This window comes from Streptomyces sp. NPDC056987 (genome assembly GCF_042673865.1).
GTDB lineage: Bacteria > Actinomycetota > Actinomycetes > Streptomycetales > Streptomycetaceae > Streptomyces.
Map to the genome: position 1 here is coordinate 1 of NZ_JBHURV010000008.1, position 111,628 is coordinate 111,628.

General features: G+C 69.9%; 111 protein-coding genes, 4 tRNA genes and 1 pseudogene. 85 read left to right on the plus strand and 31 right to left on the minus strand.

Annotation, left to right across the window (positions count from 1 at the left end; genetic code table 11):
* The 5 genes and pseudogenes from ACFTZC_RS11580 to ACFTZC_RS11600 form a co-directional block, all read left to right on the plus strand.
* A pseudogene (locus ACFTZC_RS11580) lies at positions 1-199 on the plus strand (NADH-quinone oxidoreductase subunit M); the annotation flags it as partial.
* Entirely contained in the window at positions 196-1,776 is a 1,581-nt protein-coding gene (locus ACFTZC_RS11585; RefSeq protein ID WP_382888621.1) for an NADH-quinone oxidoreductase subunit N, read from the plus strand. The pseudogene ACFTZC_RS11580 and the gene ACFTZC_RS11585, both read left to right, overlap by 4 nt.
* 228 nt (positions 1,777-2,004) lie before the next feature.
* The gene (gene htpX / locus ACFTZC_RS11590) at positions 2,005-2,868 is read left to right on the plus strand and encodes a zinc metalloprotease HtpX (RefSeq protein ID WP_382888622.1); all 864 of its coding nucleotides are present in this window, start codon (positions 2,005-2,007) and stop codon (positions 2,866-2,868) included.
* Positions 2,865-3,257, plus strand: a complete 393-nt coding sequence (locus ACFTZC_RS11595; RefSeq protein WP_365806962.1) for a YccF domain-containing protein — start codon at positions 2,865-2,867, stop codon at positions 3,255-3,257. Before htpX ends, ACFTZC_RS11595 begins: the two co-directional genes overlap by 4 nt.
* 286 nt (positions 3,258-3,543) lie before the next feature.
* On the plus strand, positions 3,544-3,813 hold the full coding sequence (locus tag ACFTZC_RS11600) for a GlsB/YeaQ/YmgE family stress response membrane protein (protein WP_382888624.1): 270 nt from the start codon (positions 3,544-3,546) through the stop codon (positions 3,811-3,813).
* Here ACFTZC_RS11600 and ACFTZC_RS11605 read toward each other — a convergent pair.
* From ACFTZC_RS11605 to ACFTZC_RS11615, 3 genes are all read right to left on the minus strand, one after another.
* Positions 3,799-4,557, minus strand: coding sequence for an alpha-ketoglutarate-dependent dioxygenase AlkB family protein (locus ACFTZC_RS11605; RefSeq protein ID WP_382888625.1), 759 nt, complete (start codon positions 4,555-4,557; stop codon positions 3,799-3,801). The two genes, ACFTZC_RS11600 and ACFTZC_RS11605, sit on opposite strands and share 15 nt — an antisense overlap.
* Positions 4,554-5,075: a methylated-DNA--[protein]-cysteine S-methyltransferase gene (locus ACFTZC_RS11610; protein ID WP_382888626.1), complete on the minus strand. Its 522-nt coding sequence runs from the start codon at positions 5,073-5,075 to the stop codon at positions 4,554-4,556. Before ACFTZC_RS11610 ends, ACFTZC_RS11605 begins: the two co-directional genes overlap by 4 nt.
* 139 nt (positions 5,076-5,214) lie before the next feature.
* Entirely contained in the window at positions 5,215-5,703 is a 489-nt protein-coding gene (locus tag ACFTZC_RS11615) for a YajQ family cyclic di-GMP-binding protein (protein WP_365806968.1), read from the minus strand.
* Positions 5,704-5,923: 220 nt separating this feature from the next.
* Here ACFTZC_RS11615 and ACFTZC_RS11620 point away from each other — a divergent pair.
* Positions 5,924-6,005, plus strand: a tRNA-Tyr gene (locus ACFTZC_RS11620).
* 158 nt (positions 6,006-6,163) lie between these two features.
* On the opposite strand, the gene ACFTZC_RS11625 is transcribed toward ACFTZC_RS11620, so the two are convergent.
* Both ACFTZC_RS11625 and ACFTZC_RS11630 read right to left on the minus strand, forming a co-directional pair.
* The gene (locus tag ACFTZC_RS11625; protein WP_382888627.1) at positions 6,164-6,823 is read right to left on the minus strand and encodes an NAD(P)H-binding protein; all 660 of its coding nucleotides are present in this window, start codon (positions 6,821-6,823) and stop codon (positions 6,164-6,166) included.
* 67 nt (positions 6,824-6,890) lie between these two features.
* A complete protein-coding gene (locus ACFTZC_RS11630; protein WP_382888629.1) occupies positions 6,891-8,171 on the minus strand; it encodes an amidohydrolase family protein in 1,281 nt (426 codons plus the stop codon).
* A gap of 259 nt (positions 8,172-8,430) precedes the next feature.
* Between ACFTZC_RS11630 and ACFTZC_RS11635 the strand changes: the two genes are divergently transcribed.
* The 6 genes from ACFTZC_RS11635 (at position 8,431) to ACFTZC_RS11660 (ending at position 11,080) form a co-directional block, all read left to right on the plus strand.
* A tRNA-Thr gene (locus ACFTZC_RS11635) sits at positions 8,431-8,503 on the plus strand.
* A gap of 47 nt (positions 8,504-8,550) precedes the next feature.
* Positions 8,551-8,623 (plus strand) — tRNA-Met (locus ACFTZC_RS11640).
* 93 nt (positions 8,624-8,716) lie between these two features.
* Complete coding sequence (gene rpmG / locus ACFTZC_RS11645) at positions 8,717-8,881, plus strand: 50S ribosomal protein L33 (protein ID WP_003956487.1); 165 nt, start codon at positions 8,717-8,719, stop codon at positions 8,879-8,881.
* 100 nt (positions 8,882-8,981) lie between these two features.
* Complete coding sequence (locus ACFTZC_RS11650; protein ID WP_382888630.1) at positions 8,982-9,434, plus strand: MaoC family dehydratase N-terminal domain-containing protein; 453 nt, start codon at positions 8,982-8,984, stop codon at positions 9,432-9,434.
* A 5-nt stretch (positions 9,435-9,439) separates the two neighbouring features.
* Entirely contained in the window at positions 9,440-9,868 is a 429-nt protein-coding gene (locus ACFTZC_RS11655; RefSeq protein WP_382888631.1) for a MaoC family dehydratase, read from the plus strand.
* A 156-nt stretch (positions 9,869-10,024) separates the two neighbouring features.
* Positions 10,025-11,080 (plus strand): UDP-N-acetylmuramate dehydrogenase, encoded by a 1,056-nt coding sequence (locus tag ACFTZC_RS11660; protein ID WP_382888632.1) that lies wholly within the window; start codon positions 10,025-10,027, stop codon positions 11,078-11,080.
* On the opposite strand, the gene ACFTZC_RS11665 is transcribed toward ACFTZC_RS11660, so the two are convergent.
* Positions 11,070-12,101, minus strand: coding sequence for an adenosine deaminase (locus tag ACFTZC_RS11665; RefSeq protein WP_382888633.1), 1,032 nt, complete (start codon positions 12,099-12,101; stop codon positions 11,070-11,072). The genes ACFTZC_RS11660 and ACFTZC_RS11665 overlap by 11 nt on opposite strands.
* 168 nt (positions 12,102-12,269) lie before the next feature.
* Positions 12,270-13,496 (minus strand): pyridoxal phosphate-dependent aminotransferase, encoded by a 1,227-nt coding sequence (locus ACFTZC_RS11670; protein ID WP_382888634.1) that lies wholly within the window; start codon positions 13,494-13,496, stop codon positions 12,270-12,272.
* Between the two features lie 362 nt (positions 13,497-13,858).
* Between ACFTZC_RS11670 and ACFTZC_RS11675 the strand changes: the two genes are divergently transcribed.
* The 10 genes from ACFTZC_RS11675 to ACFTZC_RS11720 all read left to right on the plus strand — a co-directional run bounded on the left by ACFTZC_RS11675 (position 13,859) and on the right by ACFTZC_RS11720 (position 27,201).
* Positions 13,859-13,931: transfer RNA gene (locus ACFTZC_RS11675), tRNA-Trp, on the plus strand.
* 104 nt (positions 13,932-14,035) lie between these two features.
* Complete coding sequence (secE, locus tag ACFTZC_RS11680) at positions 14,036-14,320, plus strand: preprotein translocase subunit SecE (protein WP_365806981.1); 285 nt, start codon at positions 14,036-14,038, stop codon at positions 14,318-14,320.
* A 72-nt stretch (positions 14,321-14,392) separates the two neighbouring features.
* Entirely contained in the window at positions 14,393-15,271 is an 879-nt protein-coding gene (gene nusG / locus ACFTZC_RS11685) for a transcription termination/antitermination protein NusG (RefSeq protein WP_382888635.1), read from the plus strand.
* Positions 15,272-15,436: 165 nt separating this feature from the next.
* Positions 15,437-15,871: a 50S ribosomal protein L11 gene (rplK, locus tag ACFTZC_RS11690; RefSeq protein ID WP_030351419.1), complete on the plus strand. Its 435-nt coding sequence runs from the start codon at positions 15,437-15,439 to the stop codon at positions 15,869-15,871.
* Between the two features lie 82 nt (positions 15,872-15,953).
* Positions 15,954-16,676: a 50S ribosomal protein L1 gene (gene rplA / locus ACFTZC_RS11695; protein ID WP_365806985.1), complete on the plus strand. Its 723-nt coding sequence runs from the start codon at positions 15,954-15,956 to the stop codon at positions 16,674-16,676.
* A 158-nt stretch (positions 16,677-16,834) separates the two neighbouring features.
* Positions 16,835-17,761, plus strand: coding sequence for a hypothetical protein (locus ACFTZC_RS11700; protein WP_382888636.1), 927 nt, complete (start codon positions 16,835-16,837; stop codon positions 17,759-17,761).
* Positions 17,762-18,008: 247 nt separating this feature from the next.
* Positions 18,009-18,569 (plus strand): 50S ribosomal protein L10, encoded by a 561-nt coding sequence (gene rplJ / locus ACFTZC_RS11705; RefSeq protein WP_365806988.1) that lies wholly within the window; start codon positions 18,009-18,011, stop codon positions 18,567-18,569.
* Between the two features lie 104 nt (positions 18,570-18,673).
* On the plus strand, positions 18,674-19,057 hold the full coding sequence (gene rplL, locus ACFTZC_RS11710; protein WP_382888637.1) for a 50S ribosomal protein L7/L12: 384 nt from the start codon (positions 18,674-18,676) through the stop codon (positions 19,055-19,057).
* A gap of 621 nt (positions 19,058-19,678) precedes the next feature.
* Positions 19,679-23,161: a DNA-directed RNA polymerase subunit beta gene (rpoB, locus tag ACFTZC_RS11715; RefSeq protein WP_382888638.1), complete on the plus strand. Its 3,483-nt coding sequence runs from the start codon at positions 19,679-19,681 to the stop codon at positions 23,159-23,161.
* 125 nt (positions 23,162-23,286) lie between these two features.
* Entirely contained in the window at positions 23,287-27,201 is a 3,915-nt protein-coding gene (locus tag ACFTZC_RS11720; protein ID WP_382888639.1) for a DNA-directed RNA polymerase subunit beta', read from the plus strand.
* A 78-nt stretch (positions 27,202-27,279) separates the two neighbouring features.
* Here ACFTZC_RS11720 and ACFTZC_RS11725 read toward each other — a convergent pair whose 3' ends face one another.
* From ACFTZC_RS11725 to ACFTZC_RS11745, 5 genes are all read right to left on the minus strand, one after another.
* Positions 27,280-28,377, minus strand: a complete 1,098-nt coding sequence (locus ACFTZC_RS11725; RefSeq protein ID WP_382888640.1) for a M48 family metalloprotease — start codon at positions 28,375-28,377, stop codon at positions 27,280-27,282.
* A gap of 60 nt (positions 28,378-28,437) precedes the next feature.
* Positions 28,438-30,069, minus strand: coding sequence for a hypothetical protein (locus ACFTZC_RS11730; protein ID WP_382888641.1), 1,632 nt, complete (start codon positions 30,067-30,069; stop codon positions 28,438-28,440).
* Between the two features lie 28 nt (positions 30,070-30,097).
* Positions 30,098-32,260, minus strand: a complete 2,163-nt coding sequence (locus tag ACFTZC_RS11735; protein ID WP_382888643.1) for a hypothetical protein — start codon at positions 32,258-32,260, stop codon at positions 30,098-30,100.
* Positions 32,257-33,042 (minus strand): hypothetical protein, encoded by a 786-nt coding sequence (locus tag ACFTZC_RS11740; RefSeq protein ID WP_382888644.1) that lies wholly within the window; start codon positions 33,040-33,042, stop codon positions 32,257-32,259. The genes ACFTZC_RS11735 and ACFTZC_RS11740 overlap by 4 nt, the downstream gene beginning before the upstream one ends.
* A 227-nt stretch (positions 33,043-33,269) precedes the next feature.
* Entirely contained in the window at positions 33,270-33,977 is a 708-nt protein-coding gene (locus ACFTZC_RS11745; protein ID WP_382888645.1) for a Crp/Fnr family transcriptional regulator, read from the minus strand.
* Positions 33,978-34,368: 391 nt separating this feature from the next.
* Here ACFTZC_RS11745 and rpsL point away from each other — a divergent pair, with 391 nt between their 5' ends.
* From rpsL to ACFTZC_RS11775, 6 genes are all read left to right on the plus strand, one after another.
* Positions 34,369-34,740, plus strand: coding sequence for a 30S ribosomal protein S12 (gene rpsL, locus ACFTZC_RS11750; RefSeq protein WP_003948652.1), 372 nt, complete (start codon positions 34,369-34,371; stop codon positions 34,738-34,740).
* A gap of 2 nt (positions 34,741-34,742) precedes the next feature.
* A complete protein-coding gene (rpsG, locus tag ACFTZC_RS11755) occupies positions 34,743-35,213 on the plus strand; it encodes a 30S ribosomal protein S7 (RefSeq protein ID WP_030351427.1) in 471 nt (156 codons plus the stop codon).
* 37 nt (positions 35,214-35,250) lie between these two features.
* Positions 35,251-37,377: an elongation factor G gene (gene fusA / locus ACFTZC_RS11760; protein WP_382888647.1), complete on the plus strand. Its 2,127-nt coding sequence runs from the start codon at positions 35,251-35,253 to the stop codon at positions 37,375-37,377.
* Positions 37,378-37,535: 158 nt separating this feature from the next.
* The gene (gene tuf / locus ACFTZC_RS11765) at positions 37,536-38,729 is read left to right on the plus strand and encodes an elongation factor Tu (RefSeq protein ID WP_129770864.1); all 1,194 of its coding nucleotides are present in this window, start codon (positions 37,536-37,538) and stop codon (positions 38,727-38,729) included.
* 295 nt (positions 38,730-39,024) lie between these two features.
* Positions 39,025-40,662, plus strand: coding sequence for an alpha-1,2-mannosidase (locus tag ACFTZC_RS11770; RefSeq protein WP_382888649.1), 1,638 nt, complete (start codon positions 39,025-39,027; stop codon positions 40,660-40,662).
* 249 nt (positions 40,663-40,911) lie between these two features.
* Positions 40,912-41,799, plus strand: a complete 888-nt coding sequence (locus ACFTZC_RS11775) for a calcium-binding protein (protein WP_382888651.1) — start codon at positions 40,912-40,914, stop codon at positions 41,797-41,799.
* 117 nt (positions 41,800-41,916) lie between these two features.
* Here ACFTZC_RS11775 and ACFTZC_RS11780 read toward each other — a convergent pair whose 3' ends face one another.
* Complete coding sequence (locus tag ACFTZC_RS11780) at positions 41,917-43,560, minus strand: helix-turn-helix domain-containing protein (protein ID WP_382888652.1); 1,644 nt, start codon at positions 43,558-43,560, stop codon at positions 41,917-41,919.
* 206 nt (positions 43,561-43,766) lie between these two features.
* On the opposite strand from ACFTZC_RS11780, the gene ACFTZC_RS11785 reads away from it, so the two are divergent.
* Positions 43,767-44,348 carry a DUF4232 domain-containing protein gene (locus tag ACFTZC_RS11785; RefSeq protein ID WP_382888653.1) on the plus strand — a complete coding sequence of 194 codons (582 nt, stop codon included), beginning with the start codon at positions 43,767-43,769 and terminating at the stop codon, positions 44,346-44,348.
* A gap of 105 nt (positions 44,349-44,453) precedes the next feature.
* On the opposite strand, the gene ACFTZC_RS11790 is transcribed toward ACFTZC_RS11785, so the two are convergent.
* Positions 44,454-44,915, minus strand: a complete 462-nt coding sequence (locus ACFTZC_RS11790; protein WP_382888654.1) for an RlpA-like double-psi beta-barrel domain-containing protein — start codon at positions 44,913-44,915, stop codon at positions 44,454-44,456.
* A 164-nt stretch (positions 44,916-45,079) separates the two neighbouring features.
* On the minus strand, positions 45,080-48,655 hold the full coding sequence (locus ACFTZC_RS11795; protein ID WP_382888655.1) for a DNRLRE domain-containing protein: 3,576 nt from the start codon (positions 48,653-48,655) through the stop codon (positions 45,080-45,082).
* A 280-nt stretch (positions 48,656-48,935) separates the two neighbouring features.
* On the opposite strand from ACFTZC_RS11795, the gene ACFTZC_RS11800 reads away from it, so the two are divergent.
* Positions 48,936-56,402 (plus strand): polymorphic toxin-type HINT domain-containing protein, encoded by a 7,467-nt coding sequence (locus tag ACFTZC_RS11800; RefSeq protein WP_382888656.1) that lies wholly within the window; start codon positions 48,936-48,938, stop codon positions 56,400-56,402.
* A 5-nt stretch (positions 56,403-56,407) separates the two neighbouring features.
* Positions 56,408-56,857 carry an SUKH-3 domain-containing protein gene (locus ACFTZC_RS11805; RefSeq protein ID WP_382888657.1) on the plus strand — a complete coding sequence of 150 codons (450 nt, stop codon included), beginning with the start codon at positions 56,408-56,410 and terminating at the stop codon, positions 56,855-56,857.
* Positions 56,858-56,859: 2 nt separating this feature from the next.
* Here the strand turns inward: ACFTZC_RS11805 and ACFTZC_RS11810 are convergent, their stop codons facing one another.
* Positions 56,860-57,318, minus strand: coding sequence for a hypothetical protein (locus ACFTZC_RS11810; protein ID WP_382888658.1), 459 nt, complete (start codon positions 57,316-57,318; stop codon positions 56,860-56,862).
* 251 nt (positions 57,319-57,569) lie between these two features.
* Between ACFTZC_RS11810 and ACFTZC_RS11815 the strand changes: the two genes are divergently transcribed.
* Positions 57,570-58,448 (plus strand): helix-turn-helix domain-containing protein, encoded by an 879-nt coding sequence (locus ACFTZC_RS11815; RefSeq protein WP_382888659.1) that lies wholly within the window; start codon positions 57,570-57,572, stop codon positions 58,446-58,448.
* Positions 58,445-58,666 (plus strand): DUF397 domain-containing protein, encoded by a 222-nt coding sequence (locus ACFTZC_RS11820; protein ID WP_382888660.1) that lies wholly within the window; start codon positions 58,445-58,447, stop codon positions 58,664-58,666. The genes ACFTZC_RS11815 and ACFTZC_RS11820 overlap by 4 nt, the downstream gene beginning before the upstream one ends.
* A 34-nt stretch (positions 58,667-58,700) precedes the next feature.
* On the opposite strand, the gene ACFTZC_RS11825 is transcribed toward ACFTZC_RS11820, so the two are convergent.
* Positions 58,701-59,129: a hypothetical protein gene (locus ACFTZC_RS11825; protein WP_382888661.1), complete on the minus strand. Its 429-nt coding sequence runs from the start codon at positions 59,127-59,129 to the stop codon at positions 58,701-58,703.
* Positions 59,126-59,317 (minus strand): hypothetical protein, encoded by a 192-nt coding sequence (locus ACFTZC_RS11830; RefSeq protein WP_382888662.1) that lies wholly within the window; start codon positions 59,315-59,317, stop codon positions 59,126-59,128. The genes ACFTZC_RS11825 and ACFTZC_RS11830 overlap by 4 nt, the downstream gene beginning before the upstream one ends.
* Before the next feature lie 561 nt (positions 59,318-59,878).
* On the opposite strand from ACFTZC_RS11830, the gene rpsJ reads away from it, so the two are divergent.
* From rpsJ to truA, 31 genes are all read left to right on the plus strand, one after another.
* Positions 59,879-60,187 carry a 30S ribosomal protein S10 gene (rpsJ, locus tag ACFTZC_RS11835; RefSeq protein ID WP_003948644.1) on the plus strand — a complete coding sequence of 103 codons (309 nt, stop codon included), beginning with the start codon at positions 59,879-59,881 and terminating at the stop codon, positions 60,185-60,187.
* Positions 60,188-60,201: 14 nt separating this feature from the next.
* Positions 60,202-60,846: a 50S ribosomal protein L3 gene (gene rplC / locus ACFTZC_RS11840; RefSeq protein WP_382888663.1), complete on the plus strand. Its 645-nt coding sequence runs from the start codon at positions 60,202-60,204 to the stop codon at positions 60,844-60,846.
* 8 nt (positions 60,847-60,854) lie between these two features.
* Positions 60,855-61,508 (plus strand): 50S ribosomal protein L4, encoded by a 654-nt coding sequence (rplD, locus tag ACFTZC_RS11845; protein WP_382888664.1) that lies wholly within the window; start codon positions 60,855-60,857, stop codon positions 61,506-61,508.
* Positions 61,508-61,825, plus strand: a complete 318-nt coding sequence (gene rplW, locus ACFTZC_RS11850; protein ID WP_365807055.1) for a 50S ribosomal protein L23 — start codon at positions 61,508-61,510, stop codon at positions 61,823-61,825. Before rplD ends, rplW begins: the two co-directional genes overlap by 1 nt.
* Before the next feature lie 50 nt (positions 61,826-61,875).
* Complete coding sequence (rplB, locus tag ACFTZC_RS11855; protein ID WP_129770859.1) at positions 61,876-62,712, plus strand: 50S ribosomal protein L2; 837 nt, start codon at positions 61,876-61,878, stop codon at positions 62,710-62,712.
* 12 nt (positions 62,713-62,724) lie between these two features.
* Entirely contained in the window at positions 62,725-63,006 is a 282-nt protein-coding gene (gene rpsS, locus ACFTZC_RS11860) for a 30S ribosomal protein S19 (RefSeq protein ID WP_003966956.1), read from the plus strand.
* A gap of 40 nt (positions 63,007-63,046) precedes the next feature.
* Positions 63,047-63,394, plus strand: coding sequence for a 50S ribosomal protein L22 (gene rplV / locus ACFTZC_RS11865; RefSeq protein WP_026249422.1), 348 nt, complete (start codon positions 63,047-63,049; stop codon positions 63,392-63,394).
* Entirely contained in the window at positions 63,394-64,242 is an 849-nt protein-coding gene (gene rpsC, locus ACFTZC_RS11870; protein ID WP_365807057.1) for a 30S ribosomal protein S3, read from the plus strand. The genes rplV and rpsC overlap by 1 nt, the downstream gene beginning before the upstream one ends.
* Before the next feature lie 5 nt (positions 64,243-64,247).
* Positions 64,248-64,667, plus strand: a complete 420-nt coding sequence (gene rplP, locus ACFTZC_RS11875) for a 50S ribosomal protein L16 (RefSeq protein ID WP_073220207.1) — start codon at positions 64,248-64,250, stop codon at positions 64,665-64,667.
* Complete coding sequence (gene rpmC / locus ACFTZC_RS11880; protein ID WP_031230018.1) at positions 64,667-64,891, plus strand: 50S ribosomal protein L29; 225 nt, start codon at positions 64,667-64,669, stop codon at positions 64,889-64,891. The genes rplP and rpmC overlap by 1 nt, the downstream gene beginning before the upstream one ends.
* Complete coding sequence (rpsQ, locus tag ACFTZC_RS11885) at positions 64,891-65,181, plus strand: 30S ribosomal protein S17 (RefSeq protein WP_365807061.1); 291 nt, start codon at positions 64,891-64,893, stop codon at positions 65,179-65,181. Before rpmC ends, rpsQ begins: the two co-directional genes overlap by 1 nt.
* Before the next feature lie 120 nt (positions 65,182-65,301).
* Positions 65,302-65,670, plus strand: a complete 369-nt coding sequence (gene rplN, locus ACFTZC_RS11890) for a 50S ribosomal protein L14 (protein ID WP_003966950.1) — start codon at positions 65,302-65,304, stop codon at positions 65,668-65,670.
* 2 nt (positions 65,671-65,672) lie between these two features.
* Positions 65,673-65,996, plus strand: a complete 324-nt coding sequence (gene rplX / locus ACFTZC_RS11895; RefSeq protein ID WP_249948330.1) for a 50S ribosomal protein L24 — start codon at positions 65,673-65,675, stop codon at positions 65,994-65,996.
* Positions 65,996-66,556 carry a 50S ribosomal protein L5 gene (gene rplE / locus ACFTZC_RS11900; protein ID WP_030351443.1) on the plus strand — a complete coding sequence of 187 codons (561 nt, stop codon included), beginning with the start codon at positions 65,996-65,998 and terminating at the stop codon, positions 66,554-66,556. The genes rplX and rplE overlap by 1 nt, the downstream gene beginning before the upstream one ends.
* Positions 66,557-66,558: 2 nt before the next feature.
* The gene (locus tag ACFTZC_RS11905; protein ID WP_003948630.1) at positions 66,559-66,744 is read left to right on the plus strand and encodes a type Z 30S ribosomal protein S14; all 186 of its coding nucleotides are present in this window, start codon (positions 66,559-66,561) and stop codon (positions 66,742-66,744) included.
* Between the two features lie 213 nt (positions 66,745-66,957).
* Positions 66,958-67,356, plus strand: coding sequence for a 30S ribosomal protein S8 (gene rpsH, locus ACFTZC_RS11910; RefSeq protein WP_319680019.1), 399 nt, complete (start codon positions 66,958-66,960; stop codon positions 67,354-67,356).
* Between the two features lie 21 nt (positions 67,357-67,377).
* Positions 67,378-67,917 (plus strand): 50S ribosomal protein L6, encoded by a 540-nt coding sequence (gene rplF / locus ACFTZC_RS11915; protein ID WP_382888665.1) that lies wholly within the window; start codon positions 67,378-67,380, stop codon positions 67,915-67,917.
* A gap of 3 nt (positions 67,918-67,920) precedes the next feature.
* Positions 67,921-68,304 carry a 50S ribosomal protein L18 gene (rplR, locus tag ACFTZC_RS11920; RefSeq protein WP_114659653.1) on the plus strand — a complete coding sequence of 128 codons (384 nt, stop codon included), beginning with the start codon at positions 67,921-67,923 and terminating at the stop codon, positions 68,302-68,304.
* 46 nt (positions 68,305-68,350) lie between these two features.
* On the plus strand, positions 68,351-68,953 hold the full coding sequence (gene rpsE, locus ACFTZC_RS11925) for a 30S ribosomal protein S5 (RefSeq protein WP_030351447.1): 603 nt from the start codon (positions 68,351-68,353) through the stop codon (positions 68,951-68,953).
* Positions 68,953-69,135 (plus strand): 50S ribosomal protein L30, encoded by a 183-nt coding sequence (gene rpmD, locus ACFTZC_RS11930; protein ID WP_041985698.1) that lies wholly within the window; start codon positions 68,953-68,955, stop codon positions 69,133-69,135. The genes rpsE and rpmD overlap by 1 nt, the downstream gene beginning before the upstream one ends.
* Position 69,136: 1 nt before the next feature.
* A complete protein-coding gene (gene rplO, locus ACFTZC_RS11935) occupies positions 69,137-69,595 on the plus strand; it encodes a 50S ribosomal protein L15 (RefSeq protein WP_382888666.1) in 459 nt (152 codons plus the stop codon).
* Positions 69,596-70,027: 432 nt separating this feature from the next.
* Positions 70,028-71,347 carry a preprotein translocase subunit SecY gene (gene secY / locus ACFTZC_RS11940; protein ID WP_382888667.1) on the plus strand — a complete coding sequence of 440 codons (1,320 nt, stop codon included), beginning with the start codon at positions 70,028-70,030 and terminating at the stop codon, positions 71,345-71,347.
* A complete protein-coding gene (locus ACFTZC_RS11945) occupies positions 71,347-72,012 on the plus strand; it encodes an adenylate kinase (RefSeq protein WP_382888668.1) in 666 nt (221 codons plus the stop codon). Before secY ends, ACFTZC_RS11945 begins: the two co-directional genes overlap by 1 nt.
* A 178-nt stretch (positions 72,013-72,190) precedes the next feature.
* On the plus strand, positions 72,191-73,030 hold the full coding sequence (gene map, locus ACFTZC_RS11950; protein ID WP_382888669.1) for a type I methionyl aminopeptidase: 840 nt from the start codon (positions 72,191-72,193) through the stop codon (positions 73,028-73,030).
* Positions 73,031-73,183: 153 nt separating this feature from the next.
* Positions 73,184-73,405 carry a translation initiation factor IF-1 gene (infA, locus tag ACFTZC_RS11955; protein ID WP_003956442.1) on the plus strand — a complete coding sequence of 74 codons (222 nt, stop codon included), beginning with the start codon at positions 73,184-73,186 and terminating at the stop codon, positions 73,403-73,405.
* A gap of 57 nt (positions 73,406-73,462) precedes the next feature.
* Entirely contained in the window at positions 73,463-73,576 is a 114-nt protein-coding gene (rpmJ, locus tag ACFTZC_RS11960; RefSeq protein ID WP_003956441.1) for a 50S ribosomal protein L36, read from the plus strand.
* Between the two features lie 181 nt (positions 73,577-73,757).
* On the plus strand, positions 73,758-74,138 hold the full coding sequence (rpsM, locus tag ACFTZC_RS11965; protein ID WP_382888670.1) for a 30S ribosomal protein S13: 381 nt from the start codon (positions 73,758-73,760) through the stop codon (positions 74,136-74,138).
* A gap of 67 nt (positions 74,139-74,205) precedes the next feature.
* The gene (gene rpsK / locus ACFTZC_RS11970) at positions 74,206-74,610 is read left to right on the plus strand and encodes a 30S ribosomal protein S11 (RefSeq protein ID WP_003956432.1); all 405 of its coding nucleotides are present in this window, start codon (positions 74,206-74,208) and stop codon (positions 74,608-74,610) included.
* 132 nt (positions 74,611-74,742) lie between these two features.
* Complete coding sequence (locus ACFTZC_RS11975) at positions 74,743-75,765, plus strand: DNA-directed RNA polymerase subunit alpha (protein ID WP_003956430.1); 1,023 nt, start codon at positions 74,743-74,745, stop codon at positions 75,763-75,765.
* A 134-nt stretch (positions 75,766-75,899) separates the two neighbouring features.
* On the plus strand, positions 75,900-76,409 hold the full coding sequence (gene rplQ, locus ACFTZC_RS11980; protein ID WP_382888671.1) for a 50S ribosomal protein L17: 510 nt from the start codon (positions 75,900-75,902) through the stop codon (positions 76,407-76,409).
* A 107-nt stretch (positions 76,410-76,516) separates the two neighbouring features.
* Positions 76,517-77,419, plus strand: coding sequence for a tRNA pseudouridine(38-40) synthase TruA (truA, locus tag ACFTZC_RS11985; RefSeq protein WP_382888672.1), 903 nt, complete (start codon positions 76,517-76,519; stop codon positions 77,417-77,419).
* A 20-nt stretch (positions 77,420-77,439) separates the two neighbouring features.
* Here the strand turns inward: truA and ACFTZC_RS11990 are convergent, their stop codons facing one another.
* Both ACFTZC_RS11990 and ACFTZC_RS11995 read right to left on the minus strand, forming a co-directional pair.
* Complete coding sequence (locus tag ACFTZC_RS11990) at positions 77,440-80,433, minus strand: glycosyltransferase (RefSeq protein ID WP_382888673.1); 2,994 nt, start codon at positions 80,431-80,433, stop codon at positions 77,440-77,442.
* Positions 80,434-80,498: 65 nt separating this feature from the next.
* Positions 80,499-81,470: a hypothetical protein gene (locus ACFTZC_RS11995; RefSeq protein ID WP_382888675.1), complete on the minus strand. Its 972-nt coding sequence runs from the start codon at positions 81,468-81,470 to the stop codon at positions 80,499-80,501.
* A gap of 194 nt (positions 81,471-81,664) precedes the next feature.
* Between ACFTZC_RS11995 and ACFTZC_RS12000 the strand changes: the two genes are divergently transcribed.
* The 4 genes from ACFTZC_RS12000 (at position 81,665) to glmM (ending at position 86,263) form a co-directional block, all read left to right on the plus strand.
* The gene (locus ACFTZC_RS12000; protein ID WP_382888676.1) at positions 81,665-83,311 is read left to right on the plus strand and encodes an ABC-F family ATP-binding cassette domain-containing protein; all 1,647 of its coding nucleotides are present in this window, start codon (positions 81,665-81,667) and stop codon (positions 83,309-83,311) included.
* A gap of 311 nt (positions 83,312-83,622) precedes the next feature.
* Positions 83,623-84,066 (plus strand): 50S ribosomal protein L13, encoded by a 444-nt coding sequence (rplM, locus tag ACFTZC_RS12005; RefSeq protein WP_365636707.1) that lies wholly within the window; start codon positions 83,623-83,625, stop codon positions 84,064-84,066.
* A 42-nt stretch (positions 84,067-84,108) separates the two neighbouring features.
* On the plus strand, positions 84,109-84,636 hold the full coding sequence (gene rpsI, locus ACFTZC_RS12010) for a 30S ribosomal protein S9 (RefSeq protein ID WP_382888677.1): 528 nt from the start codon (positions 84,109-84,111) through the stop codon (positions 84,634-84,636).
* A gap of 268 nt (positions 84,637-84,904) precedes the next feature.
* The gene (glmM, locus tag ACFTZC_RS12015) at positions 84,905-86,263 is read left to right on the plus strand and encodes a phosphoglucosamine mutase (RefSeq protein WP_382888678.1); all 1,359 of its coding nucleotides are present in this window, start codon (positions 84,905-84,907) and stop codon (positions 86,261-86,263) included.
* A gap of 177 nt (positions 86,264-86,440) precedes the next feature.
* Here the strand turns inward: glmM and ACFTZC_RS12020 are convergent, their stop codons facing one another.
* Positions 86,441-87,361, minus strand: coding sequence for an NAD(P)-dependent oxidoreductase (locus tag ACFTZC_RS12020; protein WP_382888679.1), 921 nt, complete (start codon positions 87,359-87,361; stop codon positions 86,441-86,443).
* 84 nt (positions 87,362-87,445) lie between these two features.
* On the opposite strand from ACFTZC_RS12020, the gene ACFTZC_RS12025 reads away from it, so the two are divergent.
* A complete protein-coding gene (locus ACFTZC_RS12025) occupies positions 87,446-87,886 on the plus strand; it encodes a winged helix-turn-helix transcriptional regulator (protein ID WP_382888680.1) in 441 nt (146 codons plus the stop codon).
* Here ACFTZC_RS12025 and ACFTZC_RS12030 read toward each other — a convergent pair.
* From ACFTZC_RS12030 to coaA, 5 genes are all read right to left on the minus strand, one after another.
* Entirely contained in the window at positions 87,867-88,658 is a 792-nt protein-coding gene (locus ACFTZC_RS12030) for an ABC transporter permease (protein ID WP_382888681.1), read from the minus strand. The genes ACFTZC_RS12025 and ACFTZC_RS12030 overlap by 20 nt on opposite strands.
* Positions 88,655-89,653, minus strand: coding sequence for an ATP-binding cassette domain-containing protein (locus tag ACFTZC_RS12035; RefSeq protein ID WP_382888682.1), 999 nt, complete (start codon positions 89,651-89,653; stop codon positions 88,655-88,657). The genes ACFTZC_RS12030 and ACFTZC_RS12035 overlap by 4 nt, the downstream gene beginning before the upstream one ends.
* Before the next feature lie 76 nt (positions 89,654-89,729).
* Entirely contained in the window at positions 89,730-90,572 is an 843-nt protein-coding gene (locus ACFTZC_RS12040; RefSeq protein ID WP_382888683.1) for a DUF4097 domain-containing protein, read from the minus strand.
* A gap of 102 nt (positions 90,573-90,674) precedes the next feature.
* On the minus strand, positions 90,675-91,199 hold the full coding sequence (locus tag ACFTZC_RS12045; RefSeq protein WP_382888684.1) for a hypothetical protein: 525 nt from the start codon (positions 91,197-91,199) through the stop codon (positions 90,675-90,677).
* 253 nt (positions 91,200-91,452) lie between these two features.
* A complete protein-coding gene (gene coaA, locus ACFTZC_RS12050) occupies positions 91,453-92,457 on the minus strand; it encodes a type I pantothenate kinase (RefSeq protein WP_382888817.1) in 1,005 nt (334 codons plus the stop codon).
* Between the two features lie 191 nt (positions 92,458-92,648).
* Here coaA and glmS point away from each other — a divergent pair, with 191 nt between their 5' ends.
* The 7 genes from glmS to ACFTZC_RS12085 all read left to right on the plus strand — a co-directional run bounded on the left by glmS (position 92,649) and on the right by ACFTZC_RS12085 (position 100,049).
* Complete coding sequence (gene glmS, locus ACFTZC_RS12055) at positions 92,649-94,496, plus strand: glutamine--fructose-6-phosphate transaminase (isomerizing) (protein WP_382888685.1); 1,848 nt, start codon at positions 92,649-92,651, stop codon at positions 94,494-94,496.
* A gap of 36 nt (positions 94,497-94,532) precedes the next feature.
* The gene (locus tag ACFTZC_RS12060) at positions 94,533-94,901 is read left to right on the plus strand and encodes a holo-ACP synthase (protein ID WP_382888686.1); all 369 of its coding nucleotides are present in this window, start codon (positions 94,533-94,535) and stop codon (positions 94,899-94,901) included.
* A gap of 64 nt (positions 94,902-94,965) precedes the next feature.
* A complete protein-coding gene (locus ACFTZC_RS12065) occupies positions 94,966-96,447 on the plus strand; it encodes an NAD(P)H-hydrate dehydratase (protein WP_382888687.1) in 1,482 nt (493 codons plus the stop codon).
* A 118-nt stretch (positions 96,448-96,565) separates the two neighbouring features.
* A complete protein-coding gene (gene alr / locus ACFTZC_RS12070; RefSeq protein WP_382888818.1) occupies positions 96,566-97,792 on the plus strand; it encodes an alanine racemase in 1,227 nt (408 codons plus the stop codon).
* Entirely contained in the window at positions 97,789-99,006 is a 1,218-nt protein-coding gene (locus tag ACFTZC_RS12075; RefSeq protein WP_382888688.1) for an alpha/beta fold hydrolase, read from the plus strand. The genes alr and ACFTZC_RS12075 overlap by 4 nt, the downstream gene beginning before the upstream one ends.
* Positions 98,978-99,589, plus strand: coding sequence for a tRNA (adenosine(37)-N6)-threonylcarbamoyltransferase complex ATPase subunit type 1 TsaE (gene tsaE, locus ACFTZC_RS12080; RefSeq protein ID WP_382888689.1), 612 nt, complete (start codon positions 98,978-98,980; stop codon positions 99,587-99,589). The genes ACFTZC_RS12075 and tsaE overlap by 29 nt, the downstream gene beginning before the upstream one ends.
* Positions 99,590-99,794: 205 nt before the next feature.
* Entirely contained in the window at positions 99,795-100,049 is a 255-nt protein-coding gene (locus ACFTZC_RS12085; RefSeq protein WP_382888690.1) for a hypothetical protein, read from the plus strand.
* A 24-nt stretch (positions 100,050-100,073) separates the two neighbouring features.
* On the opposite strand, the gene ACFTZC_RS12090 is transcribed toward ACFTZC_RS12085, so the two are convergent.
* Positions 100,074-100,637 (minus strand): hypothetical protein, encoded by a 564-nt coding sequence (locus ACFTZC_RS12090; RefSeq protein ID WP_382888691.1) that lies wholly within the window; start codon positions 100,635-100,637, stop codon positions 100,074-100,076.
* A gap of 103 nt (positions 100,638-100,740) precedes the next feature.
* Between ACFTZC_RS12090 and tsaB the strand changes: the two genes are divergently transcribed.
* The 4 genes from tsaB to ACFTZC_RS12110 are packed head-to-tail and all read left to right on the plus strand — an operon-like array spanning position 100,741 to position 103,409.
* Positions 100,741-101,406, plus strand: a complete 666-nt coding sequence (gene tsaB, locus ACFTZC_RS12095; RefSeq protein ID WP_382888692.1) for a tRNA (adenosine(37)-N6)-threonylcarbamoyltransferase complex dimerization subunit type 1 TsaB — start codon at positions 100,741-100,743, stop codon at positions 101,404-101,406.
* Between the two features lie 38 nt (positions 101,407-101,444).
* Entirely contained in the window at positions 101,445-101,987 is a 543-nt protein-coding gene (rimI, locus tag ACFTZC_RS12100; protein WP_382888819.1) for a ribosomal protein S18-alanine N-acetyltransferase, read from the plus strand.
* Positions 101,980-103,122 carry a tRNA (adenosine(37)-N6)-threonylcarbamoyltransferase complex transferase subunit TsaD gene (gene tsaD, locus ACFTZC_RS12105; RefSeq protein WP_382888693.1) on the plus strand — a complete coding sequence of 381 codons (1,143 nt, stop codon included), beginning with the start codon at positions 101,980-101,982 and terminating at the stop codon, positions 103,120-103,122. Before rimI ends, tsaD begins: the two co-directional genes overlap by 8 nt.
* A gap of 20 nt (positions 103,123-103,142) precedes the next feature.
* On the plus strand, positions 103,143-103,409 hold the full coding sequence (locus ACFTZC_RS12110) for a hypothetical protein (RefSeq protein ID WP_382888820.1): 267 nt from the start codon (positions 103,143-103,145) through the stop codon (positions 103,407-103,409).
* 38 nt (positions 103,410-103,447) lie between these two features.
* Here ACFTZC_RS12110 and ACFTZC_RS12115 read toward each other — a convergent pair whose 3' ends face one another.
* On the minus strand, positions 103,448-104,773 hold the full coding sequence (locus ACFTZC_RS12115) for a cytochrome P450 (RefSeq protein WP_382888694.1): 1,326 nt from the start codon (positions 104,771-104,773) through the stop codon (positions 103,448-103,450).
* Positions 104,774-104,906: 133 nt separating this feature from the next.
* Here ACFTZC_RS12115 and ACFTZC_RS12120 point away from each other — a divergent pair, with 133 nt between their 5' ends.
* Entirely contained in the window at positions 104,907-105,560 is a 654-nt protein-coding gene (locus tag ACFTZC_RS12120; RefSeq protein WP_382888695.1) for a TetR/AcrR family transcriptional regulator, read from the plus strand.
* A 31-nt stretch (positions 105,561-105,591) separates the two neighbouring features.
* Here the strand turns inward: ACFTZC_RS12120 and ACFTZC_RS12125 are convergent, their stop codons facing one another.
* Positions 105,592-106,995, minus strand: coding sequence for an RICIN domain-containing protein (locus ACFTZC_RS12125; protein WP_382888697.1), 1,404 nt, complete (start codon positions 106,993-106,995; stop codon positions 105,592-105,594).
* Between the two features lie 276 nt (positions 106,996-107,271).
* Here ACFTZC_RS12125 and ACFTZC_RS12130 point away from each other — a divergent pair, with 276 nt between their 5' ends.
* Positions 107,272-107,628: a YciI family protein gene (locus ACFTZC_RS12130; RefSeq protein ID WP_382888698.1), complete on the plus strand. Its 357-nt coding sequence runs from the start codon at positions 107,272-107,274 to the stop codon at positions 107,626-107,628.
* 117 nt (positions 107,629-107,745) lie between these two features.
* The gene (locus ACFTZC_RS12135; protein WP_382888821.1) at positions 107,746-109,116 is read left to right on the plus strand and encodes an RNA polymerase sigma factor; all 1,371 of its coding nucleotides are present in this window, start codon (positions 107,746-107,748) and stop codon (positions 109,114-109,116) included.
* A gap of 165 nt (positions 109,117-109,281) precedes the next feature.
* On the opposite strand, the gene ACFTZC_RS12140 is transcribed toward ACFTZC_RS12135, so the two are convergent.
* A complete protein-coding gene (locus ACFTZC_RS12140) occupies positions 109,282-109,821 on the minus strand; it encodes an NUDIX domain-containing protein (protein WP_382888699.1) in 540 nt (179 codons plus the stop codon).
* Between the two features lie 23 nt (positions 109,822-109,844).
* Positions 109,845-110,222, minus strand: coding sequence for an ATP-binding protein (locus ACFTZC_RS12145; protein ID WP_382888700.1), 378 nt, complete (start codon positions 110,220-110,222; stop codon positions 109,845-109,847).
* Positions 110,223-110,426: 204 nt separating this feature from the next.
* Here ACFTZC_RS12145 and ACFTZC_RS12150 point away from each other — a divergent pair, with 204 nt between their 5' ends.
* Together ACFTZC_RS12150 and ACFTZC_RS12155 are read left to right on the plus strand one after the other, a co-directional pair.
* Positions 110,427-111,266 (plus strand): helix-turn-helix domain-containing protein, encoded by an 840-nt coding sequence (locus ACFTZC_RS12150; protein ID WP_382888701.1) that lies wholly within the window; start codon positions 110,427-110,429, stop codon positions 111,264-111,266.
* An 11-nt stretch (positions 111,267-111,277) separates the two neighbouring features.
* Positions 111,278-111,496, plus strand: a complete 219-nt coding sequence (locus tag ACFTZC_RS12155; RefSeq protein ID WP_382888702.1) for a DUF397 domain-containing protein — start codon at positions 111,278-111,280, stop codon at positions 111,494-111,496.
* Positions 111,497-111,628: the final 132 nt, after the last annotated feature.

Genomic DNA, 111,628 nt, shown 5'->3' on the forward strand with positions numbered 1-111,628 from the left:
CACCGCGGGCGCGCCGGGCGCGCCCGGCGCGCCCGCGGTGCCCGGGGGCACGCCGGGCTTCGCCGACGTACAGACCTACGAGATCGCCGCCTGGACCCCGCTCGTCGCGCTGACCGTCCTCGCCGGTCTCTGGCCCGCGGTCCTCCTCGGCCTCACCGACCCCGCCGTGCAGCAGCTCCTCGCAGGAGGCAAGTCGTGACCCTGGCCGCCGAGAGTGCCGGGGCCGCCGGCCTCGTCCAGTCCATCGACTGGCTCGCGATCGCGCCGCCCACCCTCGCGGCGGTGGTCGCCCTGATCATCCTGGTCGCCGACCTCTTCGTACCGGAGCACCGCAAGCCGCTCCTCGGCGGCCTCGCGATCGCCGGTCTCGCCGCCGCGCTCGCCACCCTCCTGCCGCTGCGCTCCGGTGACCGTGCCACGTTCTGCCTCACCACCGCCCCGGACGTGTGCAGCTACACCGCGGACCACTTCGCGCTCGTCATCCAGCTCCTGGTGCTCGGCGGGGCGCTGCTCACCGCGCTGCTCTCGTACCACGACACACGCCGGCTCCCCGCGGGCGAGTTCTGGTTCCTGCTGCTCGCCTCGGCGGCCGGTGCGGCCCTGCTGCCCGCCGCCCGCGACCTGGCCACCCTCGTCGTCGCGCTCGAAGTGGCCTCCCTGCCGGCCTTCGCGCTGGTCGGGCTCCGCCGCGGCGACCGGCTCTCCTCCGAGGCCGCGCTGAAGTTCTTCCTCTCCTCGGTCACCGCGACCGCCGTGATGCTGCTCGGCGTCAGCTTCGTGTACGCGGCCACCGGCACCCTGCACCTCACCGAGATCGCCACGAGGCTGGACGACGTCCCGGAACAGCTCGGCACGCTCGCCGAGGCGGGCGTCGCCCTCACTCTCGTCGGCTTCGCCTTCAAGACGGCCGCGGCGCCCTTCCACTTCTGGGTGCCCGACACGTATGTGGGCGCGCCGCTGCCCATCGCCGCCTATCTGTCCGTCGTCGGCAAGGCCGTCGGGTTCTCCGGCCTCATCCTGGTGACGGTCGTCGCGTTCCCCTCGTACCACGCCGTCTGGGGGCCGGCCCTCGCCGTCCTCGCCGCGTTGACGATGACGCTCGGCAATGTGGCGGCGCTCCGGCAGTCCGCCACGCGCACGTGGAGCGCCGTACGGCTGCTGGCCTGGTCGTCCGTGGCCCAGGCGGGCTACCTCCTGGTGCCGATCGCCGCCGCGGCGTACGGCGGGGACGGCGGAAGCGGTACGAACGGCGGCGCGGACCGGATCGGGTCCACCGTCGCGTACGCCCTGATGTACGCGGTCGTCAACCTCGGCGCGTTCGCCGTCGCCGCGCTCGTCGCCCGTACGAAGCCGCTGAACCGTCTCTCCGACTACCAGGGTCTCTACGCCCACCGGCCGCTCGCCGCGCTCGCGATGGGCTTCTTCCTGCTCTGCCTGGCCGGGCTGCCGCCGGGCATCATCGGCCTCTTCGCCAAGGTCACCGTCTTCTCCACGGCGGTCGACGCCGGACTCGGCTGGCTCGCGGTCGTCATGGCCCTCAACGTGGTCGTGGCGCTCTACTACTACCTCCAGTGGACCGCGGTTCTCTTCCGCTCCCCGGAGGAGCGGACGGAAAGCGCCGACACCCCCGGAGCGGTGACCGCCGACGCCGAGTCGGCGGCCCTGACCCCGGCGCCCGCCCTCACGGTGGCCATCGCGCTGACGGCCGTCGCCGGCATCGCCCTTTCGGGCGCACCACAACTGGTGCTGCGTTTCGCCGGAGTCAGCCTCTTCTGAAGGCGGCGCCTCCGCGCGACCCCACCGGCCCGAGGCCGCGACGCCACCGGCCCGCAGGGCGGGACCGGCGCGCGTGCCACGACCACCCGGACGGCGTACGCCCCCGTCCGGACGCGTCAGGGAACCCCGACCGCCCGCCTGGCGTTGACCAGTACGGAAGGGTCCACTGGAGAGGTGGGCAGCACCAGGCAAAAGGGTTCCCCTGCCACATGACTTGGAGGGCGTACCGTGCACCGCCGGCACAACGGGCTCAGGACCGCCGTACTCCTCGGGGGACTGTCCGCACTCATCATCGCGATCGGCAGTTTCTTCGGCAGTACGGGTCTGATCGTCGCGCTCGTCGTGGCGGTCGGCACCAACGCGTACGCGTACTGGAACAGCGACAAGCTGGCTCTACGCGCGATGCGGGCCCGCCCCGTCAGCGAATTCGAGGCGCCGCAGCTCTACCGCATCGTCCGCGAGCTGTCGACGGCCGCCCGCCAGCCCATGCCGCGCCTGTACATCTCGCCCACCCAGGCGCCCAACGCGTTCGCCACCGGCCGCAACCCGCGCAACGCCGCGGTCTGCTGCACCGACGGGATCCTGCAGATCCTGGACGAGCGGGAGCTGCGCGGTGTCCTCGGCCACGAGCTGAGCCATGTCTACAACCGCGACATCCTGATCTCGTCGGTCGCCGGGGCACTCGCCTCCGTCGTGATGTTCCTGGTGAACTTCGCCTGGCTCATCCCCATAGGGCGCTCGGACGACGACGACGGCCCGGGCATCTTCGGCATGCTCCTGATCATGATCCTGGGGCCGCTCGCCGCCTCGGTCATCCAGCTCGCCGTGAGCCGTTCACGGGAGTACGAGGCGGACGCGTCCGGCGCCCAGCTCACCGGCGATCCGCTCGCTCTGGCGAGCGCGCTGCGTAAGCTGGAAAGCGGAACGAAACAGCTACCGCTGCCGGCCGAGCCGCGCATCGAGACAGCCAGCCACATGATGATCGCGAACCCCTTCCGTCCTGGCCAGGGATTCTCGAAACTGTTCTCCACGCACCCGCCGATGGCGGAACGCATCGCCCGACTAGAACAGATGGCAGGTCCTCGAGCATGAAGACAATCCTGAACATTATCTGGCTCGTACTGAGCGGATTCTGGCTCTTCCTCGGGTACATGCTGGCCGGTGTCCTGCTGTGCATCACGATCATCGGCATCCCCTTCGGAGTGGCCGCCTTCCGTATCGGTGTCTACGCGCTGTGGCCCTTCGGCTACACCGCGGTCGACCGCCACGACGCGGGCGCGCCCTCGTGCGTCGGCAACGTCCTGTGGCTGGTCCTCGCGGGGTGGTGGCTCGCCCTCGGCCACATCGTCACCGGCATCGCGCAGTGCGTCACGATCATCGGTATCCCCCTGGGGCTGGCCAACTTCAAGCTGATCCCGCTCTCCCTGATGCCGCTGGGCAAGGAGATCGTCTCGACGGACCAGCCCTTCGTCTCCCGCTGACGGAGCCACGACGGCCACCACAGCCGAGACAGCCACACCACACACAACCGCGATTCCCGTCCCGGGAGCCTTCGGGGCTCCCGGGACACACACGTGTGCGCCGGGCACACCCCCGGCGCTGTTACCGAACGCGGACGTATGCCCTGGTGAACGCGGGGTAGTTGATCATTCAGCATCAGGGGCCCGGCCGGCCGTGTCGTCTGCCGCGAGCCCCTGATCACCGCAACCACGCCCCGCCCCGGCGGCGTCATTGAGGGCGATACCGCAAGAAAGGCAGGTTCAGGGCATGGGTGTCATCAGCTGGATCATTCTCGGACTACTGGCGGGTGCCGCCGCCAAGATTCTGCTTCCCGGACGGGACCCCGGCGGCCTGATCGGCACGACCCTCATCGGCATCGCGGGGGCCTTCATCGGCGGCTGGATCTCGTCGACCTGGCTCGACCGGCCGATCAGCAACGACTTCTACGACGGCGCCACCTGGATCGCCGCCATAGGCGGCGCTCTCGTCCTGCTGATCGTGTACCGGATCCTCTTCGGCCACTCACGCTCCCGCTGACCCCGCCGGCGCCGTCAGGCCCGTCTCGCGCAGGGTGATGTTGAGCCGCCCGCCGCTCATCCCCGTCCCGGGACCGGCCGTCCCGGGATACACCCTGGGCACGCCGTGGTACGCGAAGCGGGACTCTCCTCCGAAGACGAAGAGGTCACCGGAGGAGAGCCGCACATCCGTGTACGGGCGGCCCCGCCCCTCCGGATTACCGAAGCGGAAGACGCAACTGTCCCCGATGCTCAGGGAGACCACCGGCGCGGCGGACCTCTCGTCCTTGTCCTGGTGCATCCCCATCCGCGCGTCGCCGTCGTAGAAGTTGATCAGCGCGGTGTCCGGGGCGTACGCCCCGGACACCGCCGGATCGCCGTACGCCTCCACGAGCGCCGCGCGCCCCAACTCGGCCAGCCAACCGGGGAACTCCGCGACCCGGGCGCCGTTCACATCGCCCGCGTTCCGCGTGTACCGGTACGGCTGCCAGTGCCAGCCCACACACACCGTCCGTACGGACATCACCCCGCCGTTCGGCAGCACCGTGTGCCGGATCGGCACCGGCCCCCGCGCCCAGCCCCGGCAGACCTCCACCAGCTCCCGCTGACGCCCGGCCGGCAACCACCCCGGCACATGAACGGCCCCGGGCGCCACCACGGTGCGCCCTCGCCCCGCCGCGACCGGCTCAGGGAACAACGCGTCGCCGTCACCCGCCGCGCCGCGTTCCCCCGCCGCACCGCGTCCCCCCACCGGGCCCGCGCTCATGACGTCAGCGCGCCCTCCAGCCGGAGGAGCCGCTCCTTGCGCTCCAGTCCGGCCGCGTACCCCCGCAGCGCCCCGTCCGCGCCGATCACGCGATGACACGGCCGTACGACGAGCAGCGGGTTGCGCCCGATCGCCGTCCCCACGGCCCGCACCCCCGCGCCGGACGCGCCGACCCGCGCCGCGATCTGCCCGTACGCCACCGTCACGCCGTACGGGACGGCGTCCACCGCCGCCCAGACCCGGCGCTGGAACTCCGTGCCCCCGGCCGCGTACTCGATGCCGAACTCCGTCAGCGCGCCCTCGAAGTACGCCCCGAGCCGCTCCGCGATCCCGGCGAACGCCCCCGGCGCCCGGACCCAGCCGTCCCGCACGACCGCCGCGCCCTTCTGACCCGGCAGGGAGAGCGAGGCGAGCGCCACACCGTCCCGCGCCGTGGCGGACTCCGCACCGGCCAGGAGCACTTCACCCAGCGGGCTGTCCACAGTGGCGTACAAGGTGGTCCTCAAGGTGACTGTCATCACTCGCTCCTCTCCGAGCGGTGCGTTCCACACCCGCCCGCCCGTGCTCAGTGACGAGTCTGCGTCCCCGGGAGCCGCGAAGCTGGCGGAATTCGGACACCGCACCCACCGCCCGGGCGCGGTCCCCGAACCGCCTTCCTCAGCGGTAGTTCACGAACTGGAGGGCGAAGTCGAAGTCCTGCCCCTTCAGCAGCGCGATCACGGTCTGGAGGTCGTCCCGGCTCTTCGAGCTGACCCGCAGCTCGTCGCCCTGCACCTGTGCCTTGATGCCCTTGGGGCCCTCGTCACGGATGATCTTCGCCACCTTCTTGGCGTTGTCCTGGGAGATGCCCTCCTCGATCGACGCGAAGATCTTGTACTCCTTGCCGGACAGCTGCGGCTCGCCCGCGTCCAGCGCCTTCAGCGAGATGCCACGCTTGATCAGCTTCGACTGGAAGACGTCGAGGATCGCGCTGACCCGCTCCTCCGAGTTGGCCTGCATCAGGATCTTCTCGCCGGACCAGCCGATCGAGGCCCCCACGTTCTTGAAGTCGTAGCGCTGCGAGATCTCCTTCGCGGCCTGGTTGAGGGCGTTGTCGATCTCCTGCCGCTCGACCTTCGAGACGATGTCGAAACTGGAGTCGGCCATGTCCTGTGGCTCCTTGGATCGGTCTGCCTGTATGGATGCTTGGGCCGTGCCGGACGCCCCGGACGCCGACGGCCGTTCGCCGTAAAGCCTAGTCACCCGGGACCGCTCCGAGCGCGGAACAATCCGGTGGCGGAGCACCCCCTGGCATCGGGTATCGTTTACGTCGTTGCCAAGGAGCACCGGCCCGAAAAGGCCAGCTCGGACGGCAATGACATCCCATGGCGGTGTGCCCGAGTGGCCAATGGGAGCGGACTGTAAATCCGCCGGCTTAGCCTTCCCAGGTTCGAATCCTGGCGCCGCCACGCGATCGAGATGGCCCCTTCCTCACGGAGACGTGTGGAAGGGGCCATTCGCATGAGGGCACCCACCGTTCGCGGCCACCCCACCGGTGGTCGGCCGCCGTTCGTGGCCGCCCCACCAGTGGTCAGCCGCCGTTTGTGGCCGCCCCCCCCGCCCGTGGTCAGCCGCCGTTCGCCGCCGCGTTCACCGCGTCCGCCACCGGGACCGTCCCGCCGATCAGCTCCAGGGTCAGCCCCGCCGCGCCCGGCGTCTCCAGCAGCTCCGCCAGCACCGCCGCCACGTCGTCGCGCGGCACCGCGCCCCGCCGCGTCGACTCCGCCAGCGCGACCAGCCCCGTACCCGCGTCGTCCGTCAGCGCGCCCGGCCGCAGGATCGTCCAGTCGAGACCCGGCCTCGACCGTACGGAGACGTCCGCCGCGCCCTTGGCGCGCTGGTACGCGTCGAAGACCTCGTCGCCCGCGTGGTCGGGGTCCGCGCCCATCGACGAGACGACCAGGTGCCGGCGGACGCCCGCGCGCTCCGCCGCGTCCGCGAAGAGCACCGCCGCGCCGAGGTCCACCGTCTTCTTGCGGGCCGCGCCGCTGCCGCCGCCCGCGCCCGCCGCGAACACCGCCGCGTCCGCGCCCGCCAGCACCGCCGCCACCGCCTCGACCGAGGCCGACTCCAGGTCCAGTACGACCGGCTCGGCGCCCGCGTCCCGCAGCTCCTCCGCCTGACCCGGGTCGCGGATGATGCCCGCCACCCCGTGTCCGCGCGCGGCGAGCAGACGCTCCAGCCGCAGCGCGATCTGACCATGTCCTCCGGCAATCACGATTCGCATGGTCCCGACCGTACGCCGGGACGCCGCGTCCCGCGCAGGGGTGCGGCCTCCGGCCGGCCGCCGTGCCTCACGGGCCCGCGCCCGACCGTCCCTGGCGCGGCAGCTCCGGCAGCTCGGGCAGCGCGCCCGCGGCCGAGTCGCAGTACTCCCGTACCGCACTGGTCCGCGCCACCACCCGCCCCCGGTGGATCACGATCCTGCTGTAAGCGAGCGACAGCACCCCCTCGATCCGCTCCCCGCGCACCGCCAGCAGCTCCGCCGGGAAGCCCGCCTCCACCCGGACCTCCGGCAGCCCCATCGCCGCCCGCGCCACCCGGCTCACCGCGCCGTACGCGTCCGCCGCCCGTACCCCGCCCTGCGAGGCCAGCAGATACGCGGCCTCCAGCGGATCGCCGCGCCCCACCGGGTTCGACACGTCGCGCAGCGCCCCGCCGCCCGCCGCCAGCCGTACGCCCGCCGCCCGCAGCAGCCGTACGGGGGCCACCCCGCGCGCCCCGCCCGGGGGCTCCGTGCCGTGCCGCTCCACGCCCCCGCAGCCGCCCTGCGGCAGGCACACCACGGTCACCCCGGCCGCCGCCAACTGGTCCGCCGCCCGCGCCGCCACCTCGGCGGGCAGCGCGGCCAGCCCCGCGCACGGCCCGAGCGTCACCCCGGCCGGCACCCCGCCCGCCAGCGCCGCGAGCCGCGCGATCCTGGCCGGCTCCGTGCCCTGCGTGTGCAGATCGACGGGGCAGCCGTGCTCCGCCGCGATCTCCAGCACCGCCTCCACGTACCCGGCCGGATCGGGGTCGAGGTCCGGGCAGCCGCCCACCACCCCCGCGCCCATCTTCACCGCGTCGCGCAGCATGGCGAGCCCGTCGGCGCCCGCGAGCCCGGTCAGCAGCCGGGGCACCGCGACGGCGGTCAGATCGGCGAGCCCGCGCAGCGAGCGGCGCGCCTGGAGCACCGCGGCGAGCCGGCCCAGCTCCTGCGCGTCCCCGATCCGTACATGGGAACGCAGCGCGGTCGCCCCGTGCCCGAGCTGGAGGAGCGTGGCCTCGGTGGCCCGGCGCTGCACATCCTCGGAGGTGTACGGGACGGGCCCCTCGGCGGCGAGGTCGGCGCTGAGCGCGGTGTCGCTGTGGGCGTGCGGCTCGGCCGGGGCGGGAAGCAGCAGATAGCCGCCGAGGTCCAGGCGCGCGGCGCCGGTGCCCGGCGGGAGGCTGCCCGCGGTGCCCACGGCCTCGATCCGGCCCGCGCCGATCCGTACGTCGACGGTCCGGCCGTCGGCGAGTCGGGCGCCGCAGAGCACGAGCGCGGTGGTGTCGGCCGTGGCCCCGTCGGGCGGCTGCGGCGGGCTGTCGGGCATCGGGCTCCTGGGGGGAGGTGTTCCGCGCGGTGTGCAAGGTCACGGAGCGTGTGCCGAGCCTAGGGGCGCCCGGGCCGGGCTTCACGGAGGAGCGGAATAGTCGTACCGGCGAGCCCGTGGCAGGACGTCGGAGCCTCGCCGCAACCCTGCCGGGGCGGTGCCGGAAGTGGCGTGTGACACGGGGCGCGACAGCTGGGGCGACCGGCCACGAAACGGATTTGGGCGATCGGCGGGCGACCGTGTAATGTCTTCATCGCTCGCCCCAATAGCTCAGTCGGTAGAGCGTCTCCATGGTAAGGAGAAGGTCTACGGTTCGATTCCGTATTGGGGCTCAGATGTTCGGTGATCCTCGCCTCCGGGCGAGGAGATCCAGCATCGAAGCGGTGTAGCTCAGTCGGTAGAGCAAGCGGCTCATAATCGCTGTGTCACCGGTTCAAGTCCGGTCACCGCTACACAAAAGTAGCCGATTGTGGGGTCGGTCCTTCGATCGGCTACTCTTTTATGCGTTCATCCTTTCATCCGTTGTCCGTCCAAGGAGCACTCACGTGGCTGCCACCGACGTCCGCCCGAAGATCACGCTGGCCTGCGTGGAGTGCAAGGAGCGGAACTACATCACCAAGAAGAACCGGCGTAACAACCCGGACCGTCTTGAGATGAAGAAGCACTGCCCGCGTTGCAACTCGCACACCGCGCACCGCGAAACGCGCTGAATCAGGCTCGCATGCGAGGCCGTCCCCGGTTGGGGACGGCCTCGCGTCGTTTGTTGTGGTCACTTACATCGGTCACTTACATCAGGGAGGGAGCGAGTCAGTGGCGCTCGATCAGTCCTTCGTGGGGCGGAGCTATCCGCCCACCGCGCCGTACGAGGTCGGCCGGGAGAAGATCCGTGAGTTCGCCGAGGCGGTGGGCGACACCAACCCGGCGTACACCGACCCGGAAGCCGCCAAGGCGCTGGGGCACACCGATCTGATCGCGCCGCCGACCTTCGTGTTCGCGATCACGTTCAAGGCCGCGGGCGATGTCATCGCCGATCCGCAGCTCGGTCTCGACTACAGCCGGGTGGTCCACGGCGACCAGAAGTTCACGTACTCCCGCCCGGTGCGCGCGGGGGACCGGCTGACGGTCACCTCCACCATCGAGGCGATCAAGTCGCTCGCCGGGAACGACATCATCGACGTGCGCGGCGACGTGCACGACGAGGCCGGCGAGCATGTCGTGACCGCCTGGACCAAGCTGGTGGCACGCGCCGCCGAGGGGGCGTGAGACCGATGACCGCGAAGATCGGTTACGACGACGTCGAGGTCGGTACGGAGCTGCCGCCGCTGAGCATGCCCGTCACCCGCGCGACGCTGGTGCGGTACGCGGGCGCCTCCGGGGACTTCAACCCGATCCACTGGAACGAGAAGTTCGCGAAGGAGGTCGGACTCCCCGACGTCATCGCCCACGGCATGTTCACCATGGCCGAGGCGATCCGCGTGGTGACCGACTGGGCGGGCGACCCGGGAGCCGTCGTCGAGTACGGCGTCCGCTTCACCCGGCCCGTCGTCGTCCCCAACGACGACACGGGCGCGCTGGTCGAGGTCAGCGCGAAGGTCGCCGCGAAGCTGGAGGACGGCCGGGTCCGGGTGGATCTGACGGCGACGAGCGAGGGGCAGAAGGTGCTGGGCATGGCCCGCGCCGTCGTCCGCCTCGCTTGATCCGACGCACCACCGGGCCTTCCGGCCCCGCCGGTAAGGGGCGCCCGCAATGGCGGGCGCCCCTTACTCGTGCCCGTTCACGCCCCGGCTCCTGCCCGTTCACGGCCCGCCCCGGGCGACGGCCCGGTGCGGGGCCACGGCCGTACTCTTGTCCCCGTGCACGAACTCCACGACGCCCCCCTCGCCCCCCTGACCACCTTCCGCCTCGGCGGCCCCGCCACCCGCCTCGTCACGGCGGTCACCGACGACGAGGTGATCGCCGCCGTGCGGCAGGCGGACGACGCGGGCACCCCGCTGCTGATCATCGGCGGCGGCAGCAATCTGGTCATCGGCGACCGGGGCTTCGACGGCACCGCCCTGCGCATCGCGACCAAGGGCTTCACGCTCGACGGTACGGTGCTGGAACTGGCCGCCGGCGAGGTGTGGACCGACGCCGTCGCCCGGACCGTCGAGGCGGGCCTCGCGGGCGTCGAGTGCCTCGCCGGCATCCCGGGCTCGGCCGGCGCCACCCCGATCCAGAACGTCGGCGCGTACGGCCAGGAGGTCTCCACGACCATCACGGAGGTCGTCGCGTACGACCGCGCCGCCCGCGGGACCGTGACACTCACCGGCGCCGAGTGCGGCTTCTCGTACCGCCACAGCCGCTTCAAGCAGCACCCCGGGCGCTGGGTCGTGCTGCGGGTCCGCTTCGGCCTGGAGGACGCGGGCGGGCTCTCCGCCCCCCTCAAGTACGCCGAGACCGCCCGCGCCCTCGGCGTCGATCCCGGCGACCGGGTCCCCGCCACCACCGCCCGGGACACCGTCCTCAAGCTGCGGGCCGGCAAGGGCATGGTGCTCGACCCGGAGGACCACGACACCTGGTCCGCGGGGTCCTTCTTCACCAACCCGATCCTCACCGACGCGCAGTACGCGGAGTTCGCGGCGCGCGTCCGGGCCCGGCTCGGCGACGACGTGACACCCCCCGGCTTCCCGGAGGGGGAGGGGCGTACGAAGACCTCGGCGGCCTGGCTGATCGACCGGGCCGGCTTCACCAAGGGGTACGGCACGGGCCCGGCCCGTATCTCCACCAAGCACACCCTCGCCCTCACCAACCGGGGCGCCGCGCGCACGGAGGACCTGCTCGCCCTCGCGCGCGAGGTGGTCGCGGGGGTGCATGACGCCTTCGGGATCACCCTGGTCAACGAGCCGGTGACGGTGGGCGTCAGCCTCTGAGCCAGGCGTCGATCCCGGCCAGCAGCTTCTCCCGCACCGCGGGCGGCGCCGCGGACCCCCGTACCGACTGGCGGGCCAGCTCGGCCAGCTCCGCGTCGGTGAAGCTCTGGTGCAGCCGCGCCAGTTCGTACTGCGCCGCCAGCCGGGAGCCGAAGAGCAGCGGGTCGTCCGCGCCGAGCGCCATCGGGACCCCGGCGTCGAAGAGCGCCCGCAGGGGGACGTCCTCGGGCTTCTCGTAGACGCCCAGCGCGACGTTCGAGGCGGGGCAGACCTCGCAGGTCACGCCCCGCTCCGCGAGCTTGCGCAGCAGCCGGGGGTCCTCCGCGGCGCGGACGCCGTGCCCGATCCTGGAGGCCCGCAGATCGTCCAGGCAGTCCCGTACGGACGTGGGCCCCGTCAGCTCGCCGCCGTGCGGCGCGGCCAGCAGCCCGCCGTCCCTGGCGATCGCGAACGCCCGGTCGAAGTCCCTGGCCATGCCGCGCCGCTCGTCGTTGGAGAGCCCGAACCCGACGACGCCCCGGTCCGCGTACCGCACCGCGAGCCGGGCCAGCGTCCGTGCCTCCAGCGGGTGCTTCATCCGGTTCGCGGCGACCAGCACGCGCATCCCGAGCCCGGTCTCCCGCGACGCGGCGTCCACGGCGTCCAGGATGACCTCCAGCGCCGGGATCAGTCCGCCGAGGTGCGGGGCGTACGAGGTGGGGTCGACCTGGATCTCCAGCCAGCCGGAGCCGTCCCGCACGTCCTCCTCGGCGGCCTCGCGCACCAGCCGCTGGATGTCCTCGGGCGTCCGCAGACAGGACCGGGCGATGTCGTACAGCCGCTGGAAGCGGAACCAGCCGCGTTCGTCGGTGGCACGCAGTTTCGGGGGTTCGCCGCCGGTCAGCGCGTCGGGGAGGTGGACGCCGTACTTGTCGGCGAGCTCCAGCAGCGTCGAGGGCCGCATCGAACCGGTGAAGTGCAGGTGCAGATGAGCCTTGGGCAGCAGGCTGAGGTCCCTGGGGCGGGGGGTGGTGCTCTCCATCCATAGATCCTGCCGTACGGAAAGAGGACCGGCAGCCACTTTCCCCGATCGAGATCTTGCCCGAACGCAGATCCGGAACCGGGTCCGGAACCGGGAACGGGTCCCCGGCCGGTGGCCGGGGACCCGTCGAGTCGCTGGTGGGAGCGGGTGGAGCGAGCGGGCGAGCCGTCAGTCCCTGGCCTCGGCCAGCAGCTTCTGGACACGCGCGATGCCCTCGGCGAGATCCTCGTCACCGAGCGCGTAGGAGAGCCGCAGATACCCGGGCGTGCCGAACGCCTCGCCCGGGACGACCGCGACCTCGACCTCGTCCAGGATCAGCGCGGCCAGCTCGACGGAGGACTGCGGGCGGGTGCCGCGGATCTCCTTGCCGAGCAGGGCCTTCACCGACGGGTAGACGTAGAACGCGCCCTCGGGCTCCGGGCAGACCACGCCGTCGATCTCGTTGAGCATCCGGACGATGGTCCGGCGGCGCCGGTCGAAGGCGGTCCGCATCTCGGCGACGGCCTCCAGGTCGCCGGAGACGGCGGCGAGGGCGGCGGCCTGCGCGACGTTGGAGACGTTGGACGTGGCGTGCGACTGGAGGTTGGTCGCGGCCTTGACGACGTCCTTGGGGCCGATGAGCCAGCCGACCCGCCAGCCGGTCATGGCGTACGTCTTGGCCACGCCGTTGACCACGATGCACTTGTCGCGCAGCTCGGGGACGACGGCCGGCAGCGAGGTGAAGACGGCGTCCCCGTAGACGAGGTGCTCGTAGATCTCGTCGGTCAGCACCCACAGGCCGTGCTCGACGGCCCAGCGGCCGATGGCCTCGGTGTCCGCGGCGCTGTAGACGGCGCCCGTCGGGTTGGACGGCGAGACGAAGAGCACGACCTTCGTACGCTCGGTGCGGGCGGCCTCCAACTGCTCGACGGAGACGCGGTAGCCCGTGGTCTCGTCGGCCACGACCTCTACCGGGACACCGCCGGCCAGCCGGATCGACTCGGGGTACGTCGTCCAGTACGGCGCCGGGACGATGACCTCGTCGCCCGGGTCCAGGACGGCGGCGAAGGCCTCGTAGATGGCCTGCTTGCCGCCGTTGGTCACGAGGATCTGCGACGCGTCGATCTCGTAACCGGAGTCACGGAGCGTCTTCGCGGCGATGGCGGCCTTCAGCTCGGGGAGCCCGCCCGCCGGCGTGTAGCGGTGGAACCGGGGGTTGCGGCAGGCCTCGACCGCGGCGTCGACGATGTAGCCGGGGGTCGGGAAGTCGGGCTCGCCGGCGCCGAAGCCGATCACCGGACGCCCGGCGGCCTTCAGGGCCTTGGCCTTGGCGTCCACGGCGAGGGTCGCGGACTCGGAGATCGCGCCGATACGGGTGGAGACCCGGCGCTCGGTGGGAGGGGTTGCAGCGCTCATGCGGCCCATGGTCCCAGACCGGATACCTCCGCGACACATACGTTTCGCTCTGCGAACAAACGGAGGATGGCTCTGCGAACGAACGGAGGACGGCTCTGCGAACGAACGGAGGACGGCTCTGCGAACGAACGGAGGACGGCTCCCTGAGCCAGAAGAGGATGGCCCCGAGCCAATAGGGACGCATCCCCGAGCCATCAGTGGACGGCACCCCGAAACCAACAGTGGACGGCCGGGTCCCGGGGAAGCTGTTCGACGCACGGCTCATCACCACGTACACTCACTGGTCGTTGGCCTTCATCACCGAAGCCGCACCGGGCACTCCGTGCATCCGGTCGGATGCGGTAGGTTGAGGGAGAACGCAAAGGGTCGTAGCTCAATTGGTAGAGCACTGGTCTCCAAAACCAGCGGTTGGGGGTTCAAGTCCCTCCGGCCCTGCTACACACACCTTCGCCAGGATGTGTGCGCATGTACGTTCATTCATCGCCGTGCGGCTCCCCCGGGCGCGGCACGGTACACGACCCGGAATCAGGTGAGAGAGAGTGGCGGACGCCGTGGGCTCCATCGACAAGCCTGATGCCGACGATGAGTCCGCCGAGTCGAAGAAGCCCCGCAAGGGCGGAAAGCGCGGCAAGAAGGGCCCCCTGGGCCGTCTCGCGCTCTTCTACCGACAGATCGTCGCCGAGCTGCGCAAGGTCGTCTGGCCGACTCGTAGCCAGCTGACGACGTACACCACCGTGGTGATTGTCTTCGTGGTCGTCATGATCGGTCTGGTGACCGTGGTTGACTATGGCTTCCAGCAAGCAATCAAGTACGTCTTCGGCTGATCCCGCGAAGGGCGCCCGGTGCGGCGCCCCTTTCGCGTGTTCCAGCCATTGAGCCAGGAAGAAGCAGCCACCGTGTCTGACCCGAAACTGAACGACGCCAGCGAGTCGGTGGAGTCCCGGAAGGACGAGACCGACATCGTCGAGGCGGCGGACGCTGTCGAGGCGGACCAGGCCGAAGCGGCTGACATCGCCGCCGGCGAGCCGGCCGAGAAGGCCGCGCTGCACGTCGAGGACGAGAGCGAAGGGTCCGCCGAGGACGCGGCGGACGCCGCGGACGCGGCTGCCGACGATGCCGAGGACGAGGACGAGACGGAAGCCGCGGCGGAAGCCCCGGCCGACCCGGTCGCCGCCCTGCGTGACGAACTCCGCGGGCTGCCCGGCGAGTGGTACGTGATCCACACCTACGCGGGCTACGAGAAGCGCGTGAAGGCCAACCTGGAGCAGCGCGCCGTCTCGCTCAACGTCGAGGAATTCATCTACCAGGCTGAAGTCCCCGAGGAAGAGATCGTCCAGATCAAGAACGGCGAGCGCAAGAACGTCCGCCAGAACAAGCTTCCCGGGTACGTCCTGGTCCGCATGGACCTGACCAACGAGTCCTGGGGCGTCGTGCGCAACACCCCCGGCGTCACCGGCTTCGTGGGCAACGCCTACGACCCGTACCCGCTGACCCTCGACGAGATCGTCAAGATGCTCGCCCCGGAGGCCGAGGAGAAGGCCGCCCGCGAGGCCGCCGAGGCGGAGGGCAAGCCCGCGCCGTCCCGCAAGGTCGAGGTCCAGGTGCTGGACTTCGAGGTCGGCGACTCCGTCACCGTCACCGACGGCCCCTTCGCCACCCTCCAGGCGACGATCAACGAGATCAACGCCGACTCGAAGAAGGTCAAGGGTCTGGTGGAGATCTTCGGCCGCGAGACCCCGGTCGAGCTGAGCTTCGACCAGATCCAGAAGAACTGACCCTTCTTCCGGAACACCTGCTTCCGACAGGTCAGACAGGGCTCGTACCTGTCTGACCTGTCGGTTTTTGGCCGTACGGCTATACCCGTTATCGTTGTGCGGTATGCCTCCATCCGGATGACCGGACGGCGGGCTGAAAACTCTCAACTGGACCCGGAGAGAGCAATGCCTCCCAAGAAGAAGAAGGTCACGGGGCTCATCAAGCTCCAGATCAGTGCCGGCGCGGCCAACCCGGCTCCGCCGGTCGGCCCCGCGCTGGGCCAGCACGGCGTCAACATCATGGAGTTCTGCAAGGCCTACAACGCCGCGACCGAGTCGCAGCGTGGCATGGTCGTGCCGGTGGAGATCACGGTCTACGAGGACCGTTCCTTCACCTTCATCACCAAGACTCCGCCGGCCGCCAAGCTGATCCTCAAGGCCGCTGGTGTGGACAAGGGCTCCGGCGAGCCGCACGTCAAGAAGGTCGCGAAGCTCACCCGCGACCAGGTGCGCGAGATCGCCACGACCAAGATGCCCGACCTGAACGCCAACGACCTGGACGCCGCCGAGAAGATCATCGCCGGCACCGCCCGTTCCATGGGCGTCACGGTCGAGGGCTGACCCAGCCGGGCACATCCCAGTGGAAGGGCCGAGCGCGGCCCGCACCACGAACTCCACACCTGAAGAAACACCAGGAGAAGAAGTGAAGCGCAGCAAGGCTCTCCGCGGCGCGGACGCGAAGGTCGACCGGGAGCGTCTGTACGCCCCGCTCGAAGCCGTCCGTATCGCCAAGGACACCACCACCACCAAGTTCGACGGCACCGTCGAGGTGGCCATGCGGCTGGGCGTCGACCCGCGCAAGGCCGACCAGATGGTCCGTGGCACCGTGAACCTTCCGCACGGCACCGGCAAGACCGCCCGGGTCCTGGTCTTCGCGACCGGTGACCGTGCCGAGGCCGCGCGTGCCGCGGGCGCCGACATCGTCGGCGCCGACGAACTGATCGACGAGGTCTCGAAGGGCCGTCTGGACTTCGACGCCGTCGTCGCCACCCCGGACCTCATGGGCAAGGTCGGCCGCCTCGGCCGCGTCCTCGGCCCGCGTGGTCTGATGCCGAACCCGAAGACCGGCACGGTCACCCCCGATGTCACCAAGGCTGTGAACGACATCAAGGGCGGAAAGATCGAGTTCCGCGTCGACAAGCACTCGAACCTGCACTTCATCATCGGCAAGGTCTCCTTCGACGAGACGAAGCTGGTCGAGAACTACGCCGCGGCGCTGGAGGAGATCCTCCGTCTCAAGCCGTCCGCCGCCAAGGGCCGCTACATCAAGAAGGCCACCCTGGCCACCACGATGGGCCCCGGCATCCCGCTGGACGCCAACCGCACCCGTAACCTCCTCGTCGAGGAGGACCCGGCCGCCGTCTGATCCGACGGTGGCCACGGGCCGCACCGCACACGCGAAAGCCGGGCCCCGCACCTCTCCGGAGGTGCGGGGCCCGGCTTTCGGGGTACGAGGGTGTGTCAGACCGGTGCGCTACGGTTCGGGACAGTTGTACGTACGAAAACAGGGGTGGGTTCATGAACATGTCCGTATGGAGGCGCGGGGGCGTCTGCCTGACCGCGGTGGCCGTCATATCCGGTGTCGCGGGGTGTCAGGGCGGCGATACGGAGAAGAAGAGCGCCCCGGCGGCCGAGAAGGCGTCGGCGAAGTCGAACGTCACCGAGGTCCTCACGGCGGCCTACGAGAAGACCTCGGAGGCGAAGTCCGCCAAGGTCCGCATGACGATGACGATGCCGGAGTCGGCGGGCATGGTCGAGGGCGACATGGAGATGTCCGGGGTCATGGGCTGGGACCCGACTGTGATGGACCTGACCGTGAAGGGCTCCGCGCTGAGCGCCGAGAACGCGGGTCTTGAGAACAGCCGGATGATCTGGGTCGACAACGTCCTGTACCTGGACGCGGGCCCCGAGGCGGCCAAGGAGATGGACGGCAAGCGCTGGATGAAGCTCGACATGGCCGCCGCGGCCGAGGCGTCGGGGGACAAGGCGCTGGAGAAGCAGATGACGAGCGGCCTGGAGAACATGAACCAGGACCCGGCGCAGCAGCTCGCCCTGCTGCTGGACTCGCCGCAGCTCAAGCATGTCGGCTCCGAGAAGGTGGACGGGGTCCCGGCCGAGCACTACAAGGGCACGCTGACCCTCGACGAGATGATGAAGTCCGACGGCGCGTTCGGTGTGCTGGACGAGAAGGAACGCCAGGACGTGATCGACTCGATGAAGAAGTCGGGCATGGAGGGGTACGACACCGAGGTCTGGGTCAACGAGGACGACTACCCGGTGCAGATGAACATCGGCATGAAGACCTCCCAGGGCCTGGTGAAGGTGTCCGCGCACTACTCGGACTACGGGGCGAAGACGCAGGTCGAGGTTCCGCCGGCCGGTGAGACCTTCGACTTCGCCGCGATGATGGCCGGTCTGGCGGACGAGGGCGCCGGGGGTGCCGCAAGCTGATTTGCCGTACCGCGCGGAACTCACGTACTCTTCGCAGGAAGCCAAAGACCGCTGGTCGTTGCCGTGTGCTCGTAAGAGGGTGCGGTGGCCGAAGGATCCGCTAGCTGCGGACGACCCGCGCAGGTGACTGTGGAAAGCTCCCGGATCCCATTCGGTCGAGCTACGCCCCGTGCGCCTGCGCCGGGGCGTTTCGTTTTGCCCAGCCCCTTCTGAGCGGTCCTCATCACCCGGAAGGAGGCCGACGCTCATGGCAAGGCCCGACAAGGCTGCCGCGGTAGCCGAGCTGGCGGATCAGTTCCGCAGCTCGAATGCCGCTGTGCTGACCGAGTACCGGGGTCTCACCGTGGCGCAGCTCAAGGAGCTGCGCCGTTCTCTCGGTGAGAACGCCCAGTACGCCGTGGTGAAGAACACGCTGACCAAGATCGCGGCCAACGAGGCCGGGATCAACGCGCTGGACGACCTCTTCGCGGGTCCGACGGCGGTTGCCTTCGTCACCGGTGACCCGGTGGAGTCGGCGAAGGGTCTTCGTGACTTCGCCAAGGACAACCCGAATCTCGTCATCAAGGGCGGCGTCCTTGACGGCAAGGCGCTCAGCGCCGACGAGATCAAGAAGCTCGCGGACCTCGAGTCCCGTGAGGTTCTGCTTTCCAAGCTGGCCGGTGCCATGAAGGGCAAGCAGTCGCAGGCTGCCGCTCTCTTCCAGGCGCTCCCGTCGAAGTTCGTCCGCACCGCGGAAGCTCTTCGTGCCCAGAAGGAAGAGCAGGACGGTGCCGGTACGCCGGCCCCCGTCGAGGCCGACTCCGAGTAATCACGCTCGGTCCCGGGTGATCACACCCGGTCGGTCACAGCGGGCCGGTACGCCCGCGGAACTGTACATACGGCACCAGCCGAATTAGTGGAAGGACCGCCATCATGGCGAAGCTCACCCAGGACGAGCTGCTCGCGCAGTTCGAGGACATGACCCTCATCGAGCTCTCCGGCTTCGTGAAGGCCTTCGAGGAGAAGTTCGACGTCACGGCCGCCGCCCCGGTCGCCGCTGCCGCCGCCGGTGGCGCCGCTGTCGCCGCCGCGGAGGAAGAGGTCCAGGACGAGTTCGACGTCATCCTCACGGGTGCCGGCGAGAAGAAGATCCAGGTCATCAAGGTCGTGCGCGAGCTCACCTCCCTGGGCCTCAAGGAGGCCAAGGACCTCGTGGACGGCGCCCCCAAGCCCGTCGTCGAGAAGGTCGCCAAGGAGGCCGCCGAGAAGGCTGCCGAGTCCCTCAAGGCCGCCGGCGCCTCCGTCGAGGTCAAGTGACCCCGTACGGGTCCGTCACCGGCCGCTGAGGGGCCCGCGAGGGCTTCCCGGGCGCACGGGGACAGTCCCGGCGCCGTAGGGCACCACGTTCGTGGTGCCCCGCGGCGCGGCGTTGACATGAAGGGCGATCACCCAGTCGGGTGGTCGCCCTTCCGCGTTCCCGCAGGGGCTGCCTTGCTCTTCGTGCGACGGCGGGTATCGTGATCATCGCCGTGCCACCGCCCGCCGAGTGACCTTCCGCATGGGGTGGGGGGCCTTGACGAACCGCACGGAGCGCGCAATTCTCAGGACGCGTCGTCACAATCGATCCGGATCCGAGGCATGGATCGGTGACGAAGAGGGCAGTAATGGTGTGCGCCTACGGCGCGAGGCTTGCAGCGGTTGAGACAAGGGTGTTGAGAACAACGAGGGTGTCGGAAAACCGGCTCTGGACATCAGTGTGCCAAGTGGCTACACTGACCCTTTGCGCTGCCTGTTAGCTGCTCCCTGCCCGTCACCAGGGGCACCCCCTCGCATGAGCATCGGTGATTGAACAGCTCTGAACTGGGCTTTCTCTCTCGATGTCCGGCTTGGGACACCGGTACGCGCGTAGTGAGTCCGAGCCCTCGGAAGGACCCCCTCTTGGCCGCCTCGCGCAACGCCTCGACCACGAATACGAACAACGGCGCAAGCACTGCCCCGCTGCGCATCTCCTTTGCAAAGATCAAGGAGCCGCTTGAGGTTCCGAACCTCCTGGCGCTCCAGACCGAGAGCTTTGACTGGCTGCTCGGCAACCCCGCCTGGAAGGCTCGTGTCGAGGCGGCTGTCGAGAGTGGGCAGGACGTCCCCAGGAAGTCCGGTCTGGAGGAGATCTTCGAGGAGATCTCCCCGATCGAGGACTTCTCCGGGTCGATGTCGCTGACCTTCCGCGACCACCGCTTCGAGCCCTCGAAGAATTCGATCGACGAGTGCAAGGACCGCGACTTCACGTTCGCCGCCCCGCTCTTCGTGACCGCCGAGTTCACCAACAACGAGACCGGCGAGATCAAGTCCCAGACGGTCTTCATGGGCGACTTCCCGCTCATGACCAACAAGGGCACCTTCGTCATCAACGGCACCGAGCGTGTCGTGGTGTCGCAGCTCGTCCGCTCGCCGGGCGTGTACTTCGACTCCTCCATCGACAAGACGTCCGACAAGGACATCTTCTCCGCCAAGATCATCCCGTCCCGGGGTGCCTGGCTGGAGATGGAGATCGACAAGCGCGACATGGTCGGTGTCCGTATCGACCGCAAGCGCAAGCAGTCCGTGACCGTCCTCCTCAAGGCTCTCGGCTGGACGACCGAGCAGATCCTGGAGGAGTTCGGCGAGTACGAGTCCATGCGCGCCACCCTGGAGAAGGACCACACCCAGGGCCAGGACGACGCGCTGCTCGACATCTACCGCAAGCTGCGTCCGGGCGAGCCCCCGACGCGCGAGGCGGCCCAGACGCTGCTGGAGAACCTCTACTTCAACCCGAAGCGCTACGACCTCGCCAAGGTCGGCCGCTACAAGGTCAACAAGAAGCTCGGTGCGAACGAGCCGCTGGACGCCGGCGTGCTCACCACCGACGATGTCATCGCCACCATCAAGTACCTGGTCAAGCTGCACGCGGGCGAGACCGAGACGATGGGTGAGTCCGGTCGCTCGATCATGGTCGAGACCGACGACATCGACCACTTCGGCAACCGCCGCATCCGTAACGTCGGCGAGCTGATCCAGAACCAGGTCCGTACGGGTCTCGCCCGTATGGAGCGCGTCGTGCGCGAGCGCATGACCACCCAGGACGTCGAGGCGATCACGCCGCAGACCCTGATCAACATCCGGCCGGTCGTCGCCTCCATCAAGGAGTTCTTCGGCACCAGCCAGCTGTCCCAGTTCATGGACCAGAACAACCCGCTGTCGGGGCTGACGCACAAGCGTCGTCTCAACGCCCTCGGCCCGGGTGGTCTCTCCCGTGAGCGGGCCGGCTTCGAGGTCCGTGACGTGCACCCCTCGCACTACGGCCGCATGTGCCCGATCGAGACGCCGGAAGGCCCGAACATCGGTCTGATCGGCTCGCTCGCCTCGTACGGCCGGATCAACGCGTTCGGCTTCATCGAGACCCCGTACCGCAAGGTCGTCGGCGGTGTCGTCACCGACGAGGTCGACTACCTGACGGCCGACGAGGAAGACCGCTTCGTCATCGCCCAGGCCAACGCGACGCTCTCCGAGGAGATGCGGTTCACCGAGCCGCGCGTCCTCGTCCGGCGCCGTGGCGGCGAGATCGACTACATCCCCGGCGACGACGTCGACTACATGGACGTCTCGCCGCGCCAGATGGTGTCGGTCGCGACCGCGATGATCCCCTTCCTGGAGCACGACGACGCCAACCGTGCCCTCATGGGCGCGAACATGATGCGTCAGGCCGTGCCCCTGATCACGTCCGAGGCGCCGCTCGTCGGCACCGGCATGGAGTACCGCTGCGCGGTCGACGCCGGTGACGTCGTCAAGGCGGAGAAGGCGGGTGTGGTCCAGGAGGTCTCCGCGGACTACATCACCGTCACCAACGACGACGGCACGTACACCACGTACCGCATCGCCAAGTTCTCCCGCTCGAACCAGGGCACCTCGGTCAACCAGAAGGTTGTCGTCAACGAGGGCGACCGGGTCGTCGAGAGCCAGGTCCTCGCCGACGGGCCCGCCACCCAGCAGGGTGAGATGGCGCTCGGCAAGAACCTCCTCGTGGCGTTCATGCCGTGGGAGGGCCACAACTACGAAGACGCGATCATCCTCAGCCAGCGGCTGGTCCAGGACGACGTCCTCTCCTCGATCCACATCGAGGAGCACGAGGTCGACGCCCGGGACACCAAGCTCGGCCCCGAGGAGATCACCCGGGACATCCCGAACGTCTCCGAGGAGGTCCTCGCGGACCTCGACGAGCGCGGCATCATCCGTATCGGTGCCGAGGTCGTCGCCGGGGACATCCTGGTCGGCAAGGTCACGCCCAAGGGTGAGACCGAGCTGACCCCGGAGGAGCGCCTGCTCCGCGCGATCTTCGGCGAGAAGGCCCGTGAGGTCCGCGACACCTCGCTGAAGGTGCCGCACGGCGAGGTCGGCAAGGTCATCGGCGTCCGCGTCTTCGACCGCGAGGAGGGCGACGAGCTGCCGCCCGGCGTCAACCAGCTCGTCCGCGTCTACGTCGCCCAGAAGCGCAAGATCACGGACGGCGACAAGCTCGCCGGCCGTCACGGCAACAAGGGCGTCATCTCGAAGATCCTGCCGATCGAGGACATGCCGTTCCTGGAGGACGGCACCCCGGTCGACATCATCCTCAACCCGCTGGGTGTCCCGTCCCGAATGAACCCGGGACAGGTCCTGGAGATCCACCTCGGCTGGCTCGCCAGCCAGGGATGGAAGGTCGAGGGCAACGAGGAGTGGATGGAGCGGCTGAAGGCCATCGGCGCCGACGAGGTCGCGCCCGGCACCAATGTCGCCACCCCGGTCTTCGACGGCGCCCGCGAGGACGAGATCTCGGGCCTCTTCGAGTCGACCATCCCGAACCGCGACGGCGAGCGGATGGTCAAGGGCTCCGGTAAGGCCCGGATGTTCGACGGCCGCTCCGGTGAGCCGTTCCCCGACCCGATCTCGATCGGGTACATGTACATCCTCAAGCTCCACCACCTGGTCGACGACAAGCTGCACGCCCGCTCGACCGGCCCGTACTCGATGATCACCCAGCAGCCGCTGGGTGGTAAGGCTCAGTTCGGTGGTCAGCGCTTCGGTGAGATGGAGGTGTGGGCGCTGGAGGCTTACGGCGCCGCGTACGCCCTCCAGGAGTTGCTGACGATCAAGTCCGACGACGTGACCGGCCGCGTGAAGGTCTACGAGGCCATCGTCAAGGGCGAGAACATCCCCGAGCCCGGCATTCCCGAGTCCTTCAAGGTGCTCATCAAGGAAATGCAGTCGCTCTGCCTCAACGTGGAGGTGCTGTCCTCGGACGGCATGTCCATCGAGATGCGAGACACGGACGAGGACGTCTTCCGCGCGGCGGAGGAGCTCGGTATCGACCTGTCCCGGCGCGAGCCGAGCAGCGTCGAAGAGGTCTGACGGGTTCGCCGGCCGGATCCCCGATCCGGCCGGCTCTCCCCGGACCCGTTCAGACCATTGCTGAAGTGCCCCATCAACTCGCTCACGCGAGGGGCTCGAACCCCCGAAAGAGGGATTGACGACAAGTGCTCGACGTCAACTTCTTCGACGAGCTGCGGATCGGCCTTGCCACCGCGGACGACATCCGGACCTGGTCGCACGGCGAAGTGAAGAAGCCGGAGACCATCAACTACCGCACGCTCAAGCCCGAGAAGGACGGACTCTTCTGCGAGAAGATCTTCGGTCCGACCCGGGACTGGGAGTGCTACTGCGGCAAGTACAAGCGTGTCCGCTTCAAGGGCATCATCTGTGAGCGCTGTGGCGTGGAAGTCACGCGCGCCAAGGTGCGCCGTGAGCGGATGGGCCACATTGAGCTGGCCGCGCCCGTCACCCACATCTGGTACTTCAAGGGCGTGCCCTCGCGCCTCGGGTACCTGCTCGACCTCGCGCCGAAGGACCTCGAAAAGGTCATCTACTTCGCCGCGTACATGATCACGTTCGTGGACGAGGAGCGCCGTACGCGCGATCTGCCGTCGCTGGAGGCGCATGTCTCCGTCGAGCGCCAGCAGACCGAGAACCGCCGCGACTCCGACCTCGAAGCCCGCGCCAAGAAGCTTGAGACCGACCTGGCCGAGCTGGAGGCCGAGGGCGCCAAGGCCGACGTGCGCCGCAAGGTGCGCGAAGGCGCCGAGCGGGAGATGAAGCAGCTCCGGGACCGCGCGCAGCGCGAGATCGACCGTCTCGACGAGGTGTGGAACCGCTTCAAGAACCTCAAGGTCCAGGACCTGGAGGGCGACGAGCTGCTCTACCGCGAGCTGCGCGACCGCTTCGGTACCTACTTCGACGGCTCGATGGGCGCCGCCGCGCTGCAGAAGCGCCTGGAGTCCTTCGACCTGGACGAGGAGGCCGAGCGCCTCCGCGAGATCATCCGTACCGGCAAGGGGCAGAAGAAGACCCGTGCGCTCAAGCGCCTCAAGGTCGTCTCCGCGTTCCTCCAGACCAGCAACAGCCCCAAGGGCATGGTGCTGGACTGCGTGCCGGTGATCCCGCCGGACCTGCGTCCGATGGTGCAGCTCGACGGTGGCCGCTTCGCGACCTCCGACCTGAACGACCTGTACCGCCGTGTGATCAACCGGAACAACCGCCTCAAGCGTCTTCTCGACCTCGGTGCCCCCGAGATCATCGTGAACAACGAGAAGCGGATGCTCCAGGAGGCCGTCGACGCGCTGTTCGACAACGGCCGCCGCGGCCGTCCGGTCACCGGTCCTGGCAACCGCCCGCTGAAGTCCCTGAGCGACATGCTCAAGGGCAAGCAGGGCCGTTTCCGTCAGAACCTGCTCGGCAAGCGTGTCGACTACTCGGCCCGTTCCGTGATCGTCGTCGGCCCGCAGCTCAAGCTGCACCAGTGCGGTCTGCCGAAGGCCATGGCGCTGGAGCTCTTCAAGCCGTTCGTGATGAAGCGCCTGGTGGACCTGAACCACGCGCAGAACATCAAGTCGGCGAAGCGCATGGTCGAGCGCGGCCGTACGGTCGTGTACGACGTGCTCGAAGAGGTCATCGCCGAGCACCCGGTGCTGCTGAACCGTGCGCCCACCCTGCACCGTCTGGGCATCCAGGCGTTCGAGCCGCAGCTCGTCGAGGGCAAGGCCATCCAGATCCACCCGCTCGTCTGCACCGCGTTCAACGCGGACTTCGACGGTGACCAGATGGCCGTCCACCTGCCGCTCTCCGCGGAGGCGCAGGCCGAGGCCCGCATCCTGATGCTGTCCTCGAACAACATCCTCAAGCCGGCCGACGGCCGTCCGGTCACCATGCCCACCCAGGACATGGTGCTCGGCCTCTTCTTCCTCACCACCGACGAGGAAGAGCGCACCGTCAAGGGCGAGGGCCGCTCCTTCGGCTCCACCGCCGAGGCCACCATGGCGTTCGACAACCGGGAGCTGTCGCTCCAGGCCAAGGTCGACATCCGCTTCCCGGTGGGCACCATCCCGCCGCGCGGCTGGACCCCGCCGGTCTCCGAGGAGGCCGACACCGACGGCACCGCGGTGCCGTGGCAGCAGGGCGACCCGTTCCGGCTGCGGACGACCCTGGGCCGCGCGCTCTTCAACGAGCTGCTGCCCGAGGACTACCCGTTCGTCGACTACTCGGTTGGCAAGAAGCAGCTCTCCGAGATCGTCAACGACCTCGCCGAGCGCTACCCCAAGGTCATCGTGGCGGCGACGCTCGACAACCTGAAGGCGGCCGGCTTCTTCTGGGCGACCCGCTCCGGCGTCACCGTCGCCATCTCCGACGTCGTCGTGCCCGAGGCGAAGAAGGCGATCGTCCAGGGTTACGAGGCGCAGGACGAGAAGGTCCAGAAGCAGTACGAGCGCGGTCTGATCACCAAGGACGAGCGCACCCAGGAGCTCATCGCGATCTGGACCAAGGCGACCAACGAGGTCGCCGAGGCGATGAACGCGAACTTCCCGAAGACCAACCCCATCTTCATGATGGTCAACTCGGGTGCTCGTGGAAACATGATGCAGATGCGTCAGATCGCCGGTATGCGTGGTCTGGTGTCCAACGCCAAGAACGAGACGATCCCGCGTCCCATCAAGGCGTCCTTCCGTGAAGGCCTGTCCGTGCTGGAGTACTTCATCTCCACGCACGGTGCCCGTAAGGGTCTGGCCGACACCGCCCTGCGTACCGCCGACTCGGGTTACCTGACCCGTCGTCTGGTGGACGTCTCGCAGGACGTCATCATCCGCGAGGAGGACTGCGGCACCGACCGCGGCCTGAAGCTGCGGATCGCCGAGCGCGGCGCCGACGGTGTGCTGCGCAAGGCGGAGGACGTCGAGACGTCCGTGTACGCGCGGATGCTCGCCGAGGACGTCGTCGTCGACGGCAAGGTCATCGCGCCGGCCAACGTCGACCTGGGCGATGTCCTGATCGACGCCGTCGTGGCCGCCGGGGTCGAGGAGGTCAAGACCCGCTCGGTCCTGACCTGCGAGTCCGCGGTCGGCACCTGTGCCTTCTGCTACGGCCGCTCGCTGGCCACCGGCAAGCTGGTCGACATCGGTGAGGCGGTCGGCATCATCGCCGCCCAGTCCATCGGTGAGCCCGGTACCCAGCTCACGATGCGTACCTTCCACACCGGTGGTGTGGCCGGTGACGACATCACGCAGGGTCTGCCCCGAGTCGTCGAGCTCTTCGAGGCCCGTACGCCCAAGGGTGTCGCCCCGATCTCGGAGGCGGCAGGCCGCGTCCGTATCGAGGAGACCGAGAAGACCAAGAAGCTCGTCGTCACCCCGGACGACGGCAGCGACGAGACGCCGTTCCCGATCTCGAAGCGTGCCCGTCTGCTCGTGGGCGAGGGCGACCACGTCCAGGTGGGCCAGAAGCTCACCGTCGGCGCCACCAACCCGCACGACGTGCTGCGGATCCTCGGTCAGCGCGCGGTCCAGGTCCACCTGGTCGGCGAGGTCCAGAAGGTCTACAACTCGCAGGGTGTGTCGATCCACGACAAGCACATCGAGATCATCATCCGGCAGATGCTGCGCCGTGTGACGATCATCGAGTCGGGTGACGCGGAGCTGCTGCCCGGCGAGCTGGTGGAGCGGTCGAGGTTCGAGACCGAGAACCGCCGTGTGGTCACGGAAGGCGGCCACCCGGCCTCCGGCCGTCCGCAGCTCATGGGTATCACCAAGGCGTCGCTGGCCACCGAGTCGTGGCTGTCGGCGGCGTCCTTCCAGGAGACGACCAGGGTCCTGACCGACGCGGCGATCAACGCCAAGTCGGACTCCCTGATCGGCCTCAAGGAGAACGTCATCATCGGTAAGCTCATCCCGGCCGGTACGGGTCTCTCCCGCTACCGCAACATCCGGGTCGAGCCGACCGAGGAGGCCAAGGCCGCGATGTACTCGGCCGTCGGCTACGACGACATCGACTACTCGCCGTTCGGCACGGGCTCCGGCCAGGCCGTTCCGCTGGAGGACTACGACTACGGTCCGTACAACCAGTAAGGCGTACGTCTGCTGAAGGGCGCCCCACTCCGTCACGTACGGGGTGGGGCGCCCTTCGGCGTCTCGCGGCGGCGTCTTTCAGCGCGGAGCCCGGAGATACGGCTGCAGCCTCAGCAGCCGGGTCGGGTAGTCCGGGTGGGTGGCGAGCAGCTTGGCCAGGGTGCCGGGATCGGCGAGCGGCTTCCCGGCGGCAGCGGCGTAGTGCTGGGTCTGGAGCTCCATGCCGTGCATGGTGTGCAGGACCTCCGCGAGCTTCGGCGCGAAGCCGTGTACCGCGGCGTACTCGTCGGCCTTCAGCTCGGCGCGGCGGCCGACGGCGGCTATCAGATAGGGGACGGCGAGCAGCACGAGCGGCAGCCCGTACAGCACGGTGATCGTGGCCAGGGTGAGAATACCGATCACCAGGATCAGCACGGCCGTGGCCAGGTAGGAGACATAGCTGGTGATCGTGACCGTGAAGACCACGACCCAGTTGATCACCCGCCACGCCACCCGGCCGGGCAGTGAATACCAGTATCCGAGCAGGGACGTCCAGGCGTGCCCGCCCGTGTGGTGGCCGAGTTCATGGGCGAGCACGGCGGCGAGCTGGGCGCTCGGCAGCCTCTCCAGGGCGAACCGGGTGACGCCGACGATATGCCCCGCCGCGGCGTACGCGTTGAGGTCCTGGCTGTTCTCGATCCACAGCTCGTAGCGGTGGCCGTCGACCCCCGCGCGGGCGGTGACCTCCTGCCACACCGGCTGCAGCCGGGCCGCCTCCTGAGGCATCGGGCGCCGCAGCTTCAGCAGATACCGGGCGAAGCAGTCCTCGGCCGGCCGGTGGAAGACCAGGGCGCCCGAGACGATCCAGGCCAGAGTCGGAATCCAGTAAGGCAGGCCCACCACGGCCTCCAGGATTCCGGTCACCAGTAACACCATCAAAAGGCTCATCAGGAACCCGGGCAGATACAGCGCGAGCTGCCCCAGAGCGGTGGCGTCGGCGCCGCGCTGGTGCGCCTTGTAGTATGCCCGCTTCCCGCGGCCGGTCTGGTAGTCGAGATCGTCCGGAGCGTGCGGAGGCTGGGGAAGGGGTGGCGACGTGGGGTACGGGGGCGGCGGGGGCGGCTGAGCGTGGCCTCCGGGGTAGGGGGGCGGCTGGGGAGGGGTGCCCGGGTACTGGGGTTCGGGCGGCTGGGACATGGTCATCCTTATCGGTGAGCGCGAGCGTGGGGTGGTAGGGACGTCAGCGGGCGGACACGGTCACTGGGCGCCGCTCTCGGACGCGTCGCCGCGCCCTTCCACCGCGGCTTCGGCGGAGGGCTGCCGCGGTGCGGGGGGAGCGGGGGTGGCGGAGTCGGGCGGCGGTGCGCCCGGGGCCGGTACGACGGGCGGGCTGCCATACCCGGGTGGCGGTTGCCAGCCCTCGAAGGTGCCGGCCGCGGTGGGCCGTTGGGGCAGGGGAGCGCCGTAGGGAGAGGGCTGCTGGGGCATCGGGGCGGTGTACGGGGCCGCTTGCCGAGCCGCCGGGTGGGCGTACAGGCCGCCGGGCACAGGCGACTGCGGCGGGCCGGGGACGGCGTCCTGCGCGGGCGGTGCGGGTTCCGGTACGGGCTGTGCCGAGGTGGCGCCGGCCTGCGCGTGCGCGTCCGAGGGCGGGAAGTCCGGCGGTGGCGGTGTGCCCGGCTCCGGGGACCGGGGTGGCAGGGGCGGTGTCCCGTGCGGGGCCGGCCTGTGCGCGGGCTCCTGTCCTGTGGCTGTGCCGGGCTGCGCCTGCCCTGGATAGGGCGGGAGTTGCGGGGTGGTGTATCCCTGCTGAGGCACCCCCGGCAGGTGCTGGTTGAGGATGTTGCTCACGGTGCGCAGCGCGAGCTGCTTGGGTGCCTCCAGCTCGTAGTCCTCCGCGCTGTCGCCGCCGATCAGCTGGTTGGCGAGGTCTATCTGGGCTTGAATGAGCCGGAGCTGGTCCTCACGCATGCTGTTCATGACCAGCTGGGAATCCTCGGGGTGCTGCGCAAGGTGCAGGGCCCAGGCGTGCACCCCGCCCTGCTCCAGATGCCACTGGTAGAAGGCGACCTTCTCCGCCTCGAGTTTCTGCATCTCCACCTGCTGGCGGGCCTGCAGCATGGCGTGCTCGTGCTGCCACTGCTGCTGCTGGAGGACCAGGTCCTGCTGCTGCCGCCCGTAGTCCAAGGCGCGGCCCACCTGGAGCGCGTCCTGTTGGCGGTTACGCCGGTCCAGTTCCATGTCGACGTCCATACCGCGTTGCTGCGCGAGGATCTGCTCGGCCGCGCTGTGGTGGATGGCCTGCATCCGCAGCTGGTGGTCGATGTTCTCTTGGTCCCGGCGCAGCCGCGCGGTCCACGACACTCTGAGGCCGGCAACGGAGCCGAGCGGGCCCCACGCGGCCACCGCGCGCAGCATCTCCTGCTCGGCCGCCGCGCTGTCGGCGATGGCGAAGCGCCGGGCCACCGGGCGGGCCGCCTGCTCCAGCTCGCCGAGCAGCAGCCGCGGGACATCCCGGTGGCCGCCGGCCACGAAGCGTGCGGGATCGTCGACCTGCCACGACAGATCGACGATCACCCCGAACTCGAAGGCGTCGTTGTCGCTGGGCAGAGTGAGTTCCGCCCGCACGGGATGGACGCCCATGTCGACTTCGTACACCGAGGTGTACCGCCTGGACGCGGCCTCCGCGCGGGTCGGGCGCAGCGGCGGCAGGTAGGTGTCGTACGAGCCCTTGGGGGTCGAGAAAACCAGGGCGTGGTCGATCCGGGTGAGCAGCTTGCGGGCGAACTCGAATCGTGAGAGCTGCCGTACGGTGATCACGGGGTCGATCAACTCCGTGTGACGGTCGGCTGGCTGCTCCCACTCGGGCGGTCGGCGTAAGTCGGCCATGGTGTGGATCTCCTTGAGAGGTACGGGTTCAGCGAGGCGGCAGGACGGTCAGCAGGCGGCCGGCCGCGGGCGGCGGGGGAGCTCCGTCCTCGCCGGGCATGGTGCGCAGCAGATGGTCGAGGCGCCGGTGCTCCGGCGCGGAGGTGACCAGCGCGGGCAGCAGCGCGGCGAGTGCCCGCTCGGCCGCGGGATCGCGGTCTGCGGCAAGTACCCAGCGGCGCAGGACATCGAGCGCGGGGCCGGTGTGCCCGCGGTCGCCCAGTGCGGCCCGCCACAGCTCGGCGATGGCCCGGGCGGCCTCGGGCCGCTCGGTGGTGGCCTGCGCGTACCAGTCCAGGACCAGGGGGCGTCCGTACGGCTCGTCCTGCGCGGTCCGCTTGCAGGCGCCGACGAAACCGTTGAGCGCGAGGTCGAGGACGGCCCGGTCGTCGCGCAGGGTTCTGAGCAGTTCGGCGAGAACGTGGTCGCCGACCGGGGAGAGCAGCAACAGCTCTGTGGACTGGGCGAGTTCGGCGAGCAGCAGTTCGTCGGGCTCGTCCTTGCCCTGCTGGCGCCGGGCCGCGCCGCGCAGCGCCGCGAGCGCCTCCACCGGCCGCTCGGGGCCGATCAGACCGTGTGCCCGGATTGCCACCCAGCACAGCCGCTCGTCGTCGCTGACACACCAGGAGTCGATGATGCGCGGCACATTCGGCGTTTCGAGCAGATGCGTGAGGACCAGGGAGTTGACGGCGACGAGGCGGTGCCGGAAGCGCGTGGAGGTCGCCCATGGCTCGATGACCAGGGCCATCGCGGAGGGCAGGTCGGTGTGGGCGAGGACGGCGACGGCGGCGGCCGCTCGGGTGCGCACCAGCGGGCGGCCGTCGCCCGCGAGCCGCTGCAGCCAGTCGACCAGCGCGGGCCGGGCGGACGGATGGCCGGTCCACACCTCACGCAGCAGCACCAGGGCGGCCCGGTCGTCCTGGAAGCGGGCCTTGAGCTGGATCACCGGACCCCACTCGGTGTGCTCCTCCTCCGGGTACCGAATGGCCCTCGCCAGTTGGAGCCGCTTGCCGATATGGGTGCCGAACACCGGGACGGCGGACGGCAGGTAGGAGTTCTCGGTTTTCTGCAGAAAGCCGTAGAGCAGATCACTCAGCTCGGCGGTCAGCGCGTACGAGCCGCCGTCGAAGGCGGCGAGGGCGACCAGGAACGCCTTGTCCCGCAGGTGCAGAGTGGCCTCGTCCTCCTCGAACCACTCCTGGACCTGGCTTTCGAGGGCGGCCAGGGAGAACCGCTCGATCTCCTGTTCATCGGCCTGCCTTGTCGCGTACCGGGCAAGTACCTCCGCGTAGCGGGCCGCCTCACGTAACTGGTGGCCCCGTTTCAGGAACTCGGCCACGGCGGGCAGCGACAGGAGTTTCGGTATGTCCTCGGCGGGGGCCCGAACTCTGAGGTGCGCCTCCAGCACCGCGGCGGGCGTGGGCGGCCGCCAGGTGGTGACCGGGATGTCCTCCAACGCGGCGCGGGGCCCCACGGTCACCACCAGATACGCGCCGTCTTGCTTGGTCAGCCGGTCCCGGACGGCCAGCAGGTCGGCCTCGCGCAGCGGCCGCTCGCGCTCGGTGATCAGGTCGCAGAGCACATGCCCGCCATCGCCCAGCTGCTCGGCGAGCGCGCTGGGCCTGGTCGTCCGGTCCAGCGCGCGCACCGGTGCGGCGCCCAGACGGTGCAGCAGCATCAGGGCCGCGGTGCGCCGCCCGGTGAAGTGCGGCCCCGAGAGCACAAGGACGCGCTCGGTGCGTAACCGTTCGGTCAGCGCGGCGAACGCGGTCTCGTCGGCGACGAAGCAACCGGCAAGGCGTTCCAGGGTGGCCGGGGGCACCTCTCCGGAGGAGTGTGCCGTGCCGCCACCGAACTGGTAGAAGACCTCGGTCTTGCTGCCCATGATCACGTCGCCGGCGATCCGGCCCGCGCTGACACCGTGGTTGTCCGCGCCTATCAGCCCGCCGCCGAACCGGGCGTCCGGGCCGAACCGCATGCTCCGGGGCGTGTGGTCGTACAGGTCCCGCCTGGCCGCCCAGGCCTCCTGCGGCTGGTCGGGCTCCTCTGCGGCCTTCTCCTGGTCCTCCGGGCCCGTGGCGGCCGGGTCGGTGGGCTTCTCGCCCGTGGCCGGGTCCTGGGGCCCCGTGGCCTCCGGCTCCTGAGCACTCACGCGCGTTCACCCCGGCCGCCGCTGTTGCCGCTGCTGTTTCCGCCGAAATGGATGTCACCGGTGATCTGCCCGGCCGAGATCCCGTGGTTGTCGCCCGCGACCAGACCGCCACCGAACTGCGCGCCGGGCAGGCCGGGGGCGGCCGCCGGCCGTGGGTCCGCCGTCCCGGCGCCGGAACCCGCGGTGCCCGCTCCGGCCTCGGCCGGAGCGCCGGCCTTCCCCTTCGGCACCGGGCCGTGCAGCCAGGCCGGCAGTGGCCCGTTCTTGCTGTCCACGGTGACGGGGTGGAAGTCCGCCGCCGGGATACCGGCGTGGTCGTGGCGCACGATCCCGGCGTGCACCTGCTCCGAGACACAGAGCACGAAGTCGTCGGACCGCTCGCGCAGCGCCTCACGTAACACATTCGCGTCGAGCAGCCGGTAGGCGTGGTTGAGGTCGGAGCCGACCCAGACGTTATGCGCGTCGAGTGCCACGTACCCGGTCGCGAGGACCGTCCGCAGCCGGATCTGCGCGGAGCTCGACGCCATCCGGTTGGTTGCCTTCAGGTGCATCGGCAGTTCGGTCAGGAGGGACCTCAGCAACCGGGCCACCGACGCGTTGGCGTCGATCACCTCCGTCACCGCGTCACCTCGGTCATCGCGTCGCCGTCGCGGTTCGTCGATGCCGGCCGCATCGAGGACCCGGTCGGTGATGTCGTAGAGCATGCGGCGCAGATAGGTCTGCTCCACATCGTCGCGATCGCTGAACTTCTCGATGTCGAGCAGCAGAATCGTGCGGCTCACGGGGTCGGTCATGCGTGCCTCTCGGTGCGCTCCGGCGTACGGCTTCGGGTGGTCCTGTGTGGCGATGCCGAGAGCAGAGTGGCGGTGGAGCGCTTCTGGCGGTGAGGACGGATGACGCAGAAGAAGTGTGACGGTATGCACAGAGTCACTGAAGTGACATGAGTGCTCACTCATGGCCATACGGGCCCAGGGTCACTGTGTGACGCGGGTGCTCACTGTGCGGGCGCTCACTGATGGCCGTGCGCGATCCGTCGCAGTACCTCGGGCCGCAGGATCAGGAGCGTTCGCCGTCCGGTGACCACTGCCCGCCGCTCCCGCAGGTCCTTGAGTTCCCGCTGCACCATTTCCCGGGAAGCACCGACCGCCCCCGCCAGCTCCTGTTTGCTCAGTGGCACGGACAACTCGATGCCCTCGTCCGTGCGCCTGCCGTGGCTGCGCGCCAGATCGAGCAGCAGCACGGCGAACCGTTCCCGCACGCTCATAGAGGCGAATTCCAGCCGCCGCCGGTCGGCGGCCCGGGTGCGGTCGGCGGTGAGGGCCAGCAGCTTCAGCGCGAGCTGCGGCGAACGCGCGAGATGGTCCCGGAAACGGTCGTGCTCCACCGCGACGGCCTCCACCGGTTCCAGCGCGGTGACGGTCGCCGCCCTCGACCGACCGGTGAGCGCGGCGGACTCCCCGACGATGTCGCCCGGACCACGGAGGGCGAGCAGCGCCTCGTACCCATTGGCGGCGGAGGCCGTCACCTTCGTCCAGCCGCGCAGGATGAGCAGCACATGGGCGGAAGGCTCGTTCTGCTGGATCAGCGGGATACGCGGGATGAAACGGAGAGGTGTGCCGAGTGCCAGCAGTGCCGTTCGGTCCTCGCGTTCCAGCCTGGCCAGAAACGGCACCTGGTCGTCCAGCCCCGTACCCTCCGGCGGCTCTGATGCCGTCATGGAGTCCCCCGATCGCCTGGTGACGGACAAGGTACTGAGTGTGACTGAGGCGCGTCCAAAGCGGGGTGTCGCGGGGAAACAGGGGAGGTGTCAGGGGTAAACAGGGAAACAGAGAAGGAAGCTTGTTCTCATGGCGCGCCCGGCGTGTCTGAGCGCACGGCATTTGTTTTGACCGGAGTCGATGAGGTAGGTACGCTCAGACCTTGTGCCTGGGGTGTGCCTGGGCTCCTGTGCGTGTCCTCAGCCGCACGAGGAGTTCGAGTACGGGCCACCGCAATCTGCGCCTTCCTCGCTCTCGGCGAGGGCTTTGCAGTATTCGACACACCCGACCGCGTGGGTCGGTGGTGTTCCAGGTTAGTTCCACTGACGGCACACAGAAACCGGAGAAGTAGTGCCTACGATCCAGCAGCTGGTCCGGAAGGGCCGGCAGGACAAGGTCGAGAAGAACAAGACGCCCGCTCTTGAGGGATCCCCTCAGCGCCGTGGCGTCTGCACGCGTGTCTTCACGACCACCCCGAAGAAGCCGAACTCGGCGCTCCGTAAGGTCGCGCGTGTGCGTCTGACCTCCGGCATCGAGGTCACGGCCTACATTCCGGGTGAGGGACACAACCTGCAGGAGCACTCGATCGTGCTCGTGCGTGGTGGCCGTGTGAAGGACCTGCCGGGTGTTCGGTACAAGATCATCCGCGGTTCCCTCGACACCCAGGGTGTCAAGAACCGCAAGCAGGCCCGCAGCCGCTACGGCGCCAAGAAGGAGAAGTAAGAATGCCTCGTAAGGGCCCCGCCCCGAAGCGCCCGGTCATCATCGACCCGGTCTACGGTTCTCCTCTTGTCACGTCGCTGATCAACAAGCTTCTGCTCAACGGCAAGCGTTCCACTGCCGAGCGGATCGTGTACGGCGCCATGGAAGGCCTCCGCGAGAAGACCGGCAACGACCCGGTCATCACGCTGAAGCGCGCGCTTGAGAACGTCAAGCCCACGCTTGAGGTCAAGTCCCGCCGTGTCGGTGGCGCCACCTACCAGGTGCCGATCGAGGTCAAGCCCGGTCGCGCCGCCACCCTCGCCCTGCGCTGGGTCGTGGGTTACTCCCGCGCCCGTCGCGAGAAGACGATGACCGAACGCCTCATGAACGAGCTGCTCGACGCCTCCAACGGTCTCGGCGCCTCGGTCAAGAAGCGTGAGGACACGCACAAGATGGCCGAGTCCAACAAGGCCTTCGCGCACTACCGCTGGTAGTCGCACCCACATCGAGACCGAGAGAAGACTGAGCCTTATGGCCACCACTTCGCTTGACCTGGCCAAGGTCCGCAACATCGGGATCATGGCCCACATCGACGCGGGCAAGACGACGACCACCGAGCGCATCCTGTTCTACACCGGTGTGAGCTACAAGATCGGTGAGGTCCACGACGGCGCTGCCACGATGGACTGGATGGAGCAGGAGCAGGAGCGCGGCATCACCATCACGTCCGCCGCGACGACCTGTCACTGGCCGCTCGACGACGTCGACCACACCATCAACATCATCGACACCCCGGGTCACGTGGACTTCACGGTCGAGGTGGAGCGTTCGCTCCGCGTCCTCGACGGTGCCGTCACCGTGTTCGACGGTGTCGCCGGTGTGGAACCGCAGTCCGAGACCGTTTGGCGCCAGGCGGACCGCTACGGCGTGCCGCGTATCTGCTTCGTCAACAAGCTCGACCGGACCGGCGCGGAGTTCCACCGCTGCGTCGAGATGATCGAGGACCGCCTGGGCGCGGTCCCGATCGTCATGCAGCTTCCGATCGGTGCCGAGATGGACTTCAAGGGCGTCGTCGACCTCGTGACGATGAAGGCCTTTGTCTGGTCCGCCGAGGCCGCCAAGGGCGAGATGTACGACATCGTCGACATCCCCGCGACGCACACCGAGGCGGCCGAGGAGTGGCGCGGCAAGCTGCTCGAGGTCGTCTCGGAGAACGACGACGAGCTGATGGAGCTGTACCTGGAGGGCGTCGAGCCCACCGTGGAGCAGCTCTACGCGGCGATCCGTCGTATCACCATCGCCTCCGGCAAGTCCGACGGCACCACCATCACCCCGGTCTTCTGCGGCACCGCGTTCAAGAACAAGGGCGTCCAGCCCCTGCTCGACGCGGTCGTGCGCTACCTCCCGACCCCCCTGGACGTCGAGGCCATCGAGGGCCACGACGTGAAGGACCCGGAGAAGGTCGTCGCGCGCAAGCCCTCCGTGGACGAGCCGCTGTCGGCGCTGGCGTTCAAGATCATGAGCGACCCGCACCTCGGCAAGCTCACCTTCGTCCGTGTGTACTCCGGCAAGCTGGAGTCCGGCACCGCGGTGCTGAACTCGGTGAAGGGCCGCAAGGAGCGCATCGGCAAGATCTACCGCATGCACGCGAACAAGCGTGAGGAGATCGAGTCGGTGGGCGCCGGCGACATCGTCGCCGTCATGGGCCTGAAGCAGACCACCACCGGTGAGACGCTGTGCGACGAGAAGAGCCCGGTGATCCTGGAGTCCATGGACTTCCCGGCGCCGGTGATCGAGGTCGCGATCGAGCCCAAGTCCAAGGGTGACCAGGAGAAGCTGGGTGTGGCCATCCAGCGGCTCGCGGAGGAGGACCCCTCCTTCCAGGTGCACAGCAACGAGGAGACCGGCCAGACCGTCATCGGCGGTATGGGCGAGCTCCACCTTGAGGTGCTGGTCGACCGCATGCGGCGCGAGTTCCGCGTCGAGGCGAATGTCGGCAAGCCGCAGGTCGCCTACCGTGAGACGATCCGCAAGACCGTCGAGCGCGTGGACTACACGCACAAGAAGCAGACCGGTGGCACCGGGCAGTTCGCCAAGGTGCAGATCATGATCGAGCCCATCACGGACGGCGACGTTCCGTACGAGTTCGTGAACAAGGTCACCGGTGGGCGTATCCCGAAGGAGTACATCCCTTCGGTGGACGCCGGTGCTCAGGAGGCCATGCAGTTCGGCATCCTGGCCGGTTACGAGATGACCGGCGTGCGCCTCACGCTCCTCGACGGTGGCTACCACGAGGTCGACTCCTCCGAGCTGGCCTTCAAGATCGCCGGTTCGCAGGCGTTCAAGGAAGCCGCCCGCAAGGCGTCTCCCGTACTCCTTGAGCCGATGATGTCCGTCGAGGTCACCACGCCCGAGGACTACATGGGTGATGTGATCGGCGACATCAACTCCCGCCGTGGGCAGATCCAGTCCATGGAGGACCGGGCGAACGCCAAGGTCGTCAAGGGTCTGGTGCCGCTTTCGGAGATGTTCGGCTACGTCGGAGACCTCCGCAGCAAGACCTCGGGTCGCGCAAGCTACTCGATGCAGTTCGACTCCTACGCCGAGGTTCCCCGGAACGTCGCCGAGGAGATCATCGCGAAGGCCAAGGGCGAGTAACTCGACCGAGTTGACGCTTTAGGCTTGTCACCGGCAAGCCCTGGGGCCTCCCCGCCGTACCGCTGAGTACGGAGGGGGAGCCCCGGGCCCCGGCATCCCAGCAAAGATCACCTGGCGCCGATGAGTAAGGCGTACAGAACCACTCCAGGAGGACCCCAGTGGCGAAGGCGAAGTTCGAGCGGACTAAGCCGCACGTCAACATCGGCACCATCGGTCACATCGACCACGGTAAGACGACCCTCACGGCCGCCATTACCAAGGTGCTGCACGACGCGTACCCGGACCTGAACGAGGCCTCGGCCTTCGACCAGATCGACAAGGCTCCTGAGGAGCGCCAGCGCGGTATCACGATCTCCATCGCGCACGTCGAGTACCAGACGGAGTCGCGTCACTACGCGCACGTCGACTGCCCCGGTCACGCGGACTACATCAAGAACATGATCACGGGTGCGGCGCAGATGGACGGCGCCATCCTCGTGGTCGCCGCCACCGACGGCCCGATGCCGCAGACCAAGGAGCACGTGCTCCTGGCCCGCCAGGTCGGCGTGCCGTACATCGTTGTCGCGCTGAACAAGGCCGACATGGTGGACGACGAGGAGATCCTTGAGCTCGTCGAGCTCGAGGTCCGTGAGCTGCTCTCCGAGTACGAGTTCCCGGGCGACGACCTGCCGGTCGTCAAGGTCTCCGCGCTCAAGGCCCTTGAGGGCGACGCCGAGTGGGGCAAGACCGTCCTCGACCTGATGAAGGCCGTCGACGAGTCCATCCCGCAGCCCGAGCGTGACGTCGACAAGCCGTTCCTGATGCCGATCGAGGACGTCTTCACGATCACCGGTCGTGGCACCGTCGTCACCGGTCGTATCGAGCGTGGTGTCCTCAAGGTCAACGAGACCGTCGACATCGTCGGTATCAAGACCGAGAAGACCACCACCACGGTCACCGGCATCGAGATGTTCCGCAAGCTGCTCGACGAGGGCCAGGCCGGTGAGAACGTCGGTCTGCTCCTCCGTGGCATCAAGCGCGAGGACGTCGAGCGCGGCCAGGTCATCATCAAGCCGGGTTCGGTCACGCCGCACACCAGCTTCGAGGCCCAGGCCTACATCCTGTCGAAGGACGAGGGTGGCCGTCACACCCCCTTCTTCAACAACTACCGCCCGCAGTTCTACTTCCGTACCACGGACGTGACCGGCGTCGTGACCCTCCCCGAGGGCACCGAGATGGTCATGCCGGGCGACAACACCGTCATGACGGTCGAGCTGATCCAGCCCGTCGCCATGGAGGAGGGCCTCAAGTTCGCCATCCGTGAGGGTGGCCGGACCGTCGGCGCCGGCCAGGTCACCAAGATCAACAAGTAATTGTCGATCTGATCGGACCTCGCGGTCCGGTCCGGCCTGGTGGCTCCTCGGAGCAACCTAGGGAAGGGCCCGTACGACTTCGGTCGTACGGGCCCTTTCCCTTGCCCAGGGATCCGCGTACACCCTTCGCGTTCGCCTTTCGCGTACCCCCTAGGGAAGTTCTCCTAGGGGCAAGTCCTTCTGAGGGCAGCCGAGTTGGCGTCCGGGGCTGTTGTCAGTGGGCCCGGGTACGGTTCTGGAAATGCCGCCGCCCGTGTGTCGTACGGGCCGGAACCGCACGACGTCAGGAACGCGCATGGACCCGGTTTTCGCTGATTTCTCCGCCCGCCCGGCCAGGCTGTCGAACGCAGTCATCGGTCACCACCGGTGCGGGATCGCCTCCTCGCATCTCGCGCTGGGCGGTGGCGGGTACATCAAGCTGGACTTCACGGTGGACGAGCGGGAGGACATCGCCGAGGCCGTCGTGACGGTCACCACGCTCGGCGGCGACGCGCCGATGGACGTCCGGCTCAACGGCAAGGTACTCAGCGGCAGGGCGCTCACCGGCGAGGTGCTCAACGGCGAGGTACCCAACGACGGGTTGCTCGGCGGCGAGGCGTCCGGCGACCGGTCGGCCGCTCCGGCGGGGCCCGGACGCGGCGCGCCCCAGGAGACCGTGCTCACCGCGCCGGGCGATCTGCTGGTGCCCGGCGACAACATCCTGGAGATACACAACCCGCAGGCAGCGCAGGGGCTGCTCCGGCTGCGTGCCGTCACCGTGGACCCGGCGCACGACAGCGGCCGGGCCGGGCGGGCGCTGGCGGCCAGGTCGGCCGGCCGCTCGGTCCTCGCGTTCAGCACCGAGCGCCGCGCCCGCGGCGCCGTCGCGTGGCAGCCCGCTCCCCGGCTCCTGTTCCACATCGACGGCGGCGAGCGGGCCGTCCCCGCGCATCTCGCCTGGCGCGGCGCCGACGGCTCGGAGGCGGCGATCGGGCTCCGCACCGACCTGTCGGGGTTCCAGGGGCACTGGCGGGCCGCCGACGGGGTGCCGGCCGAGTACCGCGGCACACTCATGGAGCGCTCCGCCTATCCCGAGGGCACGGCCGGTACCCCGCTCCATCTCTTCTCGACCGAGGAGGCGCAGGGCGAGAGCTGGTCCCCGTCCGGTGAGCTGAGGTTGCTGCTCGACGCGGGCGGGGCTCTCCCGGAGCGCGTGTCCTGGACGGACAGGCTCGGCAACACCGCCTCCATCACGCTGAGTTCCGCGGCCCCCGCCCCGGAGACGGTCACCACCGGAGAGCTGCGCGACGTCACGGGTACGGTCACCGACGTACGGGCGAGCGAGGAGTTCCACCGGGCAGGCGAGGTCGCGGAGAATCTGCTCCGCGGGGGCCGCAGCAAGTGGCTGGCGCACGAGGAGACCGCCGATCTCGAATTCGTTCTCGACACGCCGGCCGCGGTCTCGGCCTACCGGCTGACCTCGGCGAACGACGCCCCGGAGCGGGACCCGCAGGACTGGGAGCTGGCCGGTTCGTACGACGGACACACCTGGACGGACCTGGACTCCCGCCGCGGCGAGCGTTTCCTGGGGCGCTACCGGACGAACGAGTACCACTTCACCAACACCACGCCGTACACCCGCTACCGCCTCACCATCAGCCGTAACGCGGGCGGCGACGAGACGCAGCTCTCGCGGGTCGAATTCCTCGCGGGCGAGACCACCACGCACCCGACCCCCGATGCCGCGGACTTCACGGGCTACCGCACCTCCGCCGGGGGCGAGCCCACCGGATACCGGGGTACGACCGTTCCCGGCCCGTGGTCCGACGCGGAGCCGCAGGACGGTCATGTGGAGGAGCTGCTGGCCGGTGAACTGGGCGAGACGGCCCGCACTCTGGACGACGCGGCCCGACTCATCGGCAAGCTGGCGGCGTACATGAAGAACTCCGGGTGAAGAGCTCCGAATGAAACAGGGAGGGAAATTATGTGCCGGACGTGAGGTGAATTCCAGTTTAATCGCGCCTGAAGAAATATCTCCACGAATTCTGTTCGCCCGCCCCGAAGGCGCAGGTCACCGCCGTCGGTGGCGCCCTGGCCGCCCCGGTGGCGACGTGATCCGACCGGAACGGGAAGGCAACCCGGCGCATAACTCCTCCGTCCCACATGGTTGTTGGGACCACATATTCCTTATGGAGGTTATGCAATGCCCTCTCGTATGCTCACCGGCCGGATCTCACGCGCCGCCTCGGCGGCACTGGCTCTCGGCGCGGGGCTGGCCGCTCCGCTGCTGCTGGCCGGTACGGCCGGTGCCGCCGCGCCGTCGGCCACCGCCGCGCTCGACGGTCACGCGATCGCCTACACCGCCGCCGCGCAGCAGACCAACAAGGTGGCCGTCACCGCCTCCCGGAGCGGTGACGACATCACGTACGTCATCGACGACGTCGTCACGATCAGCGCGGGCAGCGGCTGCTCGTACCCGAGCGCCCAGGACCGCACGAAGGTCTCCTGCACGGTGGCCAGGCTGGAGAGCCAGGACCCGTACGCCACCCTCCAGATGTCCCTCGGTGACCGCGACGATGTCGTCACGTACAACAACAAGACCGACCAGACGTACTACTTCGCCTCGATCGACCTGGGCGCCGGCAACGACACCCTCACGGAATCGGGCGACGTCCTGGGCAACGGGGTCCGGGGCGGGACGGGCGACGACACCCTCACCGTGGGGGCGCACACGGTGGTGCTCGGCGACGAGGGCGACGACACGATCCACGCAGGCGAAGGCACCATCGCACAGGGCGGCGACGGCGACGACACCATCAACTCGAAGGGCGACGTCGACGGCGGGGCCGGTGACGACGAGATCCACGGCGGCGCGGAAGGGCAGAGCCTGACCGGCGGCGACGGCGACGACATCATCCATGGCGGAGCCGGCAACGACTTCATCTACGGAGGCAAGGGCGACGACGTCCTGTACGGAGACGAGGGCGACGACACGATCTACGGGAACAGCGGCAACGACAAGCTGTACGGCGGCCCCGGCAAGGACACCCTCTCCGGTGGCCCCGGCACGAACGTCGTAGTCCAGGACTGACGCCGACGCCGCCGGCCGCCGGCCAGGGGTCGTGAGGACCCGTCATGGGCCGCTTCCGCGCCGATGGGCCCGGCATTCCTGTCGGGACCGTCGGCGCGGATCGGCGCGCGGGCGGGGTCAGTACTCCGGCTTGATCCACTCGCTGCCGCCCAGCGGATAGACGTACTCCGGCCGGCCGACGCCGGCGCTCGTGCGGAACGGGGTGCCGTCGTTGTTGATCTGCACCGTGCCGCGGCGGTCGCCGCTGGACCACTCCAGGCTGAGGTCCCAGCGGACGTCGTGCGCCTGGACGCCCGCGGTGATGTAGAAGACCTCCGGGTCCGTCTCGCTGACCTTGTACGGGAAATCGCGCTGGCCGCTCTTGGGGACGACCGTGGGGCTGCCCTGGTCGAGGTCGACGCTGAACGACTTGGTCTCGACGCCACCGCCGCAGCCGTTCCCCATCGCGTAGTCGTTCCAGGCGAGCGGGGCGCGCTTGGAGACGACGCGTACGTGCAGCGACTCCAGGACGACCGTCTCCTGTCCGGTGCCCTGAATGGTCAGGGCGACCCACTGTTCCCCCGAGGAGACCGCGCCGTAGGCGTCGGCCCAACGCAGCGCGGTCTGCTCGTCCGCGGGCGGGCCGACCTGCTCGGGTTCCTTGTCCACGAGGAAATGCTGGCTGCACGGGCTGTCGTAGTAGTACGGGCGGACGGCGACGTTCAGCGGTGCGGCGGTGCTGTCACCGCCGGCCCCGGCTCCGCCCGGCTTGCCGCCGCCTTGTCCGCCGGGGTCCTTCGAGGTGCTGGGTGAGGTCCTGGCGGACTCGCTGGGGGAGGGGGACGGCTTGTGGCTCGTACCGCTCGGGGAAGGGGAGGCGGAGTCCTTCGCCGAGGGATCCACGGTGGCCGCCACGCCCTTGCTCACCTCGCCGGCGGGTGTCTCCTGGTCGCTCGCGTGCCTCTCGCCCCCGCCGGAGGGCAGGATGAAGGCGAGCGCCACGGCTCCGACCACCGCGGCCACGACGAGGGAGGCAACCAGCGCGGTACGGCGCCGCCGCGGCGGCGCGGGCTCGCGCGGCCCGTCGACGAGCACCGGCTCACCGTCCGTGCCCTGTCCGTGCTTTGACGCCCCACCACCCGAATCGGCGCCGACCGGGCCACCACCGGCGGGCTCACCGCGCACGGTGCCGACCCCGGCGGGGCCGACCCCGGACGGCTCACCGTGTCGGCCGTGGCCGTGGCCCTGGCCCTGGCCCTGGAGTGACGTCGCGTCGGCCGAGTCCGCAGGGGCCGTGGAGGCCGCCGAGTCCGCCGCCGAACCGGCGGCCACCGTCTCCGGCGTACCCCTTTCAGATGCCGCCCCGGCCGACCCGGCCGCCGGGGCCGATCCCGCCGCCGGGGCCGGGTCCGACGCCGAACCCCTCTCCGGTTCCGTCTGCGGACCCTTCTCCGGGGCGGGATCCGCGGTGCTGCCGCCCGCGTTCCTCGCCCCGGCCGGCGCGGTCCGGTCCGGCCTGCCCTTGCGTGCCGCGTCCGCCAGGATCCAGTGCCGGTGCAGCTCCACCAGCTCCTGCGGCGTCGCCCGGCACACCCGTGCGAGGCGCTCGACCGGCGCGTAGTCGCCCGGCACCGCGGTGCCGTTGCAGTAGCGGTGCAGCGTCGACGTACTCATGTGCAGCCGCTTGGCCAGCGCCCCGTAGCTCAGCCCGGAGCGGTCCTTCAACTCCCGCAGCCGCGCCGCGAACTCGTCCGCCGCCCCTGCCCCTGTTGTTCCCGGCACCCGTCCCACCCGTCTCCCCGGTTCTGTCATCTCCCCCGCGTCCCATTCCCGCGTTCCAGGGTCACTCCGTTTCCCCTGGTCAGAGCCCGTTCCAGCATTCCAGCGTCCCGAACTCCGTGCCATGCGTGGCGGCTGGGACGGATGACCGCGCAAGCTGCAGTCATCCAAGCAGCACACCCACCCGTACATCCAAGGGGCGCTACCGCATGTCCAGTATCCGGAACTCCCGCACCCGTTTCCTTACCACCGCCGCGGGCGTCGCGCTCGCCGCGCTCTCCGTGACCGCGTTCAGCGCGGGAACGGGCATGGCCGACGAGGGCGCCCCGAAGGCCGTGTCCGCGAAGGCCTCTGCCGCTGCCGCCACGGTCACCTGTGAGGGCTCCGTCACCAAGACCGTCGCGACTCCGCTGAGCCGGCCGCTGAACCACCTGCTCCTCACGGTCACGAATACGGGCAAGAAGACCTGCTTCCTGTACGGCTACCCGGCCGTTCAGTTCGGTGAGGCCCAGTCCGTACCGCCGGTCATCAAGGAGTCGAAGCCGCAGGCCGTCGTGACCCTTGAGCCCGGTGAGTCCGGCTATGCCTCGGTGAACCTGTCCGCCGCCGACGGCAGCGGCAAGAACGGCTATACGGCGAAGTCCCTGAACGTCTACTTCCAGAGCCGCCCGGGCAGCGAGGACGACGGCAAGGGGGCCAAGCCCGCGCTGCCCGCCAAGGGTGTGTACGTCGACAGCTCCCTCAAGGTCACCTACTGGCAGCAGTCGTTGGACGACGCCATCATCTGGTGATGTGCCGTTGACGATGCCAGGCCGCTGACAGGGCCGGGGCCGGAGCGCGTACGCCCGGCCCCGGCCCCGTCCTTGTGCGCCTCGCGATCCCTGTGATCCCTGCGATCAGACCCAGTCCCAGCTCACGTTGATCCGGCCAGCGTTGAGGTCGCCGATGCGGGAGAACGCGGCGGGGCTGAGGTCCACGTCGTTCGTGGCGCAGCCGATGCACTTGTCCACGACCTTCACGGTGACCGAGCCGAGCGGTCCGTTGACGCGGATCTGCCGTCCGCACTGGGGCGAGTTGTTGGGGTTGGGGTAGTTGCCGTACAGCGCGGTCGAGATCGCCACGACCAGCTCGCCGTCGTTGTTGGACCAACCGCAGGCGCCGAGGCCGGTGTTGTACCAGGTGGCCTGGCCGGTGGCCTGCGCCCCGCTCGGCGCGGCGGCGGCCGGCGCGGTGGCCGCACCGACCACGCCCAGGGCGAGCAGCGAGGAGGCCCCGGCCAGCAGGGCCGCGGTGCGGCCTGCGCGGGTGCGGGGGCGGATGCGGGTGTTGTTCCGGGTCGTGGCTGTGGTGGGGGACATGCGGTCAACCCTTCGAACCGTAGGCAACGCGACTCTTGGTCTAGACCAAGAGTCCTGGGTGGGTGACCGCTTTCCCAGACCTTTTCCGGCTCACCCGCCGCACCTTCCGGCCACCCCCGCCCCGTCCGGACCGGTATCGCCCCGGACTCGTATCGCCTGTTCGCTCAGCCGATCGTCTGGCGGGTCTTCCACCAGGAGGAGGGTGAGATGACGTCGGTGCCGGTGCCGCTCAGCGCCGTCCTGCTGCCCGGGTGGAGCCGGACGGAGCCGTTGGCATGGACCGCCCAGATGTCGGGGATGCCGTCGCCCGTGACGTCCGGGGTCCCCATGAGGTGCGGGATCGCGGTGCTGGACCAGCCGGACGCCGCGTACTCGGTGTCCTTGCCCGCTCCCGAATTCGCGGCCGCGGCGAGGGAGTTGAGGTCGACCCCGCCGGACGCGGACTTGACGCCCGTACGGAGCAGCAGTCGGCCGGTCGAGTCGGAGCGGTAGACCAGGTCGGTGATGCCGTCGCCGGTGACGTCCAGCGCGATGACGGTGTCCCGGTCGGCCCAGGAGGCGCCGGAGAGGCGGGTGGCCTTCTCGATGGTCGCCCCGTTGTAGCCGGTGAGGACCCACAGTGCGTCCCCGACGGTGACGAAGAAGTCGGCCTTGCCGTCGCCCGTGGCGTCGCCCGCGGAGACGAGCTGGGTGAAGGTGGCGGGGTCGGGGGCGTCCGACGGGAGCAGGATCTCGCGGCGCTTGTCGATGTTCACGGCGCCGTAGCCGTCGCCGGGGTAGACCCAGAGCATTCCGCCGACCCGGGCGACGACGTCCTGGAGGCCGTCGCCGCCGTAGATGTCACCGTTGTGGGTGATGAGGGCCTTGTCGAAGTGCCCGGTGGGCGCGGCGACGAAGGGCGGCAGGTCATCGCCGTTGGGGTCCTTGGCGGGGTTGGCGCGGTACGCGCTGGGCATGGAGTAGCCCAGCTTCCCCGTGGCCCTGGTGAGGTCGGTGTTGGTCTGGGAGATGTACAGGCTGAGGTTCCCCTTCTCCGTGACGGCCAGGAGATCGGGCAGCCCGTCGCCGGTCATGTCGCCGGGGGCGTCGGCCTTGTCGCGAGGGCTGACGTAGAAGAAGTACTTGGCCGGCGTCGAGACGTTGCCCGCGCCGTCGACGGTCCGTACGTACAGTACGTTCGGCCCCGCGGCCGGCGGCCTGGCGTTCGCGAGCGTCGCGCTGGTGGTCGTCGCGGTACCCGCGGTGCGGGCCAGGCTGAACGGGTAACTCGCCGAGTTGAAGCCGTACTCGTACCGTACGACGTCCTTGTCGAGGGCGCGCACCGTGAAGGAACCGGGCGTACCGAACTTCTTCGTGGACCAGAGGGAGTCCTCCGGCTGGCTGCCGAAGCCGTTCTCGTTCTCGTCCGCGTTGGGGAAGTCGGCGGAGGAGACCTTGGGCGGCTTGGGCGCGGCGGTGTCCAGGACGAACCGGCAGGGGGTGTTCTTCGGGGAGAAGCCGGAGGAGGAACCCGTGGCGTCGAAGGCTTTCACCCGCCAGGAGTAGACGGTGTTGTCGGTCAGTTTGCCGGTGTCGAAGCCGGATGTGGTGACGCGGGCGCTGCCGGTGTCCTTTCCGACGGAGACCTTGCCCGTCGACTTGAGGAGGTCGCCGGTGGTCTCCCACTTTCCTGTCGGCCAGAGGTCGAAGTCCAGGTGGGTGAGGTTCTTGTCCTTGTCCGTGGCCGACGCGACGAAGGAGATCTCGCCCGCGCCCATCCGCGCGTAGGGCTCCGTGGTGGTGCATTTGGACTCGGGGTTGAGGTCGAGACCGGTGGGCGCGCCGGGGCGCCGGTTGTAGTCGAGGACGAGTGAGGGGCCGTTCTCGCCGTTGGCGGCGAACTTCTTCCACGCGTACTGGGACTTCTCGCTCGCCGCGCGCATGCCGAAGGTGATGGAGTCCCAGCCCTTGTCCGCGGCGCTCTGCGCGGACTTCCTGACGTCGAAGGTCTCGTAGGCGTCGCGGCAGTGGGACTTCCAGCCGTGCGCGAAGCTCTTGGTGGCGATCTTGTTGCCGTTGTGGAGCTTGGGGGCGTTCTTCCAGTTGGTCTTGGAGTCGACCTCGCCGGTGAGATGGACGCTCACGGCGCGTTCGCTGCACGACCAGGCGTACGTCTCCAGGACCCGCAGCCTGGCCTTGGTGATGACCGCGCCCTTCAGGGACTTGTCGAAGTCGATGTTGAAGAAGGAGCGGGAGGTGCCCCAGGTGTCGGACTCGAAGCCGACGCGGGCCTCGTGCGTACCGCCCTTGTTGAAGCCCTTGCCGTTGTAGAAGGTGGCGTTCGGGTAGCGGTTGTAGACGGTCGTCCAGTTCTGGGTGTGCTTGGTGACCGACGGGTCGATGAAGACCGGGAAGACCGTGGACGGGTCGGACAGCAGCTCGGAGTCCGGGGTGATGTGCCAGTTGGCGCCGGAGAGGTCCGCGTCGACCAGGGCTCCGTGGGAGTCCGGGGACGGCCCGTCGAGCCCGGGGAGGGAGAGGGTGGCGTCGGGGCCGGAGTGGGTGGGACCGGCCGTCGGCTCCGACGGGGCGGGCGGGAGCGGCGACTCCGGGGTGTCCGGTACGGGTTCGTCGCTCGCGGAGGGCAGGACTTCCTCGTACGGGTCGGACTGCTCGTCGGTCTCGCTGTCCGGCTCGCCGCCGGTGTCCGTACCGTCGCCGGGCGGACTCTCCTCGTCGGAAGGGGACTCGTCGTCGGAAGGGGACTCGTCCGGCTCGGGTGTCGGGTCGGCGGGGAGTTCCTCGGGCGCGGTGGGCTGGGCGGTGGCGCCGACACCGCCGTCGGTGACGGCCGTGGCGCCCGCGCTGTCCCACATCACGGGCGTGGGCGACATGGCCACTTCGTCCCCGTAGGCGTTCTCGGCGACGACGATGCCGGAGAGCGGGTCGAGGCGGAAGGTGAGGGTGGGGGAGGTGAGGCCGTAGGCGATCCGGGTGACGCGGGGGTCGGCGGCGGCGGTGCGGTTCTTCACCACGAGGAGCTGGGCGAACCCGTTGTCGTCCGCCGTGAGCACCAGATCCGCGCCGGGGATGATCTCGGGGTAGAGCGCCCGGTTGGCGTCGATGACCGGCTCGGGGACGGGGCCCGGCCAGGAGAGCTGGATGTCGTGCCCCTGCGAGCGGAGGGTGACCAGCGGGCTCCCGGGCTCGTCGGCGGTGAGGGCGTTCACGGCGGCGGTGTTCGCGGCGGTGTTCGTGGCGGGGCCTTGGAGGAACGGGACGCGGCGTGTGGGGGACGTACGGTCCGAGCGGCTCGTACGGTCCGGGTGCGACGCGCGCTCCCCGGCGCCCGGTGACCCGGCGGAGAAGACCACGCCGCTGTTGCTCGCCCTCGGCTCCCACCCCCGCTCCGTCCGGCGCAGCGACAGGTCGATCGGTTTCCACTCGCCGCCGACCTTGGCCCGGATCGGCGACACATGGATCTCGCGGGACATCAGACCGTCGCCGCGCGCCCAGGTGGTGGAGTCGGCCGTACGCAGCGAGGTGACCTCCACCGGCTTGCCGGTTCTCGACGCCCGGGTGATCGCGTCGCTCTCGCTCACCTCCGAAGCGCCGGACCGCGTCGACGACCTGGTCTCGGCATCCGGCTCCGTACCGGCGAACCGCAGCCCGGCGTAGGTCAGTCCGCTCGCGGCGATGCCGGCGGCGCAGACCATGGCGATGGCGCGCCGGCCGGGCAGGCGGTATCGGCGTTGCGACATGAGCGAGATCCCCCCTCGGTTCCGGTGTACGGCGGAACGCCGGCCGGAGCTACGAAGCCACCCACACGGGTCCGGATCGTCCGGGCACACGGAGTGAGCGAGCGAGCAGATCATGACGCATTGGTGAGCGATCGTCACCCCAACGTGACGATGATCACTTTCTTTACGTTTCCTCTGGTCATCCTCCTCAACTCCCCCACAGAATCAGCGCGTTCTGCGTTCGGCCGCATATGCGGCCCGCATTCGGTGCGGCGTCCCTGGGGGATCTGGCGTGTCTCGTATGTCTGAAACTCGCCGTCGTCGGCGTCGTATTCACCGCACCCTCGTGCCGGGGCTCGGCCTCGCTCTGCTCGTGACGCTGCTGCCCGCGCAGGCGGCGCTGGCGGTCCCGCCCGACCCCACGAAGACGGGGCGCGAGGAACTGGTCCTGGAGAAGCTCGACCAGGACCAGGCGGTGTCGGGCAGGACCGTCAACCGGAACCTCGACAGCCTGAAGACCGAGACGCCCGAGGACCTGCAACAGGCGCCCGCGGGCACCACCACCGTGCCGCCCGCCGACACCGGCACGGTCACCTTCGGGTCCGGAGGCGCCGGAGCCTCCGGAACGTCCCGCACAGGCGTCAGCAGCGCGTCGGCCCCCACCGCCGCCGTCGACCTCGTGGCGGACGTGATCCCCGTGGCGGACCTGCCGGTCAGCCTGGGCCAGGCGCCCGGGGAAGCCGCGCCGACCGGCACCTGGCAGGTCTCGGTCGCGGGACGGACGGAGACCGCGGCCCAGGGCGTGGACGGCGCGCTGGTCACCGTACGGCCCCCGGACTCCGGCGCGGTGCCGGTCTCCGTGCGGTTCGACTACGAGAAGTTCAAGAATCTGTACGGCGCCGACTGGGCCTCGCGGCTGCGCCTCGTCCAGTTCCCCGCGTGCTACCTGACCACCCCCGATCTGGAGGAGTGCCAGGCCTACGAGGAACTGGAGACGGTCAACGACACCGCCACGGGAACGGTCACCGCCACGGTCGACACGGGTGCCGAGGCGGCCGCGGACGGTGCGGAAACGGCCGCGAACGGCGCGAAGACGGCCTCCAGCGTCACGCGCGCCGGTTACCCGGGCCATCCGCGAGCCGCCACGGCAGCCGGCGCCGCCACCGTCCTCGGCGTCACCGACTCCGGCGCGGGCGCGGGCGGTTCGTTCCAGGCCACCCCGCTCGCCTCCAGCGGAACCTGGGCCGCCGGCGGCTCCTCCGGCTCCTTCTCCTGGTCGTATCCGCTGACCGTGCCCCCGACCCCGGCCGGCCCCTCGCCCAACATCTCCCTCACGTACGACTCGCAGGGGGTCGACGGCAAGACGGCCGTCTCCTCGCCGCAGGCCTCGTGGATCGGAGAAGGCTGGGAGTACGAGCCCGGCCACATCGAGCGGCGCTACCGCTCCTGCAAGGACGACACCAAGAAGCTCACGGCCGGCACCCCCAACAACACCGCCAAGAAGGACCGGACGTCCGACCTGTGCTGGGTGTCGTACAACGCGGTGATGTCGCTGAACGGCCGGACCACCGAGCTGGTCAGAGTCGGCGACACCAACACCTACCGCCCGCAGAACGACGACGGCACCCGTGTCGAGCTGAAGACCGGTGCCGCCAACGGCGCCTATGACGGCGAGTACTGGGTGGTCACCACCCCGGACGGCACGGCGTACCACTACGGGCTGAACGCCGTCGGCGGCGGCCACGCCACCACCAACTCCGTCTCCACCGTGCCCGTCTACGGCAACCACCCCGGCGAGCCCTGCCACGCCGACACCTTCGCCGCCTCCCGCTGCGGCGCCGGCAAGCAGCGGGCGTGGCAGTGGGGCATGGACAAGGTCGTCGACGTCCACGGCAACGCGATGGTCGTCAACTGGAAGCAGGAGACGAACCACTACTCCGTCAACAAGAAGTTCAAGTCCCCGGAGCAGTACGACCGGGCCGCCCACCCCGTCTCCATCGAGTACGGGATGCGCACCGCCGACCTGACCAAGCCGTCCGCCACCGTCGAGTTCGGCGTCCAGCAGCGCTGTCTGAAGTCGGCCGCCGCCTGCGACCCGGCGAACTTCGCCAAGACCGACGACCCCGGCGCGTACCGCCCCTGGTGGGACACGCCCGGCAACCTCAACTGCAGGTCCACGTCCAAACTGTGCCCCGCCTTCCCGTCCTTCTGGACCCAGCTGCGCCTGGACACGGTGACGACGAAGGCCGTCCGCGCCGACCAGAACGGCACCCGGACCGGACTCGGCAAGGTCGACACGTACACGCTGCGCCAGTCCTTCCCCTCCGACTGGTACGACACGTCCCCCGGCCTCTGGCTCAACTCGATCACCCGCAGAGGCTTCGCCCCCGGCGACACCACCGGCACGCTCCAGTCCAAGGACGGTGTCAGCTTCGGCGAATACCGGGTGGGCTCCTCCTCCCCGCTGCGCGCCCGCCTCAGGGACCGGCAGCTGCCCAACCGGGTGCCGACCGGGCCCGGGGACCAGGCCCCCGGCTTCACCCGCCCCCGCATCGGGACGGTCGCCACCGAGAACGGCGGCGACATCCAGGTCGAGTACACCGGCGGCTGCACGGCCGAGCCCGCCACCGACAAGGGCAGGAACAACACCACCTGCTACCCGGTGCGCTGGTCCCCGGACGGCGAGGAGAAGACCCCGGCCAAAGCGTGGTTCAACAAATACGTCGTCGCCTCCGTCACCGAGACCGACCGGGTCACCACGCACGGCAAACCCGTCGTGACGGCGTACAAGTACACCTCCCCCGCCTGGCAGAAGGGCGACGACGAGTTCCTGCGCCCCGCGCTGCGCACGTACAGCGTCTGGCGCGGCTACCGGCAGGTCGCCGTCACCAAGGGCAGCAAGTCCACTTCCCAGCAGGGCGATCCGCAGTCCCAGTCGTACACCGTCACCCGCTTCTTCCAGGGCGTGGGCGGCCAGGTCAAGGACTCCGAGGACACCGTCGTCCTGCTCGCCGACGACGCACCGCAGTTCGCGGGCATGACCGCCGAGACGCTGACGTACGCGCACTCGGAAGGCCGCGTCCTCAGCCGCGCCCTGACCTTCCCCAGATCGAAGGAGACAGCCTCCAGGCCCCGCCAGGCCGAGGACGGCACCGATCTCGACCCGCTGCTCGCCCACCGCACCTGGGTCGCCCGCACGGACGCCGTCCAGACGGTCCGCGAGAGCTGGCGGACGGTACGGACCGAGACGACCGTGGACGACACCTACGGGCTGCCCACCCAGCTGGAGATGTCGGTCGTCAAGCCCAACGGCACCGGCGAGACCGTCAGCGACCAGGTCTGCCTGCGGACCTCCTACGTCCACAACACGGCCGACTGGATCATCGGCAAGGCCAAGGAGACCCGCTCCACCGCCACGCCCTGCTCCGGCTTCGACACCGCCGATCCGGCGACGGAGCTGCTGAGTTCGGCCCGTACCTCCTTCGACGGCCAGGCATGGGGAGCCGCCCCGACCAAGGGGCTGGAGACGGCGATCGCGGAGCTCGACGGCGGGGGCTCGGCGCACTCCGTGACGACCACCACGGCGTACGACCCGCTCGGCCGCGTCCGGAAGGTCACGACGCCGCTCACCGGCACGTCGGAGACGGTCTACACCCCGGGCGACAGCGGCGGCCCCGTCACCGCCGTCAAGCAGATCAACGCGAAGGGCCACGCCTCCACGACGGCGTACGACCCGGGGCGCGCCCTCGCGCTGACGGCCACCGACCCGAACGGCCGGGTCACCAGGACCGAGTACGACGCGCTCGGCCGCCTGGTCAAGGGCTGGTCGCCGGGGCGCTCCTCGGGCGGCAAGTCCCCGGACACCCAGATCTCCTACCGCGGCGCCGTCGCGACGCCCGACGAGACGCGCCCCGCCGCTGTCACCGTCAAGTCGCTCAAGGACGACGGGAGTTACGCGACCGAGGTCGCCCTCTACGACGGCCTGGGCCGCCCGGTGCAGACCCAGGGCGAGGCCCACGGCGCCGGCCGGATCATCACCGACACCAAGTACAACGACCACGGCCTGGTCCTGGAGCAGACCGGCGGCTACCTCGCCCAGGGCGAGCCCGAGACCAAGCTGTTCGCCCGGGTCTCGGAGTCCCTCGTACCGAACAAGACGAAGACCCGGTACGACGGCCTGGAACGCCCGGTGCGCTCCTCCGTCTACCACGGCGCCGACTTCAAGTACGCGACGTACACCACGTACGGCGACGACTACGTCTACGTCGACCCGCCGGGCCAGACCGCCCCGACCACCCAGAGCTTCACCGACGCGCAGGGCCGGGTCACCTCGGTCCAGCACCACACCCAGGCCGGTGGCAGCGGCACCCAGCGGACGACGAAGTACGCGTACGACGCGCGCGGCAACCACACCAAGGTCACCGACCCGGCCGGCAACACCTGGGAGTACACGTACGACGTCCGCGGGCGCCTGACCAGCTCCACCGACCCCGACACCGGGACCTCCACCTTCGCGTACGACGCCGCCGACCGCCGGACGCGGGCCACCGACGCGCTCGGTAAGAGCGTCCACACCCAGTACGACGAACTGGACCGCGTGGTCGCCGTCCGCGAGGGGTCGGCGACCTCGGCGCCGGTCAAGGAGTTCACGTACGACACCCTGCCCGGCGCGACCGGGCTGCCCGTCGCCTCGATCCGCCACGACGCGACGGGCGACTACATCGACCGGGTCACCGGTTACGACACCGATTACCAGGTCACCGGCCGGGAAACGGTCATCCCCTCCCACGCGACAACAGCCGGGCTCTCCGGAACGTACGCGTACTCCTACGCCTACACGCCCACCGGAAAGCCGCTGTCGGTCACGCTCCCGGCGAAGGGCGGGCTGGCGGCCGAGAAGGTCGTCACGCGGTACGACGACGACGGGCTGCCGGAGTCCACCTCGGGGATCTCCTGGTACACCTCCGACGTCACGTACTCCCCGTACGGCGAGCCGCTGCGCTCGGTCAGCGGGTCGCAGCCCGCGCGCGTCTGGACCACCAACTTCGTGGACCAGCACACCGGGAGCCTCCAGCGGACGGTCACCGACCGCGAGACGGCGGGCACGTACCGGGTCGCGGACAGCTACTACTCGTACGACGCCTCGGGCACGATCACTTCCAACGCCCGCAAGCTCACCGACGCGTCCGGCTCCACCTGGGACAACCAGTGCTACACGTACGACGCGCTCGGCGAGCTGGTCCACGCCTGGACGTCGAGCCTCACCCCCGGCACCTCGGGCACCGGCTGCCGCTCGTCCGGCGGCACCAACTGGGGCTACCGCGCGGACGGCGAGCCCTCCGGGGGCCCGGTCGCGGACGCGCCGACGGCGGCCACCGACACGACGACCCCCAGCGCGGGCCTGACCACCTCGCTGGCAGCGGCGGCGCCCGCGCCGACGACGGTCTCGACGGGCTCCACGGCATACCGCCAGTCCTTCACCTACGACTGGCTGGGCAACCGGGCCACGCTGACGGACCACGACCCGGCCGACGCGGCATCGAGCGTCACGTACACCTCCCGGTACGGCCGCCAGGTCACCGGCAAGGGCCTGGTCCAGCCGCACACCCTCACCTCGGTGTCCGCCACGGCAGGAGGCAAGAGCAGCGCGTACACCTACGACGACGTCGGCAACACCACGGTCCGCGACCTCCCCGCCACCACCCAGAACCTGGCCTGGACGGCGGAGAACAAGCTCGACACGATCACGGACGACGGGGTCAAGACGCGGTACGTGTACGACGCGGCGGGCAACCGCATCCTGGAGAACTCACCCACCGGCTCCACGCTCTACCTCGGCGAGACCGAGCTAACCACGGACGCCACCGGCAAGATCACCCGCGCCTCCCGCGCGTACTCCCAGCCGGGCGCCCCGACGGTCGTCCGCACCACGGTCAACGGCGCCACCACGGGCCACACCCTCAACGCCCTGATCTCCGACCACCTCGGCACGGCCAACACCACGGTCGAACTGGGCGCGTCCCAGACGGTCACGCGCCGCGCCTTCAAACCGTACGGCGAGGCCCGCGGCCCGAAGCCCACTGCCTGGCCGAACAGACGCGGCTACCTCGGCACCGGCATCGACGACGCGGCCACGGGCCTGACCCACCTGGGCGCCCGCGAATACGACCAGGCGGCGGGCCGCTTCCTCTCGGCGGACCCGGTCATGGACGTGACCGAACCACTCCAGATGAACGGCTACGCGTACGCGGGCAACAGCCCGGTCAGCTCCAGCGACCCTACGGGGCTGTGCCCGGCGGACATCTGCGGAGAGGGGGCACAGAACCCTTCCCCGCACTACGGCGGCGGTACGAAGAAGGGCGGTGGCGGCGGCGGGGGCAAATCCACTGCGGGGAGCGGCAGTTCGGCTACCACGACAACGGTCAGATACACGATCACCAAAACGGTCACGGTGACCAAGCCCGCCCCCTGCGGTTTGGTCTGCAAGGCCAAGGGCTTCTGGAAGAAGTACAAGACCGAGATCATCACCATCACCACCGAGGTTGTGGTGGGCGTGGCCTGCGGCTCGGTAGCGGTCGGCGCGGGTGCGGTGACGGGCGGCGTCGGCGCCGTGGCGGTGGGAGCGTCCTGCGGAGCCATCGCGGGCGGGGTCGCGGGAGCGGTCGGCAACGCGATGGAGTCCGAGGCGGACAAGAGCCTGGGCGGCTTCGCGAAAGCGGTCGGCAAGGGAGCCGCGGTCGGGGCTGTCGGCGGGGCCGTCGGCGGCGCGATCGGCAAGGCCGTCGCCAAGGGCGCCAAGGCGGTCGCCTCCAAGGTCGTCAGACGGGGAAGCGGGGGCGGCAGCCCGAAGGGCGGCGGCGGTGGCGGCGCGAAGGTCGGCGGCGGCAGCACAAAGAGCGGCGGTGGTGGCTGCAGCAAGTCGCCGAACAGCTTCCTCCCGAAGACGGAGGTCCTGCTCGCGGACGGCACCCGCAAGAAGATCGCCGATGTAAAGGTCGGGGACCGGGTTCTCGCGACGAACCCGAAGACGGGCGAGACGGTCGCGAAGCCGGTGACGGCGGAAATCATCGGCAAGGGCACCAAGAACCTGGTCAGGGTCACCATCGACCTGGACGGAAAGAAGGGCGACAGGACCGCGTCGGTCACGGCGACGGACAAGCACCCCTTCTGGGTCCCGGAACTGGACGAGTGGATCAACGCCAGGGACCTCCACCCGGGCCAGTGGCTCCGCACCAGCAGTGGCGTCCACGTCCAGATCACAGCGATCAAAACGTGGACCCAGTCGGCCACGGTCCACAACCTCACTGTCGCCGACATCCACACGTACTACGCGCTGGCGGGGGCAACACCGGTTCTCGTCCACAATTGTGGTGTAGTTGCTGCGGCTCGAGCCGCAGCTGATCGTGCATCTTTGGTGCGGCCGTCCAAAGCGCGTCCAGCCGTAGCAGAGGCTCTTCAATTGCCGAGCGGTCAGGTCTACTCAAGTACGAGCGTCAGGGGAACGCCTCCTGCGCTGCACCCGATCGTTCAGGATATTCTGGATGCTATCCCGGCTGCGGAGCGCGGTGTCGGCCACGGGAGTTGCGGATTGGCTGTATGCGTTTCACAGGCGCTGACGGATGGACACAACCCAACAGGATCGTCGGCAGCCGGAGTGATCGTACGCGGATCCACGGATAATCCGATGCATGGTTATCCTGTAGGGCCCTGCGATAGTTGTGTGGCGCTGGAAGATGCCTTCGACCTTGACTTTGTTACCGCGGGGTGAATTGGATGGGAATCTTTCCCGATGAAGTGGACCGCATACTGAGGGAGGCCGGCTGGACGCCTGGCAGGCAGGTCAGCACGGAACCATGGTTGGCGTCCTTTGAAGCCGAGGGTCTTCAGCGGCACCCGGTGGTCAGCGCCTTCCTTGCTGAGTTCGGAGGGCTCGCTGTGGACATCTCTGGCCCCGGAATCAGCCGTGCACGCGAGCCGTTTGAATTTGACCCCATGCTATGCCTGGGTGAAGGAGATAGATTCCTGGAATGGGGCGAGGAGATCAATAAATCGATCTTCCCTGTCGGTGTGCACGACGGGGGCCGTTTCTTCCTCGGGATCGATGAGCAAGACGAGCTGTATCTCGTCGAGACATGGGTGGCGTCTTTTGGTCAAATGCCGGAGGCTATGAGTAATCTAATTCTGGGTGTTCGGCCCGTCATTGTTAATGATGGAGGAATGTAGGATCACGCGATCTCCGGCGGATCCAGTACCGCCGCGGGCGAGCGCCACGGGACGAGGGATGTCCAGCCGACCACGGGCATCGTCTCGTCGTAGTGGGGAGCGAACTCCGCGCCGATGAGGGGCGGCATCCGGTAGCCCTGGCCGCGCACGTGCTCCGTGAACTCCTCGGGGAGCGCGGCGTGATGGGTCTCGACGTAGTGGGGGAAGTCCTGGCGCCAGAGCCAGGTGCCGTCGGTGAGCAGCGATGAGCAGCCCGCGGAGTGCCGGTGAGGGCGCCCGGTGAGGACGTCGCGGCCGGATTCCATCACGTCGATGAGGTAGTGGCCGGCGTCCAGGTAGGCCACCAGGTCCGCCTCGTCCGGCTCGCCTGTGGCGCGGAGCGCGTCGTGCAGGGAGCCGTTCGGTTGGCCGGAGCCGGGGCCGGCGTCGAGTTCGTCGTAGAAGCCCAGCAGTCCCAGCACCGTGTCTCTCCTTCGTCGGCGGGTCGTCCCGAACGTAGTTCATGGAACGGGGCGTGGAGGGGCGCGGACCGTCGCCGGGGACGCACGCAAGAGTGGTGGTTCGAGGTTTACGTCACGCTGTGTGGCCGGATGTGCGTAGGGTCATCCGTAATGGCGTGCTTACGGGTGATTGCTGACCTGTGTGCCCCTTCGGGGCCTTCCGCGCGCTGAGATTCGTGTGGTGACCGACGTCGATCTCGGAGGTGCGCGCGGTGGGTGTGAGCAGGAGCGGTACGGACGGAGCGGACGGCCCGGACGGGGCCGGCTGGGGGCCGGACTTCGAGGATGACGACTCGGGGGCCGTCGTCGCGGCGCTGGGCCGGCAGATCAAGCTCTGGCGGACGGCGGCCGGGCTGAGCCAGGCCGAGTTCGGTACGGCGATCGGCTACGGCGAGAACCAGGTCTACAAGGTGGAGGCCGGCAGCCGTATCCCGCGGCCGGAGTTCCTGGACCGGGCGGACGAAGTGCTGGGCGCGGGCGGCAGGATCGCCGCGATGAAGGAGGACATGGCGGAGGCGCGCTACCCGAAGAAGGTCCGGGGCGTGAAGAAGCTGGAGGACGAGGCCGTCGAGCTGCTGGCCTACAACAACTCCGTCATCGAAGGGCTGTTGCAGACCGAGGAGTACGCGGAGGCCGTGTTCGGCAACCGGCGACCGCCGTTCTCCGAGGAGGAGGTGGAGCGCAGGATGGCGGGGCGTACGGCGCGGAAGCAGATCCTCGGGTCCCCGACCGCGCAGCCCGTTTTCAGTTTCGTCCAGTGCGAGGCCACGCTACGCCGTGAGATCGGGGGCAGAATGGTGTTGCGGCGCCAGCTCGAACACCTCCTGGAGGTGGGCCGGTTACGCAATGTTGATCTTCAGGTCCTGCCGTTGAGTTGCGCGGAGAACTCTGGCCTTGGTGGGTCGTTCCGGCTGCTCAGGCTGAAGGAGGGGACTACGATCGCGCTGAACGAGATCCAGCTCCTCAGCCGCGTGATTTCCAACCCCAAAGAGGTCCAGATCCTGGACATCCGCTACGGGGTGCTCCGGGCGCAGGCACTCACTCCTCGGGATTCGCTGGCCTTCATCGAGAAACTGCTGGGAGAGACATGACCTTCAAGCCCTCCGCAGGAGACGCTTCGAACCTGGCGTGGTTCAAGAGCAGCTACAGCACGGACGACGGCCCTTCGTGCGTCGAGATCGGCGCCACCTCATGCACGGTCCATGTCCGTGACTCCAAGGACATACGGCTGCCCTCCCTCGGATTCTCCGTCGCCGCGTGGGCCGACTTCGTTCCGTACGCCGCGGACGTCCCGGAGAAGAAGCGCTGACCCTGCGCGGCTGAGCGGTCGGGGAGTCAGGGAGTCACGGAGTCCTCGTCCCCGCGCCGGAACGCGGCGCGGAGACGGTCGGGAGGGTGCCGTCGGCGACCAGGTCCGTCACGGCGGCCGTGTGTTCGCGGATCAGGTAGTCCGTGGCGTGTTCGGTCGCCGACTCGTGCTCCAGTTGCTCGCGGCGGAAGCGCAGGCGCGTTCGGCAGTCCTCGATGATCTCGCCCCAGGTGCGGACCCGGATCCTGAACCTCAGGTGGGAGACGGCGCACCCGGGCACGCGGTCCGGCTGGTGGGCCTGTTCGCGGAGGGTGGCGTCCATGGTGTTGCCCACCAGCCAGAAGTCCCAGGTCACCCGGGTGTCCCGGAACCTCGGGTCCCGCCGGACGGCCTGTGCGTAGCTGCTGATCTCTGCGAACTCGGTCATGCCCAGGGTGGCCTCGGGGCGCTTGAGTTCGATCACCAGGTGGTGTCGCTCGTCGTGCCGTTGCCGTGTGGCTTTCGACAGCATGAGGTCGGCGAGGAGTGGAAGTGCGTCCTCGTGCGTTCACGGGCCGCCGCCACCCCGGCCGTGCGGTCTCCCGCGGGATTGCTCAGCCGGGTCAGTCCCGCGACGTGCTCCCTGCCGGTCATCAGCCGTGACTGTGCCATGGGCCATCGCTACCTTTCACCGCTTCTGACCGCGCCGTTACTGTGCGATCACGTCCGGGTGAGGATAGCCGCGCCTTCACTGTTCGTATCTCGGCATCTACTTTGAGTGACGTCCTGAGGGCTGCTTCGGTGCCGAAGATTCGGCGTTCGCCGCGTGGGGTACGCTTTCCGGCCCGATTGGCCAGGGTCAAGGGCCCTGTGGCACACTGTTCAGGTTGCTCGGTTGAGTGCCAATGCTGCGCGCCTCCCGCCGGGAGGACCGGAAGCGAGTCCCACAGTACTCGTCGTCTCCAACTGCCTTACGGGGCAGCGCTGGGGCCGGACGTACGGGAATCTTCCGGGAAGTGTCAGCGGGGCACCGGCCAGGCTCCCGGTGGCGGAACGCGATGTATCCCGCGGTTCTCCCCGGCTCGCGGACGTTGGGCCCGCACCCCTTGCAGGGAAAATCCTTCGGGAGATTTTCATGGACGGGGCCGCGACACGCCCGACCGCGTGGGTCGGAGAAGAGCCCGGAACCACCGGGTCCCAGAGCGTTACGAGAGACAGGACTACGAAGCAGCCATGGCGGGACAGAAGATCCGCATCCGGCTCAAGGCCTACGACCACGAGGTCATCGACTCCTCGGCGAAGAAGATCGTCGAGACGGTGACGCGTACTGGTGCGTCGGTCGCGGGCCCGGTGCCGCTGCCCACTGAGAAGAACGTGTACTGCGTCATCAAGTCGCCGCACAAGTACAAGGACTCGCGCGAGCACTTCGAGATGCGCACGCACAAGCGCCTGATCGACATCCTCGACCCGACGCCCAAGACCGTTGACTCGCTGATGCGCCTGGACCTTCCGGCCGGCGTTGACATCGAGATCAAGCTCTGAGAGGCGCGGAAGAGATGGCAAAGCAGATCAAGGGTGTCCTGGGCGAGAAGCTCGGCATGACCCAGGTCTGGGACGAGAACAACCGTGTCGTCCCGGTGACCGTGGTCAAGGCCGGACCCTGCGTCGTTACCCAGGTCCGTACGAATGACTCCGACGGCTACGAGTCGGTCCAGATCGCCTTCGGCGAGATCGACCCGCGCAAGGTGAACAAGCCCCTCAAGGGCCACTTCGCCAAGGCCGACGTGACCCCCCGCCGCCACCTGGTGGAGCTGCGGACCTCCGACGCGAGCGAGTACACGCTCGGCCAGGAGATCACCGCCGAAGCGTTCGAGTCCGGCGTCAAGGTCGACGTCACGGGCAAGAGCAAGGGCAAGGGCTTCGCCGGTGTCATGAAGCGTCACAACTTCAAGGGCCTCGGCGCCGGTCACGGCACCCAGCGCAAGCACCGCTCTCCCGGTTCCATCGGTGGCTGCGCCACCCCGGGCCGTGTGTTCAAGGGCCTCCGCATGGCGGGCCGCATGGGCAACGAGCGGGTCACCACCCAGAACCTGACCGTTCACGCCGTTGACGCGGAGAAGGGCCTGCTCCTGATCAAGGGCGCGGTTCCTGGTCCGAACGGCGGCCTCGTCCTGGTCCGTACCGCGGCCAAGGGGGCCTGAGGTAACTGATGAGCACCGTTGACATCCTTTCGCCGGCAGGCGACAAGGCCGGGACCGTCGAGCTCCCCTCGGAGATCTTCGACGCCAAGGTCAGCATCCCGCTGATCCACCAGGTCGTTGTCGCCCAGCTGGCCGCTGCCCGACAGGGCACGCACAAGACCAAGACCCGCGGCGAGGTCCGTGGCGGTGGCAAGAAGCCGTACCGCCAGAAGGGCACCGGCCGCGCCCGTCAGGGTTCGACCCGCGCTCCGCAGTTCGCCGGTGGTGGCGTCGTCCACGGCCCCGTGCCGCGTGACTACTCGCAGCGGACCCCGAAGAAGATGAAGGCCGCCGCCCTGCGCGGTGCCCTCACCGACCGGGCCCGCCACTCCCGTATCCACGTCGTCTCCGGCGTGGTGGACGGGACGGTCTCCACCAAGGCCGCGAAGACGCTGTTCGGCAAGATCTCCGAGCGCAAGAACGTGCTCCTGGTCGCCGAGCGCTCCGACGAGGCCGCGTGGCTCTCCGCCCGCAACCTGCCCCAGGTGCACATCCTGGCGCCGGGCCAGCTGAACACGTACGACGTGATCGTCTCCGACGACGTGGTCTTCACCCAGGCCGCTTTCGAGTCCTTCGTGTCTGGCCCCCAGAAGGCCGATGACAACGAGGGGAGCGAAGCCTGATGGCCGAGATCACCAGCAAGTCCTTCCACGACCACCGCGACATTCTTGTCAAGCCGGTTGTGTCCGAGAAGAGCTACGCGCTGCTCGACGAGAACAAGTACACGTTCATCGTGGCGCCCACGGCCAACAAGACCCAGATCAAGCAGGCCGTGGAAGCGGTCTTCTCGGTCAAGGTCGCCGGGGTCAACACGATCAACCGCCAGGGCAAGCGCAAGCGCACCCGCACCGGTTTCGGTAAGCGCGCCAACACCAAGCGCGCCATCGTGACCCTCGCTGAGGGCGACCGTATCGACATCTTCGGCGGACCGACCTCCTGACGGAGGTCGAGACGTCCAGGATCCGGAATTCTTCCGAGGACTGAGAGACAATGGGTATCCGCAAGTACAAGCCGACGACCCCGGGCCGTCGTGGCTCCAGCGTCGCCGACTTTGTCGAGATCACGCGGTCCACGCCGGAGAAGTCGCTGGTCCGCCCGCTGCACAGCAAGGGCGGCCGTAACAACGCCGGTCGTGTGACCGTTCGCCACCAGGGTGGTGGCCACAAGCGCGCCTACCGCGTGATCGACTTCCGTCGTCACGACAAGGACGGCGTGCCTGCCAAGGTCGCGCACATCGAGTACGACCCGAACCGCACCGCGCGCATCGCGCTGCTCCACTACGCGGACGGCGAGAAGCGCTACATCATCGCCCCCCGTGGCCTGGCGCAGGGCGCCCGTGTCGAGAACGGTCCGGCCGCCGACATCAAGCCCGGCAACAACCTGGCGCTGCGCAACATCCCGGTCGGTACGACCATCCACGCCATCGAGCTGCGGCCCGGCGGCGGCGCGAAGTTCGCCCGCTCCGCGGGTGCCTCCGTGCAGCTGCTGGCGAAGGAGGGCTCCATGGCCCACCTGCGCATGCCGTCCGGTGAGATCCGGCTGGTCGACGTCCGCTGCCGCGCCACCATCGGCGAGGTCGGCAACGCCGAGCAGTCGAACATCAACTGGGGCAAGGCCGGCCGTATGCGCTGGAAGGGCGTTCGCCCGACCGTCCGCGGTGTCGCGATGAACCCGGTCGACCACCCGCACGGTGGTGGTGAGGGCAAGACCTCCGGTGGTCGCCACCCGGTCAGCCCGTGGGGTCAGAAGGAGGGTCGTACTCGCTCGCCGAAGAAGGCAAGCAGCAAGTACATCGTCCGCCGCCGCAAGACGAACAAGAAGCGCTAGGAGCGGGTTTAGATGCCGCGCAGTCTCAAGAAGGGGCCCTTCGTCGACGGACACCTCATCAAGAAGGTGGACGTACAGAACGAGGCAGGCACCAAGAACGTCATCAAGACCTGGTCCCGTCGCTCGATGATCGTCCCGGCCATGCTGGGCCACACGATCGCGGTGCACAACGGCAAGATCCACGTCCCGGTGTTCGTCACCGAGTCGATGGTCGGCCACAAGCTCGGCGAGTTCTCGCCGACTCGCACCTTCCGCGGCCACGTCAAGGACGACCGGAAGTCGAAGCGCCGCTAACGCGGGGTGACTGACTATGACTTACACCGAAGGGACAACCATGGAAGCCAGGGCCCAGGCGCGGTACATCCGCGTCACGCCCATGAAGGCCCGCCGCGTGGTGGACCTCATCCGTGGCATGGATGCCACGGAGGCTCAGGCGGTCCTGCGCTTCGCCCCGCAGGCCGCGAGCGTGCCGGTCGGCAAGGTGCTGGACAGCGCCATTGCCAACGCCGCGCACAACTACGACCACACCGACGCCAATTCGCTGGTCATCAGCGAGGCGTACGTGGACGAGGGTCCGACCCTGAAGCGGTTCCGGCCGCGCGCCCAGGGCCGTGCCTACCGGATCCGTAAGCGGACCAGCCACATCACCGTGGTCGTCAGCAGCAAGGAAGGAACCCGGTAATGGGCCAGAAGGTTAACCCGCATGGGTTCCGGCTCGGTATCACCACGGACTTCAAGTCCCGCTGGTATGCCGACAAGCTGTACAAGGACTACGTCAAGGAAGACGTCGCCATTCGTCGCATGATGACGAAGGGCATGGAGCGGGCCGGCATCTCCAAGGTGGAGATCGAGCGCACCCGCGACCGCGTCCGTGTCGACATCCACACCGCGCGTCCGGGCATCGTCATCGGCCGCCGCGGCGCCGAGGCCGACCGTATCCGCGGCGAGCTGGAGAAGCTGACCGGCAAGCAGGTCCAGCTGAACATCCTTGAGGTCAAGAACCCCGAGGTGGACGCTCAGCTCGTGGCCCAGGCCGTGGCCGAGCAGCTCTCCTCGCGTGTCTCCTTCCGTCGCGCCATGCGTAAGAGCATGCAGTCGACGATGAAGGCCGGCGCCAAGGGCATCAAGATCCAGTGCGGTGGCCGTCTCGGCGGCGCCGAGATGTCCCGCTCGGAGTTCTACCGCGAGGGCCGCGTGCCCCTGCACACGCTCCGCGCCAACGTGGACTACGGCTTCTTCGAGGCCAAGACGACCTTCGGCCGTATCGGTGTGAAGGTCTGGATCTACAAGGGCGACGTCAAGAACATCGCCGAGGTCCGCGCCGAGAACGCCGCGGCGCGCGCCGGCAACCGTCCCGCCCGCGGTGGCGGCAACGACCGTCCCGCCGGCCGCGGTGGCCGCGGTGGCGAGCGTGGCGGACGTGGCCGCAAGCCGCAGCAGAGCCCGGCTGCCGAGGCCCCCAAGGCCGACGCCACCGCCGCTCCTGCCGCCGAGGCGACGACCTCTTCTAACGGCGGAACGGAGGCCTGACCGAAATGCTGATCCCCCGTAGGGTCAAGCACCGCAAGCAGCACCACCCGAAGCGCAGCGGTATGTCCAAGGGTGGCACGCAGGTTGCGTTCGGCGAGTACGGCATCCAGGCGCTGACCCCCGCGTACGTGACGAACCGGCAGATCGAGTCCGCTCGTATCGCCATGACGCGTCACATCAAGCGTGGCGGCAAGGTCTGGATCAACATCTACCCGGACCGTCCGCTCACGAAGAAGCCCGCCGAGACCCGCATGGGTTCCGGTAAGGGTTCCCCCGAGTGGTGGATCGCCAACGTCAAGCCCGGTCGGGTGATGTTCGAGCTGTCCTACCCGAACGAGAAGATTGCGCGTGAGGCGCTTACCCGCGCTGCTCACAAGCTTCCGATGAAGTGCCGGATCGTTCGGCGCGAGGCAGGTGAGGCGTGATGGCGGCCGTGACCAAGGCGTCCGAACTGCGCGAGCTGGGCAACGAGGAGCTTGTCGACAAGCTCCGCGAGGCCAAGGAAGAGCTGTTCAACCTCCGCTTCCAGGCGGCGACCGGCCAGCTCGAAAACCACGGGCGGCTGAAGCTCGTGCGCAAGGACATCGCGCGGATCTACACCCTGATGCGTGAGCGCGAGCTGGGCATCGAGACGGTGGAGAGCGCCTGATGACTGAGAACAACGTGACCGAGACCAACGCCACGACCGACCGCGGCTTCCGCAAGACCCGCGAGGGCCTGGTCGTCAGCGACAAGATGGACAAGACCGTCGTCGTCGCCGTCGAGGACCGCGTCAAGCACGCCCTGTACGGCAAGGTCATCCGCCGTACGAACAAGCTCAAGGCCCACGACGAGCAGAACGCCGCCGGCATCGGCGACCGCGTTCTCCTGATGGAGACCCGGCCGCTGTCCGCCACGAAGCGGTGGCGCATCGTCGAGATCCTTGAGAAGGCCAAGTAACACCCAGTAGGTCCCCCTCCGAGGGGGTTTCCCCTCGGAACAGTTCCGCCAGGCTCGGCGGGGAAGCGCTAGTCACTAGCGCTTCCCCGCCGGGAACCGGCAGACGATCAGGAGATAGACGTGATCCAGCAGGAGTCGCGACTGCGCGTCGCCGACAACACGGGTGCGAAGGAAATTCTCACCATCCGTGTTCTCGGTGGCTCGGGTCGCCGCTACGCGGGCATCGGTGACGTCATCGTCGCCACCGTCAAGGACGCGATCCCCGGTGGCAACGTGAAGAAGGGTGACGTCGTCAAGGCGGTCATCGTTCGCACCGTCAAGGAGCGTCGTCGTCAGGACGGCTCGTACATCCGCTTCGACGAGAACGCCGCCGTCATTCTGAAGAACGACGGCGACCCTCGTGGCACCCGTATCTTCGGCCCGGTGGGCCGTGAGCTGCGCGAGAAGAAGTTCATGAAGATCATCTCGCTCGCGCCGGAGGTGCTGTAAGCATGAAGATCAAGAAGGGCGACCTGGTTCAGGTCATCACCGGCAAGGACAAGGGCAAGCAGGGCAAGGTCATCGTGGCCTACCCCACGCAGGACCGTGTTCTCGTCGAGGGTGTCAACCGGGTCAAGAAGCACACCAAGGCCGGCCAGACGGCTCGCGGTTCGCAGACCGGTGGCATCGTGACCACCGAGGCCCCCATCCACGTGAGCAACGTTCAGCTCGTCGTGGAGAAGGACGGCAAGAAGGTCGTTACCCGCGTCGGCTACCGCTTTGACGACGAGGGCAACAAGATCCGCGTTGCCAAGCGGACCGGTGAGGACATCTGATGACTGCGACCACTACCGCGCCGCGTCTGAAGCTGCGCTACCGCGAGGAGATCGCCGGCAAGCTGCGTGAGGAGTTCTCGTACGAGAACGTCATGCAGATCCCCGGCCTCGTCAAGATCGTGGTCAACATGGGTGTGGGCGACGCCGCCCGCGACTCCAAGCTGATCGAGGGTGCCATCAAGGACCTCACCACGATCACCGGCCAGAAGCCGTCCGTCACCAAGGCCCGCAAGTCGATCGCGCAGTTCAAGCTGCGCGAGGGGCAGCCGATCGGCTGCCACGTCACCCTCCGCGGTGACCGCATGTGGGAGTTCCTGGACCGTACGCTGTCGCTCGCGCTGCCGCGTATCCGTGACTTCCGCGGCCTGTCGCCCAAGCAGTTCGACGGCCGTGGCAACTACACCTTCGGTCTCACGGAGCAGGTCATGTTCCACGAGATCGACCAGGACAAGATCGACCGGGTCCGGGGCATGGACATCACCGTGGTGACCACGGCGACCAACGACGACGAGGGTCGTGCCCTCCTTCGTCACCTCGGCTTCCCGTTCAAGGAGAACTGACCGTGGCGAAGAAGGCTCTGATCGCTAAGGCCGCCCGCAAGCCGAAGTTCGGCGTACGTGGCTACACCCGCTGCCAGCGCTGCGGCCGGCCCCACTCCGTCTACCGCAAGTTCGGCCTGTGCCGCGTGTGCCTTCGTGAGATGGCCCACCGTGGCGAGCTGCCGGGCGTGACCAAGAGTTCCTGGTAGTCCTCCGTTCCGGAGCACTGCCCGAACTCTCGGTAAGCAATTTGGTTGGCGGGAGCCCTCCTTCACATGCCGTAGGCTTGTGGGGTTGGGCGCCCGCCGTCCATGACTGACTTACTACGCCGTAGGTCCCCGCACCGCACCCGTCCCGGCTCTGACCGGGGAGAGGGATGGCGCATACAGGAAACCCCGGCGAGAGAGGCCGAAGGCCAATTCATGACCATGACTGATCCCATCGCAGACATGCTCACGCGTCTGCGCAACGCGAACTCGGCATACCACGACGACGTCGTGATGCCGCACAGCAAGATCAAGTCGCACATCGCGGAGATCCTCCAGCAGGAGGGCTTCATCACCGGCTGGAAGGTCGAGGACGCCGAGGTCGGCAAGAACCTCGTCCTGGAGCTGAAGTTCGGCCCGAACCGCGAGCGTTCGATCGCCGGCATCAAGCGCATCTCCAAGCCGGGTCTGCGCGTGTACGCGAAGTCCACCAACCTGCCGAAGGTCCTCGGTGGCCTGGGCGTGGCGATCATCTCCACGTCCCACGGTCTCCTGACCGGCCAGCAGGCAGGCAAGAAGGGCGTAGGTGGGGAAGTCCTCGCCTACGTCTGGTAGTCGGGAACGGAGGAAAAGCTCATGTCGCGAATCGGCAAGCTCCCCATCCAGGTTCCCGCCGGTGTGGACGTCACCATCGATGGCCGCACGGTCGCGGTGAAGGGCCCCAAGGGTTCCCTCTCGCACACCGTCGCCGCGCCGATCGAGGTCACCAAGGGCGAGGACGGCACCCTCTCGGTGCTGCGCCCCAACGACGAGCGTCAGAACAAGGCCCTCCACGGCCTGTCCCGCACGCTGGTGGCGAACATGATCACCGGTGTGACCCAGGGATACATCAAGGCGCTCGAAATCAGCGGTGTCGGTTACCGCGTCCAGGCGAAGGGCTCCAACCTGGAGTTCGCCCTGGGCTACAGCCACCCGATCCTCATCGAGGCCCCCGAGGGCATCACCTTCAAGGTCGAGACGCCCACGAAGTTCAGCGTCGAGGGCATCGACAAGCAGAAGGTCGGCGAGGTCGCCGCTAACATCCGCAAGCTGCGGAAGCCCGACCCGTACAAGGCCAAGGGCGTCAAGTACGCGGGCGAGGTCATCCGCCGCAAGGTCGGAAAGGCGGGTAAGTAAGCCATGGCATACGGTGTGAAGATCGCCAAGGGTGACGCGTACAAGCGCGCCGCCATCAAGCGCCGCCACATCCGCGTGCGCAAGCACGTCTCCGGCACGCCGGAGCGTCCGCGCCTCGTCGTGACGCGCTCCAACCGCAACATCGTGGCCCAGGTCATCGACGACATCGCGGGCCACACGCTCGCGTCCGCGTCGACCCTGGACACCTCGATCCGCGGTGGCGAGGGCGACAAGAGCGCCCAGGCGCAGAAGGTCGGCGCCCTGGTCGCCGAGCGCGCCAAGGCCGCGGGTGTCGAGGCTGTCGTGTTCGACCGTGGTGGCAACAGGTACGCCGGGCGCATTGCCGCTCTGGCTGACGCCGCCCGCGAAGCCGGGCTGAAGTTCTAGGCCCCGGTTCCGGGACTAACGGACGTAACAGAGAGAGGTAAATCCAATGGCTGGACCCCAGCGCCGCGGAAGCGGTGCCGGTGGCGGCGAGCGGCGGGACCGGAAGGGTCGCGACGGTGGCGCTGCCGCCGAGAAGACCGCTTACGTTGAGCGTGTCGTCGCGATCAACCGTGTCGCCAAGGTTGTGAAGGGCGGTCGTCGCTTCAGCTTCACCGCGCTGGTCGTGGTGGGCGACGGTGACGGCACCGTGGGTGTCGGTTACGGCAAGGCCAAGGAGGTGCCGGCCGCCATCGCCAAGGGTGTTGAGGAGGCCAAGAAGCACTTCTTCAAGGTCCCCCGTATCCAGGGCACCATCCCTCACCCGATCCAGGGCGAGAAGGCCGCGGGCGTCGTCCTGCTCAAGCCGGCGTCCCCCGGTACCGGCGTTATCGCCGGTGGCCCGGTGCGTGCCGTGCTGGAGTGCGCGGGCGTGCACGACATCCTGTCGAAGTCGCTCGGCTCGGACAACGCGATCAACATCGTGCACGCGACGGTGGCGGCCCTCCAGGGCCTGCAGCGTCCCGAGGAGATCGCGGCCCGCCGCGGTCTGCCCCTTGAGGACGTCGCCCCTGCCGCCCTGCTGCGTGCGCGTGCGGGAGCGGGTGCGTGATGGCCCGTCTCAAGATCACGCAGACGAAGTCGTACATCGGCAGCAAGCAGAACCACCGCGACACGCTGCGTTCGCTCGGGCTGAAGCGCCTGAACGACGTGGTGGTCAAGGAGGACCGTCCCGAGTTCCGCGGCATGGCGAACACCGTGCGGCACCTCGTCACGGTCGAGGAGGTCGACTGACATGGCGGACAACACCAACCCGCTGAAGGCACACGACCTCCGTCCTGCCCCGGGCGCCAAGACCGCCAAGACCCGTGTGGGTCGTGGTGAGGCGTCCAAGGGTAAGACCGCTGGTCGCGGTACCAAGGGCACCAAGGCCCGCTACCAGGTTCCGGAGCGCTTCGAGGGTGGGCAGATGCCCCTCCACATGCGCCTCCCGAAGCTGAAGGGCTTCAAGAACCCGTTCCGCACCGAGTACCAGGTCGTGAACCTGGACAAGCTCTCCGCTCTCTACCCCGAGGGCGGCGAGGTCACGGTGGCCGACCTGGTCACCAAGGGCGCGGTGCGCAAGAACAGCCTCGTCAAGGTCCTGGGCCAGGGCGAGATCACCGTGGCGCTGCAGGTTTCGGTCGACGCCGTCTCCGGCTCCGCCAAGGAGAAGATCGCCGCCGCGGGCGGCACGGTCACCGAGCTGGTCTGAGTTCGGCTGATTCCAGGGCCTGGGCCGTACCTCGCGTCAGAGGTACGGCCCAGGCCTTTTTCCGAGGCCTGGGGCCGGGTACGTACCCCTCCCGGCGGCTCCACGAGCCCCGTGGGCCCGGCGAGCACGCGAAACACCCGTCCCGCCGCCCGGAGGGGCGCAGGGCCCCGGCAACGCGTGGCGCGGCCGGAACGGGGGCGTCTTCCAGCCCCGGCGGCGATACGCGGATGACCACAGAGCGCAGTGGATGTTCTGGTAAGGCGTGGTCCCCGGTAAGGTGTCAGACGCTGTCGCATGCCTCATGGCCGCCGGCGGCGGTGGTGACACCGCTGACTGCGGTACCGGCGGCCCGGCAGGCTTCGCAGACACCTATCCATCGAAACCTCAGACCGTCACCTCTGGCGCAGTAGCGCGGGGGTCGCAGGAGGCACCGTGCTCACCGCGTTCGCCCGGGCGTTCAAGACACCCGACCTGCGCAAGAAGCTGCTCTTCACGCTCGGCATCATCGTGCTGTACCGGATGGGGGCGCATGTACCCGCACCCGGTGTCAGTTACGAGAATGTCCAGATCTGTGTCGATGCGGCCCAGAAGGGCAACAACAGCCTGTTCGGCTTGGTGAACATGTTCAGCGGCGGGGCGCTGCTGCAGATCACGATCTTCGCGCTCGGCATCATGCCGTACATCACCGCGAGCATCATTCTGCAGCTCCTGACCGTGGTCATCCCCCGGCTGGAGGCCCTCAAGAAGGAGGGGCAGTCCGGCCAGGCGAAGATCACCCAGTACACCCGTTATCTGACGATCGCCCTGGCGGTCCTTCAGGGCACCGGCATCGTCGCCGCGGCCCGCAGCGGCTCGCTGTTCAGCGGCTGCCCGGTCGCGACACAGATCATCCCGGACCGCTCCATCTTCACCACGGTCGTCATGGTGATCACCCTGACCGCGGGCACCGCGGCCGTCATGTGGCTCGGTGAGCTGATCACCGACCGCGGGATCGGCAACGGCATGTCCATCCTCATGTTCATCTCGATCGCCGCCGGCTTCCCCGGCGCCCTGTGGGCCATCAAGGAGAGCGGCACGCTCGCGGACGGCTGGATCGAGTTCGGCACGGTCATCCTGATCGGCTTCGTGATGGTCGGCCTCGTCGTCTTCGTCGAGCAGGCCCAGCGCCGGATCCCCGTGCAGTACGCGAAGCGCATGATCGGCCGCAGGTCCTACGGCGGTACGTCGACGTACATCCCGCTGAAGGTGAACCAGGCGGGTGTCATCCCCGTCATCTTCGCGTCGTCGCTGCTCTACATCCCGGCTCTGGTCGCGCAGTTCTCCAGCGGGAACTCCGCGTGGAAGACCTGGATCGAGGCCCACTTCGTCAAGGGCGACCACCCGTACTACATCGCGACGTACTTCCTGCTGATCGTCTTCTTCGCCTTCTTCTACGTGGCGATCTCGTTCAACCCCGAAGAAGTCGCGGACAACATGAAGAAGTATGGTGGGTTCATCCCGGGTATCCGGGCAGGCCGGCCCACGGCCGAGTACCTGAGCTACGTGCTCAACAGGATCACTTGGCCGGGCTCGCTGTACCTGGGGCTGATCGCTCTCGTACCGACGATGGCGTTGGCGGGCTTCGGCGGTGCCAACCAGAACTTCCCGTTCGGCGGGACGAGCATCCTGATCATCGTGGGTGTGGGGCTGGAGACCGTCAAGCAGATCGAGAGCCAGCTTCAGCAGCGCAATTACGAAGGGTTCCTCCGCTGATGCGAATCGTCCTCGTCGGACCGCCCGGTGCCGGCAAGGGAACGCAGGCCGCGTACCTCGCCAAGAACCTGTCGGTCCCGCACATCTCCACGGGCGACCTCTTCCGCGCCAACATCAGCCAGGGCACGGCCCTCGGCAAACAGGCGAAGGCATACATGGACGCCGGGAATCTCGTGCCCGACGAGGTCACCATCGCGATGGCGCAGGACCGCATGGCCCAGCCGGACGCCGAGAACGGCTTCCTGCTGGACGGCTTCCCGCGCAACGTGTCGCAGGCGAAGTCGCTCGACAAGGCGCTCACGGCGGACGGCGTACGGCTCGACGCCGTGCTGGACCTGGAGGTCCCCGAGGACGAGGTCGTGAAGCGGATCGCCGGCCGGCGCATCTGCCGCAACGACAGCGCGCACGTCTTCCACGTGACGTACAGCCCGCCGGAGCAGGAGGGCGTCTGTGACGTCTGCGGCGGCGAGCTGTACCAGCGGGACGACGACTCCGAGGAGACCGTACGGACGCGGCTGGAGGTCTACCACACGCAGACCGAGCCGATCATCGACCACTACCGGGCGCAGGACCTGGTCGTGACGATCTCGGCGCTCGGCAAGGTCACCGAGGTGACCGAGCGTGCGATGGCCGCGCTGGAGCGCGATCCGGCCTCGCAGGCCTGAGGGATTGAGGGATCGCTGAGGGATCGCTGAGGAATCCCTCAGCGATCTCAGTACGAGAAGCAGTAGTACGGCCGTGGTGTCCCAAGGGGCGCCACGGCCGTAGTGTTGAGCAGTCGATCGCTGGGCGGACCGCCCGGCGTATCGGTTCTCCGGACAGTCGAAGGCGGAAGGCACAGGCATGGTGGAGATCAAGACCCCCGAGCAGATCGCGAAGATGCGCGAGGCGGGGCTGGTCGTCGCCGCGGTGCACGCGGCCACCGGCGAGGCGGCCGTGCCCGGCGCCACCACCCGGGATCTGGACCAGGTCGCCCGCAAGGTGCTCGCCGAGCACGGCGCGAAGCCGAACTTCCTCGGGTACGGCGGGTTCCCCGCGACCATCTGCACCTCGGTCAACGAGGTCGTCGTCCACGGCATCCCCGACGACCGGACCGTCCTCAAGGACGGCGACATCATCTCGATCGACGCCGGCGCGATCATCGACGGCTGGCACGGCGACGCCGCCTTCACCGTCTTCGTGGGCACCGGTCACGCTCCGGAGCTGATCGAGCTGTCGAGGGTGACCGAGGAGTCGATGTGGGCGGGCATCGCGGCCATGCGGAACGGCAACCGGCTCGTGGACGTGTCCCGCGCGATCGAGACGTACATCAGGCGCCAGCCGCGCCCCGGCGGCGGCAAGTACGGGATCATCGAGGAGTACGGCGGCCACGGCATCGGCACCGAGATGCACATGGACCCCCACCTGCTGAACTACGTCACCCGCAAGCGCGGCAAGGGCCCCAAGCTGATCCCGGGCTTCTGCCTGGCGATCGAGCCGATGGTGTCGCTCGGCACGCCCCGTACACAGGTGCTGGAGGACGAGTGGACGGTCATCACGACCGACGGCACCTGGTCCTCGCACTGGGAGCACTCGGTGGCGCTGACGGAGGAGGGCCCCCTCGTCCTCACGGCCCCCGACGGCGGCCGGGCGAAGCTCGCGGAACTGGGCGTCACGGCGGCGCCGGATCCGCTGGCGTCGTAGCGACCCTGCTTAAAAATCTTCCGCGGTGGGCAAACTGAACGGATTCGTCTTTTCGAGTGCGCTCCCGTAGACTGACGCGTCGGCTCTGGTGTACCCGTGTGTCTTCATACGATCGCCAGAATCGATCAAGGTAGCCGATTCGAAGGGCGAAGCGTGGCCAAGAAGCAAGGTGCCATCGAGATCGAGGGCACCGTGATCGAGTCCCTCCCGAACGCCATGTTCAAGGTGGAGCTGCAGAACGGTCACAAGGTCCTCGCGCACATCAGCGGAAAGATGCGGATGCACTACATCCGTATCCTCCCGGATGACCGGGTCGTGGTGGAGCTGTCTCCGTACGACCTGACGCGTGGCCGGATCGTCTACCGATACAAGTAGATCTTGCGGACGTCCCCTCACCGGGGCGTGTGCACTGACCCGGAGAACCTCAATCCCATGAAGGTCAAGCCGAGCGTCAAGAAGATCTGCGACAAGTGCAAGGTGATCCGCCGTCACGGCCGGGTCATGGTCATCTGCGACAACCTGCGCCACAAGCAGCGCCAGGGCTGACGCAAGACCCCGCACCTCGCAGTACTTCGCGCGACGCGAGCAAACGTAATGACGCAGTGTCCGGCTCCCCCGTGAGGGGACCGACACCTCCGGCGGAGGCCGGAGACCCGGACCGTACGGACGCCGTACGGCGGCCGGGACAGACACTGCGGTAGACCTCCGACACCATCAGGAGCCATGAATGGCACGCCTCGCAGGCGTTGACCTCCCGCGCGACAAGCGCGTCGAGGTCGCCCTCACCTACGTCTTCGGTATCGGGCGCACCCGGTCCAAGGAGACCCTCGCCGCCGTCGGCGTCGACCCGAACGTCCGCGTCCGCGACCTCGCCGAGGAAGACCTCGTCAAGATCCGCGAGTACGTCGACGCCAACCTCAAGACCGAGGGTGACCTCCGTCGCGAGATCGCCGCCGACATCCGCCGCAAGGTCGAGATCGGCTGCTACCAGGGTCTGCGTCACCGCCGCGGCCTGCCGGTGCACGGTCAGCGCACCAGCACGAACGCTCGTACCCGCAAGGGGCCGCGTCGCGCCATCGCCGGTAAGAAGAAGCCGGGCAAGAAGTAGTCCTCAGCGGACGCTCATCAGCGGTCTTCGCTGTAGGACCGACCACCTCCACCGCAGGAGTTAAGGAATGCCTCCTAAGGGCCGTCAGGGTGCAGCCAAGAAGGTGCGCCGCAAGGAAAAGAAGAACGTCGCTCACGGGCACGCCCACATCAAGAGCACGTTCAACAACACGATCGTCTCGATCACGGACCCCTCGGGCAACGTGATCTCCTGGGCCTCCGCCGGTCACGTCGGCTTCAAGGGCTCGCGCAAGTCCACCCCCTTCGCCGCGCAGATGGCCGCCGAGTCGGCCGCCCGCCGCGCGCAGGAGCACGGCATGCGCAAGGTCGACGTCTTCGTCAAGGGTCCCGGCTCCGGCCGCGAGACCGCGATCCGCTCGCTCCAGGCCACCGGCCTGGAGGTGGGCTCGATCCAGGACGTCACCCCCACCCCGCACAACGGCTGCCGCCCCCCCAAGCGGAGGCGCGTCTGACCTCAGGTGCGTCACGCATCTGTGGTTGATACGGGAACTGGGCGGTACGGCGCTTTCGCGTCGTGCCGCCCGTACCCTTGTCAGTATTGATGGACGTCAAATAGCGGGCGTCCCCAACTGAAGGATCGCACCATGCTGATTGCTCAGCGCCCCTCGTTGACCGAAGAGGTCGTCGACGAATACCGCTCCCGGTTCGTGATCGAGCCGCTGGAGCCGGGCTTCGGCTACACCCTCGGCAACTCGCTCCGCCGTACGCTCCTCTCCTCGATCCCCGGTGCCGCCGTCACCAGCATCCGGATCGACGGGGTCCTGCACGAGTTCACCACCGTGCCGGGCGTCAAGGAGGACGTCACCGACCTCATCCTCAACATCAAGCAGCTCGTCGTCTCCTCGGAGCACGACGAGCCGGTCGTGATGTACCTGCGCAAGCAGGGTCCCGGCCTGGTCACGGCCGCCGACATCGCCCCGCCGGCCGGTGTCGAGGTGCACAACCCGGACCTCGTCCTCGCCACGCTGAACGGCAAGGGCAAGCTGGAGATGGAGCTGACCGTCGAGCGCGGTCGCGGCTACGTCTCCGCCGTCCAGAACAAGCAGGTCGGCCAGGAGATCGGCCGTATCCCGGTCGACTCGATCTACTCGCCGGTGCTCAAGGTCACGTACAAGGTCGAGGCGACCCGTGTCGAGCAGCGCACCGACTTCGACAAGCTGATCGTCGACGTCGAGACCAAGCAGGCCATGCGGCCGCGCGACGCCATGGCGTCCGCCGGTAAGACGCTGGTCGAGCTGTTCGGCCTGGCGCGCGAGCTGAACATCGACGCCGAGGGCATCGACATGGGCCCGTCGCCGACGGACGCCGCGCTCGCCGCCGATCTCGCCCTGCCGATCGAGGAGCTGGAGCTCACCGTCCGGTCGTACAACTGCCTCAAGCGTGAGGGCATCCACTCCGTGGGTGAGCTCGTGGCGCGCTCCGAGGCGGACCTGCTCGACATCCGCAACTTCGGCGCCAAGTCGATCGACGAGGTCAAGGCGAAGCTGGCCGGCATGGGCCTCGCGCTCAAGGACAGCCCGCCCGGATTCGACCCGACCGCCGCCGCGGACGCCTTCGGCGCCGACGACGACGCGGACGCGGGTTTCGTGGAGACCGAGCAGTACTGATTACCGAGCAGTACTGCTCAGCCGAGCGGTGCTGATCACCGAGCAGTGCTGATTTTCGCTTCCGCGGGGCGACCGCCTCGCGGGAACTGACACCGGTACCTGATACGGCCGGTGCAGACACAAGGAGAAACACCATGCCGCAGCCCACCAAGGGTGCCCGTCTGGGCGGCAGCGCCGCGCACGAGAAGCTGCTCCTCGCGAACCTCGCGAAGTCGCTCTTCGAGCACGGCCGCATCACCACGACCGAGGCCAAGGCCCGCCGCCTGCGTCCGGTCGCGGAGCGCTTCATCACCAAGGCGAAGAAGGGCGACATCCACAACCGTCGCCTGGTGCTGCAGTCGATCACGGACAAGAGCGTCGTCCACACGCTCTTCACCGAGATCGCGCCGCGGTACGAGAACCGCCCCGGTGGTTACACCCGCATCACCAAGATCGGCAACCGTCGTGGCGACAACGCCCCGATGGCGGTCATCGAGCTGGTCGAGGCGCTGACCGTGGCCCAGGAGGCCACCGGTGAGGCCGAGGCCGCGACGAAGCGCGCGGTCAAGGAAGACGCCCTCAAGAAGGACGAGGCTCCGGCCGAGACCGTCGAGGACGCCAAGCCCGCCGCCGCCGAGGCCGACGCAGAGGCCAAGGACGCCTGAGTCCCGCTGTCGGCTGTACGGACGGGTCCGCTCCCCCAGGGGGGCGGGCCCGTTCCGTTTGGAGCGGACCGGTGGTATCGGGTGGAGAGGATCGGACAGAGGTGCAGGTGAGCGAGAACCCCCGGAGCGTGGCGGACCCCGAGAACCCCGAGGGCCCGGCGGCCGGTCACGTACGGGTACGGCTGGACCTGTCGTACGACGGCAAGGACTTCTCCGGCTGGGCCAGGCAGCGCACCCGGCGCACCGTCCAGGGCGAGATCGAGGACGCGCTCCGTACGGTGACGCGCTCCTCGCGGACATACGACCTGACCGTGGCCGGGCGCACCGACGCGGGCGTGCACGCGCGCGGGCAGGTCGCCCATGTGGATCTGCCGCTGGACGTCTGGGAGGAGCACGAGGAGCGGCTGCTGCGGCGGCTCGCGGGGCGGCTCCCGCACGACGTACGGGTCTGGCGGGTCGCGGAGGCGCCGGCCGGCTTCAACGCCCGCTTCTCGGCGGTCTGGCGGCGGTACGCGTACCGCGTCACCGACCACCCCGGGGGCGTCGACCCGCTGCTGCGCGGCCATGTGCTGTGGCACGACTGGCCGCTGGACGTGGCGGCGATGAACGCGGCGTCGGCCGGGCTGCTCGGCGAGCACGACTTCGCCGCGTACTGCAAGCGGCGCGAGGGCGCGACGACGATCCGTACGCTCCAGCGGCTGGAGTGGGTGCGGGACGCGAGCGGGGTCGTCACCGCGACGGTGCGGGCCGACGCCTTCTGCCACAACATGGTGCGCTCGCTGGTCGGCGCGCTGCTCTTCGTGGGCGACGGTCACCGGCCGGTGGAGTGGCCGGCGAAGGTCCTGGCGGCGGGCGTACGGGACTCGGCGGTGCATGTCGTACGGCCGCACGGGCTGACGCTGGAGGAGGTCGGCTACCCGGCCGACGAGCTGCTGGCCGCCCGCAACCGCGCGGCCCGCAACAAGCGGACGCTGGGCGGGGCCGCGGGCGGCGGGTGCGCGGGCTGTTAGGGCCCGATGCGCACGGAGACCTAGGACCGGTGCGTCGCGCCGCGTAGCCGGTGGGTCACCCGGTGCAGCAGTATGCGGGTCCTGGGGGTGGCCGGCCGGGGGGTGGTCACGCGGAAGGACAGCTCCTGGCCGGGTGTGGTCCGGTACGGGGTGATCCCGTCGGCCGTCGGCAGGTCCGCCGTGAGGTCCGTCGGGAGGCCCTCGGGCAGGTCGGAGGGCCGGTGGGCGGCGAGCCGGGCCGTCTTCGTCCAGCCGAGCGCGGTGAGGCGTACGGAGGCGTCCCAGACGCCGTCGCGCAGGGCGGCCGCGGCGAGGGGCGCCGTGCCCGTGATGCTCAGCCCGCGGCCCCCGGTGTAGGCGACGGTGGACTCGGTGGGCAGCCGGTGTTCCTTGCCGGTCTCGCGGTCGCGCAGGACGAGGACGGCCGACGCCCGCTCCGGGTGCGCGCTCCTGGTGAGCGGTTCGCGGGCGAACCGGTCGCGCAGGGGCCGGGCGAGCCCCGCCGGGGCCAGCGACCGCCGCGCCTCCGCGTCCGGCAGCGTGACGTCCAACGGGCCCTCGGCCGCGCGCAGGTGCGCCGTGAAGGTGATCCGGAGCACCCCGTCGTCCTGGCGGGTCACCCGGTCCAGGCGGGCACGGCAGCCGATCGAGGTCTCCCAGTGCGCCAGCGTCACCAGCTCGGCGAGGAGGCCGTCGGCGATCAGACCGGCCGCGACCCGGCGCTCGACCGGCAGCCCCGCGACGGCGGTGGGGGAGACGCCGTCCCTGACGACCTCCCGGATCGCGTCGAACAGCGCGCCGCGGGCGGAGTCGTCGAGGGCCGGCAGCGCGGTCCCGGTCAGCGGGCCCAGCAGCTCCAGGCGCAGCCAGCGCCGGTGCAGCCGGTCGCGGGCCGCGCCCGGCCCGGTGCGGGCGTCGGCCCTGGCCATGACCGCGCGCAGCGCCGGGTAGAACGCGCCGGGCGGTACGGCGGGGCCGTCCGGGGCCGGGCCGTAGCGGCAGCAGACATAGCTGCCGAGGACCGCGGTGCGGCCCGCGAGGAGGGTCGCCTCGGCGGTGAACGCCTGCTCGGCCAGGGTCTCCCGGCCGCCGGTGCCCGCCTCCGGAGCCGCCGTCCCGAAGCGCAGCCCGTGCGCGGCCAGGAACGCCCGGTCGAAGAGCTTGTCCGCGCCGAGGCTGTCGGCCAGCGGGTCCTTGGCGAGGGTGGCCCGGGGCCGGTCCCGGGCGAAGAGCGCGTGCGGGACGGGTCTGCCCCGGCCCGCGGGCTTTCCGGCGACGATGTCGGCGTCGTGCTCGACGCCGTACGCGTACATCCGCTCCAGCGCCTCGGTGCCCAGCTCGGTGCCGGGCTCCAGGAAGAGGACGTACGCGCCCCTCGCGCCGGCCAGCCCGGTGTCGCGCTCCTCGGCCCTGATCACCTCGAACTCGGCGTGCGGGAGGGTCTGGGCGGTCAGGGAGCCGAGGGTGGCGCGTACGGCGTCCTCGGCGGCGCCCGCCGTCCGTACGACGACGCTGACCTTGAGGCCGGCCGGGGGCGGGTCCGCACGCCGTACGGTCAGGGGCCGGCCCTCGGCGTCGAGGGCGGTCGCGTAGCGGTCGAACCCGGCGCCGCTGAGCCGTACCCGTACCTCCCACCCACCGTCGTCCAGCGGACGGCCGCCCGCGGCGCGCAGCGGGTCCACGGCGAAGGTGCCGTGGACGACGGGGCGGACCAGGACCGTACCGTCCTCCCCGGGCGTCTCCCGTGGCTCCTCCAGGGTGAGTGAGGTCTCGCGCTCCACCGGCCACACGTGGGCGCTCTCCGTGTGCCGCAGCAGCACGTCCGCCTTGAACGTCCCCAGCGCGTCGGTCACGTCGACGGGTTCCGCCAGGACCTCGTCGGTCAGGGACGGGGCGAGGAAGTACCGCTCGCCGCGCCGGGCCAGCAACAGCCCCGGGCCGCCCGGGTGTTCCTCGAAGCGGGCGGTGAAGGAGGCCTTGAGGCGGCCGCGGTTCCAGCGGGTGGGCCCGGCGGCGCAGTGGGCCCGCAGCGTGCTCTGGCGCCGGGTGAACTCCGCCAGTTCCGCAGGTCTGTTGGCGCGCAGCAGTGTCGAGCGGACGCGGTGCAGGACCGGCAGCCCGTCGTGCACGCCGTCGGTCATGAACTCCTCGGCCAGCTCCCGTACGGCGTCGAACGGGTCGTCCCGGAACGGCGGGTCGTTCGGCAGGCCCTCGGGTTCCACCCCGAGCCGGTGCAGCATCTCGACCCGGTAGAAGCGGCGCAGCAGCCGGTCGCGGGCGGGGCCCGGCTCCGTACCCGCGACGACGGTGGCGAGGATCTGGCGCAGGTTGCGGTAGAAGCCGCGCGGGTCCATGGCCGCGGTACCGGCGTTCTCGGCGTCGTCGCGGGCCCAGTACGTGTAGCAGACGTAGTCGCCGAGGACGGAGACGACGGACGCCTTGAGGTAGGCGCGGGCCATGAAGAGCTGGTCCTCCAGGATCCAGGGCCCTTCGGGGTGCGCGATGCCGTGTTCGCGCAGGAACGCGGTGCGGAACATCTTGTGCGGGGTGAGGCTGTCGATGAGCGGCGCGTCCCACACGGTGCAGGACTCGCGCGTACGGCTCATCAGGGCGTACGGGACGCCCCTGGCGCGGAAGTTGCTCGCGACCTTGCCGATGAGGATGTCGGAGCCGTTGCGCTCGGCCATCGCGTACAGCCGCTCCAGCGCCTCGGGTGCCAGCCGGTCGTCGTGGTCGGCGAACTGCACGTACGCGCCGTTCGCCCGCGCCACGCCGATGTTGCGGGGGCGGCCGGGCCAGCCCGAGTTGGGAAGGGAGACGGTGTGGAAGTGGGGGTGTTCGGCCGCGAGGGCGGCGAGCCGCGCCGGGGTCCCGTCGGTCGAGCCGTCGTCGACGAAGAGGACCTCGAACGCGTCGCGCGGCATGGTCTGCCGGAGCAGCGAGTCGACGAGCGGCTCGATGTGGGGTCCCGAGTTGTACGTCGGTACCACCACTGTGATCTTGACGGCCGTCACCGGCCCACCCCCGTGGTCATCCTGTGCAGTTTTCGTGAAACATACCCAGGTGAACGCGGGAGTGGCTACTGAGTTACGGGCTCCGTGGCCGCCGCCGAGGCCTGGGCCTGGCCCCGGCCGAGGATCTGACGGAAGGTGAACTCGGCGACGTCGTCACCGATCGCGTAGACGTCCTCGTCGGTCTTGGCGACGTTCTTGCCGCTGGTGAAGCCGCCGACGGTGAAGTAGACGTACCTGCCGTACGAGTTGGTGGTCTTGCGGCAGATCGAGGGCGCCCGGCAGAAGGTGTCGACCCCGGAGCCGGAGAGCGAGGCGATGCCGCCCTGCGCCTGGTCCTTGGCCTTCAGCGCCTGGGCCTCCCGCTCGAAGACGGCGACGCCGACCGTGACGGCGACGCCGTCCTTGTGGTACGTGGCGCGGATGACCTGGTCGCAGCTGTTCGACGCGAGTACGGAGCCCAGCGCGCCCTGCGTCGCGGCGGCGCAGTTGGTGGTGACGGTCGTGGCGGCCTTGAGGTAGACGCGGTCGCCCATGGTCAGCTTCTTGCCGGGGAACAGGGTGTCCTCGCTGAGCGGGGCCTTGTCCTTGTCGGCGCTGGATATGAAGTCCTTCGGGTCCGCGGGCGGCAGTGGCGCGGCCGACGGGAAGGACGGGACGGGATCGGCGTTCTGGTTCGGCACGTCGTTGCCGGGGGTCGGGAGCTGACCCGAGGCGTTCTCCGTGCCACTGGCGCCGTTGCCGCTGCCGCCGTTCATCGAGACGACGGCCGTCGCGACGATCGCGGCGACGGCGCCGGTGGCGAGCACCCCGCCGCCGACCAGCAGCCAGCGCTTGCGCCGGCCGCGGGCGGCGGACGCGTCGGCCAGCGCCGCCCAGTCGGGTGTCTGTGTGCCGTAGGAGTCGCGCTCCGGAGGCTCGTACGGGTCCTGGTATCCGTACCCGCCCCGCGACTGCTGTGATCCGTACGGATCCTGGTCCGGTGAACCGGGGCCGCCCCACGAAGGGCCCTGCCCCCCCTGCCCATGCCCAAAGCTCATGCCGCGCAGTTTAAGCCCCGCGGAGCGGCACGCGCGCGTGCGTACTGCCCCAGGGGCAGGGCCGGGAAACGGAACCGGTGCCCGGACCTGCGGCGGAAATGATTCGGGCTCGGGCCTCAATTGGTTCGGGCTCGCGGGCAAAAAGTCTGGGCTCGGGGCAAAACGTTTGGGCTCCGGGCCCACCTGCGTCGACAATGCGGGGCATGGGACATCTAGAGGCCGCGCACCTGGAGTACTACCTCCCCGACGGGCGGGTGCTGCTCGCCGACGCGTCGTTCCGCGTCGCGGAAGGCGGCGTCGTCGCCCTCGTGGGGGCCAACGGCGCGGGGAAGACCACCCTGTTGCGGATGATCGCGGGAGAGTTGCAGCCGCACGGCGGCACGGTGACCGTGAGCGGCGGCCTCGGGGTCATGTCGCAGTTCGTGGGGTCGGTGCGGGACGACGGCACGGGGCGCGACGAGCGTACGGTGCGCGACCTGCTGGTCTCGGTCGCGCAGCCCCGGATCAGGGAGGCCGCCGAGGCCGTCGACCGGGCCGAGCACGCGATCATGACCGTCGACGACGAGGCCGCGCAGATGGCGTACGCGCAGGCGCTGAGCGACTGGGCGGAGGCGCGCGGCTACGAGGCGGAGACGCTCTGGGACATGTGCACGACGGCGGCGCTCGGCATCCCGTACGACAAGGCCCAGTTCCGGGCGCTGCGCACGCTCAGCGGCGGCGAGCAGAAGCGGCTGGTGCTGGAGGCGCTGCTGCGCGGCCCCGACGAGGTGCTCCTGCTCGACGAGCCGGACAACTATCTGGACGTCCCGGGCAAGCGCTGGCTGGAGGAGAAGCTGAAGGAGACCCGCAAGACGGTCCTCTTCATCTCCCACGACCGCGAGCTGCTGGCCACGGCGGCCGAGAAGATCGTCAGCGTGGAGCCGGGCCCCGGCGGCTCCGACGTGTGGGTGCACGGCGCCGGGTTCGCCACGTACCACGAGGCGCGGCGGGAGCGCTTCGCGCGGTTCGAGGAGCTGAAGCGGCGCTGGGAGGAGAAGCACGCGCAGCTCAAGCGGCTGGTGATCAATCTGCGGCAGGCGGCCTCGGTCAGCCACGAGATGGCGTCCCGGTACGCGGCGGCGCAGACCCGGCTGCGGAAGTTCGAGGAGGCGGGGCCGCCGCCCGAGCCGCCGCGCGAGCAGGAGATCACGATGCGGCTGCGCGGCGGCCGTACCGGCGTACGGGCCGTGACCTGCACGGACCTGGAGCTGACCGGCCTGATGAAGCCGTTCTCGCTGGAGATCTTCTACGGCGAGCGGGTGGCCGTACTCGGCTCGAACGGCTCCGGGAAGTCGCACTTCCTGCGGCTGCTGGCCGGCGAGGACGTCCGGCACGGCGGGGCGTGGAAGCTCGGCGCGCGGGTCGTGCCGGGGCACTTCGCGCAGACGCACGCGCACCCGGAGCTGCTGGGGCGGGCACTCGTCGACATCCTGTGGACCGAGCACGCGAAGGACCGGGGCGGCGCGATGAGCGTGCTGCGCCGGTACGAGCTGGAGCGCCAGGGCGACCAGCCCTTCGACAAGCTCTCCGGCGGCCAGCAGGCGCGCTTCCAGATCCTGCTCCTGGAGCTGGCGGGCACGACGGCGCTGCTGCTGGACGAGCCGACGGACAACCTGGACCTGGAGTCGGCGGAGGCGCTCCAGGAGGGTCTTGAGGCGTACGAGGGGACGGTGCTGGCGGTGACGCACGACCGCTGGTTCGCTCGTTCGTTCGACCGGTATCTGGTCTTCGGCTCGGACGGGGTCGTACGGGAGACGCCGGAGCCGGTGTGGGACGAGCGCCGGGTGGTGCGGGCGCGGTAGGCGGGGCGCGGGCGGCCGGCGGGCGCGGGCGGCCGTCGGGTGGGGTTCGCGGGCCCGTGGGCCCCGTTTTGACCCGTACGGGGCGGCGGCGGTATTCTGCTGGTTCGTTATGCGTATTGGCTTGGTCGTTCTCACGCGAGGGGCCCTTACGCCGGTTCACCGGGCCGATGGACAGCGGCAGGTGCACGGGTTGCGTCCCCGTCGCATCGCCAGGGCTGTCGTGATCGTCCGGGTGGCCTTGTCAGGACCCGTCCCACAACCCCTCGCGGGCTGCGGGAACCTCATCACTGAAGAAGCGAAGGCATACGACCGTGCGTACGTACAGCCCCAAGCCCGGCGATGTGACGCGCCAGTGGCACATCATCGACGCGCAGGACATCGTCCTGGGCCGTCTGGCGACCACCGCCGCCAACCTTCTGCGCGGCAAGCACAAGCCGATCTACGCGCCGCACGTTGACACCGGTGACTTCGTCATCATCATCAACGCGGACAAGGTGCACCTGTCCGGCAACAAGAAGACCCAGAAGATGGCGTACCGCCACTCCGGCTACCCGGGTGGTCTGCGTTCCGTCCGCTACGACGAGCTGATGGCGAAGAACCCCGAGAAGGCCGTCGAGAAGGCCATCAAGGGCATGATCCCCAAGAACTCCCTGGGCCGTCAGATGATCTCGAAGCTGAAGGTCTACTCGGGCGACCAGCACCCGCACGCTGCCCAGCAGCCGGTGCCGTTCGAGATCACCCAGGTCGCGCAGTAGTTCCGGCCACCCCCTAAGACGAAAAGAAATCTGAGGAGCATCGTGGCCGAGACCACTGCAGAGACCCCCGTCGAAGGCGCCGAGGTCGAAGAGACCTTCGACGCCGTGACGACCTTCGAGTCGGAGGTGCCCCTGGAGGGCGAGTACACCTCCGAGTCGCTCGCGGGCCGCTTCGGCGACCCGCAGCCGGCGGCAGGCCTGGGCCGTCGCAAGAACGCCATCGCCCGCGTCCGGATCGTCCCGGGCACCGGCAAGTGGAAGATCAACGGTCGCACCCTTGAGGACTACTTCCCCAACAAGGTGCACCAGCAGGCTGTCAACGAGCCCTTCAAGGTGCTTGAGCTCGACAACCGCTACGACGTCATCGCCCGTATCTCGGGTGGCGGCGTCTCCGGCCAGGCCGGCGCGCTGCGCCTCGGCGTGGCCCGTTCGCTGAACGAGGCGGACGTGGACAACAACCGCGCCACGCTGAAGAAGGCCGGCTTCCTGAGCCGCGACGACCGTGCGGTCGAGCGCAAGAAGGCCGGTCTCAAGAAGGCCCGCAAGGCGCCGCAGTACAGCAAGCGCTAAATCGCGCTCGGCCTGTTCAGGCTGTTCACAGCCTTTCGGCCTACCGAACGCCCCGGCGGCACTCCGTGCCGCCGGGGCGTTCGTTTATCGCGAGCCTCGGGCGTATAACAGCATGCAGGGTGCATGAGCGTGCATCCGGTGCTCAATGGCTTTACGCGTGTGCGCAGAGTTTCGCGTTTTCGGATCATTTTCGGATCGCTTGCGTTTTCGGAGCGCTTTCGTTCGGGGCGGCACTGGCGCCGCTCCGGCGTTTCTCGGAGGGAGAGCTGTGGGACGACTCTTCGGTACGGACGGCGTGCGCGGTGTCGCCAACGCCGATCTGACGGCTGAGCTGGCGCTCGGCCTGTCGGTCGCGGCGGCGCACGTGCTCGGTGAGGTGGGGACCTTCGAGGGACACCGGCCCACGGCCGTGGTCGGCCGGGATCCCCGGGCCTCGGGCGAGTTCCTGGAGGCCGCCGTGGTGGCGGGTCTCGCGAGCGCGGGCGTGGACGTCCTGCGCGTCGGTGTGCTGCCCACCCCCGCGGTGGCGTATCTCACCGGTGTGCTGGGCGCCGACCTCGGCGTGATGCTCTCCGCGAGTCACAACGCCATGCCCGACAACGGCATCAAGTTCTTCGCGCGGGGCGGGCACAAGCTCGCGGACGAGCTGGAGGACCGTATCGAGACGGTGTACGAGCAGCACAGCACCGGCGAGCCGTGGGCGCGGCCGACCGGTGACGGCGTCGGTCGGGTCCGTACGTACGACGAAGGTTTCGATCAGTACGTTGCACACCTGATCGCCGTGCTGCCCAACCGGCTCGACGGCCTCAAGGTCGTCCTGGACGAGGCGCACGGCGCCGCGGCCCGCGTCTCGCCCGAGGCGTTCGCCCGCGCGGGTGCCGAGGTCATCACGATCGGCGCGGAGCCGGACGGCCTCAACATCAACGACGGCTGCGGCTCCACCCACCTCGGCCTGCTGAAGGCGGCGGTCGTCGAGCACGGCGCGGACTTCGGCATCGCCCACGACGGCGACGCGGACCGCTGCCTCGCCGTGGACGGCACGGGCCAGGAGGTCGACGGCGACCAGATCCTCGCCGTGCTGGCCCTCGCGATGCGCGAGGCGGGCACCCTGCGGGGCGACGCGGTGGTCGGTACGGTCATGTCGAACCTCGGCTTCAAGATGGCCATGGAGCGCGAGGGGATCCGCCTCGTCGAGACGGCGGTCGGCGACCGCTATGTCCTGGAATCCATGAAGGAGCACGGCTACGCCCTCGGCGGCGAGCAGTCGGGCCACGTCATCGTCCTCGACCACGCCACGACCGGCGACGGCACCCTGACCGGCCTGATGCTGGCGGCCCGCGTCGCCGCGACCGGCCGTACGCTCGCCGACCTGGCCGGCGTCATGCGCCGGTTGCCGCAGGTGCTGATCAACGTCCCCGACGTCGACAAGTCCCGGGTGACGACCTCGGCGGAACTGGCCTCGGCGGTGACCGAGGCGGAACGCGACCTGGGCACCACGGGCCGCGTCCTGCTCCGCCCCTCGGGCACGGAACCGCTGGTAAGGGTCATGGTCGAGGCGGCCGACATCGAACAGGCCCGCACGGTCGCGGGCCGCCTCGCGGACGCGGTGAAGGCGGCGCTGGGGTAACTGGGCGCTTGGCGGTGTCGGGCGGGCCCCCACCCACCCGACACCGGGGCCTGTGGACCTCTTCGGCGCCGGCGCTCACCGTCCACGGCTCACTCTCCGTCGCGGGGCGCGGTCCGGCTCGTGATGATTCTGCGGGCCGGGCTGCTCGGGCCGGGCTGTCCGGCCCAGTGCCTTGGGTCAGCGTGGTTGTCGGATGCCGTCGATGATGCGGGTCCAGTTGTCGCCGCCGTGCCCGTCCTCGATCGCGCGCCGATAGTGGGCCTGCACGGCCAGGGGGAGCGCGGGGTCGAGGCCGAGGGATGCGCTGGTCTCGACGATGTGGTCGGACGTGGCGCCCATCATGGTGACCGTGCTGAGGGCGCCGGGGTGCTCTCCGGCGTCCAGCGCCGCGCCCGGGGTTTCCTCACCGGCGCGCAGGATCGCGCCGGTCGAGTCGGCGGAGGCGAGCAGCTCCGGCAGGGCGTCCCTGGCGTTCATTCCCGCGGTGCCCAGCATCGCGGTGGCGTGCATCAGGGCGGACAGGGTGGTGAGGAACACCGTGAGCTGGGCCTGGTACATCATCTGGGCCAGGCCCGGGTCCTCGCCCAGATGGTTCGGTGTGCCGAGCGGTGCCAGCGCCGCGCGGTGGTGCTCCAGCACTTCCTCGGGGCCGCTGTAGTAGACGTGGGCCGCCTCCGTACCGACCATCGGTGCCGGGACCATGACACCACCGGTGAGGAAGGCGGCGCCGTGGCCCGCCGCCCAGGTCGCTGCCTCGCGGGTGCGGTCGGGGGTGTCCGAGCTGAGGTTGACCAGTGTCCGGCCGGCGAGTGATGCGGTGGCGGTGCCGAGGATGTCGTACATCGCCCGGTAGTCGGTGAGGCTGAGGATCACGAGGCCGCTCGCTTCGACCGCCTCGCCGGGTGTCGCCGCGCGCCTTGCCCCGTCGGCGACGACGCCGTCCGCCCGGCCGGAGGTGCGGTTCCAGACGGTGACCGGGTGGCCCGCGGCGAGGAGGGTACGGGTCATCGCCCGGCCCATCGGGCCGAGACCGATCACGGTGACCGGGCTGCTGTTCTGCCGGGTGACGCGGTTCTGGTGTTCGTGTTGTTCGTTCACCTCTCCATGCTCGGAGGGCGCCCCCTATTCTCGGTAGTACCCACTATTTACTGCGGTACTTACCTACGAGTAAGGGGATCAGCGATGGCCAGGGCGCCGAGGAACGGGCCGTACATCTGCGGCATCGACGCCGGGCTCGATGTGGTGAGCGGCAAGTGGAAGGGGCTGATCCTGTGGGAGCTGGACGCCCATGGGGTACGTCGCTTCGCCGAACTCCGGCGCGGTATGCCGGGCGTGAGCGAGAAGATGCTGACCCAGCATCTGCGCGAGATGGAGGAGGACGGCCTCGTCCACCGGAAGGTCTACGCCCAGGTGCCGCCCCGGGTGGAGTACTCCCTGACCGAGCACGGGCGCACCCTCAACCAGGCGCTCGGGCCGCTCGGGGCCTGGGGAGTCGAGCGGATACGTCGTGAGGGCGCCGAGGTGGTGGACGTCGCAGGGGCCGCGCACGGGGAGCGGCCCGCCCCACCGGAGTGGGACGAGCCGCCGGCCGATCCTGCGCCCGCTACTTCGGGGCGCGGCTGAAGAGCGACGTGGACCAGAAGTAGCCGAGTACGGAGAGGGCCAGGCACCAGGCCACCGCGAGCCACCCGTTGTGGCCGATCTCGGTGCCGAGCAGCAGCCCGCGCAGCGTCTCGATGGCGGGGGTGAACGGCTGGTACTCGGCGATCGGCCGGAACCAGCCCGGCATCGCGTCGACGGGGACGAACGCGCTGGAGAGGAGCGGCAGGACCATCAGCGGCATGGCGTTGTTGCTGGCCGCCTCGACGTTCGGGCTGGACAGCCCCATCCCGACCGCGATCCAGGTCAGCGCCAGGGAGACGAGCGCCAGCAGACCGATCGCCAGGATCCACTCCAGGGCGGTGGCGTCCGTGGTCCGGAACCCGATGGCCACGGCGACGGCCCCAACGACGACCACGCTCATCACACACTGCAGCACACTGCCGACGACATGCCCGATGAGCACGGAACCGCGGTGGATCGCCATCGTACGGAAGCGGGCGATGATGCCCTCGGTCATGTCCATCGAGACGGACACCGCGCTGCCGATCGTGCTGCCGCCGATGGTCAGCATCAGGATGCCGGGGACGAGATACGCGAGGTACGCGGACCGGCCCGCCCCGCCGTTCCCGATGCCCGCGCTCATCACGTCGCCGAAGATGTAGACGAAGAGCAGGAGCAGCATGACCGGGGTGAGCAGCAGGTTCAGGGTGAGGGAGGGGTAGCGCCGGGCGTGCAGGAGGTTGCGGCGCAGCATCGTGTTCGAGTCGCGTACGGCGAGGGAGAGGGTGCTCATCGGACTGCCTCCTTGGGCTGGGCGGGGACGGTGGAGCCGGTCAGGGCGAAGAACACGTCGTCGAGGTCGGGGGTGTGGACGGTGAGTTCGTCGGCCTCGATGCCGGCGGTGTCCAGCCGGTCGAGGACGGTGCGCAGGGCGTGCTGGCTGCCGTCGCTGGGGATCTGGAGGGACAGCGCCTCGTCGTCCCGGGTGATGTCGTGGAGCGCGGTGGCGGCGGTGCGGTAGGCGGCGGGGTCGGAGAAGCGGAGCCGTACGTGGCCGCCGGGGATGAGCCGTTTCAGCTCGTCGGCGGTGCCCTCGGCGGCGATCGTGCCGTTGTTCAGTACCGCGATGCGGTCGGCGAGTTCGTCGGCCTCCTCCAGGTACTGGGTGGTGAGGAAGACGGTGACGCCACCGGAGACCAGTTCCCGGATGATCTGCCACATGCCGTGGCGGCTGCGCGGGTCGAGGCCGGTGGTCGGCTCGTCGAGGAAGATGACGCGCGGGCCGCCGACGAGGGTCATGGCGATGTCGAGGCGGCGCTTCATGCCGCCGGAGTAGGTGGAGGCGGGCTTCTTCGCGGCCTCCACCAGGTCGAAGCGCTCCAGCAGTTCGGCGGTGGTACGGCGTCCCTCGCTGCGGGAGAGGTGGTGCAGGTCGGCCATGAGGAGCATGTTCTCCTCGCCGGTGATCAGGCCGTCGACGGCGGAGAACTGTCCGGTGACGCCGATCTCGGCGCGTACCCCGTCCGGTGCGGCGGTGATGTCGTGGCCCGCGACCTGGGCCCGGCCGCCGTCGGCGGTGATGAGCGTGGAAAGGATCTTCACCACGGTGGTCTTGCCGGCACCGTTGGGCCCGAGCAGCGCGAACACGGACCCGGCCGGGATGTGCAGATCGATGCCGTCGAGGACGGTCTTGTCCCCGTACGACTTACGCAGACCGACGGCGGAGACGGCGGCCGGCGACGGGCGGTCGCCGCTCTGGATGGACGTGGGCATGACAGATGAAGGCATGGAGCCCTCCTGTGTGAAGGGTGGGATGACGTGGGCTGCGCGAGTACGGGAGCGGGGGAGTGTGCGGGGCCGGTGCTCAGGCCCGGGCGCGGCGGATGTCGATGTTGCCGTGCCGGGTACGGGCGCGGACCTTGACGGTGTCCTCGGTCGGCTCCGGGATCTCGGACGAGGTGAGCGAGTTGCGCACCTGGCCGGAGCCCGAGCTGACATCGAGCCAGGCGGCGGTGGACTGGCGGATGCCGACCTCGATGGCGCCGAAGGAGGTCTCCAGCTGGATGGTGCCGCGGGCCACTTCGCCCACCCGCAGGGCGCCGTGGGCGGTGGTGGCGGTGACCGAGTCCTCGGCGCGCGCGATGTCGATGTCGCCGTTGGCGCCGCTCACCCGCAGTTCGCCGGTGGCGGCGCCGACGGTCGTGGTGCCGTGCGAGTTCTTCAGCACGGCGGAGCCGTCGACGAGGCCGACGCGCAGGCTGCCGGAGCTGGTGGTGATCTCGGCCGGGCCCTCGACCCGGTCCACGATGATCGAGCCGTGCGACGCCTTCAGGCGCAGCGGGCCGGTGGTGTCGAGGCGGACGTCGCCGGACGAGGTCTTCACGTGGACCTCGCCGAGCCGGCCCTCGCCGAGCACCTGGGCCCAGGCGCCGGTCACGTCGATGCGCGAGCCCGTGGGCAGTTCGACCGTCACGTCGACGGTGCCGGTGCGGCCGAGCAGATTGGGCTTGGGCGTCCTGACGGTCAGTACGCCGCCCGTGTACGTCACCTCGGTCTGCTCGGCGGTCCGCACGTCCTGGTCCTTCTTCTGGTCGCGGGGGCGCACCTCGACGACGGTGTCGACGCGGTCGCCCGCGGTGAACTGGATGGAGCCGGCCTCCACGTGCGCGGTGGTGGAGATCGCCAGGGGAGTGTCGAAAGAAGGCATGGCTGTCCCGTCCTCTTGGGTCTTCGGGGCGTCCCCGCTGGTGGGGACGTGATGTGGATGAAGTGATGCGTGCGACTGGGTGAGGGGTGAGGGGTGCGCCGGCTAGCGCACCCAGCCCGTGAAGCTCTGTCCGATGGTGCGGGTCTTCTCCGTCGTACGAGGCCGCGTGCCGCCGTCGACCGCGGCCGACACGGCCCGCACCAGCCACGCGTTGACCGACAGGCCCTCCCGGCCCGCGGCCTCCTCGGCGCGCGCCTTGAGGTGGGCCGGGAGACGCAGATTGACGCGGGCGGTGCCCCCTTCGTCGCCGTCGGCCGGAGCCGGGGCGGAGGGCCTGAGCGGTTCGACGGGCGCGGTGGCCGCTTCCGTGGTGCCACTGTCGGAGGGCGGTGGTGTCACCACGAAGTCGGGGTCGAGTCCGCGCAGCCGTACGTCGACCGAGCCGGGGGCCAGCTCGCGGGTGATCTCGTCCATCGCGGCGGAGAGCACGTTGAGCATGGTCAGCCGGGTTGCCGACTCCAGAGGAGCGGTGAGCCGCTCGGCCAGCTCGCGGGCGTCTTCGCCGCCGGCCTCGGCGGCCACCGCGAGTTCGCGGCGGAGGGTGTCGACATACGGGGTGAGATCCATGACGTCATCATGGCATCACTATGGCGCCACGCGCAAGCCTGAGTGGCGCCTTTCGTGGGCGATTATGGCGCCACCCGGCTCCACCTGCGGAAACGCATGACGGGTGGGGTGGATCGCAGTGGTGGAGTGCTTACTCGTGCCCTGCGGGAGGCATGGAATGGCTTTGGATGGCACCAAGTGGCGCAACATGGTGCCACGTGATGCCACCCGGGTGTCATGCCGTGCGACCCGGGTGGTGCGGGAAGCCGTCCGGTCAGAGCTTGCGCAGGGAGAGCCGCTGGACCTTGTGGTCCTGGTCCTTGCGCAGGACCAGGGTGGCGCGGCCCCGGGTGGGTGCCACGTTCTCCAGCAGGTTGGGCTTGTTGATGGTCCGCCACGTCGTACGGGCGTACTCCAGGGCCTCCTCCTCGGAGACCTGGGTGTACTTCCTGAAGTACGACGACGGGTCCTGGAACGCCGTCTCGCGGAGCTTGCGGAACCGGTTCAGGTACCAGCTCTCGATGTCCTCGGGCCGCGCGTCGACGTACACGCTGAAGTCGAAGTAGTCGGCGAGCGCGACCCGCGTCCTGCCGTCCTTGCCGGGCAGCGCGGGCTGGAGGACGTTCAGCCCCTCCACGATGAGGATGTCGGGGCGCCGTACGGTGAGCAGTTCGCCCGGGACGATGTCGTAGATGAGGTGCGAGTAGACGGGCGCGGTGACCTCGTCCTTGCCCGCCTTGATGTCCGCGACGAAGCGGGTGAGGGCCCGCCGGTCGAACGACTCCGGGAACCCCTTGCGCGACATCAGCCCGCGCGCCTGCAACTCCCTCATCGGGTACAGGAAGCCGTCGGTGGTGACGCGTTCGACCCGCGGGTGCTCCGGCCAGCGGGCCAGCATCGCCTGGAGGAGCCGCGCCACGGTCGACTTGCCCACGGCCACGCTCCCCGCGACCCCTATCACGAACGGGGTGCCGCGCTGCGCGCCGTGCCCGTTGCCCGCGTCCCCGAGGAAGGTGTTGAGGGCGCCGCGCAGCCCGGCGGTGGCCTGCACGTACAGGTTGAGCAGCCGGGAGAGCGGGAGGTAGACGTCCCGTACCTCGTCCAGGTCGATGACGTCCCCGAGCCCGCGCAGCCGTTCGACCTCCTCGGCGGTCAGCGGCAGCGGCGTCCTGTCGCGCAGCGCGCTCCACTCGGCCCGGCTGAGGTCGACGTAGGGGGTCGGCCCGTGGTCGGCCCGGCGGGCGGGGCTCCGTGGTGGCGGTGACGTCGGCGTGGTGATCACCCGGCCATTGTCCGGGGCGCGCGGAGACGCGCGGGAGTCCGCCGGGGGTGGGGTCGGTCACGTGGCGTGTACGCGAGGTCCCCGCGCACCGGTGCGCGGTCTGCGACGATGCCGCCCGGAAAGAGGGGGAACCAGACAGAACCGGACAGTGCGACGGAACAGCCGGGAACAGCGAGGAAGGGAACGGTATGTGCGGAATCGTGGGTTACGTGGGCGGACAGTCGGCGCTCGACGTGGTCATCGCGGGACTCAAGCGCCTGGAGTACCGGGGGTACGACTCCGCGGGGGTCGCCGTCCTCGCCGACAGCGGGCTCGCCGCCGCCAAGAAGGCGGGCAAGCTCGTCAACCTGGAGAAGGTGCTGGTGGAACGCCCGCTGCCGGGCGGCGTCACCGGCATCGGCCATACCCGCTGGGCCACACACGGCGGCCCCACCGACGCCAACGCCCACCCCCACCTCGACAACGCGGGCCGCGTCGCCGTCGTCCACAACGGGATCATCGAGAACTTCGCCGCGCTCCGCGCCGAGCTGGCCGGGCGCGGTCACGACCTCGGCTCCGACACCGACACCGAGGTCGTCTCGCACCTCCTCGCCGAGGCGTTCTCCTCCTGCGGGGACCTCGCCGAGTCGATGCGTCAGGTCTGCCGCCGGCTGGAGGGCGCTTTCACGCTCGTCGCCGTCCACGCCGACGCGCCCGATGTCGTCGTCGGCGCGCGCCGCAACTCGCCGCTGGTGGTGGGGGTAGGGGAGGGCGAGTCGTTCCTCGCCTCCGACGTGGCCGCGTTCATCGCCCATACGCGCTCGGCGATCGAGCTGGGCCAGGACCAGGTCGTGGAGGCGCGCCGCGACGGCGTGACCGTGACCGACTTCGACGGCGCCCCGGCCGTGGTCCGCTCGTACCACGTGGACTGGGACGCCTCCGCCGCCGAGAAGGGCGGCTACGCCTCCTTCATGCTCAAGGAGATCGCCGAGCAGCCGAAGGCCGTCGCGGACACCCTCCTCGGCCGGATCGACGCCGAGGGCGCGCTCACCCTCGACGAGGTGCGCATCCCGGCGGCCGTGCTGCGCGAGGCGGACAAGGTCGTGATCGTGGCGTGCGGTACGGCCTTCCACGCCGGGCTGATCGCCAAGTACGCCATCGAGCACTGGACGCGGCTGCCCTGCGAGGTGGAGCTGGCCAGCGAGTTCCGCTACCGCGACCCGATCCTGGACCGGCGCACGCTCGTCGTCGCGATCTCCCAGTCCGGGGAGACGATGGACACGCTGATGGCGCTGCGGCACGCCCGCGAGCAGGGCGCGAAGGTGCTGGCCATCTGCAACACGAACGGCTCGACCATCCCCCGGGAGTCCGACGCGGTCCTCTACACGCACGCGGGCCCGGAGGTCGCCGTCGCCTCCACCAAGGCGTTCCTGACCCAGCTCGTGGCCTGCTACCTGGTCGCGCTCTACCTGGGCCAGCGGCGCGGCACGAAGTGGGGCGACGAGATCCGCGACGTCGTGCGCGACCTGGGGCGGATCGCGGGCGAGGTGGAGCGCGTCCTGGCCACGATGGAGCCCGTACGGGCCCTCGCGCGCACTCTGAAGGACAAGGGGACGGTGCTGTTCCTGGGCCGGCACGTGGGGTATCCGGTGGCCCTGGAGGGCGCCCTCAAGCTCAAGGAACTCGCGTACATGCACGCGGAGGGGTTCGCGGCCGGCGAGCTGAAGCACGGCCCGATCGCCCTGGTCGAACAGGATCTGCCGGTGGTGGTCGTCGTACCGTCGCCGCGCGGGCGCTCGGTGCTGCACGGCAAGATCGTCTCGAACATCCAGGAGATCCGGGCCCGGGGCGCGCGCACGATCGTGATCGCGGAGGAGGGGGACGAGGCGGTGGTGCCGTACGCGGACCATCTCATCCGGATCCCCGCGACGCCTACGCTGCTCCAGCCGCTGGTCGCCACGGTGCCGTTGCAGGTGTTCGCGTGCGAGCTGGCGACGGCCCGGGGCAACGAGGTGGACCAGCCGAGGAATCTGGCGAAATCGGTCACGGTGGAGTAGCCGCCGTGGTGGAGTGAAGCGGAGAGAGGGAGTTCAGTGATCATCGGGGTGGGGATCGACGTCGCGGAGATCGACCGGTTCGGGGAGTCGCTGCGGCGCACCCCGCAGCTGGCCGACCGGCTCTTCCTGGAGAGCGAGTTGCTGCTCCCCGGCGGCGAGCGGCGCGGTACGGCCTCCTTGGCGGCGCGGTTCGCCGCGAAGGAGGCCCTGGCCAAGGCGCTCGGCGCGCCCGGGGGGCTGCACTGGACGGACGCCGAGGTGTACGTCGAGGAGACCGGACGGCCACGGCTGCGCGTGACGGGCACGGTGGCCGCGCGCGCCGCCGAACTGGGTGTACGGAACTGGCACATCTCGCTCAGCCACGACGCGGGGGTGGCGTCGGCCGTGGTGATCGCGGAGGGTTGAGGCGAGAGGAACGGCCGGGAGCCGGAGAGCCGCTGAGGAGAGAGAGCAGGAGAGAGCAGGGCTGATGCGTACCGCCTACAGCGTGGAGACCGTGAGGAACGCCGAGCGCGAGCTGATGGCGCGGCTGCCGGAGGGCGCGCTGATGCAGCGCGCCGCCGCCGGTCTCGCCGCCGCCTGCGCCGGGCTGCTGAAGGACCTGCTCGGACGGGTGTACGGGGCACGGGTCGTCCTGCTCGTCGGCAGCGGCGACAACGGCGGCGACGCCCTGTACGCCGGCGCCCGGCTGGCCCGCAGGGGAGCGGGGGTCGCGGCGGTGCTCCTCGCCCCCGACCGGGCGCACACGGGCGGGCTGAAGGCGCTGCTCGGCGCGGGCGGCCGCGTCGCGGACGACCCCTATGAGGTGCTGGCCGCCGCCGACCTGGTGGTGGACGGCATCACCGGCATCGGCGGCCACGGCGGGCTGCGGCCCGACGCGGTGCCGGTGGTGAGGGCGGTCCATGACAAGCAACGAGCGGATGCCGTGATCGTCGTCGCCGTCGACCTGCCGAGCGGGGTCGAGGCGGACAGCGGCGAGGTCGAGTCGGCGGAGCGGGCGGTGCGCGCGGACGCGACGGTCACCTTCGGCGCGTACAAGCCGGGCCTGCTCATCGACCCGGCGCGTGAACACGCGGGCGCGCTGCGGCTGGTGGACATCGGCCTCGCCCCGCACCTGCCCTCCGTCCCGGACCTGGAGGCGTTGCAGCACGCGGACGTGGCGCGGCTGCTGCCCGCGCCGACCGCGGAGAGCGACAAGTACCGCCGCGGCGTCGTCGGCGTCGTCGCCGGTTCGGCGCGCTACCCGGGCGCGGCGGTCCTCGCCGTCTCCGGCGCGCTGCGCGGCGGCGCGGGCGCCGTACGGTACGTGGGCCCCGGCAGCGAGGCGGTCCTCGCCCGCTTCCCGGAGACGCTGGTGCACGAGGGCCCGCCCGCGGAGGCCGGCCGCGTCCAGGCGTGGGTGGTGGGCCCCGGGCTCGGCGAGGGCTCGTGGGCCCGCTCGGCGGTGGCGGAGGTCCTGGCCTCGGACGTCCCGGTCCTGGTCGACGCGGACGGCCTGCGCCATGTCACCCCGGAGGCGGTACGCCCCCGTACGGCCGGCACGCTGCTCACCCCGCACGCGGGCGAGGCGGCGGCGCTGCTCTCCGTCCCCCGCGCCGAGGTCGAGGCGGGCCGGCTCGCGGCCGTCCGGGAACTGGCCGCCCGGTACGGCGTGACGGCCCTGCTGAAGGGCTCGACGACCCTGGTCGCCGCCCCGGACCCGTCGGCCCCGGTCCGCGTCAACCCCACGGGCACCCCCTGGCTGGCCACCGCGGGCAGTGGCGACGTCCTCTCCGGCCTCGCGGGCTCCCTCCTCGCCACCGGCCTCCCCGCCCGCGACGCCGCCTCGGCCGCCGCCTACCTCCACGGCCTGGCGGCCCGCCTGGCCTCGCACGGCGCACCGGTGGCGGCGGACGACGTGGCGGCGGCCGTGGGGGAGGCGTGGCGCAACGTGGTGGGGGACGGGGGCTGACGGGGGGCTCGGTCCGAGCCGGTGAGACGGAACGCCGGGTGCCCGCGCGGGCGTCCGCCGTACCGTGATCACACGGGCCGGCCGGGGAACTGAGAGACTGGGCCCGATGACCGGAATCATGCAGACCTCGGCCACCCCGCGGGCGCGGGCCGAAGTCGATCTCGCCGCCCTGCGGGGCAATGTGCGCGCGTTGCGTTCCCGGGTCGGGGACGACGTCGCGGTGATGGCTGTCGTGAAGTCCGACGCGTACGGACACGGCATGCTGCCCGTCGCCCGCGCCGCCCGCGCCGCCGGGGCCGCCTGGCTGGGGGCGGCCACGCCGCAGGAGGCGCTCGCGCTGCGGGCCGCCGGGATCGGCGGGCGGGTGCTGTGCTGGCTCTGGACGCCCGGGGATCCCTGGCGGGAGGGGATCGAGGCCGATCTCGACATGTCCGTCAGCGGGCTGTGGGCGCTGCGCGAGGTGACCGCCGCCGCGCGCGCGGCGGGGCGGCCCGCGCGGATCCAGCTCAAGGCCGACACCGGGCTCGGCCGCAACGGCTGTCAGCCCGCCGACTGGCCGGAACTCGTCGGTGCCGCGCTCGCCGCACAGGCCGCCGGGGAGGTGCGGGTCACCGGGCTCTGGTCGCACTTCGCCTGCGCCGACGAGCCGGGACACCCGTCGATCGCCGCCCAGTTGGAGGTCTTCGACGAGGTGGTGACGTACGCAGAGAAGGCGGGCGTCGAGCCCGAGGTACGGCACATCGCCAACTCACCGGCCACGCTCACCCTCCCCGAGTCGCACTTCGACCTCGTACGGACGGGCATCGCCATGTACGGCATCTCGCCCAGCCCGGAGCTGGGCACCCCCGAGGAGTTCGGCCTGCGCCCCGTGATGACGCTCTCCGCCTCCGTGGCGCTGGTCAAGCAGGTGCCGCCGGGGCACGGGGTCAGTTACGGCCACCACTACGTCACCCCGGGCGAGACCACCCTCGGCCTGATCCCGCTCGGTTACGCGGACGGCATCCCCCGGCACGCCTCCGGGCGCGGCCCCGTGCTGGTCGGCGGGGTGCGGCGGCGGGTGGCCGGGCGGATCGCGATGGACCAGTTCGTCGTCGACCTCGGCGGCGACACGCCGGAGCCGGGCGCGACCGCCGTCCTCTTCGGCCCCGGCGACCGGGGCGAGCCGACCGCCGAGGACTGGGCGCAGGCCGCGGGGACCATCGCGTACGAGATCGTCACGCGCATCGGATCCCGCGTGCCCCGCGTCTATGTGAATGAGCCGGCAGGAGTGAATGAGCCGACGGGACCGACGGGACCGACGGGACCGACGGGACCGACGGCGCCTACGACGGGGGACGCACCGTGACGGAGAGCGGCAACTGGCGCAAGGCGGGTTTCGCCGGCGCCGCCATAGGCGTGATCGCCGCCGGGGCCGCCGCCGGTGTGGCGATCGAGAGGATGACCGTCGGACGCGGCATACGCAGGAAGGCCCGGCTCGCGCTGGACGCGTCGGGACCGTACGGGACCCTGCGCGGCACCCCGGGCCGTGCCCTCGCGGACGACGGCACGGAGCTGTACTACGAGGTCGACGACATCACCCCGGAGGCGGTGGCGGAGGCCGGGGCGAAGGGCACCGGCGCGTCGGTCGCCCCGCGCCGGCGGCGGCTCTTCGGCCGGAAGGCGCCCGCGCCCGTCACCGTCGTCTTCAGCCACGGCTTCTGCCTCAACCAGGACGCCTGGCACTACCAGCGAGCCGCGCTGCGCGGCCTCGTCCGTACCGTCCACTGGGACCAGCGCAGCCACGGCCGCTCCGCCCGGGGCACGGCGCAGCGCGGCCCCGACGCCGTACCGGTCACGATGGACCAGCTCGGCCGCGACCTGAAGGCCGTCATCGAGGCCGCCGCGCCCGACGGCCCCGTGGTGCTGGTCGGCCACTCCATGGGCGGCATGACGATGATGGCGCTGGCCGACCAGTACCCCGAGCTGATACGGGACCGGGTCGTCGGTGTCGCGTTCGTCGGCACGTCGAGCGGGAAGCTCGCCGAGGTCACCTACGGGCTGCCGACCCTGGGCGTCAACGCCGTACGCAGCGTGCTCCCCGGCGTGCTGCGGGCGCTCGGCTCGCAGGCGGAGCTGGTCGAGCGCGGGCGGCGGGCCACGGCGGAGATCTCCGCCGGGCTGATCAAGCGGTACTCCTTCAGCTCGAAGGACGTGGACCCGGGCGTCGCGCGGTTCGCGGAACGGCTCATCGAGTCCACCCCGATCGATGTCGTCGCCGAGTTCTACCCGGCCTTCACCGAGCACGACAAGGCGACCGCGCTGCCCGCCTTCCTGGAGATCCCGGCGCTCGTACTGGCCGGGGAGAAGGACCTGGTGACCCCCAGCACGCACAGCGAGGCCATCGGCGATCTGCTGCCGGACGCGGAGCTGGTGCTCGTCCCGGACGCCGGGCACCTGGTGATGCTGGAGCACCCGGAGGCCGTCACGGACCGGCTGGCCGACCTGCTGATACGGATCGGGGCGGTGCCCGCACCGTCTAACGTTGGTACGCATGGAAGCACCGCACAGCCCGGCGTCTGACGCCGCCCGTACCGACGCCTCCCGTACCGACGTCACCCGTACGGCCGTGACCCGCACGGTCGTCACCGTCGACTCGCCCGAACGGATGACAGAGCTGGGCCTGCGCCTCGCCGCGCTGCTCCGCCCCGGCGACCTGGTGATGCTCACCGGTGAGCTGGGCGCCGGCAAGACGACCCTGACGCGCGGCCTCGGCGCGGGCCTGGGGGTCCGGGGCGCCGTCACCTCCCCGACGTTCGTGATCGCCCGCGTCCACCCCTCGCTGACCGGCGGACCCGCGCTGGTCCACGTCGACGCGTACCGGCTCGGCGGCGGTCTCGACGAGATGGAGGATCTCGACCTCGACGTCTCGCTGCCGGACTCCGTGGTGGTCGTGGAGTGGGGCGACGGCAAGGTCGAGGAGCTGTCGGACGACCGGCTGCATGTCGTCATCCACCGGGTCGTGGGCGGCACCGCCGCCGCGCCGGAGGGCGGGACGGACCCCGCGGCGACGGACCGGGACGACCGCCGCACCGTCACCCTGACCGGCCTCGGCGCCCGGTGGGCGGACACGGATCTGGCCCCGCTGGCCGCGCCGGCCTCGTAGCGCCCGCAGCCCCGGCGTACCGCCGCCCCGCACCCCGCCCACCGACCGGGCACCGGTCAGGTCGGCGATTCGGTCAGTCGTTCCGTACGTTCCGACAAGACGTCGGCAAAATGTTGCGCGTGCCCTGCCGTGCGTGGTCACATGGTAGGGAGACTTGGTTAGGTCTACCTAACCATGCCTGCCCCCGGAGCCCCAGGAGGCACCCATGCCGGCGCCCGAGCGTGACATCCGTCCGCGGCCCTCTTCGTATCCGGCGCGGTCGCCGTCGCCGTCGTCCGTCCCCATGCACGACCTGCTCGCGTCCTGTGCCGCGGCGGCGGCCGTCTCGACGCCCCCGCGCGCGCCCGGGCCCGACGCGGAGCAGGACACGGCGCTGGAACTGCGGAGAGAGAGCGGCGACCAGGGCGGACAACAGGCCGGACAGCAGTGCGGCGCCGCGCACGAGCGCGACGCCGCATAAGGCGAACGGACCGGAAGCCGGGAACTACGGGATTACTTCCACCTTCGAGCCGACCGTCGCGAAGGTCCACATCGCGTTCCCGTCCGCCACCCGCATCCTGACCCCGCCCGTCTTCAGCGTCGGGTCGGGGCTGGTGAGCGTGCCGTCCACCGCCGCGCTGAAGCCGATCGCCACGTTGTCGACGGTCGTGAAGCGCACCACGTGCTCGATCCGTACGCCGTCCGAGCCGGTCACGGAGCCGGAGCGCGAGGTCACGGTGTACGAGCCGGGCGTCGGGTTGACCGTGCTCGGCATGACTGTGAACGTCCGCGTCGAGCGGCCCTTCTCGTCCACCAGCCACACCCGCCGGTCGGCCAGCGCGTAGACGACCCGCATCCCCGAGCCCGAGTCGGCCGGCAGGGCCGTCGGGTCCTTCGGCTTCTGCGCGGGGGCGCCGCCGGAGGCGGCGGGCAAGGAGCTGGGGGCCGCTTTTGTGGGCTTCCCGAGAGTGTCGGGGACGTTCGCCGATGCCTGGAAGGCGAGGAAACCGACCACGGCGACAGCCGCTGCGGTGAGCCCGGCCACGATTCCCGAGCTGCTCCTGGACACCTTGATCCACCTCTCGTACGTATGACTCCGTGGTGACGTTAGCAGCCGCGGGATGACGGGGCGGGGCGCCGTGCCCCGGCGCCGGGAGCCGTAGGCTGTTTGCGTGCTTCTGCTCGCCGTTGATACCGCCACGCCCGCCGTCACAGTCGCTCTCCACGACGGTTCCTCCGTCCTGGCCGCCGAGCGTCTGGTCGACGCGCGCCGCCACGGGGAGCTGCTGCTGCCCGCCGTCGACCGGGTCCTCGCCCGCGCCGGACGGAAACTCGACGCCGTGACGGATGTGATCGTCGGGGTCGGGCCAGGACCGTACACCGGGCTCCGGGTCGGCCTGGTGACGGCGTCGACCTTCGGCTCCGTGCTCGGCGTCCCGGTGCGCGGGCTCTGCACCCTGGACGGGCTGGCGTACGCGTCCGGCCTGACGGAGCCGTTCGTGGTGGCCACGGACGCCCGCCGCAAGGAGGTCTACTGGGCGCGGTACGCCGACTCCCGTACGCGGCTGACCGAGCCCGCGGTGGACCGCCCCGGCGATCTCGCGGACCGGTTCGGGGACGAGCTCGCGGGGCTGCCCGTGGTGGGCGCGGGGGCGCTGCTCTATCCGGAGGTCTTCCCGGACGCGCGGGCCCCCGAGCACCAGTCGGCCGAGGCGCTGGCCGCGCTGGCCGCCGAGCGGCTGGCCGCGGGCGGGGAGTTCCTGGCGCCGCTGCCGCTCTATCTGCGGCGGCCCGACGCGCAGGTGCCCAAGAACTACAAGGTGGTCACCCCGAAGTGACCGCCTCATCGGATTCCGCTTCCGTGGTCCTGCGGGAGATGCGCTGGTGGGACATCGAGCCGGTGCTCGCCCTCGAACATGAGCTGTTCCCCGAGGACGCCTGGTCACCCGGGATGTTCTGGTCGGAGCTGGCGCACGCGCGCGGCCCGGCGGCGACGCGCCGCTACGTCGTCGCCGAGACGGCGGGCGGGACGGACGCGGCGGGCGCCGGGCGGATCGTGGGGTACGCGGGGCTCGCCGCCGCCGGTGGCCTCGGCGACGTACAGACCATCGCCGCCGCCCGCGACCAGTGGGGCACCGGCCTCGGCTCCCGCCTCCTCACCACCCTGCTCCAGCACGCGACCGCCTTCGAGTGCGACGAGGTGCTGCTGGAGGTACGGGTCGACAACACGCGGGCGCAGAGGCTCTACGAACGGTTCGGCTTCGAGCCCATCGGCTTCCGGCGCGGCTACTACCAGCCGGGCAACGTCGACGCGCTCGTCATGCGCTTCCGCGCCCAGGACGACCGGACCGCTCGGGCCGCCGGGGCCGCCGAGGAAACTGACGGAACAGAGACGCAGGGAACTGAGAACCATGGCTGACGAACCGCTCGTCCTCGGCATCGAGACCTCCTGCGACGAGACCGGTGTCGGCATCGTGCGCGGTACGACGCTGCTCGCCGACGCCATCGCCTCCAGCGTCGACGAGCACGCCCGCTTCGGCGGCGTCGTGCCGGAGGTCGCCTCGCGCGCGCATCTGGAGGCGATGGTCCCGACGATCGAGCGCGCGCTGAAGGACGCCGGGGTCACCGCGCGCGACCTCGACGGGATCTCCGTGACGGCGGGGCCGGGGCTCGCCGGGGCGCTGCTGGTGGGCGTCTCGGCGGCCAAGGCGTACGCGTACGCCCTCGGCAAGCCGCTCTACGGCGTCAACCACCTGGCCTCGCACATCTGCGTCGACCAGCTCGAACACGGCCCGCTGCCCGAGCCGACGATGGCGCTGCTGGTCAGCGGCGGGCACTCGTCGCTGCTGCTCGCGCCCGACATCACCAGTGACGTACGGCCGATGGGCGCGACGATCGACGACGCGGCGGGCGAGGCGTTCGACAAGATCGCGCGCGTGCTGCACCTCGGCTTCCCCGGCGGCCCGGTGATCGACCGGCTGGCGCGGGAGGGCGATCCGGCCGCCATAGCGTTCCCGCGCGGGCTGACCGGGCCGCGCGACGCCGCGTACGACTTCTCCTTCTCCGGGCTGAAGACGTCCGTGGCGCGCTGGATCGAGGCGAAGCGGGCCGCGGGCGAGGAGGTGCCCGTACGGGACGTGGCGGCCTCCTTCCAGGAGGCGGTCGTCGACGTACTGACGCGCAAGGCCGTCCGCGCCTGCAAGGACGAGGGCGTCGACCATCTGATGATCGGCGGCGGCGTCGCGGCCAACTCCCGGCTGCGCGCGCTCGCGCAGGAGCGGTGCGAGCGGGCCGGGATCCGGCTGCGGGTGCCGCGCCCGGGGCTCTGCACGGACAACGGGGCGATGGTGGCGGCGCTGGGCGCGGAGATGGTGGCGCGCGGCCGGCCGGCGTCGGACTGGGAGCTGTCGGCGGACTCGTCGCTGCCGGTGACCGAACCGCATGTGCCGGGCGCCCCGGACGACGGCCACGGGCACGGCCACACCCACGCGCAGGATCACGCGCACGATCACGATCACGTTCATGAACTCGCGAAGGACAACCTGTACTCATGAGTGAGGCTCGCACGACACCCATGACGGTCGCGCTGATGTGGGAGGCCAAGGCCGCGCCCGGCCGGGGCGCGGAGCTGCTGGCGTGGGCCGGGGCGTACGAGCTGGCGCCCGCGCCGCTGCGCCGTGAGCTCTTCCGCGCCCCGGGGGAGGCCGGGGACCGGGTCCTCGTCATCACCTGGTGGGAGGGTTCCTACGACGCCGAGGTCCCCGAACTGCCGGACCCGGCGCCGGACATGATCGCCCGGCCGGTCCACCGCTGGCGGTTCGAGGCGCTCGACGCGGTCTGACCCCCGTCCGGACCGCGCCGCGCGCCCTTCACCGCGGGCTACCAGCGCACCGGCAGCCGGTTCAGCCCGCGCAGCAGGCCGGGACGCCACTCGGGCGCACCGGCACCGGCTCCGGCACCAGCTCCTTCGCCTGCGGCGCCCGTCTCGTCCAGGGCGAGGTCCGGGAAGCGTTCCAGCAGCGTACGCAGCGCGACGGCGCCCTCCAGGCGGGCCAGCGGGGCGCCCAGGCAGTGGTGGATGCCGTGGCCGAAGGAGAGATGGCCCCGGGTGACGGCCGGGTCGCGGCGGATGTCGAAGCGGTCCGGGTCGGGGAACCGCTCGGGGTCCCGGTTGGCCGCCGCGATCGAGAACATGACGGGCTCGCCCGCGGCGATCCGGGTCCCGCCGAGGGTGACGGGCTCGGCGGTGTGACGGTACGACGTGGCCTGTACGGGCGGCTCGTACCGCAGCGTCTCCTCGATCGCGCCGTCCAGCAGCGTCCAGTCGGCGCGCAGCGCGGCGAGCTGGCCGGGGTGGCGCAGCAGGTGGTGGACGGCGCTGGAGATCAGGTGCGCGGTGGTCTCGTGCCCGGCGACCAGCAGCACGAAGGCCATGCCGAGCAGTTCCTCCGTGTCGAGCCGCGCCCCGTCCCCCTCGCCGTCCTCCCCGTCGGTGGAGTGGATCACCGCGTGCAGCAGATCGCTCTCCGCGGCCCCGGCCGGGCGGGCGCGCTTCTCCTCGATGAGGCCGAGGAAGTACTCCGTCATCTCCCGGTTGGCCCGCTGCCCGGCCTCCGGGTCGGTCACCGCGACGATCTGCGCCGACCAGGCACGGAACGGCTCCCGGTCGGCGGCCGGGACGCCCAGCAGCTCGCAGATGACCGTGATCGGCAGCGGGAAGCCGTACGCGTCGACGAGATCGGCGCGGCCGTCCGCCGCCACGGCGTCGAGCAGCCCGTCGGCGATCTCCTGCACGCGTGGGCGCAGCGCCTGCACCCGGCGCTGCGTGAACTCCCTGGCGACCAGGCGGCGCAGCCGGGTGTGGTCGGGCGGGTCGACCTGGAGCATGTTGCGGCCGACGGCGTGGCCGCCGTCGCTCTTCCAGGAGGAGGAGTGGCGGATGTCGTTGCGCAGCCGCTCGGTGTCGGTGAGGGCGGCGCGGGACGTGGCACCGTCGGTGACGAGCCACTGCGGCGCGCCGAGGGGGAGGCTCACGGGGTGGACGGCGCCCTCCGCGCGGAGCCGCGCGTAGCGCGGGTACGGGTCGGCGGTGAAGCCGGGCCAGTCGCCCAGGGCGAGGTCTTCGGCGCCGGCGTCCCCGGCACGTACCCCGTCGCCGGTGGAACCAGCAGAGGCAGGGCCGGTGGAGGTGGAGTCGGTGGGCATGGTGGTCTCCCGGATCCGTCCGAGGGTGCGGGTGAAATGGGGAGTGCTCCCCATTTATTGTTTCCGACGATAACAGGGAAACCGGAAAACGGGGAGCACTCCACACTTGCCGGCGCCACGGTACGGTACGGCCGTGAGACAGGACGCGCAGCGCAACCGGGAACGGGTGATCGCCGCCGCCCGCGCGGTCTACGCGGAGCAGGGCGTCGAGGCCCCGCTCGACGTGATCGCCCGCAGGGCCGAGGTCGGCAACGCCACGCTCTACCGCCGCTTCCCCGACCGGGCCGCGCTGATCGAGGCCGTCTTCGGCGACGGGCTCGCGGCGACCATCGAGGCCGGGGAGCGCGCCCGGAAGGCGGCGGACCCGTGGGCGGGGCTGGTGGCCTATCTGGAGCGGACCTTCACGGGGCTGGCCATGGACCGGGGCGTCACGGACCTGATGACGACCGCCATGCCGGGCGTGCCCACGCTGGAGGCGCTGCACGTCCACAACGCCGCGACGATCGGCGCCCTGCTGGCGCGGTGCCGTGAGGAGGGCACCGTACGCGACGACGTGTCGGTGGAGGACGTGCTGTTCGCGCTGGCGGCGCTCGGCCGGGCCGTACCGGCCGCCGAGACGGCCGCGTCCGGATCCTGGCGGCGGCTGCTCGCGGTCTTCCTCGACGGGCTGCGCGCGGAAGGGGCCCGCCCGTTGCCGGGCGAGCCCCTCACTTCCGACGCGCTGCGGACGGCGCTCGGTGAACTGCACGGCCCCAGCCGTACGGACGCGGCCGCACCCCGTCCGTAACGGCCTCCGCCCGCAAGGCCTTATGGACGGCTCAGCCGCCCTGCTGCGACAGCTCCTTGGCCCGCTTCTCCGTGACGAACTTCCAGGCCCCGTCCTCGCCGTCGGTGCACTTCTTGACCACGAGCGGCGCGTCCGGGCCGTAGTCGTCGACGTTGGGGTCGGCGCGGCTCAGCTTCAGGCACATGTTGTCGCTCGCGAGGTTGCGTATGAAGTAGTGCGACAGGGTGTCGTTGCCGTTGTCCTGGAGGTCGAGCCACCAGAGCTGGTTGTCGCTGGTGGTGCCGTCACAGGGGAACTCCGCGACCGGGGTCAGGGGTTCCACGCCCTCGTAGCCGCCCAGGTCCATGCACAGCTCGTCCGTGACGTTCCGGATCTGGAAGACGCTGGTGCCGTTGGGTGCCTTGTTCTTGTAGCGGACCTCAAGATTCCAGAGTTGGTTGTCCTCGTCCGGGGGATTGCAGTACGAGTGCAGGACCGCCCCGTTCGGGGCCCCCTTCTCGCGGCCGAGGATGTCGGCGCACTTGTCGGTCCGCACATCCCTGACCTGGACGCGGGTACGCGACGCCGGGTCCTTCTTCGCAGGGGGCTTGTCGCCGCCCGAGCCACCGCCACCGCCACTGTCGCCGTCGCCGTCATCGGGCTTCGGCTGCTCCGGGGTCACCTCGGCGGCGGGCGGATCGGGCAGCTTCGGCGGCGCGGACTCGGTGGGCTTGATCGACTCGGCGGCGACCGACTCGATCTTCTCCTTGGCCAGGCTCCGTACATTGGGCCTGAAGTTGAACCAGAGGATCAACCCGGTGACGGTGAGCACCAGCAGCAGGCTCATCACCGTCATCAGCCAGTACGGCATGACGCTGCGCTGTACGTACGTCCCCTCCACCGGCGTCGGCTCCGCGCCCGACCTGCGGATGTCGAGGGTGTACGGCCGCTCCTGCTTCTGCCCGGCCCAGGTGATCTGGCGCGGCTTGAGCGTCGCCTTCACGAACGCGGCGCGCCCCGGCTCGATCTGGATGCTGCCGGGGAAGATCTCGTAACTGAGCTGATCGCCGTTGTCGCTGCCGCTGATGGACCCGGTGAGTTTCACGTTGCCGAGGTTGTCGACGGCCAGCTTGGGCCGGCCCCGGAACCGGCCCTTGACGGTCGGCGGCACGAGCTCGGCGCGCAGCTCCGAGAAGGGGGCGATGGTGATGTTGCCCTCGGCGACCGTCGTGGCCTCCGGATGCTCCGTGGGCACGACCTGCACACCGTACGGGTGCGGTCCCGCGGTGGAGTCGGGGGTGCGCGGCGGCGCGAAGGTGACGGTGACGGTGCCGGTGGTACCGGGATAGAGGCGCAGAGTGGGGGGCTCGACGACGGAGTACGGCGCGAGGTCACCGACCGGGACGAAACGGTACTCGTCGACGACGTCACCGGTGTTGCGGAGCCGCAACGTCACGGATCTGGTCGCACCCGCGTCCATGGTCGTTGAGGCAGGTTCGAGGGAAGTCCATAGGCTCACTCCCCCGACCCTAGAGGCGGCCGGGCACGATGAGCAGCGGCACAGGGGCACGATCGCCGTCCGGGAGGGCCCGGCGCACTGCCCGAAGGCGCACCGGGCCCCGGTCGGAAGATCTTCGAAAGAATTTCCCGGCGTGTGTCGATCCGGGCGTCTCCCGTTCGACGTAAGGGTGAGAGGCGGGAAACAGCCCGCCCCCACACCTGAGGAGTCACCATGCCGCGCTTTCTGTCCCTGGTACGTATCGACGAGGCCACCGCACCGGCCGGCGGCCCGAGCCCCGAGTTGCAGCAGCGCATGGGAGCGCTGCTGGAGGAGATCACCAAGGCCGGCGTCATGCTCGACACCGCCGGGCTGACGCCGACCTCCGAGGGGGTGCGGGTCCGGCACGAGAAGGGCGGGAAACTCACCGTCACCGACGGGCCGTTCACCGAGGCCAAGGAGGTCATCGGCGGGTACGCGCTCATGCAGGCGAAGGACCGGGCCGAGGCCGTCGAGTGGGCGCGGCGCTTCGTCGAGGTGCATGAGGATGAGTACGACGTGACCTGCGAGGTCCGGCAGATCGCCGAGTAGGGCGGGCCCGAGGTCCGGACGGGCCCGACCGGCTCGCCGTGCCCCGCGCCGGTGCGTGTGCTCTGATGGGTGCCCGTGAGGGCAGACGAGCCGGACGGACCGCATGGCGCGGCCGGGGTGGACCGCGCGGACGGTGCGGACCGCGCGGAACGTGCGCTGGAGGCGGTCTTCAGGATCGAGTCCCCGAGGATCATCGCGGCGGCCGCCCGTATCGTGCGCGACATCGGCATCGCCGAGGAGATCGCGCAGGACGCACTCGTCGCGGCGCTGGAGCGGTGGCCGGAGTCGGGCGTCCCGGACCGGCCGGGAGCCTGGCTCATGGCCACGGCCAGGCACCGCGCCATCGACCTCGTACGCCGCCGGGAGACGTACGCCCGCAAGCTCGCCGAGGTCGGCCGGGCCCTGGCGGACGCTCCCGGGCCCGAGACCCCCGACACGGCGGTGCTCGGCACCGGCACCGGCGCCGTGGGTGGGAGCGGCACCGGCGGTGGGGACGGCGGGGCAGGCATCGGGGGAGGCATCGGGGAGGAGATCGACGACGACCTCCTCCGCCTCATCTTCACCGCCTGCCACCCCGTTCTCTCCACCGCGGCCCGCATCGCCCTCACCCTGCGCCTCCTCGGCGGACTCACCACCGACGAGATCGCCCGCGCCTTCCTCGCCCCCGAGGCGACCGTCGCCCAGCGCATCGTGCGCGCCAAGCGCAGCCTCGCCGCGGCGGGCGTGCCGTTCGAGGTGCCGTACGGTGCGGAGCGCGCGGCGCGGCTCTCCTCCGTCCTGGAGGTCATCTACCTGGTCTTCAACGAGGGTTACTCGGCCACCGCGGGGGACGACTGGCTGCGCCCCGGGCTCTGCGAGGACGCCCTGCGCCTCGCCCGCGTGCTCGCCGGCCTGATGCCCGGCGAACCCGAAGTGCACGCGCTCGCCGCCCTGCTGGAACTCCAGGCGTCCCGGACACCCGCCCGTACGGGACCCGACGGTGAGCCCGTCCTGCTCGCCGACCAGGACAGGGCCCGCTGGAACCAGCTCCTCGTCCACCGCGGCTTCGCCGCCCTCACCCACGCGGGCTCCCTCGCCGCGCGCGCGGGCGCGGCGCCGGGGCCCTACGCCCTCCAGGCGGCCATCGCGGCCTGCCACGCCCGCGCGGTGACGTACGAGGAGACGGACTGGCCCGCGATCGCCGTCCTGTACGGCAGGCTCGCCGCGCTCACGCCCTCCCCGGTGGTCGAACTCAACCGTGCCGTCGCCGTCTCCCTGGCCGAGGGTCCGGCAGCCGGACTCGCGCTGGTGGACGCCCTCGCCGACGACCCGGCGCTGAAGGCGTACCACCTGCTCCCCAGCGTCCGGGGCGACCTGCTGGCCAGGCTGGGGCGTACGGAACAGGCGCGGGCCGAGTTCGAGCGGGCGGCCGGGCTCACCCGCAACGCACGCGAACGCGAACTGCTCCGGCGCCGCGAGGCCGAACTCGGGGCACCGGGACCGTCGTAGCGTGAGACCGACAGCGTCTGTCAGCCCGGCCGTCGAGGTCAGCCCGGTAGCCCGGTCAGCCCGGTCAGCTACGCCGGCCCCGTCAGCTCCGCCAGATGGCCAGCGTCAGCGAACCGCCCAGCGCCAGAACGGCCAGCACGTACGCGATCTGCTGCGCGCTCGGGCTCACCGCGACACCGCCAGCCGGTCCTGCAGCCGTCTGCGGAGCAGCGGCGGCCCGATCTCGTCCACCGAGGTCCAGCGCGCCCGGCCCAGCGCGGCCATCGCGGGGACGAGGACGCGCGAGTGCGCCCGGAAGAGATAGCGGAAGCCGTACCGGATGCGGCGCCCGTCCTCGGGGGCGGCGGGCGAGGTGTCGACCAGGATCGGGCCCTCCTCGCCGGGCGCCGTCCAGACGTTCTGGACGCCCGCGAACTCCTCCAGCACGCGCGTCGCGGTCCGGCTGAGCGACTGGTCCGAGGGGTCGGGCGCGCCCTCGGCGAACCCCCAGGCGTCCCCGTACCGCAGGGCGAGCGCCCGCCCCTGCTCGTCCATCAGGATGGCGCCCGCCCTGACCACCGGGCAGCTCCCGTGGTGCAGGCACAGGCCCTGACGGGAGTGGTCGAGCAACGCGTCGAACAGGGGCATCGTCGCCGACGTCTCGTCAGGGTGGCCAAGCAGGTAGTGGTTCAACTCCTTGATGATGGCGCTCTCTTCGACAGCCACGGTCAGCTCAACTCCTTGCGCTCTCAGACCTGGGCCCGGACCCGGACCTTTCCGGACGCGGTGAGTACGGTTTCCCAGTGCTCGGTCAGCTCCTCGATCAGGATCAGCCCTCTGCCGTCCTCCGCCGTGGAGGAACGGGCTCGCTTCGCTGGAACGGCCGTAGTGAAATCACTGACGGTGACGGACAGATGGGCCTCGGTCGGTGTGACGAGGAGGCCGCATCGGCCACCGGCGTGTTTGTGAACGTTCGTCAGCGGCTCCGTCACGACCAGAACCGCTACGTCCGAGACCGCTTCGCAGCCCCATGTCACCAACGTTTCTACCAGTTCGCGACGGATACGTCCCAGTCCGTCCGGGCGCACGACGAAGTCGATTCTCAGTTCCCGTTCGATGCCGGCCACGTTCACCATGGCTCCTCCCGCGCCGCCTTGAGGCCGCGCGATCGATCGACAGCGAGTCACCACGAGGAGCGGTGCCGCGTTTCGGCATGATGGTGTGGGGCGAACCATTTACAGGGCAAGATATTCCGATGCTGCTTCATACTGACGAGTGAATCCGCCCCGAAGACATCTCTATGCGGAGAAGCGGCGCGCCACGATGTGGTCATGGCTCACAGCGACATGCCCACGATGCGCAGCAAGCGGCTCGGCAATGAGTTGAAGCGACTCCGCGTCGAACGGGCATACAAAGTCCAGGACATCGCCGACAAACTCCAGTGCGGGCAGCCGAAGATCTCGCAGATCGAGAACGGAAAGCGCGGGATAAGGCCGCTCGATCTGACGGTGCTGCTGGAGTTCTACGGAATCGACGACGCGGCGTATGTGGCGAGCATCAAGCGGCTCGCCAAGGAGATCCACAAGGTGGACTGGTGGAGCAGTGAGGGCCCCTTGCTCCATGACGAGCTTCGGGACTACCTGACCCTGGAGGCAGACTCGGAGTTGGTGCGCGAGTACGACCCCGCGGTGATCCCGGGGCTGCTCCAGACCGGGGCGTACATGCGCGAGATCTTCGCGGCCCGGTACCCCGCGGAGAAGATCGCGCCCTTGGTGGAAACCCGGACCAAACGACAGGAACTCCTCGGCTCCCACCTGGACTTCAGCCTGCGCACGATCATCGAGGCGTCCGTCCTGCACCGCATCAGCAAGTCCGGTGAGGTGGTCCGGGGGCAGTTGGAGCACCTGCTGGAGATGGGCAGGCGGAGCAACGTCAACATCCAGATCCTGCCCCTCGACGCGGCGATCCCGGCCGAGCAGTACACGCCGTTCACGCTCTTCTCCCTGCGCGGTGAACCCTCCATCGACGTCACATGGTTGGAGCATGTCACCGGGGGTACGTTGTTGGAGCAGCGGACCGACGTCCAGGTATACGCGCAGGTGTGGGACGAGTTCACCGCCGCGGCCCTTTCGCCGTCCGCCTCGCAGAAGTACATCCGTGATCTCCTCTAGGGCAGTGGACAGTGATCTCCGAGGTCTCCGGCGAGTTCGACGGCGCGCTCTGGCACAAGAGCACATACAGCGGCAGCAACAACGGCTGCGTCGAGCGCGGCCGGTTGCCCGGCGGTCGTCAGGCGGTCCGTGACACCAAGGACCGCGCCGTGGGTACGGCAGTCTTCGCCCCCGCCGCCTGGCAGACCTTCGTGGACGCGGTCCGAGCCGGGGGCCGCTTCGACGCTTGAGCGTCGGGGGTCGGGATTCGAGCACGGACCGCGGCGCCCCGGCCACCGTACCCGGGGAGACCCTGACCCCCGAGCGCGTCCAGACCACGTGAACCGGCTGTGCACGGCTCTGCGTGCGCCGCTCGACCCTGT

What these genes read in the sequence shown, in the direction of transcription:
- ACFTZC_RS11595 (WP_365806962.1), top strand. Translation starts at nt 2,865, where the DNA reads ATGAAGACAATCCTGAACATTATCTGGCTCGTACTGAGCGGATTCTGG.
- ACFTZC_RS11600 (WP_382888624.1), top strand. Translation starts at nt 3,544, where the DNA reads ATGGGTGTCATCAGCTGGATCATTCTCGGACTACTGGCGGGTGCCGCC.
- ACFTZC_RS11605 (WP_382888625.1), bottom strand. Translation starts at nt 4,557, where the DNA reads ATGAGCGCGGGCCCGGTGGGGGGACGCGGTGCGGCGGGGGAACGCGGC.
- ACFTZC_RS11610 (WP_382888626.1), bottom strand. Translation starts at nt 5,075, where the DNA reads ATGACAGTCACCTTGAGGACCACCTTGTACGCCACTGTGGACAGCCCG.
- ACFTZC_RS11615 (WP_365806968.1), bottom strand. Translation starts at nt 5,703, where the DNA reads ATGGCCGACTCCAGTTTCGACATCGTCTCGAAGGTCGAGCGGCAGGAG.
- ACFTZC_RS11625 (WP_382888627.1), bottom strand. Translation starts at nt 6,823, where the DNA reads ATGCGAATCGTGATTGCCGGAGGACATGGTCAGATCGCGCTGCGGCTG.
- ACFTZC_RS11630 (WP_382888629.1), bottom strand. Translation starts at nt 8,171, where the DNA reads ATGCCCGACAGCCCGCCGCAGCCGCCCGACGGGGCCACGGCCGACACC.
- ACFTZC_RS11655 (WP_382888631.1), top strand. Translation starts at nt 9,440, where the DNA reads ATGACCGCGAAGATCGGTTACGACGACGTCGAGGTCGGTACGGAGCTG.
- ACFTZC_RS11665 (WP_382888633.1), bottom strand. Translation starts at nt 12,101, where the DNA reads ATGGAGAGCACCACCCCCCGCCCCAGGGACCTCAGCCTGCTGCCCAAG.
- ACFTZC_RS11670 (WP_382888634.1), bottom strand. Translation starts at nt 13,496, where the DNA reads ATGAGCGCTGCAACCCCTCCCACCGAGCGCCGGGTCTCCACCCGTATC.
- rplK (WP_030351419.1), top strand. Translation starts at nt 15,437, where the DNA reads ATGCCTCCCAAGAAGAAGAAGGTCACGGGGCTCATCAAGCTCCAGATC.
- ACFTZC_RS11700 (WP_382888636.1), top strand. Translation starts at nt 16,835, where the DNA reads ATGTCCGTATGGAGGCGCGGGGGCGTCTGCCTGACCGCGGTGGCCGTC.
- rplJ (WP_365806988.1), top strand. Translation starts at nt 18,009, where the DNA reads ATGGCAAGGCCCGACAAGGCTGCCGCGGTAGCCGAGCTGGCGGATCAG.
- rplL (WP_382888637.1), top strand. Translation starts at nt 18,674, where the DNA reads ATGGCGAAGCTCACCCAGGACGAGCTGCTCGCGCAGTTCGAGGACATG.
- ACFTZC_RS11725 (WP_382888640.1), bottom strand. Translation starts at nt 28,377, where the DNA reads ATGTCCCAGCCGCCCGAACCCCAGTACCCGGGCACCCCTCCCCAGCCG.
- ACFTZC_RS11730 (WP_382888641.1), bottom strand. Translation starts at nt 30,069, where the DNA reads ATGGCCGACTTACGCCGACCGCCCGAGTGGGAGCAGCCAGCCGACCGT.
- ACFTZC_RS11745 (WP_382888645.1), bottom strand. Translation starts at nt 33,977, where the DNA reads ATGACGGCATCAGAGCCGCCGGAGGGTACGGGGCTGGACGACCAGGTG.
- rpsG (WP_030351427.1), top strand. Translation starts at nt 34,743, where the DNA reads ATGCCTCGTAAGGGCCCCGCCCCGAAGCGCCCGGTCATCATCGACCCG.
- fusA (WP_382888647.1), top strand. Translation starts at nt 35,251, where the DNA reads ATGGCCACCACTTCGCTTGACCTGGCCAAGGTCCGCAACATCGGGATC.
- ACFTZC_RS11770 (WP_382888649.1), top strand. Translation starts at nt 39,025, where the DNA reads ATGGACCCGGTTTTCGCTGATTTCTCCGCCCGCCCGGCCAGGCTGTCG.
- ACFTZC_RS11775 (WP_382888651.1), top strand. Translation starts at nt 40,912, where the DNA reads ATGCCCTCTCGTATGCTCACCGGCCGGATCTCACGCGCCGCCTCGGCG.
- ACFTZC_RS11785 (WP_382888653.1), top strand. Translation starts at nt 43,767, where the DNA reads ATGTCCAGTATCCGGAACTCCCGCACCCGTTTCCTTACCACCGCCGCG.
- ACFTZC_RS11790 (WP_382888654.1), bottom strand. Translation starts at nt 44,915, where the DNA reads ATGTCCCCCACCACAGCCACGACCCGGAACAACACCCGCATCCGCCCC.
- ACFTZC_RS11795 (WP_382888655.1), bottom strand. Translation starts at nt 48,655, where the DNA reads ATGTCGCAACGCCGATACCGCCTGCCCGGCCGGCGCGCCATCGCCATG.
- ACFTZC_RS11800 (WP_382888656.1), top strand. Translation starts at nt 48,936, where the DNA reads ATGTCTGAAACTCGCCGTCGTCGGCGTCGTATTCACCGCACCCTCGTG.
- ACFTZC_RS11805 (WP_382888657.1), top strand. Translation starts at nt 56,408, where the DNA reads ATGGGAATCTTTCCCGATGAAGTGGACCGCATACTGAGGGAGGCCGGC.
- ACFTZC_RS11820 (WP_382888660.1), top strand. Translation starts at nt 58,445, where the DNA reads ATGACCTTCAAGCCCTCCGCAGGAGACGCTTCGAACCTGGCGTGGTTC.
- ACFTZC_RS11830 (WP_382888662.1), bottom strand. Translation starts at nt 59,317, where the DNA reads ATGGCACAGTCACGGCTGATGACCGGCAGGGAGCACGTCGCGGGACTG.
- rpsJ (WP_003948644.1), top strand. Translation starts at nt 59,879, where the DNA reads ATGGCGGGACAGAAGATCCGCATCCGGCTCAAGGCCTACGACCACGAG.
- rplC (WP_382888663.1), top strand. Translation starts at nt 60,202, where the DNA reads ATGGCAAAGCAGATCAAGGGTGTCCTGGGCGAGAAGCTCGGCATGACC.
- rplD (WP_382888664.1), top strand. Translation starts at nt 60,855, where the DNA reads ATGAGCACCGTTGACATCCTTTCGCCGGCAGGCGACAAGGCCGGGACC.
- rplW (WP_365807055.1), top strand. Translation starts at nt 61,508, where the DNA reads ATGGCCGAGATCACCAGCAAGTCCTTCCACGACCACCGCGACATTCTT.
- rplB (WP_129770859.1), top strand. Translation starts at nt 61,876, where the DNA reads ATGGGTATCCGCAAGTACAAGCCGACGACCCCGGGCCGTCGTGGCTCC.
- rpsS (WP_003966956.1), top strand. Translation starts at nt 62,725, where the DNA reads ATGCCGCGCAGTCTCAAGAAGGGGCCCTTCGTCGACGGACACCTCATC.
- rplV (WP_026249422.1), top strand. Translation starts at nt 63,047, where the DNA reads ATGGAAGCCAGGGCCCAGGCGCGGTACATCCGCGTCACGCCCATGAAG.
- rpsC (WP_365807057.1), top strand. Translation starts at nt 63,394, where the DNA reads ATGGGCCAGAAGGTTAACCCGCATGGGTTCCGGCTCGGTATCACCACG.
- rplP (WP_073220207.1), top strand. Translation starts at nt 64,248, where the DNA reads ATGCTGATCCCCCGTAGGGTCAAGCACCGCAAGCAGCACCACCCGAAG.
- rpmC (WP_031230018.1), top strand. Translation starts at nt 64,667, where the DNA reads ATGGCGGCCGTGACCAAGGCGTCCGAACTGCGCGAGCTGGGCAACGAG.
- rpsQ (WP_365807061.1), top strand. Translation starts at nt 64,891, where the DNA reads ATGACTGAGAACAACGTGACCGAGACCAACGCCACGACCGACCGCGGC.
- rplX (WP_249948330.1), top strand. Translation starts at nt 65,673, where the DNA reads ATGAAGATCAAGAAGGGCGACCTGGTTCAGGTCATCACCGGCAAGGAC.
- rplE (WP_030351443.1), top strand. Translation starts at nt 65,996, where the DNA reads ATGACTGCGACCACTACCGCGCCGCGTCTGAAGCTGCGCTACCGCGAG.
- rpsH (WP_319680019.1), top strand. Translation starts at nt 66,958, where the DNA reads ATGACCATGACTGATCCCATCGCAGACATGCTCACGCGTCTGCGCAAC.
- rplF (WP_382888665.1), top strand. Translation starts at nt 67,378, where the DNA reads ATGTCGCGAATCGGCAAGCTCCCCATCCAGGTTCCCGCCGGTGTGGAC.
- rplR (WP_114659653.1), top strand. Translation starts at nt 67,921, where the DNA reads ATGGCATACGGTGTGAAGATCGCCAAGGGTGACGCGTACAAGCGCGCC.
- rpsE (WP_030351447.1), top strand. Translation starts at nt 68,351, where the DNA reads ATGGCTGGACCCCAGCGCCGCGGAAGCGGTGCCGGTGGCGGCGAGCGG.
- rpmD (WP_041985698.1), top strand. Translation starts at nt 68,953, where the DNA reads ATGGCCCGTCTCAAGATCACGCAGACGAAGTCGTACATCGGCAGCAAG.
- rplO (WP_382888666.1), top strand. Translation starts at nt 69,137, where the DNA reads ATGGCGGACAACACCAACCCGCTGAAGGCACACGACCTCCGTCCTGCC.
- ACFTZC_RS11945 (WP_382888668.1), top strand. Translation starts at nt 71,347, where the DNA reads ATGCGAATCGTCCTCGTCGGACCGCCCGGTGCCGGCAAGGGAACGCAG.
- map (WP_382888669.1), top strand. Translation starts at nt 72,191, where the DNA reads ATGGTGGAGATCAAGACCCCCGAGCAGATCGCGAAGATGCGCGAGGCG.
- rpmJ (WP_003956441.1), top strand. Translation starts at nt 73,463, where the DNA reads ATGAAGGTCAAGCCGAGCGTCAAGAAGATCTGCGACAAGTGCAAGGTG.
- rpsM (WP_382888670.1), top strand. Translation starts at nt 73,758, where the DNA reads ATGGCACGCCTCGCAGGCGTTGACCTCCCGCGCGACAAGCGCGTCGAG.
- rpsK (WP_003956432.1), top strand. Translation starts at nt 74,206, where the DNA reads ATGCCTCCTAAGGGCCGTCAGGGTGCAGCCAAGAAGGTGCGCCGCAAG.
- ACFTZC_RS11975 (WP_003956430.1), top strand. Translation starts at nt 74,743, where the DNA reads ATGCTGATTGCTCAGCGCCCCTCGTTGACCGAAGAGGTCGTCGACGAA.
- rplQ (WP_382888671.1), top strand. Translation starts at nt 75,900, where the DNA reads ATGCCGCAGCCCACCAAGGGTGCCCGTCTGGGCGGCAGCGCCGCGCAC.
- ACFTZC_RS11995 (WP_382888675.1), bottom strand. Translation starts at nt 81,470, where the DNA reads ATGAGCTTTGGGCATGGGCAGGGGGGGCAGGGCCCTTCGTGGGGCGGC.
- ACFTZC_RS12000 (WP_382888676.1), top strand. Translation starts at nt 81,665, where the DNA reads ATGCGGGGCATGGGACATCTAGAGGCCGCGCACCTGGAGTACTACCTC.
- ACFTZC_RS12025 (WP_382888680.1), top strand. Translation starts at nt 87,446, where the DNA reads ATGGCCAGGGCGCCGAGGAACGGGCCGTACATCTGCGGCATCGACGCC.
- ACFTZC_RS12030 (WP_382888681.1), bottom strand. Translation starts at nt 88,658, where the DNA reads ATGAGCACCCTCTCCCTCGCCGTACGCGACTCGAACACGATGCTGCGC.
- ACFTZC_RS12035 (WP_382888682.1), bottom strand. Translation starts at nt 89,653, where the DNA reads ATGCCTTCATCTGTCATGCCCACGTCCATCCAGAGCGGCGACCGCCCG.
- ACFTZC_RS12040 (WP_382888683.1), bottom strand. Translation starts at nt 90,572, where the DNA reads ATGCCTTCTTTCGACACTCCCCTGGCGATCTCCACCACCGCGCACGTG.
- ACFTZC_RS12045 (WP_382888684.1), bottom strand. Translation starts at nt 91,199, where the DNA reads ATGGATCTCACCCCGTATGTCGACACCCTCCGCCGCGAACTCGCGGTG.
- glmS (WP_382888685.1), top strand. Translation starts at nt 92,649, where the DNA reads ATGTGCGGAATCGTGGGTTACGTGGGCGGACAGTCGGCGCTCGACGTG.
- ACFTZC_RS12065 (WP_382888687.1), top strand. Translation starts at nt 94,966, where the DNA reads ATGCGTACCGCCTACAGCGTGGAGACCGTGAGGAACGCCGAGCGCGAG.
- alr (WP_382888818.1), top strand. Translation starts at nt 96,566, where the DNA reads ATGCAGACCTCGGCCACCCCGCGGGCGCGGGCCGAAGTCGATCTCGCC.
- tsaE (WP_382888689.1), top strand. Translation starts at nt 98,978, where the DNA reads ATGGAAGCACCGCACAGCCCGGCGTCTGACGCCGCCCGTACCGACGCC.
- ACFTZC_RS12085 (WP_382888690.1), top strand. Translation starts at nt 99,795, where the DNA reads ATGCCGGCGCCCGAGCGTGACATCCGTCCGCGGCCCTCTTCGTATCCG.
- rimI (WP_382888819.1), top strand. Translation starts at nt 101,445, where the DNA reads ATGCGCTGGTGGGACATCGAGCCGGTGCTCGCCCTCGAACATGAGCTG.
- tsaD (WP_382888693.1), top strand. Translation starts at nt 101,980, where the DNA reads ATGGCTGACGAACCGCTCGTCCTCGGCATCGAGACCTCCTGCGACGAG.
- ACFTZC_RS12110 (WP_382888820.1), top strand. Translation starts at nt 103,143, where the DNA reads ATGACGGTCGCGCTGATGTGGGAGGCCAAGGCCGCGCCCGGCCGGGGC.
- ACFTZC_RS12115 (WP_382888694.1), bottom strand. Translation starts at nt 104,773, where the DNA reads ATGCCCACCGACTCCACCTCCACCGGCCCTGCCTCTGCTGGTTCCACC.
- ACFTZC_RS12130 (WP_382888698.1), top strand. Translation starts at nt 107,272, where the DNA reads ATGCCGCGCTTTCTGTCCCTGGTACGTATCGACGAGGCCACCGCACCG.
- ACFTZC_RS12150 (WP_382888701.1), top strand. Translation starts at nt 110,427, where the DNA reads ATGGCTCACAGCGACATGCCCACGATGCGCAGCAAGCGGCTCGGCAAT.